The organism is Tamlana sp. I1, assembly GCF_015355625.1.
In the GTDB taxonomy this organism is placed as follows: domain Bacteria; phylum Bacteroidota; class Bacteroidia; order Flavobacteriales; family Flavobacteriaceae; genus Pseudotamlana.
In genome coordinates this window covers 230,687-330,953 of the sequence record NZ_JACLAF010000002.1, presented here as the reverse complement: position 1 = coordinate 330,953, position 100,267 = coordinate 230,687, and the positions used below count along the sequence as shown (strand labels likewise).

General features: G+C 34.9%; 93 protein-coding genes (1 of these 93 only partly in view). 65 read left to right on the top strand and 28 right to left on the bottom strand.

The features are described 5' to 3' along the window. Positions 1-157: 157 nt before the first annotated feature. On the top strand, positions 158-706 hold the full coding sequence (locus tag H6X70_RS02850) for a LuxR C-terminal-related transcriptional regulator (protein ID WP_228530239.1): 549 nt from the start codon (positions 158-160) through the stop codon (positions 704-706). 425 nt (positions 707-1,131) lie between these two features. On the opposite strand, the gene H6X70_RS02845 is transcribed toward H6X70_RS02850, so the two are convergent. Both H6X70_RS02845 and gldJ read right to left on the bottom strand, forming a co-directional pair. Next, on the bottom strand, positions 1,132-2,412 hold the full coding sequence (locus H6X70_RS02845; RefSeq protein ID WP_194766160.1) for a UDP-N-acetylmuramoyl-tripeptide--D-alanyl-D-alanine ligase: 1,281 nt from the start codon (positions 2,410-2,412) through the stop codon (positions 1,132-1,134). A gap of 77 nt (positions 2,413-2,489) precedes the next feature. Continuing rightward, complete coding sequence (gene gldJ / locus H6X70_RS02840; RefSeq protein ID WP_194766159.1) at positions 2,490-4,178, bottom strand: gliding motility lipoprotein GldJ; 1,689 nt, start codon at positions 4,176-4,178, stop codon at positions 2,490-2,492. A 265-nt stretch (positions 4,179-4,443) separates the two neighbouring features. Here gldJ and porU point away from each other — a divergent pair, with 265 nt between their 5' ends. The 12 genes from porU (at position 4,444) to H6X70_RS02780 (ending at position 22,030) form a co-directional block, all read left to right on the top strand. After that, positions 4,444-8,319: a type IX secretion system sortase PorU gene (gene porU, locus H6X70_RS02835; protein ID WP_194766158.1), complete on the top strand. Its 3,876-nt coding sequence runs from the start codon at positions 4,444-4,446 to the stop codon at positions 8,317-8,319. 34 nt (positions 8,320-8,353) lie between these two features. Continuing rightward, positions 8,354-9,592: a type IX secretion system outer membrane channel protein PorV gene (gene porV, locus H6X70_RS02830; RefSeq protein ID WP_194766157.1), complete on the top strand. Its 1,239-nt coding sequence runs from the start codon at positions 8,354-8,356 to the stop codon at positions 9,590-9,592. Positions 9,593-9,703: 111 nt separating this feature from the next. Next, positions 9,704-10,189: a cytidine deaminase gene (gene cdd, locus H6X70_RS02825; RefSeq protein WP_194766156.1), complete on the top strand. Its 486-nt coding sequence runs from the start codon at positions 9,704-9,706 to the stop codon at positions 10,187-10,189. Between the two features lie 202 nt (positions 10,190-10,391). Continuing rightward, positions 10,392-11,390: a pyruvate dehydrogenase (acetyl-transferring) E1 component subunit alpha gene (gene pdhA / locus H6X70_RS02820; protein WP_194766155.1), complete on the top strand. Its 999-nt coding sequence runs from the start codon at positions 10,392-10,394 to the stop codon at positions 11,388-11,390. A gap of 3 nt (positions 11,391-11,393) precedes the next feature. After that, positions 11,394-13,028 carry a dihydrolipoamide acetyltransferase family protein gene (locus H6X70_RS02815; RefSeq protein WP_194766154.1) on the top strand — a complete coding sequence of 545 codons (1,635 nt, stop codon included), beginning with the start codon at positions 11,394-11,396 and terminating at the stop codon, positions 13,026-13,028. Between the two features lie 86 nt (positions 13,029-13,114). Beyond that, positions 13,115-14,065 (top strand): M20/M25/M40 family metallo-hydrolase, encoded by a 951-nt coding sequence (locus H6X70_RS02810; protein WP_194766153.1) that lies wholly within the window; start codon positions 13,115-13,117, stop codon positions 14,063-14,065. Beyond that, complete coding sequence (locus tag H6X70_RS02805; RefSeq protein ID WP_194766152.1) at positions 14,058-14,741, top strand: SDR family NAD(P)-dependent oxidoreductase; 684 nt, start codon at positions 14,058-14,060, stop codon at positions 14,739-14,741. The genes H6X70_RS02810 and H6X70_RS02805 overlap by 8 nt, the downstream gene beginning before the upstream one ends. 67 nt (positions 14,742-14,808) lie before the next feature. Then, positions 14,809-18,075 (top strand): T9SS type B sorting domain-containing protein, encoded by a 3,267-nt coding sequence (locus H6X70_RS02800; RefSeq protein ID WP_228530238.1) that lies wholly within the window; start codon positions 14,809-14,811, stop codon positions 18,073-18,075. A 3-nt stretch (positions 18,076-18,078) separates the two neighbouring features. Then, positions 18,079-18,726, top strand: coding sequence for an HAD family hydrolase (locus H6X70_RS02795; RefSeq protein ID WP_194766151.1), 648 nt, complete (start codon positions 18,079-18,081; stop codon positions 18,724-18,726). A 144-nt stretch (positions 18,727-18,870) separates the two neighbouring features. Next, entirely contained in the window at positions 18,871-19,467 is a 597-nt protein-coding gene (locus tag H6X70_RS02790; RefSeq protein WP_194766150.1) for a SprT-like domain-containing protein, read from the top strand. A 5-nt stretch (positions 19,468-19,472) separates the two neighbouring features. Beyond that, positions 19,473-20,552, top strand: a complete 1,080-nt coding sequence (locus H6X70_RS02785) for a mannose-1-phosphate guanylyltransferase (RefSeq protein WP_194766149.1) — start codon at positions 19,473-19,475, stop codon at positions 20,550-20,552. A gap of 8 nt (positions 20,553-20,560) precedes the next feature. Beyond that, positions 20,561-22,030, top strand: a complete 1,470-nt coding sequence (locus tag H6X70_RS02780) for a DUF389 domain-containing protein (protein WP_194766148.1) — start codon at positions 20,561-20,563, stop codon at positions 22,028-22,030. A gap of 285 nt (positions 22,031-22,315) precedes the next feature. Here the strand turns inward: H6X70_RS02780 and H6X70_RS02775 are convergent, their stop codons facing one another. Then, the gene (locus H6X70_RS02775) at positions 22,316-23,083 is read right to left on the bottom strand and encodes an ABC transporter ATP-binding protein (RefSeq protein ID WP_194766147.1); all 768 of its coding nucleotides are present in this window, start codon (positions 23,081-23,083) and stop codon (positions 22,316-22,318) included. After that, positions 23,083-23,820 (bottom strand): MlaE family ABC transporter permease, encoded by a 738-nt coding sequence (locus tag H6X70_RS02770; RefSeq protein ID WP_194766146.1) that lies wholly within the window; start codon positions 23,818-23,820, stop codon positions 23,083-23,085. Before H6X70_RS02770 ends, H6X70_RS02775 begins: the two co-directional genes overlap by 1 nt. A 105-nt stretch (positions 23,821-23,925) precedes the next feature. Here H6X70_RS02770 and pafA point away from each other — a divergent pair, with 105 nt between their 5' ends. Beyond that, positions 23,926-25,581 (top strand): alkaline phosphatase PafA, encoded by a 1,656-nt coding sequence (gene pafA, locus H6X70_RS02765; RefSeq protein WP_194766145.1) that lies wholly within the window; start codon positions 23,926-23,928, stop codon positions 25,579-25,581. Beyond that, a complete protein-coding gene (locus H6X70_RS02760; protein WP_194766144.1) occupies positions 25,581-26,390 on the top strand; it encodes a DNA/RNA non-specific endonuclease in 810 nt (269 codons plus the stop codon). Before pafA ends, H6X70_RS02760 begins: the two co-directional genes overlap by 1 nt. Here H6X70_RS02760 and H6X70_RS02755 read toward each other — a convergent pair. From H6X70_RS02755 to gcvP, 4 genes are all read right to left on the bottom strand, one after another. Further along, the gene (locus H6X70_RS02755) at positions 26,383-27,231 is read right to left on the bottom strand and encodes a glycosyltransferase (protein ID WP_194766143.1); all 849 of its coding nucleotides are present in this window, start codon (positions 27,229-27,231) and stop codon (positions 26,383-26,385) included. The genes H6X70_RS02760 and H6X70_RS02755 overlap by 8 nt on opposite strands. Before the next feature lie 23 nt (positions 27,232-27,254). After that, positions 27,255-27,776, bottom strand: coding sequence for a methyltransferase (locus H6X70_RS02750; RefSeq protein WP_194766142.1), 522 nt, complete (start codon positions 27,774-27,776; stop codon positions 27,255-27,257). A gap of 59 nt (positions 27,777-27,835) precedes the next feature. Continuing rightward, entirely contained in the window at positions 27,836-28,894 is a 1,059-nt protein-coding gene (locus H6X70_RS02745; protein WP_194766141.1) for a 3-oxoacyl-ACP synthase III family protein, read from the bottom strand. Positions 28,895-28,998: 104 nt separating this feature from the next. After that, positions 28,999-31,848 (bottom strand): aminomethyl-transferring glycine dehydrogenase, encoded by a 2,850-nt coding sequence (gcvP, locus tag H6X70_RS02740; protein WP_194766140.1) that lies wholly within the window; start codon positions 31,846-31,848, stop codon positions 28,999-29,001. Between the two features lie 120 nt (positions 31,849-31,968). On the opposite strand from gcvP, the gene H6X70_RS02735 reads away from it, so the two are divergent. Further along, a complete protein-coding gene (locus tag H6X70_RS02735) occupies positions 31,969-32,787 on the top strand; it encodes a hypothetical protein (protein ID WP_194766139.1) in 819 nt (272 codons plus the stop codon). Here the strand turns inward: H6X70_RS02735 and H6X70_RS02730 are convergent. From H6X70_RS02730 to H6X70_RS02700, 7 genes are all read right to left on the bottom strand, one after another. Further along, positions 32,761-33,027, bottom strand: a complete 267-nt coding sequence (locus tag H6X70_RS02730; protein WP_194766138.1) for a hypothetical protein — start codon at positions 33,025-33,027, stop codon at positions 32,761-32,763. The genes H6X70_RS02735 and H6X70_RS02730 overlap by 27 nt on opposite strands. A 2-nt stretch (positions 33,028-33,029) precedes the next feature. Then, entirely contained in the window at positions 33,030-33,581 is a 552-nt protein-coding gene (locus tag H6X70_RS02725; RefSeq protein ID WP_194766137.1) for a sigma-70 family RNA polymerase sigma factor, read from the bottom strand. A 98-nt stretch (positions 33,582-33,679) separates the two neighbouring features. Then, positions 33,680-35,716, bottom strand: a complete 2,037-nt coding sequence (locus H6X70_RS02720; RefSeq protein ID WP_194766136.1) for a M3 family metallopeptidase — start codon at positions 35,714-35,716, stop codon at positions 33,680-33,682. A gap of 153 nt (positions 35,717-35,869) precedes the next feature. Then, the gene (gene purE, locus H6X70_RS02715) at positions 35,870-36,349 is read right to left on the bottom strand and encodes a 5-(carboxyamino)imidazole ribonucleotide mutase (protein ID WP_194766135.1); all 480 of its coding nucleotides are present in this window, start codon (positions 36,347-36,349) and stop codon (positions 35,870-35,872) included. A 5-nt stretch (positions 36,350-36,354) separates the two neighbouring features. Then, positions 36,355-36,729: a type II toxin-antitoxin system death-on-curing family toxin gene (locus tag H6X70_RS02710; RefSeq protein WP_194766134.1), complete on the bottom strand. Its 375-nt coding sequence runs from the start codon at positions 36,727-36,729 to the stop codon at positions 36,355-36,357. Next, on the bottom strand, positions 36,726-36,905 hold the full coding sequence (locus H6X70_RS02705; protein WP_194766133.1) for a hypothetical protein: 180 nt from the start codon (positions 36,903-36,905) through the stop codon (positions 36,726-36,728). Before H6X70_RS02705 ends, H6X70_RS02710 begins: the two co-directional genes overlap by 4 nt. Positions 36,906-36,937: 32 nt before the next feature. Then, entirely contained in the window at positions 36,938-38,092 is a 1,155-nt protein-coding gene (locus tag H6X70_RS02700) for a 5-(carboxyamino)imidazole ribonucleotide synthase (protein WP_194766132.1), read from the bottom strand. A 140-nt stretch (positions 38,093-38,232) separates the two neighbouring features. Here H6X70_RS02700 and H6X70_RS02695 point away from each other — a divergent pair, with 140 nt between their 5' ends. Together H6X70_RS02695 and obgE are read left to right on the top strand one after the other, a co-directional pair. Beyond that, complete coding sequence (locus H6X70_RS02695) at positions 38,233-39,342, top strand: adenylate kinase (RefSeq protein ID WP_194766131.1); 1,110 nt, start codon at positions 38,233-38,235, stop codon at positions 39,340-39,342. 181 nt (positions 39,343-39,523) lie between these two features. Continuing rightward, on the top strand, positions 39,524-40,519 hold the full coding sequence (gene obgE, locus H6X70_RS02690; protein ID WP_194766130.1) for a GTPase ObgE: 996 nt from the start codon (positions 39,524-39,526) through the stop codon (positions 40,517-40,519). Between the two features lie 390 nt (positions 40,520-40,909). Here the strand turns inward: obgE and H6X70_RS02685 are convergent, their stop codons facing one another. Continuing rightward, the gene (locus H6X70_RS02685; protein WP_194766129.1) at positions 40,910-43,432 is read right to left on the bottom strand and encodes a carbohydrate-binding protein; all 2,523 of its coding nucleotides are present in this window, start codon (positions 43,430-43,432) and stop codon (positions 40,910-40,912) included. A gap of 497 nt (positions 43,433-43,929) precedes the next feature. On the opposite strand from H6X70_RS02685, the gene H6X70_RS02680 reads away from it, so the two are divergent. Then, positions 43,930-44,451 carry a DUF4136 domain-containing protein gene (locus H6X70_RS02680; RefSeq protein ID WP_194766128.1) on the top strand — a complete coding sequence of 174 codons (522 nt, stop codon included), beginning with the start codon at positions 43,930-43,932 and terminating at the stop codon, positions 44,449-44,451. An 86-nt stretch (positions 44,452-44,537) separates the two neighbouring features. Continuing rightward, on the top strand, positions 44,538-45,260 hold the full coding sequence (locus tag H6X70_RS02675; RefSeq protein WP_194766127.1) for an SDR family oxidoreductase: 723 nt from the start codon (positions 44,538-44,540) through the stop codon (positions 45,258-45,260). Positions 45,261-45,327: 67 nt separating this feature from the next. Here the strand turns inward: H6X70_RS02675 and H6X70_RS02670 are convergent, their stop codons facing one another. From H6X70_RS02670 to H6X70_RS02660, 3 genes are read right to left on the bottom strand one after another with little or no spacing between them, the layout of a single operon-like run. Next, positions 45,328-46,782: a M64 family metallopeptidase gene (locus H6X70_RS02670; protein WP_194766126.1), complete on the bottom strand. Its 1,455-nt coding sequence runs from the start codon at positions 46,780-46,782 to the stop codon at positions 45,328-45,330. Continuing rightward, complete coding sequence (locus H6X70_RS02665; protein ID WP_194766125.1) at positions 46,779-47,282, bottom strand: hypothetical protein; 504 nt, start codon at positions 47,280-47,282, stop codon at positions 46,779-46,781. Before H6X70_RS02665 ends, H6X70_RS02670 begins: the two co-directional genes overlap by 4 nt. A 22-nt stretch (positions 47,283-47,304) precedes the next feature. Beyond that, positions 47,305-53,820, bottom strand: coding sequence for an alpha-2-macroglobulin family protein (locus tag H6X70_RS02660; RefSeq protein ID WP_194766124.1), 6,516 nt, complete (start codon positions 53,818-53,820; stop codon positions 47,305-47,307). Between the two features lie 218 nt (positions 53,821-54,038). Between H6X70_RS02660 and H6X70_RS02655 the strand changes: the two genes are divergently transcribed. The 3 genes from H6X70_RS02655 (at position 54,039) to H6X70_RS02645 (ending at position 58,219) form a co-directional block, all read left to right on the top strand. Next, positions 54,039-54,989, top strand: coding sequence for a tetratricopeptide repeat protein (locus H6X70_RS02655; RefSeq protein ID WP_194766123.1), 951 nt, complete (start codon positions 54,039-54,041; stop codon positions 54,987-54,989). 863 nt (positions 54,990-55,852) lie between these two features. Beyond that, positions 55,853-57,208, top strand: a complete 1,356-nt coding sequence (locus H6X70_RS02650) for a UDP-N-acetylmuramate--L-alanine ligase (RefSeq protein WP_194766122.1) — start codon at positions 55,853-55,855, stop codon at positions 57,206-57,208. Positions 57,209-57,247: 39 nt separating this feature from the next. Further along, positions 57,248-58,219, top strand: a complete 972-nt coding sequence (locus H6X70_RS02645) for a hypothetical protein (protein WP_194766121.1) — start codon at positions 57,248-57,250, stop codon at positions 58,217-58,219. A 158-nt stretch (positions 58,220-58,377) separates the two neighbouring features. On the opposite strand, the gene H6X70_RS02640 is transcribed toward H6X70_RS02645, so the two are convergent. Together H6X70_RS02640 and H6X70_RS02635 are read right to left on the bottom strand one after the other, a co-directional pair. Next, on the bottom strand, positions 58,378-60,972 hold the full coding sequence (locus tag H6X70_RS02640) for a mechanosensitive ion channel family protein (RefSeq protein WP_194766120.1): 2,595 nt from the start codon (positions 60,970-60,972) through the stop codon (positions 58,378-58,380). Between the two features lie 111 nt (positions 60,973-61,083). After that, positions 61,084-61,971 (bottom strand): dienelactone hydrolase family protein, encoded by an 888-nt coding sequence (locus H6X70_RS02635; RefSeq protein ID WP_194766119.1) that lies wholly within the window; start codon positions 61,969-61,971, stop codon positions 61,084-61,086. Positions 61,972-62,046: 75 nt separating this feature from the next. Here H6X70_RS02635 and radC point away from each other — a divergent pair, with 75 nt between their 5' ends. The 4 genes from radC (at position 62,047) to H6X70_RS02615 (ending at position 65,568) form a co-directional block, all read left to right on the top strand. After that, the gene (gene radC, locus H6X70_RS02630; RefSeq protein ID WP_194766118.1) at positions 62,047-62,745 is read left to right on the top strand and encodes a RadC family protein; all 699 of its coding nucleotides are present in this window, start codon (positions 62,047-62,049) and stop codon (positions 62,743-62,745) included. Next, the gene (locus tag H6X70_RS02625) at positions 62,745-64,046 is read left to right on the top strand and encodes a polysaccharide deacetylase family protein (protein ID WP_194766117.1); all 1,302 of its coding nucleotides are present in this window, start codon (positions 62,745-62,747) and stop codon (positions 64,044-64,046) included. The genes radC and H6X70_RS02625 overlap by 1 nt, the downstream gene beginning before the upstream one ends. Then, entirely contained in the window at positions 64,036-64,725 is a 690-nt protein-coding gene (locus H6X70_RS02620; protein ID WP_194766116.1) for a YjjG family noncanonical pyrimidine nucleotidase, read from the top strand. The genes H6X70_RS02625 and H6X70_RS02620 overlap by 11 nt, the downstream gene beginning before the upstream one ends. Before the next feature lie 72 nt (positions 64,726-64,797). Next, the gene (locus tag H6X70_RS02615) at positions 64,798-65,568 is read left to right on the top strand and encodes a hypothetical protein (RefSeq protein WP_194766115.1); all 771 of its coding nucleotides are present in this window, start codon (positions 64,798-64,800) and stop codon (positions 65,566-65,568) included. A 9-nt stretch (positions 65,569-65,577) separates the two neighbouring features. On the opposite strand, the gene H6X70_RS02610 is transcribed toward H6X70_RS02615, so the two are convergent. Next, positions 65,578-66,855, bottom strand: a complete 1,278-nt coding sequence (locus H6X70_RS02610; protein ID WP_194766168.1) for a replication-associated recombination protein A — start codon at positions 66,853-66,855, stop codon at positions 65,578-65,580. Between the two features lie 172 nt (positions 66,856-67,027). On the opposite strand from H6X70_RS02610, the gene H6X70_RS02605 reads away from it, so the two are divergent. Beyond that, positions 67,028-67,762: a rhomboid family intramembrane serine protease gene (locus H6X70_RS02605; RefSeq protein ID WP_194766114.1), complete on the top strand. Its 735-nt coding sequence runs from the start codon at positions 67,028-67,030 to the stop codon at positions 67,760-67,762. A 275-nt stretch (positions 67,763-68,037) separates the two neighbouring features. On the opposite strand, the gene rlmB is transcribed toward H6X70_RS02605, so the two are convergent. From rlmB to H6X70_RS02575, 6 genes are all read right to left on the bottom strand, one after another. Continuing rightward, positions 68,038-68,775 (bottom strand): 23S rRNA (guanosine(2251)-2'-O)-methyltransferase RlmB, encoded by a 738-nt coding sequence (gene rlmB, locus H6X70_RS02600; protein WP_194766113.1) that lies wholly within the window; start codon positions 68,773-68,775, stop codon positions 68,038-68,040. 62 nt (positions 68,776-68,837) lie between these two features. Then, complete coding sequence (locus H6X70_RS02595) at positions 68,838-69,476, bottom strand: lipid-binding protein (protein ID WP_194766112.1); 639 nt, start codon at positions 69,474-69,476, stop codon at positions 68,838-68,840. A 47-nt stretch (positions 69,477-69,523) separates the two neighbouring features. Next, entirely contained in the window at positions 69,524-70,192 is a 669-nt protein-coding gene (locus H6X70_RS02590) for an immunoglobulin-like domain-containing protein (RefSeq protein ID WP_194766111.1), read from the bottom strand. 16 nt (positions 70,193-70,208) lie between these two features. Beyond that, positions 70,209-71,726, bottom strand: a complete 1,518-nt coding sequence (locus H6X70_RS02585) for a SusD/RagB family nutrient-binding outer membrane lipoprotein (RefSeq protein ID WP_194766110.1) — start codon at positions 71,724-71,726, stop codon at positions 70,209-70,211. Positions 71,727-71,736: 10 nt separating this feature from the next. Continuing rightward, positions 71,737-74,901 carry a SusC/RagA family TonB-linked outer membrane protein gene (locus H6X70_RS02580; protein WP_194766109.1) on the bottom strand — a complete coding sequence of 1,055 codons (3,165 nt, stop codon included), beginning with the start codon at positions 74,899-74,901 and terminating at the stop codon, positions 71,737-71,739. 117 nt (positions 74,902-75,018) lie between these two features. After that, positions 75,019-76,713, bottom strand: coding sequence for a POTRA domain-containing protein (locus tag H6X70_RS02575; RefSeq protein WP_194766108.1), 1,695 nt, complete (start codon positions 76,711-76,713; stop codon positions 75,019-75,021). Between the two features lie 178 nt (positions 76,714-76,891). On the opposite strand from H6X70_RS02575, the gene rpsL reads away from it, so the two are divergent. The 37 genes from rpsL to ctlX all read left to right on the top strand — a co-directional run. Next, complete coding sequence (rpsL, locus tag H6X70_RS02570; RefSeq protein WP_019386263.1) at positions 76,892-77,266, top strand: 30S ribosomal protein S12; 375 nt, start codon at positions 76,892-76,894, stop codon at positions 77,264-77,266. Positions 77,267-77,361: 95 nt separating this feature from the next. Continuing rightward, a complete protein-coding gene (gene rpsG, locus H6X70_RS02565) occupies positions 77,362-77,838 on the top strand; it encodes a 30S ribosomal protein S7 (RefSeq protein ID WP_019386264.1) in 477 nt (158 codons plus the stop codon). A gap of 6 nt (positions 77,839-77,844) precedes the next feature. Beyond that, the gene (gene fusA / locus H6X70_RS02560) at positions 77,845-79,965 is read left to right on the top strand and encodes an elongation factor G (RefSeq protein ID WP_194766107.1); all 2,121 of its coding nucleotides are present in this window, start codon (positions 77,845-77,847) and stop codon (positions 79,963-79,965) included. A gap of 18 nt (positions 79,966-79,983) precedes the next feature. After that, entirely contained in the window at positions 79,984-80,289 is a 306-nt protein-coding gene (rpsJ, locus tag H6X70_RS02555; RefSeq protein WP_007650482.1) for a 30S ribosomal protein S10, read from the top strand. Between the two features lie 425 nt (positions 80,290-80,714). Continuing rightward, positions 80,715-81,332: a 50S ribosomal protein L3 gene (gene rplC, locus H6X70_RS02550; protein ID WP_194766106.1), complete on the top strand. Its 618-nt coding sequence runs from the start codon at positions 80,715-80,717 to the stop codon at positions 81,330-81,332. Next, on the top strand, positions 81,332-81,961 hold the full coding sequence (gene rplD / locus H6X70_RS02545) for a 50S ribosomal protein L4 (protein WP_194766105.1): 630 nt from the start codon (positions 81,332-81,334) through the stop codon (positions 81,959-81,961). Before rplC ends, rplD begins: the two co-directional genes overlap by 1 nt. 7 nt (positions 81,962-81,968) lie before the next feature. Continuing rightward, positions 81,969-82,259, top strand: coding sequence for a 50S ribosomal protein L23 (rplW, locus tag H6X70_RS02540; protein WP_194766104.1), 291 nt, complete (start codon positions 81,969-81,971; stop codon positions 82,257-82,259). A gap of 10 nt (positions 82,260-82,269) precedes the next feature. After that, positions 82,270-83,097: a 50S ribosomal protein L2 gene (rplB, locus tag H6X70_RS02535; protein WP_194766103.1), complete on the top strand. Its 828-nt coding sequence runs from the start codon at positions 82,270-82,272 to the stop codon at positions 83,095-83,097. A gap of 3 nt (positions 83,098-83,100) precedes the next feature. Continuing rightward, positions 83,101-83,379, top strand: coding sequence for a 30S ribosomal protein S19 (gene rpsS, locus H6X70_RS02530; protein WP_194766102.1), 279 nt, complete (start codon positions 83,101-83,103; stop codon positions 83,377-83,379). A 6-nt stretch (positions 83,380-83,385) separates the two neighbouring features. Continuing rightward, positions 83,386-83,793 (top strand): 50S ribosomal protein L22, encoded by a 408-nt coding sequence (gene rplV / locus H6X70_RS02525; RefSeq protein ID WP_194766101.1) that lies wholly within the window; start codon positions 83,386-83,388, stop codon positions 83,791-83,793. A gap of 9 nt (positions 83,794-83,802) precedes the next feature. After that, a complete protein-coding gene (gene rpsC / locus H6X70_RS02520) occupies positions 83,803-84,531 on the top strand; it encodes a 30S ribosomal protein S3 (protein ID WP_067147346.1) in 729 nt (242 codons plus the stop codon). Between the two features lie 21 nt (positions 84,532-84,552). Continuing rightward, positions 84,553-84,972, top strand: a complete 420-nt coding sequence (gene rplP / locus H6X70_RS02515) for a 50S ribosomal protein L16 (protein ID WP_194766100.1) — start codon at positions 84,553-84,555, stop codon at positions 84,970-84,972. Positions 84,973-84,985: 13 nt separating this feature from the next. Continuing rightward, complete coding sequence (gene rpmC / locus H6X70_RS02510; protein WP_194766099.1) at positions 84,986-85,177, top strand: 50S ribosomal protein L29; 192 nt, start codon at positions 84,986-84,988, stop codon at positions 85,175-85,177. A gap of 13 nt (positions 85,178-85,190) precedes the next feature. Then, on the top strand, positions 85,191-85,448 hold the full coding sequence (rpsQ, locus tag H6X70_RS02505; RefSeq protein WP_136480162.1) for a 30S ribosomal protein S17: 258 nt from the start codon (positions 85,191-85,193) through the stop codon (positions 85,446-85,448). Positions 85,449-85,450: 2 nt separating this feature from the next. Beyond that, entirely contained in the window at positions 85,451-85,819 is a 369-nt protein-coding gene (rplN, locus tag H6X70_RS02500; RefSeq protein ID WP_069831953.1) for a 50S ribosomal protein L14, read from the top strand. Positions 85,820-85,835: 16 nt separating this feature from the next. After that, positions 85,836-86,147 carry a 50S ribosomal protein L24 gene (gene rplX, locus H6X70_RS02495; protein WP_194766098.1) on the top strand — a complete coding sequence of 104 codons (312 nt, stop codon included), beginning with the start codon at positions 85,836-85,838 and terminating at the stop codon, positions 86,145-86,147. 2 nt (positions 86,148-86,149) lie between these two features. Next, the gene (gene rplE, locus H6X70_RS02490) at positions 86,150-86,701 is read left to right on the top strand and encodes a 50S ribosomal protein L5 (protein ID WP_194766097.1); all 552 of its coding nucleotides are present in this window, start codon (positions 86,150-86,152) and stop codon (positions 86,699-86,701) included. Between the two features lie 3 nt (positions 86,702-86,704). Continuing rightward, entirely contained in the window at positions 86,705-86,974 is a 270-nt protein-coding gene (gene rpsN, locus H6X70_RS02485) for a 30S ribosomal protein S14 (protein WP_040278732.1), read from the top strand. Between the two features lie 69 nt (positions 86,975-87,043). Further along, a complete protein-coding gene (gene rpsH, locus H6X70_RS02480) occupies positions 87,044-87,442 on the top strand; it encodes a 30S ribosomal protein S8 (protein ID WP_194766096.1) in 399 nt (132 codons plus the stop codon). 17 nt (positions 87,443-87,459) lie between these two features. Next, positions 87,460-88,002: a 50S ribosomal protein L6 gene (gene rplF / locus H6X70_RS02475; RefSeq protein ID WP_194766095.1), complete on the top strand. Its 543-nt coding sequence runs from the start codon at positions 87,460-87,462 to the stop codon at positions 88,000-88,002. A gap of 10 nt (positions 88,003-88,012) precedes the next feature. Next, positions 88,013-88,369, top strand: a complete 357-nt coding sequence (rplR, locus tag H6X70_RS02470) for a 50S ribosomal protein L18 (RefSeq protein ID WP_194766094.1) — start codon at positions 88,013-88,015, stop codon at positions 88,367-88,369. A gap of 6 nt (positions 88,370-88,375) precedes the next feature. Further along, the gene (gene rpsE, locus H6X70_RS02465; RefSeq protein ID WP_194766093.1) at positions 88,376-88,900 is read left to right on the top strand and encodes a 30S ribosomal protein S5; all 525 of its coding nucleotides are present in this window, start codon (positions 88,376-88,378) and stop codon (positions 88,898-88,900) included. 11 nt (positions 88,901-88,911) lie between these two features. After that, positions 88,912-89,091, top strand: coding sequence for a 50S ribosomal protein L30 (rpmD, locus tag H6X70_RS02460; protein ID WP_194766092.1), 180 nt, complete (start codon positions 88,912-88,914; stop codon positions 89,089-89,091). 16 nt (positions 89,092-89,107) lie between these two features. Further along, positions 89,108-89,560 carry a 50S ribosomal protein L15 gene (rplO, locus tag H6X70_RS02455; protein ID WP_194766091.1) on the top strand — a complete coding sequence of 151 codons (453 nt, stop codon included), beginning with the start codon at positions 89,108-89,110 and terminating at the stop codon, positions 89,558-89,560. Positions 89,561-89,574: 14 nt separating this feature from the next. Then, positions 89,575-90,930, top strand: a complete 1,356-nt coding sequence (gene secY / locus H6X70_RS02450) for a preprotein translocase subunit SecY (RefSeq protein ID WP_194766090.1) — start codon at positions 89,575-89,577, stop codon at positions 90,928-90,930. 8 nt (positions 90,931-90,938) lie between these two features. Further along, positions 90,939-91,154, top strand: a complete 216-nt coding sequence (gene infA / locus H6X70_RS02445) for a translation initiation factor IF-1 (protein ID WP_007094967.1) — start codon at positions 90,939-90,941, stop codon at positions 91,152-91,154. Positions 91,155-91,158: 4 nt separating this feature from the next. Beyond that, positions 91,159-91,275: a type B 50S ribosomal protein L36 gene (gene ykgO / locus H6X70_RS02440; protein ID WP_013305171.1), complete on the top strand. Its 117-nt coding sequence runs from the start codon at positions 91,159-91,161 to the stop codon at positions 91,273-91,275. Positions 91,276-91,277: 2 nt separating this feature from the next. Then, on the top strand, positions 91,278-91,652 hold the full coding sequence (gene rpsM, locus H6X70_RS02435; RefSeq protein ID WP_194766089.1) for a 30S ribosomal protein S13: 375 nt from the start codon (positions 91,278-91,280) through the stop codon (positions 91,650-91,652). Between the two features lie 105 nt (positions 91,653-91,757). Next, positions 91,758-92,141, top strand: a complete 384-nt coding sequence (rpsK, locus tag H6X70_RS02430; RefSeq protein ID WP_194766088.1) for a 30S ribosomal protein S11 — start codon at positions 91,758-91,760, stop codon at positions 92,139-92,141. Between the two features lie 191 nt (positions 92,142-92,332). Continuing rightward, on the top strand, positions 92,333-92,938 hold the full coding sequence (rpsD, locus tag H6X70_RS02425; protein ID WP_194766087.1) for a 30S ribosomal protein S4: 606 nt from the start codon (positions 92,333-92,335) through the stop codon (positions 92,936-92,938). Positions 92,939-93,033: 95 nt separating this feature from the next. Further along, positions 93,034-94,026, top strand: coding sequence for a DNA-directed RNA polymerase subunit alpha (locus H6X70_RS02420; protein WP_194766086.1), 993 nt, complete (start codon positions 93,034-93,036; stop codon positions 94,024-94,026). Positions 94,027-94,085: 59 nt separating this feature from the next. Then, positions 94,086-94,559, top strand: coding sequence for a 50S ribosomal protein L17 (rplQ, locus tag H6X70_RS02415; protein WP_194766085.1), 474 nt, complete (start codon positions 94,086-94,088; stop codon positions 94,557-94,559). 110 nt (positions 94,560-94,669) lie between these two features. Then, on the top strand, positions 94,670-95,773 hold the full coding sequence (carA, locus tag H6X70_RS02410) for a glutamine-hydrolyzing carbamoyl-phosphate synthase small subunit (protein ID WP_194766084.1): 1,104 nt from the start codon (positions 94,670-94,672) through the stop codon (positions 95,771-95,773). A 158-nt stretch (positions 95,774-95,931) separates the two neighbouring features. Continuing rightward, entirely contained in the window at positions 95,932-97,224 is a 1,293-nt protein-coding gene (eno, locus tag H6X70_RS02405; RefSeq protein WP_194766083.1) for a phosphopyruvate hydratase, read from the top strand. A 176-nt stretch (positions 97,225-97,400) separates the two neighbouring features. Then, entirely contained in the window at positions 97,401-98,687 is a 1,287-nt protein-coding gene (locus H6X70_RS02400) for a citrate synthase (protein ID WP_194766082.1), read from the top strand. 150 nt (positions 98,688-98,837) lie between these two features. After that, positions 98,838-99,752, top strand: a complete 915-nt coding sequence (locus tag H6X70_RS02395) for a dimethylarginine dimethylaminohydrolase family protein (RefSeq protein ID WP_194766081.1) — start codon at positions 98,838-98,840, stop codon at positions 99,750-99,752. Positions 99,753-99,770: 18 nt separating this feature from the next. Then, a protein-coding gene (gene ctlX, locus H6X70_RS02390; protein ID WP_194766080.1) for a citrulline utilization hydrolase CtlX crosses the window boundary here: on the top strand, positions 99,771-100,267 show its 5' portion. Its footprint extends 439 nt past the window's final position; 497 of the gene's 936 nt are visible here — the first part of the coding sequence; it begins with the start codon at positions 99,771-99,773; its stop codon lies beyond the right edge, outside the window.

Here is a 100,267-nt window from a genome sequence, read left to right as displayed (position 1 = left end):
AAAATACTTAATAAGTATTTCTGGAAGTAATAAATTGGCTATGGCTAATAATGAATCTGATGGCATTAAAAATTTTTATTCAAAGGTCTTGCTTTTTTAGATGCTCCACAACTTTTGAGATTGACCCTTGGATAGTGCCGATGTGAAAACTAGAGGTATGCGATATTTTTGGAATCGGATGCACCCCGATGATTTGGATGTGTGGCTACAAGCTTTAAGTGAACTTATGAAGTTTACATTAAACGAAATAAGCATTCCAGAGCGTAGTAGAATGACGTACACATGGAATTATCGTTTAAAGAACAATCATGGCGACTATGTTAATGTAGTTCAAAATACAACGCCGTTAGAGTTGGATAGTGGAAATAAACCTATTATAGGACTAGCGCATTACACCGTTTTAGTGCCTGAGATTGATATGCAAATCTGTGCTTCGGCAAAATTATTGAACGAAAATAATGAGTACGAAACCGTGTATTTTAATAATTTTTCGCAAAAATTACTTTCCGAAGGGATTAGCAATCGCGAACGTGATGTGATTCGGCTTTTAGTACTAAATGACTCAAGTAAAACAATCGCTAAAAAATTAAATATTAGTTCTAATACGGTGGATACGCATCGCCGAAATATTCTTAAAAAATTAAACGTCTCTTCAACGGGTGAATTGATAGGTATGCTTAAAATGAATAAAAATCTTATTTATTAATAGGGAGCAGTTCTGTTAAATGTTTATGTTCTTTATTCGCAAAATAAATAGTCAATATGATATCAAATATTTGTCTGCTTCGTCGATATTAAGTTTGTGTTTTTCAGACTTCGTTAAATCGCAAAAGGTTCGAAATTCGAAATTTCATTTATAATAATTTATATAAATATGAGCTTTAACTATAAAAAACTCATTTGTAATTAAGATATAAAAATGTTTTAGTAGGAATACACCTTGTTTTTAATCTGGTAATCCGAAATGTAGTACTCTTAATCGAAAATAAATTAAATACTCAAATTGAGTATTGTGATGTTGATTTTATAATTGCAATTTTGACTTGCTATTAATTAGTTCTTAGGGAGAATTATTTATTATTGCCTGCTTCATGTGTAAATATGAGCAGGCTTTTTTGTTTTTGAAGATGTTTAAATAAGTTTTAAAACACGTTCTAAAGCCATGCCTCTTGAACCTTTAATTAAGAAAGTGCAATCCTTTATTTCAGATAAATTGCTTTCAGCTTCAAAATCAGAAAAAGAATTATATTGTTTGGCTTTCTCAGAATTATAGGACGTTTCAGCAAAGTGTTCGCCTAAGAAGTAAATCGCATCCAATTTCAGCGAAAGCGCTAGGTCTACAATTTCTTGATGCTCTATTTTTGAAGTTTCGCCAAGCTCAAACATATCACCTAAAATAGCTATTTTATAACCTTCTTGCTTTTCAAAATTTAATAAAGCCGCTCGCATACTTGTAGGATTGGCATTATAGGCATCTAAAATAATTTTATTTGTGTCTTTTTGAATAATTTGAGAGCGGTTGTTTGAAGGGATATAGCCTTCAATAGCCTTTTTTATAGCCTTATCTTCTACTTTAAAATAATTTCCTATAGTGATTGCTACCGCAATATTATTAAAGTTGTAATCGCCTATAAGCTGGCTTTTGATGTCTAAATTATTGTAACGGCATTTTACGAATGGTTGTGCGTTTAGAAATTTAATTACAACATCATTTTGCCCTGTTGCATTTCCAAAAGTATAAATGTTAGCTTTCTTGGCTTTTTCAACTTGAATAGGGTCATTAGTATTTACAAAAATCGTCTTATCATGTGCGATCAAATGGGCATACATTTCACTTTTACCTTTTATAACACCTTCAACACCACCAAAACCTTCCAAATGTGCTTTTCCAAAATTGGTAATATAGCCATAGTCGGGTTTTGCAATACGACATAAAAATTCAATTTCTTTCAAATGATTGGCGCCCATCTCTACAATACCAATTTCTGTTTTACCATTCATCGATAATAGCGTTAAAGGAACACCAATATGATTGTTTAAATTTCCAACGGTTGCTGTAGTTTTATATTTTTGAGATAACACCGCATTGATAAGCTCTTTGGTTGTGGTCTTGCCATTACTTCCTGTTAATGCAACAATAGGAACTTTTAAATAGTCGCGATGAAAAGTTGCTAATTCCTGAAGCGTTTGTAAAACATTTTGAACTAATATGGTGAATTCTGTAGTTTGTGCAGATTCCTCGTCTATAATAGCATATTTCGCACCAGATTTTATTGCTTTTTCTGCATAGTCATTTCCGTTGAAGTTGTCGCCTTTTAAAGCGAAAAACATCGCGTTTGGTTGAATGTTTCTGGTGTCTGTACATGCCGAATGGCAGGTTAGAAAAAGGCTGTGGATTTCTGGTATTTTCAATTGAAATAAATTTTAAATAAAAGTATAAAAAAAGTCCTAACTCACGTTAGGACTTTAACTTATTTGAAAAATAAAATTTAGTTTTTCGTTTTGTTTTTCGATTTACTTTTTGATCCAACTCTTGACATAGCACATCTAAATCCGATGTAATCTGTTGCCATATCTTGTGGGAAGTAGCGTCTTTGAGCTGGGTCTAACCAATACTCTCTATCTTTCCAAGAACCACCTTTGTAAACTCTAACCTCATCATTAACAAGTGATGTTCTGTGTGAAGCTCTGTCGAACTCTCTAATAATGTTCCCTAAAGAATCTCTAGTAATAGAGTGTTTAGGAGAGTTGTACATTTTTCTTGTTTCAGCGTCAGTATCAGCGTTTCTGTCTTCATCGTTGTAGCTTTCAAAATAACGAGAAGAACGTTTGTCACCATCTCTATAGTTAATGTGATTACTTCTATCGAAGTTTGTTCTTAAATAGGTTTCATTTTCATCGATTGGAACTTGTAGAATTTCACCAGGTAAATTTCTAGCAATTAGTTTTCCGTTAGGTAGTGTATCGTAAACAATATCGTTTGATGTAACCACTTTTACTGTGCCGTCTTCGTTTATAGCATTTTTAGTATAAACATTTCCACGGTAGTAGTTAAAGTCGTTAAATTCATCATCAATAATTGGTCTGTACACATCGGCAACCCATTCTGCTACGTTTCCAGCCATATCGTATAACCCGTAATCATTTGGATCGTATGATTTCACTGCATTTGTGATATCGGCACCATCATCAGACCATCCTGCAATACCACCGTAATCACCTTTTCCTTGTTTGAAGTTAGCCAATTGGTCACCACGAATTTTACGTTTTTCAGAACGTGTGTATTGTCCATCCCATGGGTATTTTTTACGCCCGCGGTACAAGTTGTAGTCTCTAATTTCACTTAAACCTAAAGCAGCATATTCCCACTCGGTTTCGGTTGGTAGTCTGTATTTAGGAGAAATTAAGCCAGTTTCACGACGTGCGTATAAACCAGTTTCGTTTCCTTCTTCATCAACTTTTACATTTCTTCTTCGTGCTTGTCCGTCATGAATTTCTTCATTACCTCCATAAGTTAAAGAAGGAGCATTGATGTATGTATCTGTGCTAAAAGTTTGTTCTGAATTTACTTCCGTTAATTTAGAATCACGTTGTAAATAACCTGCTCTTTCTAAGTAAAGTTCGTTTACACGATCCGATCTCCAATTTGCAAATTCCACGGCTTGTATCCAGCTCACTCCAACTACTGGGTATTCTGCATATCCAGGATGGCGTAAGTAGTTATTTGTCATAACTTCATTGAATCCTAAACGGTTTCTCCAAACTAAAGTATCTGGCAGTGCGCCATTATAAATCGCTCTAAAGTTTTCTTCCGAAGGAGGATATACGCGTTTTAAGTAGTCTAAGTACTCCATGTACATCATGTTAGTAACCTCGGTTTCATCCATGTAAAAAGACTGCACATGTTGTTGATTCGGACTGTTATTCCAGTCGTGCATAACATCATCTTGAACACGTCCTTTTGTGAAGGTACCACCCTCTATAAATACAAGTCCTGGTGCAGTTTCTTGCTCTTTAAAGTTTGTATTGTATTGGAAACCACCGTCTCTGGAGTTTATTTGCCATCCAGTAGCTCTCGAACTGTTTTTAGAGCTCGAAGATTTTGAACAACCAGTTGAAGCTATAGCAAGTGCTAAAACCGCTAAAACTTTGCATGCGACTACTTTTTTCATATCCATACTTTTATGTAAGCTAAATAATGTTTTGGTGCTGCAATATAAGAATTAAACCGAATAACGCAAGCGATTAATTACATTTAAGCTAAAAAAACGTGTATTTCGTCCTGTTTTTTAAGCCTTACAACGATGTTTTTATCTGTTTTTCGTCGTAATTTGTGATGTATTAACGTACCTTTAACTAATTTATTATAGTATTTATAATGTACTTTTTAAAAATGTTATTTCTTTGTGATAATAACACGCTTCGAATAACGTTATTTTAACGATGAAAAATAAACTTTTGTTTTTACTACTGATAACTTCAGTAGGCTTATTTGCCCAACAAAAAAAATATAGCATTTCTTGGGAAGGTTATCAGAAATTATCTGGTGGCAATTTTGAAATAGAATTGCCTGCCTTCAATAAGGATCATTTTGAATATAATGCCGACGGCCTTTTTTTTGTTGATCAGTGGGAGTCTCAAAATCAAGTTGATGAATCTTCAGTTGCATTAAGTCAAGTTGTTTACCAAAGCATATCGGTTTCAGAATTAAAAGATCTAAATCTAAACACTATTCCAAGTGAAATTGATTTTGCCCTAAGAAATTCCGTGTCTAGAAATAAACGCTTTGTGTCTTTTCAGTTAAAACCAATTATAAAAGACGCTGATGGTCGCTATAAAAAAGTGACTTCTTTTCAAATTAATTACAAATATGGCATTACAGCGAGCAGTCGTTCTTTTGGGAAAAATTATGTGTCTTCAAAAGTTGTGTCTAATTCTGTATTAAGTTCGGGGAAATGGTATAAGTTTTATATTGATACCACAGGAGTTTTTAAATTATCTAAAAGTTTTTTGCAAAATTTAGGGGTTGATGTAAATAATGTGAACCCAAGAAGCATTAAATTATATGGTCATGGTGGTGCTATGATTCCTTATTCAAATGCAGTGCCTTATCCGTATGACGTACCTGAAAATGCCATTAAATTTGTTGGGGAAGAAGACGGTGTATTTAATAACGAAGATTATATTTTGTTTTATGGTCAAGGCCCGCAAGGCTATGATGCAGTAAGTAATACGCATATAAATTGTTATGCTGATAAAACCTATTATTACATTCAAGTTGGTTCAGGGGAAGGGAAGCGTATTCAGTCTTTTTCTCAGCCTACTGGAACTGCTGATATGATAATCGATACGTACGAATCTTATCAATATCACGAAATTGACGATCATAATATAGCGTTGATAGGTAGGCGTTGGTTTGGAGATAAATTTGATGTTGTAAGTAATAAAACTTTCGATTTCGATTTTCCAAACAGAATAACTTCCGAGCCCATAAAGCTGAATGTTGTGGTTGCTGCTGTTAATAGTACAGATTGTTCTTTTGATGTTAGTGTGAACGGTACTGCTGTCTCAACAATTTCTCTTCGTGGTGTTTCCAGTCCAACCTTGGCTTCAGGAGGTTCGCTTAGTCGAAATTTAGATGAAAGTTCGTCTAAAATTTCAGTAGGACTAAATTTTAACAATCTTGGTAATCCTAGTATTGATGCTTACTTAGATTATATTTCTATTGAAGCTATTAGTGCATTAAATTTTTCCGGTAAGCAATTAAAATTTAAAAATAGCGCCGTAACCTCGGCTACAGGAATAGGGGAATACACTATTAGCAATGCTTCAAACCTTTCAGAAATATGGGATGTTAGCGATTTGTATAATGTTTCAAATATCGAAAACACACAGAACGCTTCAAGTTTTAGTTTTAAAGTGCCATTAGGAACTTTAAAAACTTATGTTGCGCTATCGCCTTCAGATTATTTCACCCCTAAATCGGATTCAAAAACCGAGGTGGTTAATCAAAATATAAAAGGAACTATTTTTAAAAATGCTCAAGGCGATTTTCAAGATGTCGATTATATTATCGTGTCGCCAAATAATCTGCTAAGTCAGGCCGAGCGTCTAGCAGAAATTAATAGAGTTCAATATGGTTTAAATGTAAAAGCGTTAGGTTTAGATCAGATTTATGCCGAATTCAGTACAGGAAATCAAGACGTAGGTGCCATAAGAAATTTGGTGAAATATGTTTACGATAACGCTAGTGGTCCCGACCAAAGAATTAAATATTTATGCTTGTTTGGTGATGGATCTTTTGATTATAAAGACCGTATACCTAATAATACCAATATTGTGCCTTCGTGGTATTCATATGATAGTTTTAGTTTAGCAAATTCGTTTGTTTCTGATGATTTTTATGGTATGATGGACGATAATGAAGGCAGTATGGCGCGAACAGATATGTTGGATATCGCTGTTGGGCGAATTCTTGTAGATACGCCTCAATTAGCCAAAGAAATGGTTGATAAAGTAGCGAGTTATCATGCTAAAGAATCTTTTGGGAGTTGGAGAAATAGTTATGTAGTAATTTCTGATGATGTGGATCATGATTGGGAAGGTATTTTGGAGCAAACAACCGATAATATAGGAAATTTGGTCTCTGCCGAAAAACCTTTTATTAATGTTACTAAAATACATTCCGATGCTTTTAAGCAAGAAACTTCAGCTGGAGGGAATCGATACCCTGCTGTTAATACTGCCATTTCTAATGCGGTTGATAATGGCGCATTAGTAGTTAATTATTTTGGTCATGGCGGTGAAGATGGATTGGCTTCAGAACGTATTTTAGGCAAGCCGGAAATTGAGAATTTTAGAAACATTAATAAGCTCAATTGCTTTGTTACGGTAACTTGTGAGTTTACCCGTTTTGATAATCCTTATCGAGAAACGGCTGGCGAGTTCACCTTTTGGAACAAGCAAGCAGGTGCTATAGGATTAATTACAACAACACGCCAGATTTATGTGAGTTTTGCTATTTCTTTTAATAACATTTTAGGGCAATATTTGTTTTCTTATAGTGATGATGATAGTTATGATGATAACGAATATCCTTCGATGGCAGAAGCTTTAAGGCTAGCCAAGGGCAATCCAAGTGTTTCGGGAAATACACAAAGGCGACTTATCTTTTTTATCGGTGATCCTGCTATGAAGTTAAGTTTTGCTAAACCCAATATCAGGCTAACCAAAATAAACGATGTGCCTTTAGCGCAGTCTACAGATACTTTAAAAGCCTTAAGTAAAGTGAAATTGGCAGGCGAGGTTACCGATATTTCAGGAAACCTAATAACCAATTATAACGGTATTCTTTCAACAACAATATATGATAAGTATATTGATAGAAGCACGCTAGGAAATGACGGTACCCGATTAAACGGCGAGCTAGTTATATTAGATTTTAAAACCTTGGGTGAAATTATTTTTAGAGGCCAAGCTTCTGTAACAAATGGCCAATTTGAATTTGAATTTGTGGTGCCAAAAGATATTGGTATCCCTGTAGGTTTTGGAAGAGTGAGCTTTTATTCTAAAAATGAAACTTTAGATCAGGCGGGAGCAAGCGAAAATACGGTGAAAATTGGTGGCATAAATGAAGATGCCGAAGAAGATAATATAGGGCCAGTCATTAATATTTATATGAATGATGAAAATTTTGTTTCGGGAGGTATAACTAATGAATCGCCTACTTTGTTGGTTAAGCTTGAAGATTTAAATGGTATAAATACGGCAAGTGGTATTGGGCATGATATTGTTGCTATTTTGGATGGTGATGAAAAAAATCCGATAATTCTTAATGATTATTACCAAACAGAAGTTGACGATTATACACGAGGTGTGGTTAGTTTTCCGCTACGGGATTTGGAACCAGGTTTACATGTGTTAACCGTTAAAGCTTGGGATGTGTATAACAATTCATCCGTTTCCGAAATTCAATTTATCGTTTTCGATCAAGATCAAGAATTGGTTATTAATAATGTACTTAATTATCCAAATCCGTTTGTTAATTACACAGAATTTTGGTTTAATCACAATAGTTCGGAGTCTTTGGACGTTTCTATACAGATATTCACAGTCTCAGGAAAATTAGTAAGAACCCTGAACGGACAAACGGCTGGAGGCGCAGCTGTAAATAGTACGTTGTCTCGAGACATTGTGTGGGATGGTAGAGACGATTTTGGAGATAAAATAGGAAAAGGCGTTTATGTGTATAAGCTAAAAGTGCACTCAAACTTGCTAAATAAAACTGTTGAAAAAATAGAGAAACTTGTAATCCTCTAATAAAAAATTATATTTGCTAACTAAACTTTATTTCATGAAGAATAAATTATTGCTATTATTAGCCTTTGCTTTTATTTTGAAATTAGAAGCCCAAACTACTATTGTGCCTAATCAAAACGACTCAAGAGTAATTACAACCGGAGTGCCCTTTTTACTAATTGCAACCGATGCTCGTGGAGCAGGTATGGGTGATATGGGGGTTGCAACGACTGTTGATGCTTTTTCACAACAATGGAATTCATCAAAATATGCGTTTTCAGAAACTAAATCTGGGATAGGAGTTAGTTACACGCCTTATTTAAGTAAATTGGTTAACGACATCTTTTTAGGAAGCGTTACCTATTTTAATAGAATTGACGAACGTAGTTCTTTTGCAGCAAGTATGCGCTATTTTTCTTTAGGAGATATTGAATTTGTAGACGATGAAACGTCATCACCTTTAGTGCAACGCCCTAGTGAATTTGCTATAGATGGATCTTATTCGTTACGTTTAAGCGATCAGTTTGCCATGTCGGTAGCTATGCGTTATGTAAATTCAAACTTAAGATTAACAGGTGTTGATGGAGATGCCCGATCTGCGAATCTTTTTAATGTGGATATTTCTGGATACTATCAAAGTGAAGAAGAGGCTTATGCCGATTTTAACGGAAGATGGCGTGGTGGTTTTGCCATTCAAAATATTGGCCCGAAATTTAAGTATGATGAAGGTGGCGAAGAAAATTTTCAACCAACTAATTTAAGATTAGGTGGTGGTTTTGATTTTATTTTCGACGATTATAATAAAGTTTCGGTAACTGCAGAGGTGACTAAATTGTTAGTGCCAACACCGCCAATTTTAGGTGATGAATATTCGTATACAGATGAAAATGGCGATGGGAAATATGAAGAAGGCGTAGATACCTTAGGTTCTGTAGTACAATCAGATGTTATATACAAAGGAAAATCTAACGATGTTGGTTTCTTACAGGGGATGTTTCAATCTTTTGGAGATGCCCCAGGTGGTTTTAGCGAAGAAATGAAAGAGTTTACATGGGCATTAGGAGCTGAATATGTGTATCAAGATGCTTTTTCGTTTAGAACAGGGTATTTTAATGAAGCTGAAGAAAAAGGAGCGAGAAAATTTTTAGCATTAGGTGCTGGCTTTAAGGCAAATGTTGTAAATGTAGATTTATCCTATTTATTTTCAACATCAAAAGTACAGAGTCCTTTAGAGGGAACCTTACGTTTCTCTTTAACTTTCAATATTGGAGCTGGTACCTATATGGAGTACTAAACAGAATAAGTTTTAACAATCTATAAAAAACTATTGTGAAAGCAATAGTTTTTTTGTTGTTAGACGTTTCGTAGCTTTACTCATGCCAATTCTGTATTAAAGACAAGCATTATGAAAGAAATTAAAAAAGAATCAACGCTTTTTGTTTTTGAAGATTTAAAAGCACTGCCTAGCGAAATTTTAAATTTAATTCATAAGGCTATTGAAGCTAGAAAAAATGCTTATGCGCCCTACTCTAATTTTCAAGTCGGTGCTGCGCTTCTTTTAGATAACGGCGAAATTATTACAGGCAATAATCAGGAAAATGCGTCTTATCCTTCAGGACTCTGCGCTGAACGTACAGCAATCTACTATGCCGGATCTCAGTATCCAGATGCTAAAGTGCTTCAAATGGCTATTTCGGCAACAGCCAAGAATAATCCAACAGAAACACCTATCCCGCCTTGTGGTGCCTGCAGACAGGCCATGGTAGAATATGAAATTAAACAAGAGACACCTATCGCTATTTATTTTATGGGTGAAAAAGGGGCTGTAGCAAAATCTAATTCCATCTCAAATTTGCTCCCTTTTACTTTTGATAAATCTGTTTTATTTTAAAAATAAATCGCGATTAGTGTAGAATTAAAGCTGATAAATTTCAAATAAATTTAATTTTTCATTAAAAAATTATCAAATAATCAAAGGAGTTAGTTAAGAATATTATTTTGATTTTTTTTCTACTTTAGTGTAGTTGGGTTTCCGCATTAGCGCACAATGTGTTACTTTTGTAGTCGCTTATAAATTATCATAAAAATATTCCATGCAAAAAATCACAAAAGAGGTTTACCTCAAATGGTACGAAGACATGTTGTTCTGGAGAAAGTTTGAAGACAAACTTGCCGCAGTATATATTCAACAGAAAGTAAGAGGATTTCTTCACTTGTATAATGGTCAAGAAGCTGTATTAGCAGGTGCTTTACACGCGATGGACTTGACTAAAGATAAGATGATTACCGCTTATCGTAATCACGTGCAACCTATCGGTATGGGAGAAGACCCTAAACGTGTTATGGCAGAATTATACGGAAAAGTAACAGGGACTTCTAAAGGTATGGGAGGCTCGATGCATATTTTTTCTAAAGAATTTCGTTTTTACGGAGGTCATGGTATTGTTGGTGGTCAAATTCCATTAGGAGCAGGAATTGCTTTTGGTGATAAATACCACGGTAGCGATGCTGTAACTTTATGTTGCTTTGGTGATGGTGCTGCTAGACAAGGCTCACTTCACGAAGCTTTTAACTTAGCCATGTTATGGAAACTTCCTGTAATATTTGTTTGTGAAAACAACGGATATGCTATGGGAACTTCGGTAGAGCGTACAGCAAACCATACAGATATTTGGAAACTTGGTTTGGGTTACGATATGCCTTGCGCTCCTGTAGATGGTATGAACCCAATAAAAGTAGCTGAAGCTTTTGATGAAGCTATTCAAAGAGGACGTCGTGGTGATGGACCAACATTTTTAGAGTTGAAAACTTACCGTTATAGAGGACACTCTATGAGTGATGCACAACACTACAGAACTAAAGCTGAAGTTGAAGAATACAAGAAAATAGATCCTATCACACAAGTGAAGGATGTTATTCTTGAAAAGAAATATGCAACCGAAGACGATATTAAAGTTATTGATAAGCGAGTTAAAGATCGCGTTGCAGAATGTGAAAAATTTGCAGACGAATCGCCATATCCAGACAAGCAACAACTTTACGATATGGTTTACGAACAAGAAGATTATCCATTTATTCAACACAAAATATAAGCTATGGCAATAGTAGTAAATATGCCGCGTTTAAGCGATACCATGGAAGAAGGTACAGTAGCGGCTTGGTTAAAAAAAGTAGGAGATAAAATTGAAGAAGGTGATATTCTAGCTGAAATTGAAACTGATAAAGCCACTATGGAATTTGAATCCTTTAATGAAGGAACTTTGCTTCATATTGGTGTTCAAGAAGGTGAAACTACTAAAGTAGATGAGCTTTTAGCTATTATTGGTGATGAAGGTGAAGATATTTCAGATATATTAAACGGTGGTGGAAGTGCTGCTCCTGCTGCTGAAGCAAAAGAGGAAGTCGCTGAGGCTGCTCCAGAAGCAACAGAAGAAGCTCCTGCTGAGGAAGCTGCTCCTGCTGCTGCATTACCTGAAGGTGTTATCGTGGTAACTATGCCACGTTTAAGTGATACCATGGAAGAAGGAACAGTAGCTACTTGGTTGAAAAAAGTTGGAGATACGGTTGAAGAAGGTGATATTTTAGCCGAAATTGAAACCGATAAAGCCACTATGGAATTTGAATCATTCCAATCGGGGACTTTGTTAGAAATAGGATTACAAGAAGGTGAATCTGCAAAAGTAGATGCTTTATTAGCAATTATTGGCCCTGCAGGAACAGATGTTTCTGGAGTTGCTGCTAATTTCTCTGCTCCAGCTAAAGCTGAAGCTCCAAAAGCTGCAGCGCCTAAAAAAGAAGCGCCTAAAGCGGCTCCAGCTCCAAAAGCTGCGTCTGCACCAAAGGCAGCTGCACCTGCACCAACGCCTGTTACAGAAAACGGACGCGTGTATGTGTCGCCATTAGCTAAGAAGTTAGCCGATGAGAAAGGCATCAACTTAGTTAAAGTTCAAGGTTCAGGAGAAAACGGACGTATTATAAAACGTGATATCGAGAATTATGAGCCAGCAGCATCTGCGGCTTCAGCAGGAAAATTTGTTCCAGCTGGTCAAGAAGATTTTGATGAAGTTGATAACTCGCAAATGCGTAAAGCAATTGCTAAAGCATTAACGAATTCTAAATTCTCTGCGCCTCACTATTACTTAAATGTAGAATTCGACATGGAAAATGCTATGGCATTCCGTGCGCAATTCAACTCGATTCCAGATACAAAAATATCTTATAACGATATGGTTGTTAAAGCTTGTGCTTTAGCATTAAAACAACATCCTCAAGTGAACTCTCAATGGTTCCCAGACAAAATGCGCTTAAATAATCACGTGCATATTGGTGTTGCTGTTGCAGTTCCTGACGGATTAGTGGTTCCTGTGGTTAAGTTTGCAAACGAGCAAACCTTACCTCAAATTGGAGCAGCTGTTAAAGAACTTGCAGGAAAAGCGAGAAACAAAAAGTTAACGCCAGACGATATGCAAGGTAGTACGTTTACAGTATCTAACTTAGGTATGTTTGGTATCGATACGTTTACATCTATTATTAACCAACCTAACTCGGCAATTCTTTCTGTTGGAAATATTGTTGAAAAACCAGTGGTTAAAAACGGACAAATTGTTGTTGGTCACACGATGAAATTATCATTAGCTTGCGATCACAGAACAATTGATGGCGCTACAGGAGCTCAATTCCTTCAAACATTGAAAGGATTTATTGAAAACCCTGTAACGATGTTAGTGTAATTTAGATGTCCTCGAAAGAGGAAATCATACTATAATATTAAAACCTGTTTCAGTAAAAAGAAACAGGTTTTTTTTATCTTTATTCCATGGTAAAAACAAAAATAAACGTCCTGCTTGTACTGCTTATATCATTAAGTGGCATAGCACAAAACAATAATTCAGATGCTCCTATTAAACTTAAAAGCATCAAAAAAAGCGTGCATCATTTGGCTTCAGATGCTCTTGAAGGTCGAAAAACAGGAACAGCTGGTATTGAAAAAGCAGCGGTTTATATCGAGAAATTCTTCAAAAAGAATAACATCAAACCTTATTTTAAGACCTATAGAGATACCTTTAATATTGAGGGCGGAATTATTGGCTATAATATTGTTGGGTATATTGAAGGCAACGATTCTAAATTAAAAAATGAATTCGTAATTCTTGGCGGACACTACGATCATATTGGAACGGCTCCCGCAGTTGAAGGCGATGTTATTGCAAATGGTGCTAACGATGACGCTTCGGGAACTGTGGCTGTAATGGAGTGGGCTAAATATTTTAATGAAACAAAAAGCAATAAACGAAGCATCCTCTTTACGCTTTATGCAGCCGAAGAAATGGGTTTGTTAGGCTCAACGCATTTAGCTCAACGCTTAAAGGCTGAAAATTTAGATCTATATACCATGATTAATTTTGAAATGATTGGCGTGCCTCGAAATCCCGACCAATCTATGGCCTACATCACGGGTTACGATCTTTCTAATATGGGAGAAAAGCTCAATGTTTACGCAGAGCAAAAGTTACTTGGTTATCTAGAAAAAGCTAAGGCTTATAATTTGTTTAAACGTTCGGATAATTATCCGTTTTATCAAGCATTTCATGTTCCTGCTCAAGCAATTTCAACCTTCGATTTTGCAAATTTTGAATATTACCATCACGTTGATGACGAGCCTGATAAAATCGATTATCAACACATGACAAGTTTTATAAATAAAATGATTCCTGCTTTAGAAGGCATGATAAATGCACCAACCAAAGAGATTAAACTACATGAGTAAACATATTATTATTACAGGAACAAGTCGCGGTATTGGTTTCGAATTGGTGCAATTATTTGCAAAACAAGGGCATCAAGTTTTAGCGCTTTCGCGGAATGAAAAGCCAATTTTTGATTTGAACCTTAAAAATGTTACCGTTTTTTCTTTTGATTTGTCAGATCATGAGGCTTACAAAAAGGTTGAAAATTTTATAGCTAAAAACTGGAAACAAGTTGATGTATTAATCAATAATGCCGGAGCATTGCTTAATAAACCGTTTTCAGAAATTTCCATGCAAGATTTTGAAAACATATACCGAACCAATGTTTTTGGTGTTGCCGAATTAACCCGTGTGGTTCTACCTTTTATGAAAAAACAAAGTCACGTGGTAACCATTAGTTCAATGGGTGGGGTGCAAGGTAGTATGAAATTCCCAGGTTTAGCAGCCTATAGTTCTAGTAAAGCTGCCGTAATTACCTTAACAGAATTGTTAGCCGAAGAATATAAAGATTCTGGAATTTCATTTAATGTTTTAGCTTTAGGTGCCGTTCAAACTGAAATGCTTGAGGAAGCCTTTCCTGGTTATCAGGCACCAATTACAGCTTTAGAAATGGCTGAATACATTTTCGATTTTGCCCTAAACGGAAACAAATATTATAACGGTAAAATGCTTCAGGTTTCTAATTCTACGCCTTAATTTCTAACCGTACTTATAGATTTTTATAACTTAAAATAAGACAGAGTTTAGTTTTTAGCCTACTTTTATGAGGAATATCTTTTCGATTTTTTTGTTATTAACTTTAGTGAATTTGGGGTATTCTCAAATAACTTTATCACACAATGTAGGTAATACGCCAATAGATACAGGGATGTTTTCATGCGAAGATAAGGATGAAGGGTGGTCGAGAATTTTTAAGTTGTCAGATTTTGGTATATCAGCAAATGAACAATTTGTTATTAAATCCGGGCAGGTAGCTCTTAGCAAGTCTAATAGCGGGGCAAGATTACAATTTAATGTTTATAGTATAGACGCTAATTTTCCTGTATTTCACCATTCCTTATATCCAAGAACAGTACTTGGTCGTCGAGGTATTGGTCAGGCGCCTATTATTGATGGTGTTCCTGAAGTAATAAAAGTAGATTTTGATGAACCAATAATTGTTCCGGCTGGAACAGAAAGAATTTTAGTGACAGTACAAAAGCATGTAGATTCTTATAATCCTGAATCTGCTCAAGTTTTTATTGCAGGAACAGAAGCTGATACAGGTGAATCCTGGTACGAGGGATGTCTAGAGAATTACAGCCTAAAACCGACAACAGAATTAACCATTCCTGTTCCTAATGCTAATTTTTATATTAATGTAACAGGAGATGTTTTGGCTGTAAAAAGCTCAGGTAACACTGTCCGGTTATCTCATAACGGTTGTGATGATATAATAGAAACAAATATACACTCTTGCTCGTCATCATACATATATTGGGCAAGAGCATTTACTTTAGATGATTTTGGTATATCTTCAAATGAAGAATTTGTAATTAATTCTGGTCAAGTTGGTATTAATAAAACAGGTTGGCTGCCAGAGATTAGTTTTAATATATATAAAATAGATGATAAATTTCCTGCCTCGTTTTCCGAAGCAGATTTGATAGGTAGTAGTCAATATCAACAGCTTTCTCCTAATATAGATCGTAGTTCGCAAATTGTTCAGGTAGATTTTGATACACCAATTGTAATTCCAGCTGATGTAGAAAGAATTTTAGTAGAAGTTCATAAAGGAATTGTTTATGGAGATGGTGTAGCTTTTATTGCTGGTTCCACTTATGATAATGCCGTATCATGGCAAAGAGGTTGTACATGGGTTGCTGGAGGTTCTAATTTTGGAAATGAATATGTTTCTACAGCAGATTTTGGAAGACCAAATGCTAATTTCTACATAAATGTTACAGGAAACGTTAAACATGTAACCAACAATTTTGAAATGAATATTTCAAATGTTTGTTCAGAGTTTCTTAAAGAATTTAGTATAGAAGATAAAGCAAACGTGGCTTCAGTGGTTTGGAATTTTGGTGATGTGGCTTCAGGAGTAAATAATACATCGACGAATTTATCCCCTTTTCATGATTTTTCAGCAGATGGCACATATACCATTACTGCCACGGTTACTGGTAAAAACGGAAGTGTCGAGGTTTTAAAAGAGACTATCGATGTAAAAGAGCCGCCGACAGCCTATGGGATTAATGATGTCTATGCTTGTGAAGATGCTTATGGTTCCGGTATATCTTCATCATTTAATCTTTCAACAATTAAACAACAAGTTTTAAAAGCTCAGTCAAATAAAGTAGTCACTTTTATTGATGGTTCAGGAAACGAGTACAAGGCATTAACAAATACTTTTTCAAATACAATTAGAGACAGGGAAACGATTACTGTAAGAGTAGCTCATCAAAATGCTCCTTGTTGTTATTCAGAAACTACTTTTGATTTAATTATAAACCCATTACCAAATCTAGAACATGTTAAAGATTTAATTGTTTGTGAAAGTGAAACCAAAGGCTATTCTAATTTTAATTTACAACAAGTTAAATCAAGTTTAATTGCAAATAACACTAATGTTGATATTGAATTTTATCATGAAAACGGTCAAAAAATTGTTTCTCCATTACAAACTGTTGAAAATTTAGTGGTAAATGAAGAAGAAATTTCGGTTAGGGCAGTCTATACCGATACTAATTGTTTTAATGAAACTACTTTTAAGTTAGTTGTGAGTGCTTTACCAATTGCAAACTCATTAGATGAAATCATTGGTTGCGATGATAATAACGATGGTATTTCAGAATATTTTGATACGTCAACAATTGAAACAGAAGTTTTAGGTGGTCAAACAGACATGGAAGTGTCTTATTTTGATAATTCTGGAAAACAGCTATCTAGTCCGTTACCTAACCCCTATAAAAATAGTATTGCGAATCAAGAAATAATAACAGTTAGAGTTACAAACCCACAAACAAACTGTTTTTCAGAAACTCTTTTACTCTTGAATACAGCGTCGCAACCTCGAGTTAATACCCCACAAACTCTTTATGGATGTAATTTGGGGAATGGTTTTGCCAATTTTAATACATCCCATATTGAGAACGAATTAATAGGAAATCAAAGCGGTTTAAAAATTAGTTATTTTGATACAAGTGGAAATATATTACCTAGTCCGTTACCTCTATCTTTTAAAAATACTCAATCATGGAAACAAAACTTAAAAGTTAGAGTTGAAAATGAGTTGAATAGTTTATGTTATTCTGAAACTAGTTTTGATTTGATAGTGAATGAGTTACCTGTTGTTAACTTAGAGGAAACTTATTTCTTATGTAATTTAGAACCTCATTTAAACCTAAGTGTTAAAAGGAATTTAGATACATATATATGGGAATATCAAGATGGAACTATTATTTCTAATATTTTTGAAGCTAATTTAGAAGCAGCAGGATTTTATTCCCTTACAATTGGCGAAACCAAGAATGGTATTTATTGTGAAAATCGAATTGATTTTGAATTAATTCGTTCGGTATTACCAATTATTACAAATGTTGAATATAAGGAGTTGTCTGATAATAATTTTATTGAGATTTATGTTTCAGGCGATGGAGATTTTGAATATTCTATAGATGGTTTTAATTATCAATCAAGCCATAGATTTAATAATATACACGGAGGTGTGTATGCTGTTTCGGTGAGGGATAAACTAGGTTGTGGAGAAGATTTTGAAGAAGTAACTGTAATAGATTATCCCAAATATTTTACTCCAAATGGCGATGGTATCAATGATACTTGGCAAATTAAAGGGGTAACTAATTATTCAAACGCTATTATTTTAATATATGATAGACATGGAACATTTTTAAAGCAAATTTCAGCTAACAGTATGGGGTGGGATGGCACTTGTAAAAACAAGAATATGCCTAGTTCGGATTATTGGTTTACAGTTAAATTAAATAGCACGAATAATTTTTCTGGTCATTTTGCATTAAAACGTTAATTTATGAGTAAATACAAATGTGTTATTTTCGATTGTGATGGGGTTTTAATTGATAGTGAAACCATTGCTATAGGTGTATTGGTTGCAATGGCTAATAAACTAGGCGCTAATATGCCTGTTGAACAATCGGTAATAGATTTAAAAGGAAAGTCGTTAAACTCATGTATGGCGTTAATTTCAGATTTAATAGGAAAACCACTTCCTGATACTTTTGAAGCCGATTACAGAACCAATACATTCAAAGCTTTTCGAGCAGAAATACAACCTATAAAAGGAGTTCGAGAGGTTATTGAAGCTTTAAATATTCCTTTTTGTGTAGCTTCAAGCGGTCCGGAAAATAAAATACGTCTAAATTTAGAAGTTACAGGATTACTACCTTTTTTTGAAAACCGAATTTTTAGTTGTTACGCTTTACAGAAATGGAAGCCAGATCCTGCCGTATTTTTATGGGCAGTAGAAACCATGGGCTTTACCCCAGAAGAATGTTTGGTTATAGAAGATAGTTTGTCTGGAGTTCAAGCAGCAAAGGCCGGCGGATTTGATGTGTTTGCTTATACAGAATATGGAACAACTCATGAAATAGAAACCCTAGCCACCAAAACATTTTCTAAAATGAGTGACTTGTTGGGGCTTATTGAGGAGGATAAGTAGCTTTAAGCTATGTTAATTACTAAATCCCGATTCCCTTTCTCGCCACATACTTTGAACCTTTGTTACTTTGAGGCGCTGTCTCTTTTCATAATTAAACAATTCCCCGACTCAACATTTAAATATAATTCTACTATTTTTGCCTCGATGCAAAATCAACTTCAAAAATACATTCCAGAAACTGCTTTACCCCAAATTTTACAGCTTTTAAAGCATGAGCATTTGGTGGTTAAAATTAAGAGCGAACGCAAAACGCGGCATGGCGATTACATGCGCTTGCCTAATGGGCGGCATCAAATTACTATTAATTCAAATTTGAATGTCTATCGTTTTTTAATTACTTTGGTACATGAAATCGCTCACTTTGAAGCTTTTAAAACCTACGGTAAGTTTATAAAACCCCATGGTAAGGAATGGAAATACACCTTTCAGCATTTAATGTTGCCCTTTTTAAATCCAGATATTTTTCCAAATGAGCTTTTACCATTATTGGCAAAACATTTTAAAAACCCAAAAGCGAGTAGCGATACCGATGTCAACTTATCGTTAGCATTAAAACAATTTGATGAACCTAACGATAAAACCTATATTTTTGAAGTTCCCATGGGAAGCATTTTTAAAATTTATAACGGAAGAGTCTTTAAAATGGGGAATAAACGCGTAAAACGATATGAAGGGGTTGAGGTTAAAACAGGTAGAATGTATTTGTTTAATCCCAATGCCGAAGTAGAAATTATAAAATAAGATACATGAAGAAGAATTATTACGCCATATTAATGGCAGGCGGTGTAGGATCACGATTTTGGCCGATAAGTACAGAAGAATTTCCGAAGCAATTTCACGATATGCTAGGCACGGGCGATACTTTAATCCAAAAAACATTTCACCGTTTAGCAAAACTTATTCCTAAAGAAAATATATTCATTTTAACCAATGCGCGTTACAATGATTTGGTCTTAGAGCAATTGCCAGAAGTAACGCAACGCCAAGTGGTTTTAGAACCCGCTATGCGTAATACGGCTCCATGTATTTTGTATGCTTCATTAAAAATTCAAAAGGAAAATCCAGATGCTGTTATGATTGTGGCACCTAGCGATCATTGGATTGAAGATGAACAAACCTTTTCAAAAAATGTCGAGCAGGCTTTCGAGTTTTGTTCTAAAAATGATGCCTTAATGACTTTAGGTATTCAACCCACATTTCCAAATACAGGTTATGGTTATATTGAATACGATAAGTCTTCCGCGGAAGCGATAAAATCGGTAAATCAGTTTAGAGAAAAACCAGATTATGAAACGGCTAAAGGCTTTATTTCTCAAGGTAATTTTCTTTGGAATGCAGGGATTTTTATGTGGAGTGTTAAAACGGTAGTCGATACTTTTAAGAAAAATCAACCAGACTTATTCGCTTTATTTGAGTCTGGCATATCGGCTTATAATACCAATTTAGAAGCGGATTTTATTGAGGAAACTTACCCTAAAGCAGAAAATATCTCGGTAGATTATGCGATTATGGAAAAATCATCCAATGTTTACGTGATTGCTGCCGAATTTGACTGGAACGATTTAGGAACTTGGGGCAGTTTATACGACAAGTTAGATAAAACAGAAAATGGCAACGCCGTAGTGAATGCGAGAGTTTTACCCGAAGATGCTTCAGGGAATATGATTCGTACTAAAAAAGATAAAATCGTTGTTGTAGATGGACTGAACGATTATATTATTGTGGATAAAGAGGAAGTTTTACTTATCTTTCCTAAGTCTAAGGAGCAGGATATTAAAAAAGTGCTCCAAAATGTTAAAAATAAATTTGGAGAACATTACGGATAACCAAAGAGATGAGCGAAGAAAATAAATTCAACTTTTCGGACGAGGAAATTGAAGCCGAAAAAGAAAAGAACGTTGAAGAATCTAAAGAAGCTGTTAAAAAAGATGCACAAGGTCTTTTAGCCAGTATAAAAATCTTTTTAAGAGAATTATTAGATTTTAGAGATGATACCGATCGGGAAGCAACGCTTTTAGCGATAAAGGCAGATATTCCATTTAAAGGCGCTACAGCATGGATTTTGGTCTGTTCTATATTTGTGGCATCTATAGGGCTTAACGCCAATTCAACAGCTGTTGTTATTGGAGCCATGTTAATTTCTCCTCTAATGGGGCCGATTTTAGGCATGGGAATGTCGCTTGCTATTAACGATATCGATACCCTTAAAAAATCATTAATAAACCTAGCTACCATGATTGTGCTTAGTTTGTTAACGGCTTTTTTATTCTTTTGGTTGTTTCCATTAAGTGAAGATACCTCGGAACTTTTAGGTCGTGTAAGACCCGATATTCGCGATGTTTTAATTGCATTTTTTGGTGGTTTAGCTTTGATTATTGCACGAACAAAAAAAGGAACTATTGCTTCTGTTATATTTGGTGTAGCGATTGCAACAGCTTTAATGCCACCGCTTTGTACGGCAGGTTATGGCTTAGCTAAGGGCAACTTTGTTTACTTTGGAGGAGCCATGTATTTATTTACAATTAACACCATTTTTATTGCATTGGCTACATTTTTAGTATTGAAACTTTTAAGGTTTCCAATGATTAAATATGCCAATTCAAAACGCCGTTTATTTATTTCTAGAATGGCCATGTTGTTGGCTGTAGTGGTTATGGTTCCTGCGGTTTGGACGTTTTTAAATGTTTTAAAAGAAAGCAATTTTAAACGTGATGCTAGTATGTTTATTAAAGAAGAATTATCTGATTTACCACATGGTGAGTACATTAAAAATAATGCTTCATATACTTATATTGATGATGAAAATTCGTTTATCGAGCTAAATACTTTTGGTTTAGATGAAATACCAGAAACAACCATTGCTATTTTACGAAATAACATGAAGGATTATAGAGCCTTGTCTAAAACGAAATTGAACTTCAATCAAAACAGATCCAAAAATCTAGATAATTTTAAATACATGGAAGAATTACGTACCCGTGATTCTTTGGATATTTTATCGCAAACTGATAAAATCCATTATTTAGAAGATAAACTTAAACGATTTACAAAGCTTGAAAGTAGCTATTTGGCATTTGATGGCTTAACCGAAGAACTGAAGATTAATTACGAGAACATCGAGCAATTCTCTTATGCCAATGTAATTAACACTAATTTTAAAAAGAAAGACACCATGCCTGTGTTTTCTGTAAAATGGAAATCTGGTTATAAGGAAGCTGATCGTGTGAAAGATAAAACCAAACTAGAAAAATGGTTAAAACTAAAGTTGAGTTTAGATACTTTAGTGGTTCGTAAAATGAATTAAAAACTTATTTACAGTTATATTTCAAATTGAAAAGGCTCTGCTATACGATATAGCAGAGCCTTTTTTTGTAGAATAAACACCCCCTATTTTTTATAAATATATTCCTGAAGCTTCCTAAATTGGCGTTAATTTTAATACTATAGCTGGGGTTTATAGCTTTTGGTTTAAAGCAGAGACGTGTTCATTTAAACAAACACAAGTTCTTTGTTTAAGTGTTTAAAAAGTTAGAAATCGATAATGGATAAACTGTAACTAAAATAAAATTACCCAGTTTTGTATAACGGGTTAACTATTTTCTTCCAAATACATTTTACGAACCTTTTTAAAGAGGTTTGAAGAGTAAACGAAATCGGTTACGACTTCATTATCGGTTCTAAAAATAGTTTTGTTGGAACCTTCCCAAGCTTTTAGGCCGTCTTTTAAAAACACAATTTTTTCACCAATTTCCATCACAGAGTTCATGTCATGGGAATTGATAACAGTAGTTATTTTATATTCTTCAGTAATTTCTTTAATGAGATTATCAATAACAATCGAGGTTTTTGGGTCTAAGCCCGAATTGGGTTCGTCACAAAATAAGTACTTCGGCCTGTTTACAATGGCGCGAGCAATAGCCACACGTTTTTGCATTCCGCCAGAAGCTTCGCTTGGCATTTTATTGTGTGCAGTATCTAAGTTTACGCGTTTTAAAGCAAGGTCGGCGCGTTCTCGCATGTCGTTTTTGTTAAGTTTGGTAAACATGCGTAAGGGAAACATCACGTTTTCTTCAATAGTCATAGAGTCGAATAAGGCACTGCCTTGAAAAACCATACCTATTTCGGCACGTATGTTTCGTTTTTCATCTTCACTTAAGCGTGAAAATATTTTTCCATTGTATGAAATTGAACCACCTTCATAATCAAATAACCCCAATAAGCATTTCAAAAAAACTGTTTTACCAGAACCACTTTGCCCAATTATTAAGTTTGTTTTGCCTTGTTCAAAAGACGTTGTTATCCCTTTTAGAATTTCACTGTCTCCAAACGATTTGTGTAAATCTTTAACTTCAATCATTAGCTTAATAACATTTGGGTTAGTAAATAATTTAAAAGAATGATAAACACACTAGTCCAAACAAAGGATGTGGTACTTGCTTTTCCAACCTCAAGTGCGCCACCTGTCATATAATAACCGTGGTAAGACGGAATAGTTGCTAATAGAAAAGCGAAAACCCCCGTTTTAATAAAGGCGTATGTGATATGAAAAGGGTCAAAATCCAATTGAATTCCCGTAATATAATCTTCAGGAGCACTAAATCCGCCGTATAGACAAGCAACAAGGCCACCAAGAATACCTAAAAACATACCAATGCAAATTAAAAACGGATAAAGCATCAGGGCAATAAATTTAGGGAAAACCAAATAGTTTATCGAGTTTATACCCATAACTTCAAGGGCATCAATTTGCTCGGTAACGCGCATGGTTCCTATACTGGATGTTATAAATGATCCTACTTTTCCAGCCATTACTATGGAAAGAAATGTAGGGGCAAACTCTAATAAAATTGATTGTCTTGTAGCAAAACCTACAAGATATTTTGGGATTAATGGGTTGTCTATATTTAATGCGGTTTGTATGGTAACAACGCCACCAACAAAAAAGGCTATAAACGCAACAATACCTAAAGATCCAATAATTAAATCGTCTATGTCTTTTAAGATTAGCTTCTTCATAACGCTCCATTTTGTTGGTTTGCGAAACATTTCGGCAATCATTAAAAAATAAGTTCCTATGCTGTGCAGGTAATTCATATGCAGTTTTGTAGCTGCTAAAGTAAAAAAAACTTAGAGGTATTTAACCTTAATTTTAAATTATGATGTTTTAAAATATGTATTTTTGAGGTTCATATACAAATTATGCTTAAATATATATATTACACCCTTTTTTTGTGTGCTTTTAGTTTTAATTCTTCTGCACAGAAACAGTCTGAATCACATCAAAATACCAGCAAAACCCAACCTAAATTAGTAGTTGGAATTGTAGTCGATCAAATGCGATACGACTATTTAACGCGTTTTTATTCAAAATATGGTGAAGGTGGTTTTAAACGTATGATGAATGAAGGTTTTAACTGTAAAAACAATCATTTTAATTATGTACCAACTTACACCGCACCAGGGCATGCTTCCATTTACACGGGAACTACGCCAAAATACCATGGTATTATTGGTAACAATTGGTATGAAAAAGAAACGAAGTCTAGGGTATATTGTGCCGATGATGCTAGTGTAAAATCTATTGGAACTGCCGATAAAGCAGGAAAAATGTCGCCGAGTAGAATGTTAACTACAACGTTTGCCGACGAAAATAAATTGTTTACGCAGCAAAAAGGAAAAACAATTGGTATTTCTGTAAAAGACCGTGGTGCCATTTTACCTGCAGGACATACTGCCGATGCGGCTTATTGGTTTCATGGTAAAGAAGAAGGGGTGTGGATTTCAAGTTCGTTTTATATGAATGAACTGCCTAAATGGGTTGAAAAATTTAATAAAAGTAAAACAGCCAAATCGTATTTAAAGGAATGGGATACTTTTTATAAGATTGATTCTTATGTTGAAAGTGGTGCCGATTTAAATGCTTTTGAAGGTGGTTTTAAAGGAAAAGAAACCGCAACATTTCCTTATGATTTAAAGTCGTTACAAGATAAAAACGGCCATTATAATATTTTGAAAACAACACCTTATGGCAATAATTTAACTACCGATTTTGCTATTGCAGCGATTGAAGGTGAAGCGCTAGGAACAGATGCTTTTACCGATGTATTAACGGTAAGTTATTCGTGCACAGATTATATTGGTCATAATTTTGGAGTGAATTCAAAGGAAGTTGAAGATGCTTATATTCGATTAGATAAAGATTTAGAACGCTTTTTTAAAGTTTTAGATAAGGAAGTAGGGGCAGGGGAGTATGTTGTTTTTTTAACGGCAGATCACGGTGCAATTGATGTGCCTGCTTATTTGGAATCGCATAAAATTCCTTCAGGGTATTTGAATAATGATGAGAGAAAACAAAAATTCAACGATTTTTTAGTTAAAACTTATGGGTCTACTGAAATTGTCGAAAACATAAGCAACGATCAAATTTTCTTGAATAAAGCTAAAATAAAAGCTTTAGGATTAAAACTTGAAGATGTTGAAAATGCTATTGTTGCCGAGCAAATGACTTATCCTCATGTTTCTAAAGCTTATACCAGAACTACAATGATTTCAACCGATTTCACCGAAGGTATTGAAGATTTAGTGCAAAAAGGATTCAATCAGAAACGTTCGGGTGATGTGATGTTGGTTAACGATCCGGCTTATATTTCATACGGAAAAACGGGGTCTACTCATGGTAGCGGTTTAAATTACGATACGCATGTGCCATTGTTATTTTTCGGAAAAGGAATAAAACATGGTGAAACCCTTGAGAAAACGAGAATCATTGATATAGCGCCTACAATTTCTGCTTTATTAGGCATTAGCTTTCCTAACGCTGCGATAGGAAAACCATTAGAGTATGTTTTAGAATAATGAATAAACGCACCCTATATTCTATTATTGCTGTTTTGCTTTTTGTGAGTGTTTATGGTTATGAACATTTTTTAGCTGAAGCAGAAAAAGCTGAGGTTGTAACTGATGGCCAAAACCCAAAGGCAAAAACCAACGAATTTTTCTTGCCTACAAGTACTACAGGACAAGTTATTCATCATAACGGATATTCCTTGTCTTACAGTGAAAAAGACGAACAAGCAGAATGGGTAGCTTACGAATTGAAAAAATCGGATCTTTCAAATAGAAATTTCAAACGGCCTTATTTTGAAATTGATTCAGCCGTTAAAACCGGAGCAGCACATTGGCGTAATTATAAAAAATCGGGTTACGATCGCGGCCATTTATGTCCTGCTGCCGATCGTTTATACAGCAAAGAAGCGCACGACGAAACCTTTTTAACCAGTAATATTAGTCCGCAAGAGCATAATTTCAATGCAGGGATTTGGAATACTTTAGAACAAAAAGTACGCTATTGGGCACAAAAATACGACGGTGTATTTGTGGTTACTGGCGGTGTTTTAAAAGGCGAGATGAAAACTATTGGTAGCGAAAACGTATCGGTGCCTAATGCGTTTTACAAAGTGCTTATTGATACCAATTCGGGAAAAACTAAAATGATTGGTTTTTTAGTACCACATGAAAATTCTAGAAAGCCGCTATACGATTTTGTGGTGCCTGTAGATTCTATTGAAAAATTAACGGGTATCGATTTTTTTCCAGAACTGGAAGATGATTTGGAAAACAAGTTGGAAGCTTCAAACAGTTATAAAGACTGGGCGTTTAACTAATTTTTGAACGCATGCCTTTCCAACGTAGGTTTCTAATGAATTTGCCTTCATCTTCAGAAACTAAAAAGTCAATGTTGTTGCTTTTTGCTTTAAAATAGCCTGCCAAATAATCTTTAAATAATGCCACACTTCTTTTTTTATATGCCAGTTTTCCCGCAGAAATTAAAGTGATTATAAAACCATAGCGCATTTTATACATGGCTTCTCCTTGCAAATATTTAGAAGCTTTGTTGTAGCTGATGCCCGTAGGTTTTAAATGCTTTATATGAAGAGTTTCATCGGTTAAAATGGTCCAACCGTAATATTTTGCCAACAACTCATCAACGGTATCCCAACCCATTGACGGTTTTAATTTGCCAATTTCGATAAAACATGCTTTTCTGTAGGCTTTCAAAGCACCTCGAATATGGTCTTTTCGGGTTAGGTTTTCAAGAATCCAATCGCCATTTTTTTCAATATAGCAAAAGCCTGAAGCCATACCTAGTTTCTCATCAGTAGAAAAATGATGGGATAATTGTTCTAAATAATGCTTCGGAAAAATTAAATCGGCATCAAATTTACAGATTACATCGTAATCATCATCTAAAGTTTCATAACCTTTATAGAAGGCATTAATGATTTTTGAACCTGGTAAATGTTTGTTGGATGACTTGGAATTAACTAAGGATATGAACGCGTACTTTTCCGCGAAAGCGCTAACAATTTTTTGAGTATCGTCGGTTGAATTATCATTCACCACCACCACACGTTTAGGCAACAGACTTTGATTGACTAACGACTCTAAGGTTTGTCCTATCGAGGTTTCTTCGTTGTGTGCAGGGATAACAATATAAAAATTCAAAGTAGAAAGGTTTTGGCGTAAAGTTAAACTCTTTCGGCGTAAACGATGTAATATCTAGGCGTAAACCATCTTAAAATAGGACGGATGCCAATCTTTTTAGTTGGATTTGTCCATTTTTGGCGGTCTATAATTTTCCAGCCTGCTTTTTCTAAGAGCCAGTCGAATTGCCAATCTTCAAATTCATGATAATGACGATCTAGCATATCGGTTTTGCTTCTATATGCTGAAGAAAACCAAAGTTTCAGTGGTACGCTAGCTACTAGTTTATCGGCTTTAATCGATTGAAGGACGGTGAAAGGCGAAAGTAAATGTTCGAAAATTTCAAAAGCGGTTACCACATCGGCATTCGAATTTGTAATGTTCGATGTGTCTGTGTCTAAATCTTCACCTTTCGTGTTTTCAACTTGAAAACCCTGTGTTTCCATGATTTTAGTAAACGGATTTACAACGCCCAAATCTAAAATAGTTTCGGCGGTTGTGATGTGTTTTTCTAGAAATTCTATGGTGTGTTTAAAACGTTTATTTGGAAATGTTTTTTCGTACATCAATTGGTTTTATTTTTTCACTTCCAAAAACTGGAAATTTCAAATAATTGTTGAATATTTTATACTTCGTAAACAATAGCATTTATGTTCATACCTGCACCAACACTAGCAAATATAATAGTGTCTCCTTGCTTTATTTCCTGATTTTTCATCTTGCCATTTAAAATTAAATCGTATAAAGTCGGAACCGTAGCCACACTAGAATTTCCTAATTTTCCAATACTCATAGGCATGATACCATCGGGCATTTCTAAATTGTAAAGCTCGTAAAAACGTTTTACAATGGCTTCGTCCATTTTTTCGTTGGCTTGATGGATGAGGATTTTTTTGATTTTAGAAATATCAACACCACTTTTATCCAAGCAAGACTTCATGGCTAGTGGTACGTTGGTTAAGGCAAATTCGTAAATTTTACGACCGTGCATTTTAATGTAGCAACGGTTGTCATCTACCTTTGGGTTGTAAGTTTCTCCAAAGAAAATGAAGTGGGCTTCTTCCAAAGAAAATGTTGCCGCTTCATGGGCTAAAATACCGCCTGTTTGCTCGGTAGCCTCTATAACTACGGCACCAGCACCATCGCTGTAAATCATAGAATCCCTATCGGAAGGATCTAAAATGCGCGATAAGGTTTCGGCTCCAATAACTAGGCATTTTTTAGCAATACCCGATTTGATAAATGCTTCGGCTTGAATAACGCCTTGAATCCATCCTGGGCAGCCAAAAAGTAAATCGTAGGCTACACATTTAGGGTTTTCAATACGTAAAAGATGCTTAACACGAGAGGCGAGACTAGGAACTGTATCACTTTGAATGCTATCGTGTTTGATGTCCCCATAATTATGGGCAACGATAATATAATCAAGGTCTTCACGAGAAATATTGGCGCGTTCAATGGCTTTTTCAGCAGCAAAAGAAGCGATGTCGGAAGTTGTTAAATGAGGCTTAACATAACGCCTTTCGGCGATACCTGTTATAGCCTTAAATTTTTTAACGATAACCTCGCTCGGGGCGTTTATTGTAGAACCATCACTATTTAAAAACTCATGATTATGAAAGTCTTCGTTTCTTTCAATATCGGCAGGAATATAGCTTCCTGTTCCTGTTATTTTTATAGTCATAAAAAAGGAAAATTGCCTGATTAAAATTAGTATCAAGCAATATATGAGTTTTTAAATCGTGATGGTTTCTGTTTTATTAAAATTTACGATGTTCAACCGTGCTTTTAAGCTTCAATATAATCTTCAATCGGTGCGCAAGAGCAAATTAGGTTTCTATCACCGTAAGCATCATCAACACGTCTAACACTTGGCCAAAATTTGTTTTCCTTTACATAATCTAAAGGAAAAGCGGCTTGCTCGCGAGAGTATGGGAAGTCCCAAGTTTCACTAGTAAGCATGGCTAAAGTGTGAGGCGCATTCTTTAAAACGTTGTTAGTCTCGTCTTTAGAGGCGTTATCAATTTCATTTTTAATAGCAATTAATGCATCACAGAAACGGTCTATTTCCCCTTTACTTTCACTTTCTGTAGGCTCGATCATTAAAGTACCAGCAACCGGGAATGATAAGGTAGGTGAATGGAAACCGTAATCAATTAATCGTTTTGCGATGTCGGTTACTTCAATACCGTTAGCTTTAAACGGACGACAGTCTACTATCATTTCGTGAGCCGCTCTACCACGTTCACCAGAATATAAAGTATCAAAACTACCTTGAAGGCGTTGTTTGATGTAATTAGCATTTAAGATGGCTACTTTGGTAGATTCTGTTAAACCTTCAGCACCTAACATTTTAATATAACCATAAGAAATCAAACAAACTAAAGCCGATCCAAAAGGCGCCGCTGAAATTCCAGTAATGGCATCTTTACCTCCTGTTTTCACAATTGGGTTTCCAGGCAAAAATGGTACAAGTTGTTCGGCAACACAAATTGGGCCAACACCTGGACCTCCACCACCATGAGGAATCGCAAAGGTTTTATGCAGATTTAAATGACAAACATCGGCTCCAATATTCCCTGGATTGGTTAAGCCTACTTGGGCGTTCATATTTGCTCCGTCCATGTATACTTGTCCGCCATTATCATGGATAATTTTGGTGATTTCTTTAATCGCAGATTCGTAAACCCCGTGTGTTGATGGGTAAGTAACCATTAAACAGGATAAGTTATCGGCGTGTAGTTCGGCTTTTTCACGTAAGTCTTCTACATCGATGTTGCCTTCTTCGGTCGATTTGGTTACCACCACTTTCATACCAGCCATAACCGCACTGGCAGGGTTGGTGCCGTGAGCAGACGACGGAATTAAGCAAATATTTCTATGGTGATCACCACGAGATTCATGATAAGCCTTAATAACCATAAGTCCGGCAAACTCACCTTGAGCACCAGAATTTGGTTGTAATGATGTTGCAGCAAAACCTGTGATTTCGGTAAGTTGATCTTCTAGAGCTTTAAGCACTTTTAAATAGCCTTTAGCTTGTTTTAAAGGCGCGAAAGGGTGAATGGTTCCCCAGTTCACAGAACTTAAAGGCAACATTTCTGAAGCCGCGTTTAACTTCATAGTACAAGATCCTAGAGAAATCATAGAATGATTTAATGATAAATCTTTACGCTCTAGCATTTTAATGTAACGCATTAATTCAGTTTCAGAATGATAACTGTTAAAAACAGGCTCGGTAAGGAAATCTGACCTACGTTGTAAATTCTCGGCAATGTTATTATGTTGTTCAACTTCAGAAATAATAATGCTCTTTTTATTTGCGGCTTTAGCAAAAATCGAAATAAGAACGTTTAAATCTGGAATTAAAGTTGTTTCATTAATAGAAATGGCTACCGTGTTTTTGTTTGGGTAGTAAAAGTTTACTTTTTTACCATTGGCTATTTTCTCAATCTTTTTAGCGTTGGCTTTAATAAGGATGGTGTCAAAAAACGAGCTGTTAACTTGTTCATATCCTAATTTTTCCAAAGCATTGGCTAGGGTTACCGCTTTATTATGCACACGGTTGGCAATAAATTTTAAGCCTTTTGGTCCGTGATATACGGCATACATACTAGCCATAACAGCTAGTAGAACCTGCGCTGTACAAATGTTAGATGTGGCTTTATCACGTTTAATATGCTGTTCTCTGGTTTGCAAGGCCATACGAAGTGCACGGTTTCCGTTGGTATCTTTGGTAACTCCAATAATACGTCCTGGTAAATCACGTTTGTAAGCTTCTTTCGTGGCGAAATAGGCTGCGTGCGGACCACCATAACCCATCGGGATTCCGAAACGTTGTGTGGTTCCAACCACTACATCGGCACCAAATTTACCTGGCGCTTCTAATTTTACCAAGCTTAAAATATCGGCAGCTACAGCTACTTTTATTCTGGCTTCGTTGGCTTGTTCTATAAATGATTTAATATCGGTAATTTGACCTTCTTTTCCTGGGTACTGTAAAATAGCTCCGAAAAATTCTGAAGAAAAGTTAAACTCTTCTTCGCTACCAACCACTAGCTCAATACCAATTGGTGTGGCTCTGGTTTGTAGTACCGATAAAGTTTGAGGTAAAATATTTTTTGAAACGAAAAATTTATTAACGCCTGCTTTTTTCTGATCGCGTTCACGCACAGCAAATAATAAACTCATAGCTTCGGCAGCAGCAGTACTTTCGTCTAGCAGTGATGCATTGGCAATTTCCATTCCTGTTAAATCAATAACCATGGTTTGGAAATTCAGTAAAGCTTCTAATCGACCTTGAGCGATTTCGGCTTGGTAAGGCGTGTAAGCCGTGTACCAACCAGGGTTTTCTAAAACATTACGTTGAATAACCGCAGGTAAAACCGTTGGGTGGTATCCTAATCCAATATAAGTTTTATAAACTTTATTTTTTAGAGACAATTTATGAATATGAAGTAGGTACTCATATTCGGTCATAGGCTCGTCTAAATCAAGCGGTTTTTTTAAACGAATATCATCAGGAATGGTTTCGTAGATTAACTGATCTAACGAATCTACACCTAAGGTTTGTAACATTAAAGTTTGGTCCTCCTGGTTAGGGCCAATATGACGCAAAGCAAACGCGTTTGTATTCATAAAAGTATATTTGAATAAATAATTCGCAAAAATACTGAATATTTGTTGTGTTTTATTGCGAAAAATAGAAAGTTTTTATTCCGTAGGAATCTGTAGCAAGACTTTGGTTACATTTGTTTTATGAAGGTTTTGAAACAGTTTTTTAATTTTTATATAAACAGTAGTATTCATGTGGCTTTAGCTGTGTTTTCATGCGCTTGGATAACCCTGTTGGAACTGGATTTAACCTACGATTCTGTAGTGTTATACTTTATTTTTTTTGCATCAATTACAGGTTATAATTTTGTTAAATTTTTTAGTGTAGCCAAGTTTTACCACAGACGTTTAGCAAATTGGCTAAAATCGATTCAGGTTTTATCGTTTTTTTCTTTTCTGTTGATGTGTTTTTACGCGGTTCAATTGCAAATAAAAACGATTTTTATAGTAGGTGGTTTTGCCGTTTTAACCTTTTTATATGCCACGCCGTTTTTACAGAAGAAAACCCAAAGTTTACGAAGTGTAGAAGGTTTAAAAGTTTATATAATCGCTTTGGTTTGGACGGGTGTTACCGTGTTTTTACCTGTTATCGATGAAGGATTTAAAATAAATAATGACGTAATTTTAATAGCCATTCAGCGGTTTGCTTATGTGCTTGTGCTTATGTTGCCTTTTGAAATTAGGGATTTAAAATATGACACATTAAATCTAGAAACCATTCCGCAGAAGATAGGCGTAAAAAAGACTAAAAATCTAGGTGTTTTATTGTTAGTTTTTATTCTAGTTCTAGAATTATTTAAGCATGAAGTTGACTATTCCAGAATGCTAATTTTGTCTTTTATGACAGTATTAACTGGTATGTTTGTATTAAAAGCAAAAACAGAACAAGGGAAATATTACTGTTCGTTTTGGGTTGAAGGGCTACCCGTTTTGTGGTTAATTTTGATGCTTATTTTCGTTTAAGGCTTGTTCTAAGGTCTTTTTCATGGCTTCTTTACATTTTTTATCAAGACATTCGACGTTAGATACTTTTATAATCTCGGTAAGTTTGGTGTTTATTTTCGTGTGTTTTCTGCAACCTTTACAGTAAAGCACGTGCATTTTTAATTTAATTTTATCCCATAGTGTTGCTTCTTCATATTGTGCTTTATCGCAAATATGACCCGCTTCGTTACAAGGCATAAAAACCTTAATCTTACTCATAATTATAACCAATTTTCTTTTAGACAATTTGCCATAGCGGTTCGTGCTCTATGAATGATTACCCAAAGGTTAGACGCTGTAATATTCAGTTCATTACAGATGGTTTCTGTTTCGTAATCAAGAATTGTTTTCATTTTAAAAACTTCAGCTTGTTTCGCGGGTAATTTGCTTAAGCAATTCAGTATGGCTTCACCAAGCTCATTATTTTCAAGAGCGTCTTCAGCTGTTTTATCAAAAGGGTCGGCTACGCGTTCTTCAAGCCAATCGCCTTCACTGTCGGAATCTTTATAATTAATTCTAACTTCGGCCTTGCCTTTATTCGAATTAATTTTACGATAATAATCAATAATTTTTCGCTTTAAAATAGAAATCAACCAAGTACGTTCGCTGGCTTCGCCTTTAAAGTTTTTCATCGATTTTAATGCAGCCAAAAACGTATCCTGTACCAAATCTTGGGCAATTTCCCTATCGCTAACACGAGAAATCGTGTAGTTGAATAAGTAATCGGCGTATAAATCGATCCATTTATTAGGATTAATTTGATGATCTGGCATTGAGGAATGTTTTTTTATTGACTCAAAAGTAGTTGAAAATTTTTGATTTTTTAGTACTATTTAAAATGTAGTAAAGGTATTGTTAAAAACACATCAACTTATTTCAACAATCCAGCTCTTCGTAACAAAGCCTCCGGTTTTGGTTCTTGACCTCTAAAACGTTTGTAAAGCACCATTGGGTTTTCGGTTCCGCCTTGGGACAATACATTATCTTGGAATTTTTTAGCCACAGTTTTATTGAAAACACCTGTTTCCTTAAAATATTCGAAAGCATCAGCATCTAAAACTTCGGCCCATTTATAGCTGTAATATCCTGAGGAATAGCCACCTTGAAAAATATGTGAAAAAGCAGTACTCATACAATTTTCTTCAACTTCTGGATAAAGGGTTGTGTTTTTAAAAGCTTCAGTTTCATGTTTTTTTACATTGTTTATTTGGCTAGGGTCGGCACCGTGCCAACTCATATCCAACAAACCAAAACTTAACTGACGAAGTGTTTGCATACCTTCATGAAAAGTTGCCGATTCTTTTATTTTTTCAACTAAATCCATCGGGATTACTTCACCAGTTTCATAGTGTGTTGCAAACAACTCTAATGCTTCTTTCTCGTAACACCAGTTTTCTAAAACCTGACTAGGTAATTCTACAAAATCCCAATACACGCTAGTTCCCGATAAACTTGGATAGGTTGTGTTTGCTAACATGCCGTGTAAAGCATGCCCAAATTCGTGAAACAATGTGGTAACTTCGTTAAAAGTTAATAAAGACGGTTTGCTTTTGGTTGGTTTTGTGAAATTGCAAACAATAGAAATATGTGGTCTGCTATTTTCGCCATCTTTAATGTATTGCGGTTTGTAAACCGTCATCCAAGCGCCATTTCGTTTTCCTGCTCTAGGGAAAAAATCGGCGTAAAAAATAGAAACGAGCTTGCCGTTTTTATCGGTTACTTTATAGGTTAAAACCTCGTCGTGGTATTTATCGATATCGTGAATTTCTTCAAAATTTAAATCAAATAATTTGTTCGCCACAGTAAAGGCGCCGTTAATTACATTTTCTAATTTGAAGTAAGGTTTTAATAATTCATCATCTAAGTTGAAAAGTTTTTGCTTCAATTTTTCAGCATAATAAGCACCATCCCATTTTTCTAATCGGTCGATGTTATCTAATTCTTTAGCAAATGTTTCAAGGTTTTTAAATTCGTCTTCGGCAGCAGGTTTTGCCTTTTCTAAAAGGTCATTTAAAAAACGTTCAACTTTTTCTGGTGTTTGCGCCATGCGTTCTTCTAAAACAAAATGAGCATGGGTTTTATAACCTAGTAAATTGGCACGTTTATGACGCAGTTTTACAATTTGAAGTACGTTTTCTTGGTTGTCTAAAGCATCACCCTTAAAGGCTTTCGAGCCAGCCTCAAGCGCTAATTTTTTTCTTAATTCGCGGTTGTCGGCGTAGGTAAGAAAGGGAATGTAGCTTGGGTAATCTAAAGTGAAAATCCAACCCGCTTTATCTTTCGATTCGGCCAATTGTTTTGCTGCTTCAATAGCGCCTTCAGGAAGTCCAGATAAATCGGCTTCATTGGTAATAAGCATTTCAAATTTGTTGGTTTCAGCTAAAACATTTTCACCGAATTTAAGTTTCAACTGACTTAATTGTTTGTCAATTTCACGGAGTTCCTGTTTTTTGTCTTCAGCTAAATTTGCACCATTTCTAGAAAAACCTTTGTATTTTTTATCTAAAAGGGTTTCTTGTTCAACCGTTAAATCTAAAGTGTTTTTTGAGTTGTAAACGGCTTTAACACGTTTGAATAAATCTTCATTTAAAGTAATGTCGTTACTAAACTCAGACAATAAAGGGGATACTTCCTGCGCTATTTTTTGAATGGTTTCATTGGTTTCGGCAGAATTCAAATTAAAAAAAATGCTTGATAATCGGTCTAGCTGTTCACCAGAGAAATCTAAAGCTTCTATGGTGTTTTCAAAGGTTGGCTTTTCTGGATTATTTGCGATTTCATCAACTTCCAATTTAGCACTTTTTATAGCTTCTTTAAAGGCAGGAAGGTAATCTTCGTTTTTAATTTTTGTGAAAGGTGCCGTGTTATATTTTGTATTAAATGGGGTAATTAATGATTTTTTTAGCATTTTTTTATATAAAGTGTTAAAAATATAATTTTACTATGTGTGCATAATAAAATTTTTGTATTTTTGAAAGTATAATTGCAAAGAGTGACTAACTCAATAGAATTATTTGTTAATAGCTGAAAAGCCTCGAATTTATTTTCGAGGCTTTTTTCATTATAAATTTTTAGCCGATTCGTTGACTGCTATTTTTAAACCTTCTTTGTAGGCAATAATTTTATCGAGTACACATTTATCACTTGCGCCAATAATTTGTGCGGCTAGAATGCCTGCGTTTTTAGCGCCGTTTAAGGCTACAGTTGCCACAGGAACACCTCCTGGCATTTGTAGAATAGATAAAACAGAATCCCATCCATCTATAGAATTGCTGCTTTTTACAGGCACGCCAATTACAGGAAGCGGCGATAATGAAGCAATCATGCCTGGTAAATGTGCTGCGCCACCAGCTCCAGCAATAACGACTGAAAATCCTCTGGTGTGGGCGTTTTTACCATAATCGAATAATTTTTCTGGTGTACGGTGTGCCGATACAATATCGACTTCAACCTGAATATCAAAACCTTTTAAGATGTCTATGGCATCTTGCATAACAGGAAGATCACTTTTACTTCCCATAATTATTCCTACTTTACTCATTTAAATTATTTTTTTAAATTATTTAGAATCCAACTTTTAATAGATTCAAAATCTAGTTTTCCTTCAGAAGCTGCAATAACGAAGTTGTATTTTTCATCTTCGGAAGTTTCAAGTTCAAAACCTTCTTCAATTAATAAAATTTGCATAAAAGCATAAGCCATCCTTTTATTACCATCAATAAAGGGATGATTTATAATAATGCTCTCAAATAAAGCAGCACATTTATCTATAATTGAAGGGTATAAATCTTTACCATCAAAAGTTTGAAAAGGTCTGTTTAGGGCAGAAAGCAAAAGGCTTTCATCTCGTAAACCAGCAGATCCGCCAGAGGCTTCAGAAATTATTTTATTAAATTCAATTGCGGAATTCTTGGAAATCATTGCGCAAGTCTTTCAAATAAAGTTTTTTCAGTTTCCAAAAGGTTTAAAAGAATCGCTTTACGATTTTGATTTTTAGATGCTAAATCTTGTATCATTATCAAAGCTTCGTCTAAATCAGACTCAGGAAGTTTGTCAACAAACTTTTTTATTATTTTTTTCTTTTCAATAACAGTCATGGCTTAACGTCTTTATATCAAAAATACAAAACTTATTCTGAAATTACTTTAATACTATTTTTAACTAGTTCGGCAACACGTCTCGCTTCGTTTAAATTTTCGTTCACGATAGTAACATGACCCATTTTTCGGAACGGGCGGGTTTGTTTTTTGCCGTAAATATGCGGCGTTACACCGTCTAACTTCATGATGTCTTCAATGTTTTCATAAACCACATTTCCTGAAAAACCTTCAGCACCTACTAAATTCACCATAACACCACCAACTTTATTGTCGGTACGTCCTAAAGGTAAATCTAAAATGGCTCTTATGTGTTGTTCAAATTGCGAGGTGTAACTGGCTTCAATGGTTTGATGACCAGAATTGTGTGGTCTTGGTGCCACTTCATTAATTAAAATCTCGTCGTCTTGGGTTTGAAACATTTCAACAGCTAATAAGCCTACATGATTAAAGGCCTGCGATGTGCGTAAAGCCACATTTTCTGCTTTTTTAGCCACATCATCAGGAATTCTAGCAGGGCAAATAACGTATTCCACTTGGTTGGCTTCAGGATGAAATTCCATCTCGACAACTGGATAGGTTTTTATTTCGCCAGACGCACTTCTAGAGACAATCACCGCAAGCTCGTTTTTAAATGGCACTAAGGTTTCTGCAATACATTCTACATTTGGTAAACCCTTTAAATCGTCAACCGATTTTACAATTTTTACGCCAGTTCCATCATAGCCAAATTGAGCCGATTTCCAAACAAAAGGTAAGCTTAATCCGCCGTGGTTTAGGGCTTCAGTAATTTCAGAAGTATAAGCAAAACGTGTAAAAGGCGCTGTTGGTAAATCGTTATCAACATAAAATAATTTCTGTGTCGCCTTGTTTTGTATGGTGCGTAGGGTTTTAGAAGCCGGATATACTTTTACGCCATCTTTTTCTAAAGCCTCAAGGGCATCTACATTTACGTTTTCAATTTCAAAAGTTAAAACATCAAGATTTTTTCCAAAATTATAAACCGCATCGTAGTCCATTAAATCGCCAAGCTGAAAGTTGTCGCAAGCAATTTTGCAAGGCGCTTCGTTGCTAGAATCTAAAACAGCTGTATAAATGTCGAATTTACGTGTGTTATATAGCAGCATTTTACCAAGTTGGCCGCCGCCTAAAATACCAAGTTTAAAGTCTGATGAAAAGTAATTCATTAATGTGTTTTTTTACGAAATCGAATTAGGATAGGCAAAAATACGTTTAAATCTTAAAATAGTTCCTAAAATCATAAATCAAAAAATGGTTAATGCTCAATCTATTGATTATCTTTGCAACTTCAAAAAAATATTAAGTTTTGGTAAAACTACACGATAAATATTTTAAGCCCTTTATTTCTGCAAAACAAATAGACGATGTCATGCAACGCCTTGCTACTGAAATTGCTAACGATGTTGGCGACGAAATTCCAGTTTTTGTAGGCATATTAAACGGCTCGTTTATGGTGGTAAGCGACTTTGTAAAAAAGTATCCTAAACCTTGCGAGGTTACTTTTATAAAGTTAGCATCCTATGAAGGCGTAAAATCTACAGAAGACATTCAGCGTTTAATAGGATTAACCCAAGATTTAACCGGGCGTACCGTAATTATTTTAGAAGATATTATAGATACGGGAAATACCTTAGCCGAAGTGCATCGTATTTTTAAAAACGAAAAGGTAAAATCCTTAAAAATAGCAACGCTGTTTTACAAGCCCGAAGCTTATAAAAAAGATTTTAAATTACATTATGTAGGTATAGAAATTCCTAACAAATTCATTGTAGGCTACGGCTTAGATTATGATGGTTTAGGAAGAAACTTGCCAGAAGTATATCAAATAAAACAAACCCAACACATGACAAACTTAGTGCTATTTGGCCCTCCAGGAGCAGGAAAAGGAACACAGGCAGAATTTTTAAAAGAAAAGTATGATTTAGTACATATTTCTACAGGCGACGTTTTTAGATTCAATATTAAAAACGAAACGGCTTTAGGGATGTTAGCAAAATCGTATATAGATAAAGGCCAATTAGTGCCAGACCAAGTAACCATAGATATGCTTAATGCCGAAGTAGAAAAAAATGCAGGCGCTAAAGGATTTATTTTCGATGGTTTTCCGCGTACCAACGCACAAGCAGAGTCATTAGACAAGTTAATGGATTCTAAAGATTCGCAAATTAACGCGATGATTGCTTTAGAGGTTGAAGATGAAATTCTTGTAGAACGTCTTTTAGGACGTGGCAAAACTAGTGGAAGAGCAGACGATGCTAACGAAACTATTATTAGAAATAGAATTACCGAATATTACAACAAAACAGCTATTTTAAAAGATTACTATTCTGCCCAAGACAAATATTTTGGTGTAAATGGTGTTGGTAGCATTGAAGAGATTACAGAGCGTTTAAGTTCTACAATCGATAATTTATAAATTCCTGCGTATCCGATTGCTATCGGTAAGGAATCTCATAACCAAAAACTATAGCTTTGAGATTAAAGTTATAGTTTTTGTGTTTTATATTTAAATAAAAATTTTTCGCTTTCGCGGAAAAAACCAAAAAGTAAGAGTAGGCAAACTTTTAATTTTTAACTCATAACTTTTAACTAAAATCATGACTGAAGGGAATTTTGTAGACTACGTAAAAATGTATGTATCTTCTGGAAACGGAGGTAAAGGGTCTTCGCATTTACATCGCGAAAAGTACATTGCAAAAGGTGGTCCAGATGGTGGCGATGGTGGTCGTGGTGGACATGTTATTATTCGTGGAAAATCTAATTTGTGGACCTTACTTCATCTAAAATTTAAAAAACACATTCGCGCCGGCCATGGAGGTCATGGATCTAGCGGAAGAAGTTTTGGTAGCGACGGCGAAGATGTGTATATCGATGTGCCGTTAGGAACGGTAATTAGAGACACCGAAACCAATGCCGTTTTATTCGAAATCACCGAAGAAGGCGAAGAGCGTATTTTAGCCGAAGGCGGTAAAGGCGGCCTAGGAAACTGGCATTTTAAATCCTCTACAAACCAAACGCCACGTTACGCACAACCAGGCATGCCCATGCAGGAGTTTTATGTAACTATGGAGTTAAAAGTCCTTGCCGATGTTGGCTTGGTAGGCTTTCCTAATGCAGGGAAATCGACCTTATTATCGGTAGTAACTTCAGCAAAACCAAAAATTGCCGATTACGAGTTTACAACTCTAAAGCCCAATTTGGGTATTGTAGAATATCGCGATTTTCAAACCTTTGTTATGGCCGATATTCCTGGAATTATCGAGGGTGCCGCCGAAGGACGCGGTCTCGGGCATTACTTTTTACGTCATATCGAGCGTAATTCTATATTGCTGTTTTTAATTCCAGCCGATGCTGAAGATATTAAAAAACAATACGATATTTTATTAGACGAATTGCGTCGTTACAACCCAGAAATGCTGGATAAAGAACGCATTATCGCCATCTCAAAAAGCGATATGTTAGATGATGAGCTTAAAGCCGAAATGAAAACGGAATTAGATAACGAGCTGCCTATTCCTTATATGTTTATTTCTTCGGTAGCCCAGCAAGGCATCACCGAACTTAAAGATAAACTTTGGAAAATGCTGAATTAATTTCATTTTATACTTCCGCGAAAGCAGAAATCTTAATGAATTATTTTTATAACTAGGGCGTTACCTAAAGGTCGGGCTTTCCATTGCAATCTTTTTAAAAGGTTTTGGCAAAATGGAAAGAGGTTGCTTTTTTTCAGCCTTTTGTTTTTTTATAAAGGCTCGTTTTTTATTTCCTTTTAAAAAGGATTTCCATTGCAATCCCTAACGCGAATACCGTACTAAAGCACATTTGTATTTAAATTAAAACGCCGCTTCACAATTAAGTAAAACGACGTTTAGAACTAACTAATACAAAACGGAACGATTATTCTGTTCTAAAATTAGATTCAAATTTGTCAATTCCAGTATGTTTCAAAATTGAAAGTGAGTGCTATCATTCTCGCGAATCGCTTAATGTTTAATAACGATTTTCTTAATTTCTTGAGCGTCTACAAAGCTAAGTTCAATAAAATAAATACCATTATTAAAACCATCAATAAGAATGGTTTTTTGGTTACCATCTTGTTTTAAAATGGTCTGTCCAAAGGCATTTATTAATCTTACTCCAATGAGTTCTTTGTTGCTTTCAATAAAAACCACATTACTAGCAGGATTTGGATACACTTTAGTAACCGCTTCATTAGAAGCAGTCGCAGTTTTTTCTAGTGCTTTTTTCGACTGGTTGCTACTTGTACTTAGAATGATTTTATCCATATTCCACTGCCAATTGTTTCCACCAGACGCCACAATTTTTACTGTATGCATTCCTGTGCTTAATGTGGCCGAGCCATTTGCATTTAACGTCTGGAAAGCACTCCAAGAGCGATTATTCACTACGTTGTCTGTACTAATTAATGCATTATCAATATAAATAGAAACTTGAGCATTAGCCATAGGTGTGGAAATTTGATAAGCAATGTTGTAGGTCGCCGCTTGTGTAACGTTAGTGCTGTAAGTTGCCGTATCATTTGTGTTTACATAATTAACGATTGTTGCTGTTTTATTCATCCCTAAAGGCACAAAACCATCATTAAAAGTACCTGTTGTCGAGCTAAAACTTTCTGCTTCAATTATAATATTAGCGTTTGAAGGAGGGGTAGTTGTTGTACTTTTGGTAAGTACAATTTTGTCCATATTCCATTGCCAGTTATTTGTGCCAGATGCCACAATTTTTACCGTATGCGTTCCCGTTGTTAAAGCAGCTTCGTTTCCCGAATTTAGTGTTTGAAACACATTCCACGAACCGTTATTAACCACATTGTCTGTGCTAACTAATACATTGTCAATATATATGGAAACTTGGGCGTTATCAGCTGGCGTCGCTATTTGGTAGGCAATACTATAATCGCCTGCTTCTGTTACATTAATACTGTACTCAGCATAATCTTGTGTATTCACATAATTTACAGCCGAAGCCGTTTTATTCATCCCTAAAGGCACAAAACCATCGTTAAAAGTACCTCCTGTAGAAGTAAAGGATTCTGCTTCAATAATTAAAGAATCTCCAGAACCTCCCGATGATGCTGTAATAGTTACCACACTAGAAGCGGTATAATTCCCATCGGTTGATGTGGCTGTAATAGTTGCTGTTCCATTGGCAACAGCTGTTACCACACCGCTTTGGTTAACGGTTGCAACCGCTGTATTGCTTGATGTAAAAGTGGCTGTTTTATCACTAGCATTTGAAGGCGTTATAGTTGCAGTAAGATTACCTTGATCGCCTACATTTAAAGCTAATGTGTTTGGAGATACTGAAATTCCTGTAACGCCAACCGTATTCGACGAATTAACAGGTTTATAAACACGAACCCAATCCACTTTCATCTGATTTTTAGCAGGATTGTTTAAATCGGCAGTCGAAGGCGTAGAGCCTGCTAACCAACTTTGAGATTCCATGTTGATTATAATATCTAATTCTTTAGTGAAACCACGAGCCTCAACCGTTACTCCATTACCATCAGTATCGGTATCATCGCCACCTTGAAACCATGCTGGATCAATAACATTATAACCGTTTGAAGCATTTGAAGCCGCTTGTAGTGTGTTAAAACTATATGCTGCAGTTGTAGCGTGAACCGTGACATCGGTATAGCCAGCGCCGTTATTTGTAGGTAAGTTATAACCATTTACATTCCAGGTCATAGAGTTGAAATAGGTGTACTCCCAAGTGCCATTGTATTTTGTGGCAATGGCATTGTAATACATCACTCTTACCAATTCACCATCAATATAGTACTCAAAGTGTTTCGGACTAATCCAATTCACACCCATACGCATATAACGACGTTCGCCACCGTTGTTGTAGCACCAATCTCCCCAGCCATAGCTGGTAGATACGCGGCTGTCTGGATACCATGAATTCCAATCTCTTGGTTGGTAATCGGTAAACGGGCTTCGTACAAAGGAGTGGTGACTAATATGGGTTAAGTGTTTATAGCCATTTACACCACCGTAGTTTTCTATAATATCAATTTCTTCAGTATCATCAGGGCTTAGCAACCAAAAGCATGAAGCCAACGAAATATTTGCCACACTAATAGCAGACTCAACATAAACAGGAAAGATGACTTTGTTATTAGAAGTCACACAACCAGAGGCAACGCCATAGTTTCCGCCTTTTCTGTTTTCAGCGGTGTAGCCTACGTTTATTACTAAATCGCTACCATCAACAGTCACATTTTGATTTTTCCAATAGGTATAACCAGGACCATCCCAAGCGTTGTGATAAAAATTATACCATTTGTTACCATCTCCAAAATTAGACCAAGAGGAGGAGTTAAAGTTATAATTAAAATCATCGGAAACATTGTCTTGCAATTCCCAAGTTTTACCAGATCCGGCATCGGCAGGTACGGGAATCCCTGCCCAGTCTTGAGCAACCATTGTCATGCTAGTTAAAAATAGCGCAATGGGTAATACATAATTTTTTTTCATGTGAATTAGTTTATGGTTTAGTGGTTGTAGGTAAAATGTGTTTGAATTTTACCGAGAAGCAATTTAGGATATTTCAGAAAAAAAACGAGTCACTATAAGGGTTTGTCTATCATAGACATAAACTGAACATGTGGTTTTAGAACTTGATTTTGTAAAGTTTAGATTGCTATTCATTTTATGAAAACAGGTTGGTAAAACCATGAGAATAAGTAAGAATTATAGTGTGTTTTTTTTGAATAATAAAACTTGCTTAAGTCTAGATATTACTAGTTGCAAGGAAAATCAATCCATTGAAAGAGACATCGTTTTAGTAAGAATATTGTTGTTCCTTTTGCTGAAGAGAAATTAAGATTTTAGATAATTTTGGAGTCATTAAGTTTAAACGTAAAACAGCTGGCTTGTTTAGGGTGTTTTTCTTACAATTGATTAGATGAAAGCCTTACTAAAGATTAAGATTGCAGTAATTTTGATTAACTTTATATCTAAAATTTGTGGTGATGCGGTTTCCTAAAATTATTTTTCTTGCGTTTTTGCTTGTAGCTTGTGCTTCAATTCATGTGAATTATGATTATGATAAAACCATAAATTTCGAGAATTACAAAACCTACCAATACTTCGCAGATATGCAAACGGGTTTCAGCGAATTAGATACAAACCGCCTTTTAGATGCCATAGATTCTAAAATGCAAACTTTAGGATATAGCGTATCCGAAACTCCAGATTTTTACATTGATATTAAAAGTCAAACTTACCAAGACGTACAAGGCAGTAGCGTTGGTGTTGGTTTGGGAGGTGGTGGCGGTCATGTTGGTGGCGGTGTTTCCATTGGGATTCCTGTAGGGCAGAGCCATACCAACTGTAAAATGACCATTGATTTTGTAGATCATGCTAAAAAACAACTTTTTTGGCAGGCGCTTAGCGATTTTAGTTTTAACCCAACTCAAACGCCAGACCAGAAGGAGGAAACCTTTAAGCGTTTGATTGAAAAAGTACTGTCGCAGTACCCGCCAGAGCTGTAAGCCTACAAACTTTATCATTTTCATAACATATTTTTCCCTGCCCTTCTGTGTTTGTTTTGTAGTTTTACTAGAAAGACAAGACAATTATGGAAACATTAAAAAATAAAGTCGCCCTAATTACAGGCGGTTCAAAAGGAATAGGTTACGGTATTGCCGCTGCTTTACTTAATCAAGGAATTAATGTGGCAATAACTAGTAGAAGTGCCGAGGCAGCCGAGGAGGCCGCAAAAATGTTAAACTCTAGCGGATTAAGTGCTCAGGCAATAGGCGTTAAAGCCGATGTACGCGATTTTGAAAGTCAGCAAAATGCGGTTAGAAAAGTCATCGGGCATTTTAATCAATTAGATATTGTTATTGCCAATGCAGGTTTAGGGCATTTTGCAAATATTGAAGATTTAACCATCGACGAATGGCAAGAAACCATAGACACCAATTTAACAGGCGCTTTTTATACCATAAAAGCAAGTCTTGATGCATTAAAAAAAGCCAAGGGGTATTACATAACTATTTCAAGTTTGGCAGGCACCAATTTTTTCGCAAATGGCTCTGCTTATAATGCGAGTAAATTTGGGTTAACCGGATTTACACAATCGGTTATGTTGGATTTAAGGCAACAAGGAATTAAAGTGAGTACCATTATGCCAGGCTCGGTGTCTACACAATTTAACGGTAATACGCCAGATGCTAGCGATTCTTGGAAAATTCAAATTGAAGATATTGGCGAATTAGTTGTTGATATTCTAAAAATGAATCCGAGAACCTTGCCTAGTAAAATAGAGGTGCGCCCAACAATGCCTCCAAGTAAATAGTATATTGATATGTTAGTGTTCATTTTTTTGATTTATTGAAAAAATGAACACTATTTTTTAGGTGATACTAATTTTTAACTAACCGTTTACTAGCAATTAAAGTACTTTCAGCATAGAAATTCGTTAAATATATTCCTGAATTTAAATGACTAATATCAAACTGTTGATGCTCTAAAGCGTTTAAGTTTAAAGTCATAACCTTTTTTCCATCCATGCTAATAATGTCAACTTTTAATGGTTGAAGACGATCACTTTCAAATTTTAAAGTGATTAAAGAACTGGCAGGATTAGGAAACAGGGTAATATTAAGTTTGTTTTCTTCAGCTTCAATAGTGGTTAGGCCTAAGGTTGAATAATTGATGGTCCATGTAACCGTATGTGCATGAATGCTTTCATGGTTATCAACTTTTAGTAGATTAGAATCATCAATTAAAACAGCGGTTAATGTATTGGTGCCTTTTATTAAATCGGCTTCATTTACAGAAACAGCATCTACACCATTAGTATAATCGGTGTTGTTTAAAGTCCATGTACTTTTTATAGTGTTGGGCTCTGGTTTGCTTACATCTAATTGAAAATCTATCGGGAAATTTTCGCCTTGAACAACCGCACTGTTATTTGGTGAAAAGGCGTTTATAGGTGATACCAATTCATGAATTTTTTCAACAATACCTTCCTTGCAAACAGGGCAAAATGGTTTGTCAACACTTTCCATTTTACAGGTTGCATTGCTGGGTTTGTACCAGTTTTTCGGGGCACCATTTGAATCTTTATATTGGTAAATGTTTACGGGGCTTGCAGCTCCCCAGTCTTCATTCATCCAATTTTTCCATTTTACAAGGGCTGGATCTGTTTCTTTGGTCATATTTATGGCTTCAGCAGCCAATAAATCTCCAGGATAGTATTCGTCAAATAAATTGAATAAGGAATGTCCTATTTCATGTATAGCTAGATGAGGTCCCCAATATCCAGAATAAGTTACTGCATATTTACCACCGCTTCCCCCGTAATATGATGAGTTTACTAGTAAAATTCCTTGATCGTACATCGGGAAACTATTCATGAGTACATTGTCTATTAATGCTTCGCCGTTATTCGCATTGTAACCGTCAATTTCATAATACAATAAATAATGATTATCAAAAGCATCGTAAGTGGTATTGAAATAGGTGTCTACAGAAGCGAAAGGGACTTGAGGGTCGTATGGCGGTGAGTTGGGTTCAGATTCACCTGTGCCGGGGTGGTCTGCACCACTTTCGTTAGAAGGTACCTTTACGGCATATACATTAAAATAGTTTGCATATTCTTTAAAAGGACTGGTAGCAAACATTGTATTGTTAAGCGCGGTTGCATCTGCAATAAATTTATCAAATTCAGAAGTTTGATAACCTTCACTTAGTATAACAATGTTTATTTTTTTATCGTCGTCGCCAGATTTTTTTATGATTTCGTACGGAAAAGTTTGAGCAGTAACTAAGGCTGCATTAAAAATAAAAATCAAGAAGAATACGTAAGGTTTCATTCTAAGTTAATCTTGGTTGAAATAAGAGATTTGCGGTCGGCAAAGTTACTAATTGTAATTATACTTGTTTGGCTATGAAGTGCTAATCTTACTGAAAATTGTGTTTTGTCTTGATTAATTGTTGTGATTTCAATGTTTCCAGAAGGATGAAAAGATTCCACATGTTTTTTTAACGGATTTTTTATTAACCGCGTACTAATTATATTAGAGTTTTTATTTAACTGCGCACAAATTAAATCGCCTTCTTGTGCATTTTCAACAGACCAGGAGCTGTTTGGTTTTAGTTTCCCTTCAACAATATTTTGTTTAATAAAAGTGAGTGTCCTTTTTCCCGATGGGTCTTCCGAAATACTGTAAGTTAAAAAAATGATTTTATTCGTGTCTGCAATAACAAGTGTTTCAGGATTTACGGTTTTTGTAGTTCCGCAAGCAATTAGCATCCACGAAAACATCAAAAAGAGCATTTTTATAGTCTGTGTATGTGTTTTTGTGGATGGCATTAAAAAAAATGGTTTTCAAAAATTAATCAGCATGAATTCTTAGCCCTTCACTATGGCTGCTAAATTCCGGAGCATACATGCTTTGTATGGTGGTTATGCCGTTACTCATATCGCCAGCATTGTTAACGCGTAAATCGTATTCAAACACAAAAACGCCTTTAGGTAAATAGTCGAAAAAGAAGTTTGTGCTTGCATCTTTTGTGCTTTCATAATAACCCAAACCATCTTGCCATTTGTATTTAGAAATTACGTTTACAGGTTCTAAACCAGCAGCGCGCATATCTTTCATATGAAGAAATTCCATAGACCTATCGCTTTGTAATTCGATGCGAACGGTAACCAAATCACCAACTTTTAGTTTGGTGTTTTTTGTGATTTCGGTAAGCACTTCACCAGTGTTAGTATTACTTTTTACAAATAATTTTTTCTTCAATTTAAGAGGTGTTTCTGCTGAGGTTATTTGGTCTAAATCTTCAAAATATTGCCAATATAGACTTCCCCAAGCAATACCGCTGCCTTTTTTGGTGAGCTTAACTTCGCTCATTTTTGCTGTAATTTCAGAAGCAGACCAAGATGTTTTATAATACCCTGTTCCAGCTTCAATACTTACATTTTCTAATTTTGAAGGATTAATTGTTTGTCCGCCAATGGTTACATCCACCATATCGGTTACGCTTAACCAATCGCTTCCTTGTAGCAATAAGGCATAAACTGCATCGGCCGTGGCTTTTGTGGTTTTCCATTGATTGGTTTGCTTGTTTTTTAGTAACCAGATTTTTAGGTTATCAATAGTTTCAAGGTTTTTTGTTTCATTTTGAATAACATGCCCAGCTTCTGAAAAAGCTTCAATTAAAAGGGCTTGTGTTTCAATTGGTGCTTGATACCATTGCCATGAACTTTTGTTTTCTTTCCAATACATGCCGAGTTCTTCCGAAGTGATACTCGTTTCATCTAAAGATTTTAAAATCTTTTCAGTAGTTTTTAAATCACCATTTCTAAAGGAAACAAGTGCCATTAAACCTTTGGAGTATAAAGGTCGTTTTAACCAATAATTTTCAATTTGTTTTATATAATAATTGCAGGTGTTTTTAACTGCTTCCGATTGTTCAACTTCAGGAAAAAAGCTTCTCATGTATAGATAATGAAGCTGAATAGCAGTAAGATGATCTTTGTTTAAATCCTTTTCACTGTTGTGTTTTTTAAGTGCTTCATAGGTTTTTACAAATTCGGCATCCAGATATGAGATGGCTTTTTCAATCATAACTTCCTCGCTATCGTTTATACTTAAACCAAGTTTTTCCAGATGTCCAAAACCATTAATTATATGTTGGGTAATGTATCTGCTTTCGCTGCCGCCATTAAACCAAGCCCAAGCACCAGAGTTAAGTTGGTTGGTTTTAAGTTTATTTATGGACGACTGCGATGCATCACGCATCTTATTTAAGTCGAATAGCAGGGCGATGCGTTTTTTCTGTTCCGTTTCACTTTGTGCATCGCGAAGCCAAGGAGTTTCTTGAATAAGTATAGATTTTAATGCCTCATTCTTTTCAAGATTTGAAATTAGTACGTCTTGAGATACCCATTGTTTAAAAACGTCTTGAATTTTCGGGTTCGAATTCGCAATATGGCTCGCCAAAGCATTTGCGTAATATCTGCTGAAGGTTTGCTCGTTACATTCGTATGGGTATTCCATTAAATAAGGCAATGCTTGCACGGCATACCAAGCAGGATTGGAAGTGATTTCTAAAGTTAATTGATGATTTTTTAGTGTTGTTGAGGTGTTGTTTTTTAGTTTATCTAATTGAAACGTTTTGCTTTCATTGCTTTTAATCCACATGGGTAAAGTTTCGGTAACCAACATGCGGTTTGAAAGTACAGGCAAGGTGTTTTGTTCGCCATCGCTAAAAGTTTCAGATTTAGCAACTACTTTGTATTGCACGGCTTGTATGTTATCTGGAATTTGTAATTGCCAAGAAACTTGAGTGTTTCCGTGAGCATCTACCGTAAAAGAAGTCCCCTTTAACTCCTTCGTAGTAGGAGAACCGAGCAAGTTTGCGGTGATCTCTTTTCCTGAAATAGCATCGGTTAACACTAAAAAGGCTTGCCCAGAAAGTGTCTTATCAGTAAGGTTTGCAATTTTTGTGCTTATGGTAATACCATCACCTTCACGTAGAAAACGAGGGGCGTTTGGGGTAACCATCAATTCCTTTTGGGTAACCGTGGTTAAACTTTTAGTACTGCTTTCTAAAGATTTGGTGTGCGCTAAAAGTTGCAATTTCCATTGGGTTAACGCTTCGGGCGTTGTGAAACTAAAGCTAATATTTCCTGCTTCATCGGTTTTTAAATGCGGAAAGAAAAAGGCGGTTTCTTGCAGGTTTTTTCTAATTTTAACTTGCGATAACGGATTTAAACCTTGTTTGGTGGTAATCACTACCACACCATTTGCGCCTTTGCTACCATAAATTGCAGTTACAGCGGCATCTTTTAAAACATCCATAGAAAGGATGTCTTTAGGGTTTAGGTTTGGTGTGCCTTCAACTATTTTTCCGTCAACCACATATAATAAATTGTCGTTTCCTGTAACGCTATTTAATCCTCGAATTTTTACAAAAGATGCACTATCTATGTCTTCTTCGGCTTCTTCAGAGATACTTATACTCTTTACAGCCATTTTAGCATCGCTTCTAGGTGCAGCCCCATAACCGATAACAACAACTTCATCTAGATAAGCTGTGTCTGGCGTTAAATAGGTATGCAGTAAGTTTTTGTCGCCAATCGTAATTTCTTGTGGCGAGTATCCAATGTAACTAATTTCTAGAACTTCATTTTTACTGACTTCCAAAGTGTAATTGCCATCAAAATTTGTGGTCGTACCACGTGTTGTACCTTTTACAATAATATTTGCTCCAGGAATTGGGGCGCCAGTGTCATCGTAAATTGTGCCTGTAATATATCCTTTTTTTACCGCCTTACTAAATCTCGATTCTTGTTTAGAACGCAGTGTGTTTAAATATTGTTTATAGGTAATATCGTTATTCATATCGAAACCAAACCAGTTGAATTGATCATAATACTGTACAGGATATTTCGGGTTATATTTGGGATTATAAGCTTTAAAATTTGCTATGCCGAAACTTTGATACGCGCGATTAGAGGTTTTTGCGTAATAATTTGACTGATAAATGGGGTTAAAATTCCATGAATGTGGTTCGAAAATATCTAAAGAAGCATCATACATGCTGGCTAATATTTCGGCGCTCACTTTTTCGCCATCTGGTCCTTTAATTTTAAACTGCCAAGTTTCCTCGCTTCCAGGTTGTAATTTGTCTCTAAAAGTTAGGGTTTCAATCTCTAAATTGGTTTTAGGGTAAGGTACTGAAATGACTTCAGAGCCTGAATTATAACTGTTGAAAGCCGCATAACTATAATGCACTACAAAGCCACCAATATCATTTTTTGTAACGGGAATACTAATGGTTTTTTTATTGTTATTGAGTTTAACGATTTCGGTTTTAATGAGTGCTCCATTTTTTTCAATGGACATTTTAACTGAAAGATTTTCTGCTGAAGAACCTATAGTAATTTCGGCAATATCGCCAACATGATATGAGGCTTTATTGGTGTTTATTGTAAAAAGCTGATTGTCGGCAGGACTTTCGTCGCTAGGGCTAAAAAGCGTTGTTTTAATTTCATCTTTAACCAGTTGACCAAATTTGTCTTTGCATTCAAGAGTTACTAGATATTGTCCCGATTGCCATTTGGTAATGCTACCAAGCGCCAAAGTTTTTTGGTTTGCAGTGTTGAAGCTTTTTTCTAAAACGAGTTCACCTTTTTCTAAATGGCTAGAATTACCTTCATCTGCATAAGCGTCATGAGGAAATAAATCTTTAAATGTTTTTTCGGTTAAATCTTGATAATCTGGAGCCGCCCATGGTCGTGGTCTTAAAACAGAGTTTGGTGCTTTTAATTTGTAAATTTTAATGGTGCCTTCCGCAGGGACAAAAGCACCATTTAAGTTTTTGGTGTCTATGTTTATCTCGTGATTATTTTTCGTTTTATCAAGTGTGTTTTCTAAGCTCAGTTTCGCGGTTAAGGCATGATAACCTACGTTTACAAGCGTTGTTTTGCTGTGTGTTTCGCCGTTTAAATCGGTAACATCTGCACTAACTTCATAATTAAAAATCGGCAAACTTGTTTTGTCAACACTTTGGTCGGGTAGGGCTTTAAAAGTGATTTCAAAATAACCATTTCCATCGGTTGTGGTTTCGCCATGTGTTATTTCTTGGGGCTCGCTATTTACCCATGGGCGGTACCAAAAAGACCATGAAGGATATTCAACTTTTCGGTGCACGCGGTACACAACTTTAGCATCGGTGATGTTACTGCCAGAATAGGCGAGAGCTTTTCCTTTTATGGTAATTGAATCGTTAACTTTAAAGGTTTCGGTAATGGGGTCGAATTTAGTTTCAAACTTGGGGCGCTTGTATTCTTCAACCAAAAAATAGTACGAATTATTTAAGTTTGAGTATGCCGATCCTGCATTAAATTCAATGCGATACCTCCCTGTTAAACCGTTCAAGGGCAAAATAAATTCTCCAGAAGTCGAGCCGTAAGTATTGGTTTTTAATTTAAGTTCGGTTACTTTTTCACCGTTTACATTGTATAAAATAGCAATGGCGTCTAGGTTTGCTAAAACTTCCGATTTTCCATCGGTTGTTTGCATGGCAATGGTTTTAAAATAAACGGTTTGTCCTGGTCTGTAAATGCTTCGATCGGAAAAAATAAAACTGTTGTAATTGGTTTCTACTTTGTTTTGTTGATTGTAAAATTTATTAATGTAGAAGCTTCCAAAAAGGGCTGTGTCCTGGTTATGACTTATTTTTAGTTTAACATTTCGATACCAATTATCTCGTTTTTCAACTTTAAATTCACCAATATTGTTAGTGGTAAATTTTTTAGTTTGCATCGAACTTGTGCTTTGTTCGAAATACGTTAATTCTACTTGAGCATTAACTTTAGGTGCACCATTATTTCGGTCTATTATTTGAAATATTTTATATTTTGGTGTCTCCGTTTCAACCAAGGCCATGTTGGTAATTTGTATGTTTTGAAACGCAAAATTTTCGACATCGTTTTTTATTCGGGCAACCACTAAATAGCTTCCGTTTTCTAGTTTTGGAATAACAATTTCTGTACGATGTGTTTGGTAATCGTGTTCGTTTCTAAGTTTACTTGTCCAAGATTTTGACGCTTTTAAAGAATCTATAAACTCAATTTGTTGGTCTTTTCGGTATAAATTTTTCAGCTTTTCAAGTTGCTCTTGGCTAACTTTATAGAGCTTAAACTGTAGGCTGTCTAAGTTTTTATAGCTTAATAATAAACGAGAGGGTTTTTGAATAGGCAAATGGCTTTCTGAAATAATTTGAATATTAAAATTTTCAATTTCAGCTTTTAAAATAGCGCATTTTTCGGCGCCTTTACTTTTTGGAAACTGGCTAATAACTTGGTTGCAAAGGGCTATAGCTTCTTTCGCTTTCCAACGGTTTTTAGTGTTTTCTTTTGCATCATAAGAAGTGCTTAGTTTTTGGTAAATGGAAGCGATTTCAAAATTGTATAAACCAGAAGTTTCATGTGTTTTTAGTGTAGCACTAGCTTGTTTTAAGGTTTCTAATTCTAAGTTTTGTTTATTCTTAAAAGTAGCATGCTCATAAACAAATTTTATACGGTCAATATCAACATCGGTAAGCTCATAAAAATCTTTATTTTTTAAATGAAATTTACTAAGTGATTGATAAATTTTAAGAGCATTAAGCTGTAAAGATGTCGAATCTTTAGCTTCAATTTTTAGCTTTGTAAAGGTTTCTACAGGTGCTAAAAAAACAGGATTGTCAATTTCAAATTTATACGCTGGTTTGGTAATATGGGTTTCATCCGTTTTATAAAATTCTAGTGCATTTTGGCTTAAAAAGTCAAAAAGTGTCGGCCTGTAAATGTTAGAATTTTGTTTTTTGTTAAGTAAGGCATCATAATTTCCAATAGCTTCTTTTTGAAGCAAAGCCTCGTGCTGTAATGAGTTTTGATAATGTAAATGAATTTCGGCAAACAGCGTTTCTAAATCCCAGGTTCTAAAATCGGCGGTATTTACTTTTTCGGCAGTTTTGGTACGGTTATAAAATCGACTTCTGTTTTGGTTAAAATATTGCCAATATAAATGCGCTAAAATATTTTCAAGCACATTTTTGGTGGGCGCTTCACTTTTTGCAATTTCTAATTTAAAATCGTTTATAATTTTTAGCTGGGCATCTTCCTCTAGAATTAAAAGAAACTTGCTTTTAAAAAGCATAATTTTAACCAGTTGAGCATGGTTTTTGTCTCTTTTCGCCTTTTTTTCAATGGTTTTAATCACTTTTAAAGCCGATTTAGGTAAGCCTTCAAGCTCAAAAGCATCAACTTCTAACCATAAATTATCGTAATTTTTTTGTGCTTGAGTGTAATTTGAAAAAAGAAGTATGAATATTAATAATAGCGCGTGCCTCATAAATACTGAGTTTGTGTCAGATTGTATTAAATTGTGGTCTGGAAGTCTTCAAAAGCCATTCCAGAAAACAGTAATTTCGGTAAACTTTATGTTTAATCAGGAAAGTTAATCATTTTAGAAATAAATTGTGGGCAACAAAGCTGTAATTTGCCTCGGCTTTATTTTATAAATTCGGACTCCTTAAAGAATGGGTTTTTTTATTGTAAATTATAGGGATTATGAACAAGATTTTATGGTTTTTACTACTGCCACTCTTAGGGTTTTCTCAAGATTACTTTCCCGAAATCGATTCGCTTTTTAAAGCTAAAAACTACCAAAAAGCAGAAGTTTTATTAGTCCAATATTTAGAAAATCATCAAAATAACATAAAAGCAAAAGCACTTTTGGGCGATGCTTATGGCTACCAAAAACAGTGGGATAAATCTATTGCGATATACAAAAACCTTGTAGCAGAAGACGAGAATAATGCCGATTATCATTATAAATATGGTGCAGTTTTAACCATGAAAGCCTTGCAAAACAAACTTAAAGCCATGGCTTATATTGGCGATATTAAAAGTTCCTTTCTTAGGGCTGCCCAATTGGATAAAAACCACATCGACACACGCTGGGCTTTGGTGAAAATGTACATGTTATTGCCAGGAATTTTAGGAGGAAGCCAAACAAAGGCGTTGTATTATTCCGATGAATTGGAAGCGCTTTCGCCCATTGATGGCTACCTAACCAAGGGCTATATTTACGAGTATGACGACGAACCAGAATTGGCAGAAACCTATTATAAAAAAGCTGTAAAAACAGGCGGGTCTGTATACAGTTACGCCCAACTTACTAATTTTTACGACAAGCAAAATAAGCCAGAAAAGGCCATTTCATATTTGGAATTAGCCCAACAACAGCATCAAAATAATAAGTTTAATTACGAGATAGGAAAAATAGCCGCGTTGCACCATGTTCAAATGGAAAAAGGCATACAATGTTTAGAGGCTTATATTAAAAATCACACCCCAAAAGATGAGCTTTCTAAAGCTTGGGCAGCATACCGTTTGGCACAAATTTACCGTCAGAAAAGAGACAGGAAATCTGCGTTAGAATACATTGATTTGGCGCTAAGTGAAGACCCCGAAACAGCTGTTTTTAAAACTGAAAAAGAGGCTATTTTAAGTTTGTAATTTTTGGGCGCTACCCTAGGGGTGGTGCTTTCCGTTACTAGTTTTGGCTCGAAGCGTCCGCTCGCCAAAAGCTATCCACTGCAATCACTAGCGCGGGCATTTTTAGATATGTAGTGTTTTAGGGAGTGTTTAGTGATTTCTATTTTGTTGGTAATTGTATGTGTGTGAATTTGTATAATGGTTCTCGATACAATGCTCCTCAGGTCGCATCACTCGAACAGACAATGCGATGTAATGAATACTTCAAAATACATATAGGAATTATTCATGTTTTAATTCTAAATATTTTTGGTTAGGCATATCCTCTAGAGGGGATTATAGGGGTGTTTTTTGGTATAAAAGTTCTCGATACAATGCTCCTAAGGTCGCATCACTCGAACAGACAAAAGGGTGTAATGAATGCTCCAAAATACATGCAGAAATTAAGATTGTTAATTCTAAATATTCTTGGTTAGGTATATCCGCTAGAGGGGATTATAGGGGTGTTTTTGTGTAAAAGTTCTCGATACAATGCTCCTCAGGTCGCATTACTCGAACCGACAAAACGGTGTAATGAATACTTCAAAAGACATATAGGAATTATTCATGTTTTAATTCTAAGTATTCTTGGTTAGGCATATCCCCTAGAGGAGATTATAGGGGTGTTTTTGGTGTAAACGTTCTCGATACAATGCTCCTCAGGTCGCATCACTCGAACAGACAATGCGGTGTAATGAATACTTCAAAATACATGCAGGAATTAAGATTGCTTAAATTTTGACTTTTTAAGCCAAATCCTCAATATATAGCGAGAACAATTTCAAACCAATTCATTCGAGAATTCGTGCTGAAAAAACTATATTTGATACCATTAAAATTAAGAGATGAACGTACATTTTATAGCTATAGGCGGAGCGGCAATGCACAACTTAGCCATTGCATTGCATAATAAAGGATACCAAGTTACAGGAAGCGACGATGCGATTTTCGAACCTTCAAAATCCAGATTACAAACCAAAGGATTACTGCCAGAAACTTTTGGTTGGTTTCCAGAAAAAATAACCGAAAACCTAAATGCTATCGTTTTAGGGATGCATGCGCAAGCCGATAATCCGGAGTTGCTTAAAGCTCAAGAACTGGGTTTGAAAATTTATAGCTATCCCGAATTTTTGTACGAACAAGCAAAACACAAAACCCGAGTGGTTATTGGTGGAAGCCATGGAAAAACAACCATAACCTCCATGATTCTCCATGTGATGCATTATCACGATCGCGATGTCGATTATATGGTTGGTGCGCAATTGGAAGGTTTTGATGTTATGGTGAAACTTACCGAAACCAACGATTTTATCGTCCTTGAAGGCGACGAATATTTAAGCTCACCTATAGATAGGCGTCCAAAATTTCATCTGTACAAACCCAATATCGCTTTGTTAAGTGGTATTGCTTGGGATCATATAAACGTATTTCCAACCTACGAAAATTACGTCGAGCAGTTTAGCATTTTTGTAGATTCTATTGTTAGTGGCGGAAACATAAATTATAACGAGGAAGATCCCGAAGTAAAGCGCGTGGTAGAAGCCAGTGCTAATCCTATTCGAAAAATTCCTTACCACACTCCAGCCTATACTGTTGAAAACGGCGAAACAATTTTAGAAACATCAGAAGGTGATTTGCCTATTGAAGTTTTTGGAAAGCACAATTTAAATAACCTCGCCGGGGCTAAATGGATTTGCCAACACATGGGTATTGATGAAGACGATTTTTACGAAGCCATTGCCACTTTTAAAGGGGCAAGTAAGCGTTTAGAAAAAATTGCCGAAGGTAAAACCAGTGTCGCCTATAAAGATTTTGCACATTCGCCAAGTAAAGTTGAAGCGACTACCAACGCCGTAAAAGAGCAGTATAAAGATAAAACCTTGGTGGCTTGTTTAGAATTGCATACCTACAGTAGCTTAAATGCTGAATTTTTAAAAGAATACAAAGGCGCGCTTGATGCCGCCGATGTTGCCGTGGTGTTTTATTCGCCAGACGCCGTTGAAATTAAGAAGTTACAAAAAGTAACACACGAGCAAATTGCTCAAGCTTTTAAACGCGACGATTTAATTATTTATACCAATCCTGAAGATTTTAAAAACTTTCTGTTTGCTCAAGATTTTCAAAACAAAGCCTTGCTTTTAATGAGTTCTGGAAACTATGGCGGGTTAAATTTTGAAGATGTAAAACCTTTGATTGGGTAGGAGGGTGTATTTAAGTTTTGATAATAGGGGTGTGCCAATATGATAAAAATACTACGAAAATTCATATCATATTTTATAATAAGCAGTTTAGTTTTCTACTTATTTTTAGTTGTTGAGGCTATCAGCTTATATTTTAACGAATTTGGATTTGACCTAACGAATGGAATACTTATTAGTTTTAGTCAGATACCAGCTGTAATCAATTTTGGAGTTTTCATAGCCTTAATTTTAGTTACAGCGGAATTAATAAAAGAGAAAATTCCAGTCTCTAACTTTTTCAAAGTTGGACTTATCCTATCACTAATCTTTGGTGGACTAATATTTTTTCTATGTAATAACGTGGTGCCAAAATCGCGAATGACATCGTTCTTGGATAGGTATGAAAACGCAAGAAAAGAGCCATTTACTTCACAAGTGAGAATGGAAAAAGCTAAACAATTCAAAAAAACAAACGTGGATATGATGAATATTGGACTTATTAATCAATATTCTGACTCGTTGGCAATTGAAAATAAATCGCAAAGGAAAATCATCTTTGACTTATTTAAAAAAATTCCAGACAGCATAATTCAAGAAGATTTTACAAAAACAGAACTCAACGAATATGGGATCTCAAAAAACGAATTGACAACTGAATTTAACCGCAGGGATTTATTCGAACTAAAAAACGAAATAAGAAAAAATGAGCTTTTGACAAAGCAGTTAAAAAAATCTAATTGGACAAAAAACACTAGATATATAAATAGTTTTCTGACTTTATTTCTTGTTTGCTTTGCGATAATTATTGGAGTTAATTTCAAAAATCAATTAATATTTTCATTGGTCTGCATAGGAATTGTGATTTATTCACAGACTTTGACTTTAATTACAACGTCATCGGACTACTTTATAAATGGAGATAACCTGTTAGAACTAATCTTTAAGGTTACAATAATTTTGATTGTATTTTTATACTTAGTCTATCGAATGAAAATGATAAAAAATACAGGTGCTAACAATGGCTATAAGTAATTGCTTGATCTTGTCTATTTTAAAAAGACCTGTCAGATTTTTAGTTCGGTGTGTGCTTGTAAAGTTAACCAAAAACTCACTCAAGTATTCATATACGAGACCGTTTATAACTAATACAATATCATGAGAATCTGAATCAAATTCAGGTTAACGCCCTACTATTTTACAGGTCCATCATCAGCATCATCTGAAGTGCCTGCATCCGAATCAATATCACTTTCAAGAGGTTCTATTAAAGGTCTTTTTACATTCTTATTTAAGTCGGAGGTATCATCAACATCCAAAGGAAGTTCGTGAGGCGGTTTCATATCAAAACCTTCAGGAATGTTTTTAATATTAAGGTCGCGTTGTGGGAACGGAATCTCAATACCTTCTGCTTTAAAGCGGTTGTATATATCGATAGAAACATCACTTTTTGCTTGCAGACCCAATTCATAATGCACCCAAAATAGCAACCTGAAGTTTAACGAACTATCGCCAAAATCGTTAAAAAGCGCTCTTGGTTCTGGGTCTTTTAAAACGTACGGGCAATTTGTAGCCACTTCTTTAAGTATTTTTAAAATTTCGTTAGGGTCGGAATCGTATGTGGTTCCTATTAAAATCTCGACACGTTTTGTGTTGTTGGAAAGCGTCCAGTTTATTAGGTCGTTAGAAACTAAACTGTTATTTGGCACAACCACTTCGGCGCCATCAAAAGTGCTAATTTTTGAAGCTCTAACACCAATACGGTTTACGGTTCCTAAAAGGTTATTCACTTCCACAGTGTCGCCAGGCAAAATAGGGCGTTCAAAAACCAAAATTAAGCCTGATACAAAGTTTGAAATTACGGTTTGTAAACCAAAACCAATACCTAAACCTAAGGCACCTGCCATAAGATTAAATTTACTTAAATCGACGCCTAGAGCAGACAAAGCCAAGATAATACCAAAGCCAATAATGAAATAGCGAACTACTAAAGATACCGCAGCCGGAATACCTTTTGGTAATTTTAAAAAGCGTAAAACTCCATCATCATCATTAATTAAAAAGGTTACCAATCTAGTGAGGGCAAATGCTAAAATTAATGTGAGTATAAAGCTAATTACAGCGCCAAGAGTAAAGGTTAAGCTTCCTATTTTATAGGGTTCGGAAAAAACATCGGTGAAATAATCTATAAGCGGCCGTAGCAGATCTATCATACCAAGGAAAAATAGACCCCAAATAAAATACATACTAATTCTAATGATCTTCAAAACGTGGTCTTCAATCTTTCTTCTTTCAGAAGCGCTGTACGTTTTTTTAACCGTAAAATGACGATGAATTACACTAATTACACTGCCACTAATAATAATGGATATACCGTAAAACAATATGGTAATAATGGCACCTTGTGTGCTTATTTTAAGCGTGATGTCTGTTAAATTGGTGTACCCTAAAATATTGGAGATTATGGAGACGGCGCTTAAAAAATAGATTACGGGCGTTAGTCTAATTAAGAAGGCATTAAATCCGCCCTTAAATAATTTTATAGTTTTTAAATACGGGTGTGTAAAATGATATAAAATTAGAATTACAATAAGTGCTTCAATTAAAATATAAATGCGGTACCCAAGCGATGAAAACCATAAATAAGTTTTTGCAGAGTTTAAAATGTAAAAGAGTAATACAAAATATAGTATGTTTTTAAAACGCTTAGTCATTAAGGGCATAATCATTGGGATAGCAACCAAAATGGCTAATAAAGTAATGCTGTCTCCAATGAATTTGTGAGCAGTTGCAAAATACATTTTAGCAAATGTTAATGATGTAAATGCAATGCATAAATAATTCCCGTTTACTATTAAGTTTTTGAAAATAACGACTCTTTCATTTTTTTCTTCATATGGGTATTTGTAGAATCCGCTTTTAAAATATTTTAAGGTGATAACAATAAGCGCCACAAAAATGATGAATAAGATAATGCGGCCTTTTTGCTGATCAGGCATTTTGTGGATGTTAGCCACAGTACCTTTTAAAGATTGAATTTCGCTCTTTTCGTCTAAATCTTTTTGCGTTTTTTCAAACGATGTTTTCCAAATGGGTGGGTGACGTAGATAAAATAAATCATAAACATCAGAGTTTTTTAAAGCAACTAACTCGTCTAAAATGTCTTCAACATAATTTATTTCTTTGCTTATTTCCGCCTCTAGTTTTATGTAGTAATTGTTGTTGTCAAAAATACTTTTTTTCGTTTTTTCAATTTCATCAACAGTGCCTTTTATAGCAGCTAAAACCTCAAGAGGAACATTTTCGGCAACAGCATTATCGTAGCTTAATTTCCATACTTGAGCTTTAAATTGGATGTCTTCTATAAGTATGGAATTGCGTTCTTCTTGATTGTTAATTTCAGAGATCCATTGCCTTAAATAACTTAAATACCCATTCCATTTAAGCGATGTGTTATTTATTTTTTGCACATTCGGATTGGCTTTTATAAAGTGCTCGGCACGTTCTCCTTCTAATTTTAAAAATGCTGCGTAAGCGGGTAAAAGCGAATCAATTTTTTCAATGTCAGTAGACCTCTTTATTTTTCGTTGTTTAAGCTTAAGATCGTTGTTGGTTTTTTCAATTTCCTGAACGATATTAATTAACGGAATGGCTTTGGGCTTTGTTTTTAAAGAATCGACAACGGTTGAGGTGTTGTCAAGTTTAAATTCTTGAGCGTTAAGATTAGCCGGGTTAAAGAAGCAGGTTAAACAAATTAATAGAGATGTTATGAAAAACTTTAAATTCATTTTTTTGGACTAAAATTAGAAGGGTAAAGATACTGTTTTTGTGTTTTACAGCGAGGCGTTTTTAAGTAGTTGTAATCCAATTGGTTTTGCCTAAGTTATAGATTTAAACCACTATGTTAAATGTTTTTTGAAAAACGCAATGGTTCTGTCCCAGGCTAAAGTTGCTGCGGCTTCATCGTATCTTGGTGTGGTATTGTTATGAAAGCCGTGATTTACGCCAGGGTATATAAAAGCTTCATAAGTTTTATTGTATTTTTTTAATGAAGCTTCATAAGCTGGCCAACCTGCATTTACGCGCGTGTCTAATTCTGCAAATTGTAATAATAATGGCGATTTTATATGAGCAGTTTCTTCATCATTTGGTTGTCCGCCATAAAATGGAACTGCTGCAGATAGTGTAGGTATGTTTACGGCCATCATATTCGAAATCCATCCGCCAAAACAAAAACCTACCACAGCTACTTTACCCGTGCAGTTTTCGTGTGTTTTTAAATAATTATATGCTGCTATAAAATCTTGTAGCATTTCATTTTTATCGCGTTTTCGTTGTAATTCTCGGCCGTCATCGTCGTTACCAGGATATCCACCAAGCGGAGATAAAGCGTCTGGCGCTAGCGAAATAAAACCTTCAAGGGCAGTTCGGCGCCCAACATCTTCAATATAAGGGTTTAAACCGCGGTTTTCGTGTACCACAATAACCCCAGGTAGTTTTTCATGAGCTTTTTTGGGCTTTGATAACAAACCTTTTATGGTTCCGCCTCCTTTTGGAGATTCATAATTTATATAATTTGAATCTAATTTCGGGTCGTCTGGTTTTACCATTAGGGTGTCTTTGTAGTTGGGCGACACAAAACTTAAAAGTGTTGGAACGGTTAAACCTCCAACCGCAAAAAGTGATAGTTTTTCTACAAACTGACGGCGGTTTATTTTGTTATGTGCGTAGTCGTCATATAAATCAAAAACATCCTGACTTATATCTTCTTTTTTTATTGGTTTCATAGGCTGTTTCAATTAAATTTAGATTTTAAATTGACCATTGTTGATTTATAAATTTACAATATTTATATTTATCAAATGCAAGAAAAACCAGAGGCCTTCTCGATAAAGCATTGGAGTCAAGATGATCAGCCACGAGAAAAATTACTTTTTAAAGGCAAAGCGGCGTTAAGTGATGCCGAATTGGTTGCCATTTTAATAGGTTCTGGAAATCGTGAAGAAAGCGCAGTAGCTTTATGTCAGCGTATTTTAGCATCTACAAGCAATAATTTAAGCGCATTAGGCAAACTCTCTATAGCGCAGCTTATGGAATTTAAGGGCATTGGCGAAGCAAAAGCCATAACTATTCTAGCTGCTTTAGAGTTAGGAAGACGCAGGCGCGGAGAAGAGGCACTACAACGTAAAACAATTACATCGAGCCAGTCGGTTTTCGAATTGATGCAACCTATAATTGGTGAACTTCAGCATGAAGAATTTTGGATTATCTATTTAAATAATTCCAATAAAGTCATTCATAAAAACCAATTAAGTAAAGGGGGTATTACGGGTACTTTGGTCGATGTGCGTTTGGTTTTAAAAGTAGCTCTAGAAGTTGGCGCAACAGGTTTAATTTTAGCACATAATCACCCTTCGGGAACATTAGTACCGAGTGAAGCCGATAAACAAATCACTCAAAAGTTAAAAACGGCAGCGCAAAGTTTAGACATTAAAGTGCTAGACCATTTAATAATTACAGAACAGGCCTATTTTAGTTTTGCTGATGAAACCCTTTTATAATGCTATTAGTTTATACCCATAAAATATCGCCTAGACTAAACTATGTTTTTAAACATATTTGCACACGAATTTTAGGTGTTGAAGTTAAATTTACCACAACCATTGAAGAGTTTATTGCGCATGATAGTTTAAAAATGTCGTACACAAAACAGCAATTAGGAAGCGAGTTTTTTGTGAAAAGTCACGATATTTTATTCGAACAAGGTTTGGGCGATATCGATATTAGTATTCAGAAATGGGGACACACCAAATGCTTTTTCTTTAATGGTGAAAAAAGTGCTATTCCTTTTGATATTTTTTCTGCTTCTTTTTATTTATTGTCTCGATATGAAGAATATTTACCACATGTAAAAGATGAATTTGGGCGCTTTACTGCCGAAGAAAGTTTAGCATTTAAATCGGGGTTTTTACAACAACCCGTAGTCGATATTTGGGCTTATAAATTTAAAGATGCTTTGCAACTTCAGTTTCCAGAATTTGAATTTCCTTTAAAAAAGTATGGTATAACTCCAATAATTGATGTGCCTAGTCCTTATAGTTTTAAATTAAAAGGGCTTTTAAGAACTTTTGGCGGAACATTAATGGATCTTTCAAGATTTCGATTTTTTAATATTTACGAACGTTTTGCAGTGTTGCTTCATTTTAAACATGACCCGCATGATACGTTTAAATATCTTATAAATAGGCAGAAAAATGTGAGTTCGAAGTTTTTGTTTTTTTTCTTAATTGGCGAATATTCTACTTATGATAAAGGCGTCAATCCCAATAAAAAGAATTTTATTTCACTTATAAAACACGTGGCCGATTATTGCAAAGTCGGCTTGAAAATTTCTTTTTTTGCTTTAGAAGATGAAAACCGTTTAAAACGCGAAAAACTACGAATTGAAGACATTCTAAACACGAATTTAGAAACCTCGCGTCAGTCCTACTCAAAACTTAATTTGCCTGAAACCTATCGAAATCTAATCACCTTAGAAATCAAAGAAGATTACACTATGGGTTATATTAATCATATAGGTTTTAGAGCAGGCACTTGTACGCCTTTTTTGTTTTACGATTTAGATTACGAAGTGCAAACACCTTTAAAAATTGTGCCTTACCAACTAATGGATTCGGCACTTTTAAAACAATGGTCGTTATTAGATAAAAAGAAGGTTTTAAACGAAATTATTAATTCCATTAAAGCTGTAAATGGGCTATTTGTGCCAGTTTTTCATAATTATACTTTTTCCGAAGATAAAAAATGGGAGGGTTTTAAAGAGTTGTTTAACCTGATATTAGATTCTGTAGATGAAGAATAACAGTATAACCGATGTGTTTTTCGATTTGGACCACACCTTGTGGGATTTCGATAAAAATTCAGCTTTAACTTTTCAGAAGATTTTCGAAATGAATGCGCTAAAGGTTAATCTTAATCATTTTTTAGAGCATTACAAACCCATTAATTTACAGTATTGGAAGTTATTTAGAGAAGAAAAGATAAGTAAAGAAGCGTTACGGTTTTCTAGGTTAAATGATGCTTTTGAAGCGATAGAAGTGCAGGTAGAACCAGCAATGATTAATAAATTGTCTGATGATTACATTACACATTTAAGCAGCTTCAACCATTTATTTGAAAATACTTTCGAGATTTTAGATTATTTAAGTGCTTCTTATAATTTACATATCATTACCAATGGTTTTGAAGCTGTTCAGTATAAAAAAATGAGTAATTCTAAGATTATTCATTACTTTAAAACGGTTACCAATTCTGAAATGGTAGGCGTTAAAAAGCCAAATCCCAAGATTTTTAATTTTGCCTTAAACTTGGCTAAAGCAAACGTAAACCAAAGTATAATGATTGGCGATTGTTATGAAGCCGATATTTTAGGGGCAAAAAATATTGGAATGGATGTCGTACTTTTTGATGTAGACAATAAGGTCGTTGATTCTGGAGTTAAACAGATTGATAATTTACTACAGTTAAAAGCGTTTTTGTAATGAAATCATCTCAATAAAAATACCGAAAACCGTATATTTACAATTCGTGTTTAATTAAATATTTAAGAAATAATGAAAGCTAAGTTTTTCACCGTATTTGTGGCATGTTTTATCATGTCGACTGTATTTGCACAAAAAAGTTTAAACCAATATAAATATGTAATTGTTCCTGAGAAGTATGGCTTTTTAAATGAAAAGGATCAATATCAACTCAACTCATTATCTGCATTTTTATTTGAAAAATATGGATTTACGGTCCTTATGGAGGGGGTTGATTATCCCCAAGACTTAATGATTAATCGCTGTTTAGCGCTAAATGCTAATGTAGATAAAGATTCGGGAATGTTTAAAACCAAACTAACCATAATTCTTAAAGATTGTTTCGATAAAGTTGTGTTTACTTCTAAAGAAGGGTTAAGCCGAGAAAAAGATTTTAAAACGGCTTATAATTTTGCATTGAGAGATGCTTTTACTTCCGTTGAAGCTTTACATTACAAATATGAACCTACAACTGTTGAAGCGCCTGTGCCGGTTCCTGCTGCGCCAGTTGTTGCTGCCACAGTCGCAACGGTTCCTGCAGTTGCAGCACCAGCTAATGCTACATTGGATGCTGGAGCTAAAGTTGTATTATCTGGCGTTTTATATGCGCAAGCCATCGAGAATGGTTACCAATTGGTTGATAGTACGCCAAAAGTTGTTTATAAATTAAAAACCACGCACTTACAAGATGTTTTTTTAGTTGAAAACAAAAGTGCTATTGTGTATAAAAAAGGGAGTGACTGGGTAGTTGAATATTATGATAATAACGTTTTAAAACAGCAGGTTCTTAATATTAAATTCTAGTACTGTTTCTTAATAATCATATTTATCTTTCCAGCGGTTTTTTAAAAATTCGCGGTGGGCATTTTCTCTGGCGTTATGTCCTGGGTCGTATAACTTGGTGTTTTTTATTTCCTCAGGCATAAATTCTTGATTGGCAAAATTATTGGCGTAATTGTGTGCGTATTTGTAATTATCGCCATAACCTAACTCTTTCATGAGTTTTGTAGGCGCATTTCTTAAATCTAAAGGCACAGCCAAATCGCCAGTTTGTTTTACTAATTGCAAGGCATTGCCAATAGCGGCATAAGACGCATTACTTTTAGGTGAACAAGCTAAATAGGTTGCACATTGGCTAAGTATAATTCTAGATTCGGGGTAACCAATCGTTGAAATCGCCTGAAAAGTATTGTTGGCAATTACTAATGCTGTTGGGTTGGCGTTGCCAATGTCTTCGCTTGCCGAAATTAATAAACGGCGAGCAATAAACTTTACATCCTCGCCGCCTTCAATCATTCTAGCAAGCCAATACACTGCGGCATTTGGGTCGCTACCACGAATGGATTTTATAAGCGCAGAAATAATATCGTAATGCTGTTCTCCAGTTTTGTCATAGCGTACCGTGTTATTCTGGATCTTTTGTAAAACAGCATCATCAGTTATAACGATACTTTCAGAGGCATAAGAATTGACAATAAGTTCGAATATATTAAGTAGTTTTCTAGCATCTCCACCAGAAAGCTTCAATAGGGCATTGGTTTCTTTTAATTGAATGTTTTTCTTTGAAAGAAATTCATCCTGTTCCATTGCACGCTTCAAGAGTGTTTCTAAATCATTTTTATCAAAAGCATTTAGAATGTAAACTTGGCAACGAGATAATAGCGCTGAAATGACTTCGAAACTCGGATTTTCAGTAGTGGCTCCAATAAGGGTAATCCAACCTTTTTCAACGGCTTGTAGTAACGAATCTTGTTGCGATTTACTAAACCTGTGGATTTCATCTATAAACAGAATAGGGTTTTTGGTTGTGAACAAACCACCACTTTGTTTGGCTTTGTCAATAACGTCACGAATGTCTTTTACCCCAGAATTTATAGCACTTAATGTGTAAAATGGTCTGCCAGATGCTGTGGCTATTATATTGGCAAGGGTTGTTTTTCCAGTGCCTGGAGGACCCCAGAATATCATAGACGGAATTAAACCTTGTTTAATTTGCTGTGTTAATACGCCATTTTCACCAACTAAGTGGGTCTGGCTCACATAGTCTTCTAAAGTTTTAGGTCGAAGTCGTTCAGCTAAAGGTTCATTCACATTCATAATGTAAAATTAAAACAATTCTATTGCAATACGGAATCTTAACGGGCAAATATCTTTTGAAATTAATCTGTGCTTTGTATTCTAAATCTAATCCCAACAATTTAATATGGTATCTGTCAATTTAGCATATTACCTTTTTTGGATAACTATTTGTTATATTTAATTGATGAAAAGTAACGAGCATTTTAAATTTTCAACAGGTGTTATTGCATACCCTATATTTTTTGTGCTAATTATTTGGTTGGTGTTTTGGTTTGAAGTGCGTTTTGGATTCCGTTTTAATAAGTATGGTATTTATCCTAAAACAGCTTTGGGTTTGCGTGGTGTACTTTTTAGTCCATTTATTCATGGCGATATCAAGCACATTTATCATAATACCATTCCTTTGTTTGTGCTTTCTACGGCTTTGTTTTATTTCTACCGCCCTATTGCATGGAAAGTGCTGTTCTACGGTATTTTAATTTCAGGTTTTTTAACATGGTGTATAGGGCGACCATCGTATCATATTGGAGCAAGCGGACTCATTTATGTTTTGGTGAGTTTTACTTTTTTTAAAGGGGTTTTCGCAAAACATTATCGATTAATTGCGTTGTCTTTAATGGTTGTTTTTCTTTACGGAAGTATGATTTGGTATACGATGCCTGTTGAAGAAGGCGTGTCTTGGGAAGGGCATTTAGCAGGTTTAATTACAGGGTTGTTGTTTGCTTTGTTTTTTAGAAAATCTATAGCAAAGCCAAAAAAATATGTTTGGGAACAACCAAATTACAATGAAGACGACGATCCCTTTTTAAAACACTTTGATGAAAACGGAAATTTTATTGAGCACCTAGAAGTAGAGGAGGGGCCGGAAGAAACTAAGGAGCAAACTACCGTTAACTATATTTATAAAAGTGAAAAGTGAAAAGTGAAAAGTGAAAAGTGAAAAGTGAAAAGTGAAAAGTGAAAAGTGAAAAGTGAAAAGTGAAAAGTGAAAAGTGAAAAGTGAAAAGTGAAAAGTGAAAAGTGAAAAGTGAAAAGAATTTCCTTAAATGCCTAGGTTAAAAATAGAAATCATACTTTTTAAGAGCCAAGAGCCAAGAGCCAAGAGCCAAGAGCCAAGAGCCAAGAGCCAAGAGCCAAGAGAAATTAACTAAAATCTAAAATTATATTTTCCAACAACGAACAACCAACCAAAACCTAATCCCGTCTCTGTCTAAGCACTTCATATAAAAATGCTCCACAAGCTACAGATACGTTTAAAGATTCAATCTCGCCAAGAAGTGGGAGTTTTGCTTTAGCATCCGATACTTTGATGATGGAAGGGTTAATACCACGACCTTCAGAGCCCATTACAATAGCGCATGGTTCAGTAAAAGACACATCATAAAGGGTATCGTTTGTTTTTTCTGTTGCAGCGATAACTTTTATGCCAGAAGCTTGCAAGAAAAAAACAGCGTCTTTAATATGGTCTACTTTACAAATAGGGATTTTAAATACAGCACCAGCACTTGTTTTAATAGTGTCGCCATTTACAGGTGCTCCACCTTTTTTCTGAATAATAATGCCATCAACTCCGGTACATTCTGCAGTTCTAATAATAGCACCAAAATTTCTAACATCACTAAGTTGATCTAAAAGTAGAAATAAAGGGTTTTTTCCAGATTCAATTACATTCATGACCAAAGTCTCCATATCGTGAAAAGCAATAGGCGATATTTGAGCAACGGCACCTTGATGATTTCCTTTTGATAATCGGTTTAGCTTTTCAATAGGAACATACGATTTATTAATTGATTTCTTGTTAACTAGTGTTTCTAGCTCAGAAAACAAATCGCCATTTAAGCCTTTTTGAAGAAATACTTTATCAATAGTTTTTTCTGCATTAATGGCTTCAATAATAGCTCTTATACCGAATATTTGTGTTTGGTCTTCCATGGGGTAAAGGTATAAAAAAAACCACCCCTATCGAGGTGGTTTAAAGTGTAAATAATTATCTTTTAATGATCGTCTTCTGCAAAACCTGTTTTTCTGTGTCCAGAAATAACATAGATTTCATCAAGTGTACTATCGTAGGTTGCACTGTCATATTCCCAGGCAAATTCTACAACATCTGGATCTACACGATCTGCTTCTGCAACTTCATAACTTGTATATTTAACTTCACCGCTATATAATACTATTTTAGTGTAAATACTATCAACAGGATTACCACTTACAGTAGTTGCTTCATTTTTTAAGATTTTACCTTCTAATACTGCAGCTCTAATGTAGTCAGTAGCAACATTCACTGTTTGATTTAAACCCGTAGGTTTTGTAGAAGGTGGAACAACAGCATTGATGTTATTTGTTAATTCGCTAAAATCTAAAGATTCAGAGCTAAAATCATCAGTGCTTCCATTTAAGAAAAATTTACTTTTTAGAGGGAAAATATTCGCTGTATCTTCCATCCAAAGTTCATTTACATTATTATTAGCTGTATTATAAATTAAAATTTGGTTACTATGGCTATATTCAACATATTTCGTTGTCATGTCTTCATTATACAATTCATAGAAATACGTTCCTGAGTAATCTAATGTATTGCTATCCCAAATTTCTAAATCCTCATCGCAAGAAGTAAAACTTACCGAGATCAATACGAGTAAAAGGTATATTATATTTTTTTTCATTTTCTTCGTTTTAATTATTCTTTAATCAATTGTACCGCAAAGCTAAAACCGCCTTGTTCAACTGCATGTGATAATGATGTTCCAGTAATGCTTGGATTTAGGATGTTCCAAGGACCCCATGGGGAATCTGTTGACATAGCCGTGTAGGTTGTCCCGTCTTCACTAACGTAGAAGTAGGTTTTAAGTCTGTATGCTAAACCATAATTACGAATACCGCAGCAGTATACACCTCCAAAGAAGTCTGTAGCTAGATAAGTATTTGGAGCAACATTTGTAATTAAACAACCTGCTGGTAATGTTTCTCCTCTTGCTATCCCTGTATAAGTACCACTTACATCCACAGATGGTGCGTAATCAGGATAAACAATTACCGTTCTTGTAATTTCTTTAGCAAACCCGTCCGAGTTTGTAATAGAGTAGGTAACGTAATTAATGCCAACTTTAGCTGTGTCAACTGTTCCAGAAACAATAACATCTTCTGTTACTTCTTCATCGCCTTCAAATGCTATTACGCCAGGATCTTGAAATGTCCCCCCTTCTTCAACATACATGGTTTCATCTCCTACAAACTCAATGTCATTATAATATGTGATTCGTGAAACTCCTTCTGTAACATCGTCTTGTTCGCATGATATCAATGCAACAAGTAATAGCGGTAGTATTTTTATAAATATTTTTTTCATCTTCTTTTTTTTAAAATTATTTACCAGCTTTTTGGTTCCACCATACCTTTTCTAATAGGTTTAATTTTTGTCCAGGAGCATTAACGTTACTATTAATAACATTACTCGGGTACACTGGTGAAGCAGGTAAGAAACCGTTTGTTTTTTCTCTTCCGTTAACTGAAATTGTTAATTGTCCAACTGGGAAATTCAAAAATGCTGCTTGTCGATCAGATTTAATATCTATCTCATTTACAGACGGATATTTTGTTCTATTACGTTCCAGGAAAGACTCAATGTGCTGGTAGTTAGCATTAGCTACCCATTTTTGCATTGCAATCATTTTAATGCTCTCTTCTATTGATCCATTTGTCCAAGTAGCATAGCCAGAAGTTAATATTGAATTATCTGTTATTCCATTTTGTGCTAAAGAAGCTTCAACACCCATGTCGTAATAGGTTTTAGCATTAGTCATATCTGATGCTCTTGCATAGACTTCAGCTATGTAGAAATATACTTCCCAATCACTCATAATCATTAAATCCATGTCACCTGTAAAAATTGGCTCACTGTAGTCTTCTTGATCATCAGGAGTTCCGTCTGAATCAGAATCTGCTTTTGAGTCGAAATCACCAAAGAAAGCACCTTCATGTCCAGAAGAAGGAGCTGTGAATAATACATCAAGTCGTGGATCTGAATTTACATTTAGATAATCAATGAATGTTTTACACCCGATAACGTTTGTAGATAAATAACTTGCACCACCAGCTTGATATTCTCTCATAGGGTGTCTTTTTCCTTCTGCACTGTCATCCCAGTAACTACCATCAATTTTTGCAGAATTAGTTAAAAAACTGTTACTATTAACAAAAGCAAGTACTGTAGCATTGTTGTATCCTGAAGTTTCAGATTGACGTAACATGAGCTTTAATTTTAAAGAAGCTACAAATTTCTTCCAGTCGTTCATGTCTCCATTATAGATAAAATCGTATTGGGTTTTAATTGAATATGCAGAATTATCAATAGCTAGTAAAGCATCCGTTCTATCTAATAAATCAGCATAGATACTCTCTGCAGAATCAAAAACTGGTGATTTAATGGTATCTCCTTGTAACGCTTCAGAATAAGGGATATCTCCCCATATGTCCGTCATCACTTGCCAAGTATAAATTGAAAGCGCTTCAGCTATGTAGTAATACCCTTGGTTTTCATTAGAACTTGATAATTGTTTGATCATTTCAAGATCACTTAACGTTCCAGCAGTTAAACCAGTATACTGGTTGCTAAAACTAGTTTCTTCATATTCACATAATGTTTTGAATTGAGAAGCTGTGTATGTTTGGGTCCAATATTCGTTCCAGAAACCACCAGCAAAACCAAAGTCCCATCCCATTAAATTATTTCCTAAACTTGCCTGAGCAGAAGGAAGAATAATTTCAGGAGTGTCCGTTTCTTCTAATACATCTGGATCATGGTTTACATCTAGATAGCTTTCGCAGTTCCATGCTGTAGCTACTAATGCAAATAATGCTATTTTATATATATATTTTTTCATTATTACTTTTTTATAAATTAATATTTAGACCTAAAGAAAATGTTTCTTGGCTTGGGTTACCCATAAATTCACCAAACTTAGCACTGATGTCGGTACCGAAAGTTGTGTTTTCAGGATCGATATAAGGGTTTTCTTCAGGTGTCCATAATAGAAAGTTACTTGCTACAGCCGAAATTACTATACTTTTAAAGTTTAATTTGTCACAAAGTGATTTTGGCATTTCATAAGCTAAGGTTATGTTTCTTAATTTCAAGAAAGATTTATCGATAACGGCATACCCTTCACCTTCGAATCCTCCATTGCTGTAGAACGTATGTAAAGCTGTAGGGTCAACAGGTATAGTGTTTTCAGAAAACGTTCCGTCACCATTATCAACTACAGAATTTGGTATTATAAATGCGTTTCTGTCGTTTAGAACGCTTTCGGGAGAACTACCAGTCCAATGCATATAATCTTTAGTTCCTGAAAACATGTATCCACCATATCTAAAATCAAAAGTAGCTGCTAACGAAATGTTTTTGTAAGCGAATTTATTTGTTAAACCCATTCTATATTTTTCGTTAATATCTTTGCCTAATAACTCTTGATCTGTAGTTTGTTGAGGATTACCGCTACCGTCTACAACTGTAGACTCCACTCCGTTAACCATAACTGTTCTTGCTTTTGCAAATTTGAATTGTCCTAGCGGCATACCTTCAATGGCATATACACCACCAGTACCAAACCCTGAAATAAACACTTCTCCAACATCAAGGCTTTCAACAGTATTCTTATTTTGTGTGTAATTCCAGTTGATATCCCATTTGAAATTGTCTGTTCTTATAGGAGCTAGGTTAACATTTATTTCCACACCTTGATTTCTTACATCACCTAGGTTTGAGGCTATTTGCGTGTATCCACTTGACGGGTCAATTGGTAAAGTAGCAATTAGTCCTTTAGTTAATCTATTGTAGTAAGAAATTTCAAACCCAAAACGATTATTGAACAATCTATTTTCAATACCAACTTCAAACTCACCTGTTAATTCAGGTTTTAGATTGGAGTTACCTAGTACGTTAGAGTTGCTATAAGAGTTTACTCCGCCAAGTGGAAATGTTAAATCGTCTACATTTGGGAAACCTGGGTTAGTAGAATAACCAGGTACAAATCTGTTATATACTTGGTAAACACCAGCATCGTTACCTGTGCTACCGTACGCTATTCTAAGTTTAGTAAAGTCTATTACTCCTGTATTTACGTCTTTTGACTTTAAAAAATCGCTAAGAATGAAACTGGCATTAACTCCTCCATACATAAATGAGTTATGCTCTAAAGGTAAGGTTGATGACCAATCATTTCTAGCAGTCATATTTATGTATAAATAATTTTTATAACTGATGTCAGCACTTACGTAAGCACCAATTAATCTTCTTTGAGAATGATCTTGCCCTGAAGTTGCTGGGGTTAAACTATTAGAAAGGTTATAAAAGCCAGGTACATCGATAGAGGAAATTTCTCCATATAACGACGACCATTTTCTTTCATTAGCGTTAAATCCAGCTAATGCATATAAGTTGACGTCCTCATTAAATGAATGATCGTAGCCTATTGTAAAGTCGTGATTCATCTGAACACGTTGTATACGTTCTTCTCTGTAAGAACCTGGGTTAGCTGTACTTGAGCCTTCATTGTAAGATCCTTCACTAAAGCTAATAATTCCAGTATGAGTTTGTTCAATTGCGTTTTCAATATCACCACCAAATCTGTAAGTTAATTTTAAGTTATCTAAAACATCATAATCCAATTGAAACTTACCGAAAAATTTATTTTTTACTTGTTCAGCACCATCATTATCTAATATGAAGTATGGATTCACACCATATGGAGTAAAATAATTGTCTAAATTATTGAATTTGTCGTTATAATCTTTATGATCTACTATAGAAACGTCATTTGGGATTTCATACAGTGACCTTAAAAGAGAGGTTCCTTGACCTGTAGGGACTGCATTAGTAATCTCGTTACTATAATTGATAGATGAAGTTATAAGTAATTTTTTATATCTATGAGAACCTCTTGTCGATAATGTAATCCTATCATAAGTATCTTTATCTTCAGGTACTACACCATCCACAGAGTTTTGAGATACTGAGAAGTAATATTTTGTGATATCAGTTCCACCCGACAAAGATAATGAATTCGCTATGTTTGTTCCATAGTCATAAAAATCTCTAACATTATCTTCTAAATAAACATAAGGTTTAATTTTTTGACTGTTGTCAACAATATTACCCCAAACACGATCTTTTCCATCGTAAGCCGCTCCCCAGTTTCCATTTTCATCAAGAGCTCTATCTCCACTCCATCCTTGGCCGAATTGAGTTTGTCTTTCAGGTAATACGCCAACTCTAGAAAGAGAAAATGAGTTGTTGTAATTTACTTGTAACATACCCTCTTTACCACTTTTAGTTGTAATCATAATCACACCATTCGCGGCACGTGATCCATAAATAGCAGTTGCAGATGCACCTTTTAGGACTGTTAGAGTTTCAATGTCATTTGGGTTAATAGCATTAATACCAGAACCAAAATCAACTTGAGAGTTTAAATTGTCTCCAGATCTATTTTGGTCATTGGTTAATGGAACACCATCTACAATGTATAAAGGTTGATTGTTTCCGAAAGAAGAAGCTCCACGTATGATTACGTTTTGAGTTGAACCAGGAGCAGGAGCTGCAACAATATCTACACCAGATGTTTTTCCTTGTAGGGCATCCATAGTGTTAACAACCTTTGCACTTGTTAATTCTTGATTGTCAAACGATTGTACTGAGGACCCAACTGCTTTTCTTTCTTTAGAAATTCCCATTGCCGTTACTACAACTTCTTCTAAAGACTCAGCATCTTCAGTCATTGTCACATTAATACTGTTTGAAGCATCTACTGTCACATTTTTTGTGGTGTACCCTACAAAACTAAAAACAAGAACATCTCCTGAGTTTGCTTGAATAGAGTATTTACCATCGAAATCTGTCGAGGTACCTGTAGATGTACCTTTAATTAAGACTGTTGCTCCAGGAAGCGGTAGACCATAATCGTCTACAACCGAACCGGAAACTATCTTTTCTTGTGCAAACGTAAATTGCACAACTAACACTAGTAATAGCGTTAGAATTCCACTAAACTTTGTTTTCATTTTATAATTATTTGAATTAGTCAGGTCAAAAATCACAATAAAAAGTTAATAAAACAACAAATAATGGTTAAAATTTACAAATAAGGGTTAAAATTATAACAAAACTGTTAGTTAATGTTAAAAATTAGCAATTAAACTTAAATGTATCTTTGAATTTGAAAGTTTAGCAATACTGCCTTCTGTCTTGCCGTTGGCGTAGTTGAATTTAAATAAACCTGCTTTGGTTAGAAGTCCGAAACCAAAGCCATAACCTATAAGGTTTTGGTTTATGTTGGTTATTTTGTTTTCGTAATAAGCTGTGTCTATAATCGTATGTACATAGATGGTGTTGCTTATTTGGTAGCGGTATTCACTGTTTAAAACACCATAAAGTGTAGCGTATAAGCTGTTCTCGTCAAACCCTCTTATTGAGTTTATGCCGCCGAAACGTAGTAGCTCGTTTTCAAAGTATGAATTTGAAACTAAACTAGAGCCATTTGCTCTTAAATAGATACTGTTTTTTTGATTTAAGTTAAATATTTTGAAAGCGTCAATTGTGTATAAAGATTGTTTTTCTGTAGATTCACTGGTTGTTCGTTCTCCGAAACCTGTTTCTAAATAAATTTTAGAATTTAAAGGAAAAAGTGTGTTTTGTGTTCGAGTGCTTAAAAATTGATAAGCTAGGGTGTAATTAAAAGTTTTATAATCTTCAATGAATCCGCTTGTGTTTTCTGATAATAAATTGTTCGATTCTATTGAATTGATGCCAACATAAGTTTTGTGTTTTGCATTTATTTGATAATGGACTTTGGCTGCTTGATTGGCTGTGGTGAATGAAGAGTCTTTTTTGAAAATTCGTAATTGCAGGTCGATACCAATGGGCGACTTAAATAAATAAGGTAAGGATAATTCGGTTTCGAATGTTTTTTGGTCGTTTTCATCGCTTTTGTATAGCAATCTGAAGGATTCTCCAAAATTTAAGTTGTTGACTAGGTTTAGGTTTAAATAACCATCAAATTCTAATTTATTGGTGTCTTCGTTGGTGCCAAAGCCTAAAAAGCCATCAAAGGCATTGCTTTTTGTTTTTTCAATATAAAGGTATAGTGTCGTTGAATCTTTAGAAAACAGCACTTCGGGCGATTTGGTTTCGCTGGCAAAATTTAAATTCTGTAGTTGATTAGTTTTCTCCTGAATGGTTTGTAAATCGAAAACCTGCGAACGTTTTATTTTTAAGAAATGTTTTAAATAATACTTCGGGAACTTTTCATAGCCTTTTATCACTATATCGTTTATAATTCTTTTTTTATTTGAAGCTTCAATAGTTAAATCGCCTTTTAAGGTTTTTGAATCTTTCTTTTGTATGTTTGATAAGTTTAGTTTAGCGAATGGAAGTCCGTTTTTAGAAACTTCAGTATTAATATAATGTAATGCGTTTTCGGTTTCAGATATATTCAGAATAAAATAATCATCAAAAACATGTTTAGAAACTTGCTTTAAAAGCGATTTATCAATGTTATTTTTATTGTAGTATATATATATGGTGTTGAATTTGTTTTTCAGATGAATTTCAGATTCAAAAATAGAGTCGTTAATCTTTTCAATCCGTTTTAATTCATTCTCAATATAACCTAATTTGTATAGGGTGTTTTGAAGGGAGTCTAATTCCGTTTTTATTGAAAAGTAATCTTTGTGGTTTTTCAAATAGTTTAAAGAATCTAAAACCTGTGTTTCAGTAGGGGTTTGTCCGTTAACTTTTAACTGTAAATTTTGGCAAAATCCTTCCGCAGAAAAAAGGGTATATATAATAAGGAATAGATAGCGGGTTTTTTGCACTTTTTAAACGACTAAATTTTTATGTAAATCTAACGGAAATTACAGGTTTATAATATAATAGGGGAAGTATTTTTTACTTTCTATTGAAAATTAATGATTTAGGGTTTGAATTAATAATTTTAATTTCTACCTTTGCAGCCCTCTTAGAAGAGGATAATAAAATTTATATATAATATATATGCCAACAATTTCGCAATTAGTAAGAAAAGGAAGAGCCAAAATAACCAAGAAGAGTAAATCGGCTGCTTTAGATTCTTGTCCGCAAAGACGTGGTGTGTGTACTCGTGTTTACACAACGACACCTAAAAAACCTAACTCAGCAATGCGTAAGGTAGCAAGGGTTCGTTTAACAAACGGAAACGAGGTTAATGCATACATCGGTGGTGAAGGACATAATCTACAAGAGCACTCGATAGTATTGGTTAGAGGTGGAAGGGTAAAAGATTTACCAGGAGTTAGATATCACATTGTACGTGGTGCTTTAGACACAGCAGGTGTTTCAGGTAGAACGCAACGTAGATCTAAGTATGGTGCTAAACGCCCTAAGAAGTAAAATTAAAGTTAGACGTTAGAGGTTAAAAGTTGAAAGTTTTAAATAACTAATAACTAGTAACCAATAGCTAAAAACTAAAAACTCAAAAAGAAGACATGAGAAAAAGAGCAGCAAAGAAGAGACCGCTTTTACCAGATCCACGTTTTAACGATCAGTTAGTAACTCGTTTCGTTAACATGATGATGTGGGATGGAAAGAAATCGGTAGCTTTTAAAGTATTCTACGATGCAATTGATATTGTAGATTCGAAAAAAACTGACGAAGAGAAAACAGCTTTAGAAATCTGGAAAGATGCTTTATCAAATGTGATGCCTCACGTAGAAGTACGTAGTCGTCGTGTTGGTGGTGCAACATTCCAAATTCCAATGCAAATTCGTCCAGATCGTAAAGTTTCTACGGCAATGAAATGGTTAATTAGCTATTCACGTAAAAGAAACGAGAAATCTATGGCGTTACGTTTGGCTTCAGAAATTTTAGCAGCAGCTAAAGAAGAAGGAGCAGCCGTTAAGAAAAGAGTTGATACTCACAAAATGGCAGAAGCAAATAAAGCATTCTCTCACTTTAGATTTTAATAAGAAATGGCAAGAGATTTAAAATTAACTAGAAATATAGGAATTGCGGCTCATATTGATGCTGGTAAAACAACAACAACAGAGCGTATCCTTTTTTATACAGGAGTTTCTCATAAAATTGGTGAAGTACATGATGGTGCTTCTACAATGGACTGGATGGAACAAGAAGCTGAAAGAGGTATTACAATTACTTCTGCAGCAACAACTTGCGATTGGACTTTCCCTAAAGAAAACGGAGAGCCAACTGCTGATGCTCAAGATTATCACTTCAATATTATTGATACTCCAGGTCACGTAGATTTTACGGTAGAAGTAAATCGTTCTTTACGTGTACTAGATGGTTTAGTATTTTTATTTAGTGCAGTTGATGGTGTTGAACCTCAGTCTGAAACTAACTGGAGATTAGCAGATAACTATAAAGTGCCTAGAATTGGTTTCGTTAACAAAATGGACCGTCAAGGATCAAACTTCTTAGCTGTTTGTCAACAAGTTAAAGATATGTTGAAATCTAACGCCGTGCCAATCGTTTTAAACATTGGTGACGAAGGAGATTTTAAAGGTATCGTTGATTTAGTAAAGAATAGAGCTATCGTATGGCACGAAGATAACTACGGATCTACATTCGATGTTGTTGATATTCCTGAAGATATGAAAGCTGAAGCTCGTAAATACAGAGCTTTATTAATCGAGGAAGTAGCATCTTACGATGAAAACTTACTTGAAAAATTCATGGAAGATGAAGATTCTATTACAGAAGAAGAAGTGCACGCTGCACTTAGAGCTGCTGTAATGGATATGGCAATTATTCCAATGATTTGTGGTTCTTCATTCAAAAATAAAGGTGTACAATTCTTATTAGATGCTGTATGTCGTTATTTACCTTCTCCAATGGATAGGGATAGTGTTGTAGGTACAAACCCAAACACAGGAGACGAAGAAAAACGTAAGCCATCTGTAAACGATCCGTTTGCTGCATTAGCATTTAAAATTGCTACCGATCCTTTCGTAGGACGTTTAGCATTCTTCCGTGCTTATTCAGGACGTTTAGATGCAGGTTCTTACATCTTAAATAACCGTTCAGGTAAAAAAGAACGTATTTCTCGTATCTATCAAATGCACTCTAATAAACAAAATGCTATCGATTTTATTGAAGCAGGAGATATTGGAGCAGCAGTAGGGTTTAAAGACATTAAGACTGGTGATACCATGTCTGATGAAAAACACCCTATCGTTTTAGAATCTATGGACTTCCCAGATCCAGTAATTGGTATCGCGGTTGAGCCTAAAACTAAAGCAGATGTTGATAAAATGGGTATGGCTTTAGCAAAATTAGCTGAAGAGGATCCTACATTTACAGCAAGAACTGATGAAGCTTCAGGACAGACTATTATTTCTGGAATGGGTGAGCTTCACTTAGATATTATTGTAGACCGTCTTAAACGTGAGTTTAAAGTAGAGGTTAACCAAGGGCAACCACAAGTAGAGTACAAAGAGGCTATTACACAAGCTGCAGATCATAGAGAGGTTTATAAGAAACAATCTGGTGGTCGTGGTAAGTTTGCTGATATTGTATTTACAGTGGAACCAGCTGAGGAAGGCGCTACAGGGCTTCAATTTGAATCTATAATTAAAGGTGGTAACGTTCCTAAAGAATTTGTACCATCTATTGAAAAAGGATTCAAAGAAGCTATGAAGAACGGTCCATTAGCAGGTTACGAAATCGATGCTATGAAAGTAACATTAAAAGATGGATCTTACCACGATGTGGATTCGGATCAACTTTCTTTCGAATTAGCTGCTAAATTAGGATTTAAAGCTTGTGCTAAAGCAGCAAAAGCTGTAATCATGGAGCCTATCATGAAACTTGAGGTTATTACTCCTGAAGAAAATATGGGTGACATTGTTGGTGATTTAAATAGAAGACGTGGACAAGTAAGTGACATGGGTGACAGAGCTGGAGCAAAAACTGTAAAAGCTACTGTGCCATTATCTGAAATGTTTGGTTATGTAACTACATTAAGAACATTGTCTTCAGGCCGTGCAACGTCAACCATGGAATTTTCACACTACGCTGAAACACCTTCTAATGTATCAGAAGAAGTTATCAAAGCTGCAAAAGGAGAATAATCTTAAAAAGTTAAGAAAATGAGTCAAAAAATTAGAATAAAATTAAAGTCTTACGATCATAACTTAGTAGATAAGTCTGCTGATAAGATTGTAAAAACAGTAAAAAGTACTGGTGCTGTTGTAACTGGACCAATTCCATTACCAACACACAAGAAAATTTTCACTGTGTTACGTTCACCGCACGTTAACAAGAAATCTAGAGAACAATTTCAATTAAGCTCTTACAAGCGTTTACTTGATATTTACTCTTCATCTTCAAAAACAATTGATGCTCTAATGAAATTAGAGTTACCAAGTGGTGTAGAAGTAGAGATTAAAGTATAAGTGTCTTAACAAGTTTAATACTTGTAATATACCATAAATTAAGCATCAGAATAAGAAATTATTTTGATGCTTTTTTTGTTTAAAGACCGAAATGGCTTGTGTTTACAGTGTTTTTCTTGAAATTCAACATGCAAATAACTATTTAAATCTAATTTTGGTTGTGTTCTAAAATACCGTCTAAACGCAGTGAAAACACAGTAAATAGATGACTATAAAGATTTTATGTGGAATTATTTGAAAATCATTTTTTTAAACCAAAATAAAAGTCTACATTTGCACTCCTAAAATGTGAGGTTTAAACTCATATTTACATGTCCCACCAATGCGGTTGCGGGAAAAACGGTAAAAATACACTTCAAGGCTGAATGGTATTTTCAGCCTTAAATGTTTTTAATAAATAGTAAATCATTAATAAATAATTAAATATGTCTGGGTTAATTGGAAAGAAAATCGGTATGACCAGCATCTTCGATGAAAACGGGAAGAACATTCCTTGTACAGTTATCGAAGCTGGACCATGTATCGTTACCCAAGTCAGAACTGAAGAGGTTGACGGCTATAGCGCTGTTCAACTTGGTTTCGATGACGCGACAGAAAAAAGCGCTACTAAAGCAGACTTAGGTCATGCTAAAAAAGCGGGTACTTCTGTTAAGCGAAAACTCGTTGAATTCAAAGGTTTTGATGCGGAGTACAAATTAGGAGATGCTGTTACTGTAGATCACTTTGCAGAAGGTGAATTTGTAGATGTAGCAGGAACATCTAAAGGTAAAGGATTTCAAGGTGTTGTAAAGCGTCATGGTTTCGGTGGTGTAGGTCAAGCTACTCACGGTCAGCATAACCGTTTAAGAGCGCCGGGTTCTATTGGAGCTGCATCTTACCCTGCAAGAGTTTTCAAAGGAATGAAAATGGCAGGAAGAATGGGTGGAGACACAGTAAAAGTTCAAAATTTAAAAGTGTTAAAAGTAGTTGCTGAAAAGAACTTACTTGTTGTGAAAGGGTGTGTACCTGGACATAAAAACGCTTATGTAATTATTAGAAAATAATGAAAGTAGCAGTTTTAGATATAAACGGAAAAGACACAGGTAGAAAGGCAGACCTTTCTAAAGATGTGTTTGCTATTGAGCCTAATAATCATGCAGTATATTTGGATGTTAAACAATATTTAGCAAACCAAAGACAAGGAACTCATAAGTCGAAAGAACGTGCTGAGATTTCTGGATCTACTCGTAAGATTAAAAAGCAAAAAGGAACTGGTACAGCGAGAGCAGGTAGTATTAAGTCTGGTGTGTTTAAAGGTGGTGGTCGTATGTTCGGTCCAAGACCAAGAAACTACAGCTTCAAACTTAATAAAAACTTAAAGCGTTTAGCGCGTAAGTCTGCCTTAAGTATCAAAGCAGGAGAAAAGTCAATTACAGTTTTAGAAGACTTTAATTTTGACACAGTAAAGACTAAAAACTTTACAGCGGTTTTAAAAGCTTTAGAGCTTGAAAACAAAAAAACATTGTTCGTAATGGGTGGAGCTAATGCAAATGTGTATTTATCTTCTCGTAATGTACAACGTACAGAGGTTATCACTTCTTCAGAATTAAGCACATACAAAATCCTAAATGCAGGACAAGTAGTTTTATTAGAAGGAGCTTTAGCAGGAATTGAAACAAACTTAAGTAAATAAGAAACAGATGAGTATCTTAATTAAACCTATCATCACAGAAAAAGCGACTGCAAATAGCGAGTTAAGAAATTGCTATACTTTCGCAGTGAAAACTAAGGCGAACAAGGTAGAAATCAAAAAAGCGGTTGAGGCCACTTATGGAGTTTCTGTTGAAAAAGTTCGTACTATAAATGTCCGTCCAGATCGTAGTACCAAGTTTACTAAAACTGGTATTCAACATGGTAAAACAAATGCAGTTAAAAAGGCAATTGTACAGCTGGCGGAAGGTGAAATGATTGATTTATACAGTAACATGTAATTAAAGACAGATGTCAGTAAGAAAATTAAAACCAATCACACCAGGACAGCGTTTTAGAGTAGTAAATGGCTATGATGCTATTACTACTGATAAGCCGGAAAAGAGTTTACTCGTTCCGAACAAAAGGTCTGGTGGTAGAAACAGTGAAGGGAAAATGACTATGCGCTACATAGGTGGTGGTCATAAAAGAAAGTATCGTATTATCGATTTTAAAAGAGACAAAGCGGGAATTCCTGCTGAAGTAGCTTCAATTCAATACGATCCAAACAGAACAGCTTTTATTGCATTATTGAATTATCAAGATGGCGAAAAAAGATACATTATTGCTCAAAATGGTTTACAGGTTGGACAAAATGTAGTATCTGGTAAAGAAGGTGTTGCTCCAGAAATTGGAAACGCTATGCCATTAAGTGAAATTCCATTAGGAACTATTATTTCTTGTGTAGAGTTACGTCCAGGTCAAGGTGCTGTTATGGCTCGTAGTGCTGGTGCTTTTGCTCAATTAATGGCAAGAGATGGTAAGTTTGCAACCGTTAAGTTACCTTCAGGTGAAACAAGATTAATTCTTGTAAACTGTATGGCTACTATCGGTGTTGTTTCTAACTCAGATCACCAATTATTAGTTGGCGGTAAAGCAGGTAGAACAAGATGGTTAGGTAGAAGACCTCGTACTAGACCAGTAGTAATGAATCCAGTTGATCACCCAATGGGTGGTGGTGAAGGTAAATCTTCAGGTGGACACCCACGTTCTAGAAACGGTATTCCAGCTAAAGGTTACAGAACCCGTTCTAAAACGAAAGCAAGTAATAAATATATTGTAGAACGTAGAAAGAAATAAGACATGGCAAGATCATTAAAAAAAGGACCTTACGTTCATTATAAATTAGAAAGAAAAGTGGCTGCAAATGTTGAAGCCGACAAGAAAACAGTTATCAAAACTTGGTCAAGAGCAAGTATGATTACTCCAGATTTTGTTGGACAAACTATCGCAGTACACAATGGCCGTCAATTTGTACCAGTATATGTTACTGAAAACATGGTAGGTCATAAATTAGGAGAATTTTCACCAACACGTTCATTCCGTGGACACGCAGGTGCTAAAAATAAAGGTAAAAAGTAGTAAGCTATGGGAAGTCGTAAAAAACAAATGGCAGACGCTATTAAGGAAGGAAAAAAGCAAGTTGCTTTTGCTAAACTTAATAACTGTCCTACATCACCGAGAAAAATGCGTTTAGTAGCCGATTTAGTAAGAGGTGAAAAAGTAGAACATGCACTTAATATATTAAAATTCAACCAAAAAGAAGCTTCTGGTCGTTTAGAGAAATTGTTATTGTCTGCAATTGCAAACTGGCAAGCTAAAAACGAAGAAGGAAACATCGAAGAGGCTGAATTAATAGTTAAAGAGATTAGAGTTGATGGCGGATCAATGTTAAAAAGATTACGTCCAGCACCTCAAGGTCGTGCACACAGAATTAGAAAACGTTCTAACCACGTAACTATCGTTGTTGGAGCTAAAAATAACACACAAAGCTAAGATAGAAGTATGGGACAAAAAACAAATCCAATCGGAAATCGCTTAGGTATTATCAGAGGATGGGAATCTAACTGGTACGGAGGTAATGATTATGGAGATAAGCTTGCCGAAGACGATAAAATTAGAAAATACGTTCATGCGCGTTTATCTAAAGCTAGTGTTAGTAGAGTAATTATCGAAAGAACTTTAAAACTTGTAACCGTTACTATCACTACTGCAAGACCTGGTATCATTATCGGGAAAGGTGGTCAAGAGGTAGACAAGTTAAAAGAAGAGCTTAAGAAAATTACTGGAAAAGAAGTTCAGATTAACATCTTTGAAATTAAAAGACCTGAACTTGATGCATTTTTAGTAGGATCAAGTATCGCTCGTCAAATTGAAAACAGAATTTCATACAGACGTGCAATTAAGATGGCTATCGCTGCTACAATGCGTATGAATGCTGAAGGAATTAAAATCCAAATTAGTGGACGTTTAAATGGAGCTGAAATGGCACGTTCTGAGCACTACAAAGAAGGACGTATTCCTTTATCAACCTTTAGAGCCGATATTGATTATGCTTTAGTTGAGGCACACACTACTTACGGTAGATTGGGTGTTAAAGTATGGATCATGAAAGGTGAAGTATATGGTAAAAGAGAACTTTCTCCGCTTGTTGGATTATCTAAGAAGCAAGGAAAAGGTGGAGCCGGAGGACGTGGCGGAAACAGAGATAACAAACCTCGTCGTAGAAAGTAATTTTTTATAAAGTAAAGAAAAATGTTACAGCCTAAAAGAACAAAATTTCGTAAACAGCAAAAAGGTCGTATGAAAGGTCTCTCTGGTAGAGGACACCAACTTTCAAACGGTACTTTTGGAATAAAAGCATTAGACGCAACTTTTATAACGTCTCGTCAAATTGAAGCAGCACGTATTGCCGCTACACGTTACATGAAAAGAGAAGGTCAACTTTGGATTAAAATATTTCCAGACAAGCCGATCACAAAAAAGCCTCTTGAAGTACGTATGGGTAAAGGTAAAGGTGCCGTTGAGTATTGGGTAGCCGTTTGTAGACCAGGTCGTGTTTTATTTGAAATAGGTGGTGTGCCTTTAGACGTTGCTCAAGAAGCATTACGTTTAGCTGCACAAAAGCTACCTGTTAAAACTAAGTTTTTAATCGCTAGAGATTACGAAGCATAATTTATTTGATATTATGAAACAATCAGAAATTAAAGAATTATCTGTAGCTGAGTTACAAGAGAAACTTAGTGAAACAAAAAAGAGTTATTCAGACCTTAAATTGGCTCATGCAATATCTCCTTTAGAAAATCCAATTCAATTACGTTCTATAAGAAGAAGTGTAGCGAGAATTGCGACCGAATTAACTAAAAGAGAATTACAATAATTCTGCCGAAAAGATGGAAACAAGAAATTTAAGAAAAGAACGTATAGGAGTTGTTACTAGTAACAAAATGCAGAAATCAATCGTGGTTTCTGAAGTTAAAAAAGTAAAACACCCTATGTATGGTAAGTTCGTGTTAAAAACGAAAAAATACGTTGCACACGACGAGACAAACGATTGTAACATTGGTGATACTGTAAAGATCATGGAAACAAGACCTTTAAGTAAATCTAAATGTTGGAGATTAGTAGAAATCCTAGAAAGAGCTAAATAATTATGTTACAGCAAGAATCAAGAATAAAAGTAGCAGACAATACTGGAGCTAAAGAAGTTTTAGTAATCCGTGTTTTAGGAGGTACTAAAAGAAGATATGCTTCTGTAGGAGATAAAATAGTTGTTTCTGTTAAAGATGCAACTCCTAATGGAAACATTAAGAAAAAAGCAGTTTCTACAGCAGTTGTTGTGCGTACCAAGAAGGAAGTAAGAAGACCAGACGGATCTTATATCAGATTCGATGATAATGCTTGTGTTTTATTAAACCCAACGGGTGAGATGAGAGGAACACGTGTATTTGGTCCTGTTGCTAGAGAGCTTCGTGATAAACAATTCATGAAGATTGTATCATTAGCACCAGAGGTGCTTTAATACATAAATATTTAAGATGACAAAGCTTAAAATAAAAACTGGAGATACTGTAAGAGTAATTGCTGGAGACCATAAAGGTTCTGAAGGTGTTGTTCAAAAAGTGTTAATAGAAAAGAATAAAGCGATCGTTGAAGGCGTAAACATGGTTAAGAAACATACTAAACCAAGTGCACAAAATCCTCAAGGCGGAATCGTAGAGAAAGAAGCAGCTATTCATATTTCTAACTTATCATTGTTAACTTCAAAAGGAGAAACAACTAGAGTTGGATATAGAGTAGAAGGCGACAAAAAAGTAAGATTTTCAACAAAATCTAATGAAGTAATATAGTTATGGCATATTCACCAAGACTTAAAGAAGAGTACAAAAGCAAAATAATTGCTGCTCTTACAGACGAATTTGGATATAAAAATGTAATGCAAGTTCCTAAACTTTCTAAGATAGTAATATCTAAGGGTGTTGGAGCTGCAGTTGCAGACAAAAAGTTAATTGACTACGCAGTAGAAGAATTAACAACTATATCTGGACAAAAAGCGATATCTACATTATCTAAAAAGGATGTTGCATCATTTAAATTACGTAAAGGGATGCCAATTGGCGCAAAAGTAACTTTACGTGGTGAAAAAATGTATGAGTTTTTAGACCGTTTAGTAACTTCTGCACTTCCACGTGTAAGAGATTTTAACGGTATTAAAGCTACAGGATTCGACGGTAGAGGTAATTACAACTTAGGAATTACCGAGCAAATTATATTCCCAGAAATAAATATTGATAAAGTCAATAAAATCTCTGGAATGGATATTACATTTGTAACGACTGCAGAAACTGATAAAGAAGCAAAATCATTATTAACTGAATTAGGATTACCTTTTCAAAAGAACTAAGATATGGCTAAAGAATCAATGAAGGCCCGTGAGGTAAAAAGAGCAAAAACAGTAGCTAAATATGCTGAAAAACGCAAAGCTTTAAAAGAAGCTGGTGATTACGAAGCATTACAAAAGTTACCTAAAAATGCATCTCCTATACGTCAGCATAATAGATGTAAATTAACAGGAAGACCAAAAGGATACATGAGAACTTTCGGGATCTCTCGTGTAACTTTCAGAGAAATGGCTAATCAAGGTCTTATCCCTGGAGTAAGAAAAGCTAGTTGGTAATATTATTTAAATAATCAGATTTAAGGTTCGGCGCAAGGCCGAAAACCAAAATCACAAAATCAATTCATTATGTACTCAGATCCAATTGCGGATTATTTGACAAGAATTAGAAATGCGGTGCGTGCTAACCACAGAGTGGTAGAGATTCCAGCATCTAATTTGAAAAAAGACATAACTAAAATTTTATTCGAACAAGGATATATTTTAAGTTATAAATTTGATGACTCTACTGTACAAGGTACTATTAAAATAGCCCTTAAGTACAATAAAGAAACAAAAGAACCAGTAATTAAGAAGCTTCAAAGAATTAGTACACCAGGTTTACGTCAGTATTCTGGTTCTAAAGATTTGCCTAGAATCCTTAACGGTCTTGGAATTGCCATCGTTTCAACTTCTCACGGAGTAATGACGGGTAAACAAGCCAAAAGAGATAACGTTGGTGGAGAAGTTTTATGTTACGTTTACTAATTTAAAGCCAGAAAGAAATGTCAAGAATAGGAAATAATCCAGTAGCCATTCCAGAAGGTGTAACAGTAGACATTAAAGATAATGTTGTTACTGTTAAAGGCAAATTAGGAGAATTAACACAAAATTTCGACTCAGTTGAAATTAAAGTGGAAGAAGGAAATGTTTTAGTAACACGTTCTTCAGATACTAAAGATCAAAAAGCTAAACACGGTTTATACAGATCTTTAATGAACAATATGATTGAAGGTGTATCTAAAGGATGGACTAAGCAATTAGAATTGGTAGGTGTAGGTTATAGAGCATCAAACCAAGGACAAAAATTAGACTTAGCTTTAGGTTTTTCTCATAATATCATTTTAAACATTGCTCCAGAAGTAACTGTTGAAACGATATCTGAAAAAGGTAAAAATCCAATTGTAAAATTAACATCATTCGATAAACAACTGGTTGGTCAAGTAGCTGCGAAGATCCGCGGATTTAGAAAACCTGAACCTTACAAAGGAAAAGGAGTTAAGTTTGTTGGTGAAGAATTAAGAAGAAAAGCAGGTAAATCAGCTTAATAATTAAGTTATGGCATTGACAAAGAACGAAAGAAGACTAAGAATAAAAAACAGAATCCGTAAGGTTGTTTCTGGTACAGAAGCAAGACCACGATTAGCTGTTTATAGAAGTAATAAAGAAATTTATGCTCAAATAGTTGATGATGTAACTGGTAACACTATCAGTTCAGCATCTTCAAGAGATAAAGACATTAGCTCTGCAAAAGCAACTAAAACTGAAGTAGCTAAATTGGTAGGTAAAGCACTTGCTGAAAAAGCTTTAAAAGCTGGTGTAGAAACAATCTCTTTTGATAGAGGTGGTTATTTATATCACGGAAGAGTTAAATCATTAGCTGAAGGAGCTAGAGAAGCAGGACTTAAATTCTAAGAAATTATGTTTCAAAAATATAAAAGTGCAGAGTTAGTAAAACCAGGTGGACTAGATCTTAAAGATCGTTTAGTTGGTGTACAAAGAGTTACAAAAGTAACTAAAGGTGGTAGAGCATTCGGTTTTTCAGCAATTGTTGTAGTTGGTGATGAAGCTGGTGTTGTAGGACAAGGTTTAGGAAAATCTAAAGACGTTGCTAGTGCAATTGCAAAAGCGGTTGAAGATGCTAAGAAAAACCTAGTTAGAATTCCTATTATTAAAGGAACTTTACCACACGAACAAAAAGGTAAATACGGTGGTGCAAGAGTAAATATTATTCCTGCAGCTCCTGGTACAGGTGTAATTGCTGGTGGTGCTGTAAGAACAGTATTAGAGGCCGTTGGTGTACATGATGTATTATCTAAATCTCAAGGATCGTCAAACCCTCATAACGTAGTAAAAGCAACTTTTGATGCTTTATTACAATTAAGAGACGCTAACGATATCGCTAGAGATAGAGGGATTTCACTTGAACAAGTTTTTAACGCTTAATAAAGACAGAAATGGCAAAGATTAAAGTAACAAAAGTTAAAAGCGCAATCAATCGCCCACAAAGACAAAAGAGAACTTTAGAAGCTCTAGGTCTTAACAAGATTGGTCAAGTTAAAGAGCATGAAGCTACACCAAATATACTTGGTATGGTTGCTAAAGTTTCACATTTAGTTTCTGTTGAAGAAGCTTAAAAATATAAACTGAAAAATGGATTTAAGTAATTTAAAACCTGCAGAAGGTTCAGTAAAAAACCAAGGGAAAAGAATAGGTAGAGGACAAGGTTCTGGAAAAGGTGGTACCGCTACACGTGGTCACAAAGGAGCTAAATCTCGTTCTGGTTATTCTAAGAAACTAGGATTTGAAGGTGGTCAAATGCCACTTCAAAGACGTGTTCCTAAATTTGGTTTTACTAACATTAACCGTGTTGAATATCAAGGCATCAATTTAGATACCTTACAACAATTGGCTGATGATAAGAAAATTGGAGATACCGTAGATTTTGAAACATTATTCACAAACCGTTTAATCGGTAAAAACGATCTAGTTAAAATATTAGGTAGAGGTGAATTAAAAGCAAAATTAAAAGTATCTGCTCATAAGTTTACTGCTTCAGCAAAAGCTGCTATTGAAGCTGCTGGCGGAGAAGCTGTAACTATATAATACTCATTACAAGTATGAAATTTATAGAATCAATTAAGAATGTTTGGAAAATAGAAGAGCTAAGAAACAGAATTATTGTAACATTAAGTCTGTTATTAGTTTATCGTTTTGGTGCTCAAGTTGTATTACCAGGTATTGATGCCGCTCAATTAGGAGGTTTAGCTGATAAAACAGACTCAGGTTTGTTAGGATTACTAAATGCTTTTACAGGAGGTGCATTTGCTAATGCTTCGGTATTCGCTCTTGGTATTATGCCTTACATTTCTGCTTCTATTGTGGTTCAGTTAATGGGTATTGCAATTCCTTACTTGCAAAAACTGCAAAAAGAGGGTGCTAGTGGTCAGAAGAAAATTAATCAGATTACGCGTTGGTTAACCATAGCAATCTGTTTATTACAAGCTCCTGGGTATTTAGCAAGTTTACCTGCATTAGGTATTCCTCAAAGTGCATTTTTATTAGGTACAGGACCGTTATTTTATTTCTCTTCAGTAACTATCTTAGTAACAGGCTGTATATTCGCTATGTGGTTAGGAGAAAAGATTACCGATAAAGGTATTGGTAATGGTATTTCTTTATTAATTATGGTAGGGATTATCGCTAACTTACCGCAAGCATTTTTACAAAATGCAGCGACTAGATTAGAAGGCGGTGGAAACGGCGGATTAATGATGGTATTAATTGAATTTGTAATCTGGTTTGTTATCATTTTAGCTTCTATCATGTTAGTGATGGGTGTAAGAAGAATAGCAGTACAATACGCTAGAAGAACTGCCAGTGGTGGTTACGAGAAAAGCGCTATGGCCGGTTCAAGACAATATATTCCTTTAAAGCTTAATGCTTCAGGAGTAATGCCTATCATTTTTGCTCAAGCTATTATGTTTGTACCTGGTTTAATTGGTGGTTCTTCTTTCTTAAAAGAAACGGCTACTGGAGCTTGGTTACAAACTAACTATTCTGATATGTTCGGATTTGTTTACAACCTTACATTTGCTTTATTGATTATTGTGTTTACATATTTCTATACTGCAATTACGGTTCCAACAAATAAAATGGCCGACGATTTAAAACGTAGTGGTGGTTTTATTCCAGGGATTCGTCCAGGATCTGAAACATCTGAATATTTAGATAAAATAATGTCTCAAATCACATTACCAGGTTCTATATTTTTAGCACTTATAGCTGTATTCCCTGCACTTATTGTTAAGTTAATGGGCGTACAACAAGGATGGGCTTTATTTTTCGGAGGAACCTCGTTATTAATTATGGTTGGAGTTGCAATTGACACGATGCAGCAAATAAATTCTTATTTGTTGAATAGACACTATGATGGTTTGATGAAGACAGGTAAAAATAGAAAAGCAGTAGCTTAATTTATACTATGGCAAAACAAGCAGCAATAGAACAAGACGGAACAATCATTGAAGCATTATCTAATGCGATGTTCCGTGTTGAATTAGAGAATGGTCACATTGTGACTGCACATATCTCGGGTAAGATGCGTATGCATTATATTAAGTTGTTACCTGGAGATAAAGTAAAATTAGAAATGAGTCCTTACGATTTAACTAAGGCTCGCATAACTTATAGATACTAATACGATGAAAGTAAGAGCTTCAGTTAAAAAAAGAAGTGCAGATTGTAAAATCGTGCGTAGAAAAGGTAGACTTTACGTGATAAACAAAAAGAATCCTAGATTTAAACAAAGACAAGGGTAATTATGGCAAGAATTGCAGGTGTAGACATACCAAAAAACAAAAGAGGAGTTATCTCTTTAACCTATATCTATGGAATAGGAAGAAGTAGAGCGAAAGAAATTTTAGCCGAGGCTAAAGTAGACGAAAGTACAAAAGTTCAAGATTGGACCGATGACCAGATTTCTGGAATTCGTGAAGCTGTTGGTACTTTTACAATCGAAGGTGAATTACGTTCTGAAACACAATTAAACATTAAGCGATTAATGGATATTGGATGTTACAGAGGTATTCGTCATAGATCTGGTCTTCCATTAAGAGGACAACGTACTAAGAACAACTCAAGAACCAGAAAAGGTAGAAGAAAAACTGTTGCTAACAAGAAAAAAGCAACTAAGTAATAATTAAAAATTTAGTCTTTAGTCTTTAGACGTTGGAAGGAATCTGTTCGAAATTTTACGGTTTAGGATTCTAGCGACTATCAACTAAAACTAAGCACTAGAAATATGGCAAAAACAAGCACAAAAAAACGTAAAGTTATTGTTGAGTCTGTTGGTGAAGCTCACGTAACAGCCTCTTTTAATAACATTATTATTTCACTTACCAACAAAAAAGGAGACGTAATTTCATGGTCTTCTGCTGGTAAGATGGGATTTAGAGGTTCTAAGAAAAACACACCTTATGCTGCTCAATTAGCTGCTGAAGATGCTGCTGCAGTAGCAATCGAAGCTGGTTTAAAGAAAGTAAAGGTTTACGTTAAAGGACCTGGTAATGGTAGAGAATCTGCTATTCGTTCTATCCACAATGCTGGAATTGAAGTAACTGAAATTATCGATGTTACGCCATTACCACATAATGGATGTCGTCCACCAAAAAGAAGAAGAGTTTAATCACGTTTTAATTAACGCGAATTAAATAAAGCAATTTTAAAAATTAATATCACCTGTTTTCAGGTGGTATTAATTTTTTGTGTACATTTGCAAACTGAAAAAATAACAAGTATCAACCGAGAGATCAAAAGATTATCGAAGGATAAGATTAAGACCTTAATTCATAATCACTCTCATAATTAAATTTTAAAATGGCAAGATATACTGGTCCTAAAACTAAAATAGCTCGTAAATTTGGCGAAGCTATTTTCGGAGATGACAAATCTTTCGAAAAAAGAAATTACCCTCCTGGGCAACACGGAAACAACAGAAGACGTGGTAAGAAATCTGAATATGCTATCCAATTAGAGGCTAAGCAAAAAGCTAAATATACTTACGGTATTTTAGAGCGTCAATTTAGAGGTATGTTTAAAAAAGCAAGAGCTGCACAAGGTATTACTGGTGAGGTTTTGTTACAATTATGCGAATCTAGATTAGATAACGTTGTATTTAGAATGGGTATTGCTCCAACAAGAAGTGGTGCAAGACAATTAGTTTCTCACAGACATATTACTGTTAATGGTGAGTTAGTAAACATTCCTTCATACCAATTACAAGCTGGTGATGTTGTTGCAGTTAGAGAAAAATCTAAATCTTTAGACGCTATCGCAAGATCACTTTCAAATTCTAGTACAGTTTACGAATGGATTACTTGGAATGATGATACAAAACAAGGAACTTATGTTTCTGTTCCTCAGAGAATTCAAATTCCTGAAAACATCAACGAGCAATTCATCGTCGAGTTATATTCTAAATAATAAATTAATCATATTGGTATTTAGCCAAAGGATTCATTAGTCTTCTTCACACTTTTAAATCGCGCAACTAAATAACAATTAAAACGAAGAAAAAAATGGCAGTATTTAATTTTCAAAAGCCCGACAAAGTAATCATGATCGATTCTACTGATTTCGAAGGAAAATTCGAATTCAGACCTTTAGAACCTGGTTATGGTCTAACTGTTGGTAATGCATTAAGAAGAGTTTTATTATCTTCTTTAGAAGGTTTTGCAATCACATCGGTTAGAATAGAGGGTGTTGATCATGAATTTTCAGCGATTGCTGGTGTAGTAGAAGATGTAACAGAAATCATCTTAAACTTAAAACAAGCTCGTTTTAAAAGACAAATTGAAGATATTGATAACGAATCAATTTCAATTTCAATTTCTGGTCAAGATAGAATTACAGCTGGAGATTTTCAAAAATTTATCTCTGGTTTCCAAGTATTAAATACAGAATTAGTAATCTGTAACCTAGATCCAAAAGTGAATTTCAATATGGAAATCACTATTGAGAAAGGTAGAGGATATGTACCTGCAGAAGAAAACAAAAAAGCTTCAGCACCAATTGGTACCATCTTTACAGATTCCATTTACACACCAATAAAAAACGTTAAGTACAGTATTGAAAACTATCGTGTTGAACAAAAAACTGATTATGAAAAATTAGTTTTCGAAATCATTACCGATGGTTCAATTACACCACAAGACGCTTTAACAGAAGGTGCAAAAACATTAATTCACCACTTTATGTTATTCTCAGATGAGCGTATCACTTTAGAGGCTGATGAAATTGCACAAACTGAAACTTATGATGAAGAATCTCTTCACATGAGACAGTTGCTTAAAACTAAGTTAATCGATATGGATTTATCTGTTCGTGCACTTAACTGTTTAAAAGCTGCTGAAGTTGATACTTTAGGTGACTTAGTATCTTTTAATAAAAATGATTTAATGAAATTCAGAAACTTTGGTAAAAAGTCTTTAACCGAGCTTGAAGAGCTTGTAAATGTTAAAGGATTAAATTTCGGAATGGATTTAAGCAAATATAAATTAGATAAAGATTAATTAATCATATTTTGCTCCTCGATTTACGAGTTTAGTAGCAAGATGATAACACAAATGTCATGAGACACGGAAAAAAAGTAAACCACTTAGGTAGAAAAACAGCTCATAGAAAAGCCATGTTGGCTAATATGGCATGTTCATTAATTGAACATAAACGCATCAACACAACTGTTGCTAAAGCTAAAGCTTTAAAACAATTTGTTGAGCCAATGATTACTAAGTCTAAAGAAGATACAACGCATAACAGACGTATTGTTATGGCTAACCTTAGACAAAAGGAAGCAGTAATTGAGTTGTTTAGAGATGTAGCTCCTAAAATTGCTGACAGACCAGGAGGTTATACTAGAATTATTAAACTAGGAAATCGTTTAGGTGATAACGCTGATATGGCGATGATAGAATTAGTTGATTACAACGAAATCTATAATGCTGATAAAGCGAAGAAGAAAACAACAAGAAGAAGTAGAAGAGGTGGTGCTAAAACTACTGAAACTGCTCCTGTTGAAACTAAAGCTTCAAACGAAGAAGAATAGATGTTAATAAGCATTTAAAATATAAAGGATAAACTATTTTAGTTTATCCTTTTTTTTGCGCAATTTTGTAAAACTTTTTCCTGAGCACTCAGGAAGCTCATAAGAATAATATGAAATATCAAAAAAGACAAAAAGCCATCCTTCTTTTAGCAGATGGCACCATTTTTCACGGTAAAGCAGTTGGTAATAAACAAGGGACTTCATTTGGTGAGGTTTGTTTTAATACAGGAATGACTGGTTACCAAGAAATTTTTACAGATCCTTCTTATTACGGACAATTAATGGTAGCTACAAATGCTCATATTGGTAACTACGGAACCAATGATGCTGAAGTAGAATCTGATTCTATTAAAATCGCTGGTTTAATTGTTAAAAACTTCAGTTATGAATACTCAAGAGTAGATGCCGATGGTTCTCTAGAAGAATTCTTAGATAAAAATAACTTATTAGCCATTTCAGATGTAGACACGCGTGCATTAGTAAGCTACATTAGAGATCACGGTGCTATGAATGCTGTAATTTCTACTGAGGTTGATAATATTGAAGGTCTTAAAAAACAATTGGCCGAGGTTCCAAATATGGAAGGTCTAGAATTGGCTTCAAAAGTATCTACAAAAGAGCCTTACTATTATGGTGATGAAAATGCAACTTACAAAGTAGCTGCTTTAGATATTGGAATTAAAAAGAACATCTTAAGAAATATAGCAAGCAGAGATGCTTACATAAAAGTATTTCCATACAATTCTAAATTTGAAGATTTAGAGGCGTTTAATCCAGATGGTTATTTCTTATCTAACGGTCCTGGAGATCCAGAGCCATTAGTGGAAGCTCAAGCAGTGGCTAAAGAAATCATCAAAAGAGACTTGCCATTATTTGGTATCTGTTTAGGGCATCAAGTTATAGCGCTTGCAAACGGCGTTTCAACTTATAAAATGCACAATGGGCACCGTGGTATTAATCACCCTGTAAAAAATATGTTGACAGGAAAAGGTGAAATTACGTCTCAAAATCATGGATTCGCTGTTAATCGTGAAGAAGCAGAATCGCATCCAGATTTAGAAGTTACACACGTACATTTAAATGATAACACAGTGGCAGGTTTGGCCATGAAGAGCAAAAATTGCTTTTCTGTGCAGTACCACCCAGAAGCTAGTCCTGGACCACACGATTCAGCGTATCTTTTTGATCAATTTATAGAAAATATCAAAAAATAAAAAGTGCTAAAATCTCAAAAATAGTCAAATATTTTTGAGATTTTGTTTTACTAAAACGTTATAGGAATTATTATGTTAATTTCTTTTGAAACTTATAACAATAAACAAGATTTAGCCGTAAATTTGAAATAATTTAAGTTTAAAAAAATATAGCAATTATGAGTATTATAATCAATGTCCATGCGAGACAAATTTTAGATTCTAGAGGTAATCCAACTATTGAAGTTGATGTTGTAACAGAAAATAATATATTAGGAAGAGCTGCTGTGCCATCAGGAGCATCTACAGGAGAGCATGAAGCCGTAGAATTACGTGACGGTGGATCTGCATATATGGGGAAAGCTGTTTTAAATGCTGTTGAAAATGTAAACTCAATAATTGCTGAAGAACTTATAGGAGTTTCTGTTTTTGAACAAAACCTAATCGATAAATTAATGATCGATTTAGATGGAACCAAAAACAAATCAAAATTAGGAGCTAATGCTATTTTAGGGGTGTCTTTAGCGGTTGCTAAAGCTGCAGCTAACGAATTAAACATGCCATTATACAGATATGTAGGTGGGGTTTCTGCAAATACGCTTCCTGTTCCAATGATGAACATCATCAATGGTGGTTCTCACTCTGATGCGCCTATCGCGTTTCAAGAGTTTATGATTATGCCTGTGAAAGCTAAAAACTTTACACACGCTATGCAAATGGGAACTGAAATCTTCCATAACTTAAAAAAAGTATTACACGACAGAAACTTAAGTACTGCTGTAGGTGACGAAGGTGGTTTTGCACCAAACTTAGCTGGAGGTACTGAAGATGCTTTAGATACTATTGCAAAAGCTGTAGAAAATGCAGGTTATAAATTTGGTGATGAAGTTAAAATCGCTTTAGATTGTGCTGCTGCTGAATTTTTTGTTGATGGAAAATACGATTACAAGAAATTTGAAGGCGATACAGGTGTTGTAAGAACATCTAAAGAGCAAGCTGAATATTTAGCTGAATTAGCTGGAAAATACCCTATTATCTCTATTGAAGATGGTATGGATGAAAACGACTGGGAAGGTTGGGCTTATTTAACTGAATTAATTGGAGATAAAATTCAATTAGTTGGAGACGATTTATTTGTAACGAATGTAGAGCGTTTATCAAGAGGTATTGATGAAGGTATTGCGAATTCAATCCTTATTAAAGTAAACCAAATTGGAACGTTAACAGAAACTATCGCTGCAGTAAACATGGCTAAAAACGCTGGTTATACTTCAGTAATGTCTCACCGTTCTGGTGAAACAGAAGATAATACTATTGCCGATTTAGCAGTAGCATTAAACTGTGGTCAAATTAAAACAGGTTCTGCTTCTCGTAGTGATCGTATGGCGAAATACAACCAATTACTTAGAATTGAAGAAGAATTAGGAGAAGTTGCTTATTTCCCTCAAGAAAAGGCTTTCAAGATAAAATAAGCTTCAATTGAATTATAGATAAAAAAGCGATTATTATTTTAATAATCGCTTTTTTATTTAACATCAATTTTGTCAAATTATGAATTGATAAAAACATTCTTAAAATTCTCGCTAAAAAAGAGTATATATTTCATAAATTAGCGTTCCGCAAAATAATTTAAATTCACGTTAAGAGTATGGCAAATACAGCTACCATTGAGATTGATGGTAAAAAATACGATTTTCCTTTAGTAAAAGGAACAGAAAATGAAATAGCAATAGATATTACGAAATTAAGAGCTGCAACAGAAGGCGTTATTACTATAGATCCAGGTTTTAAAAATACAGGGTCTTGTGAGAGTGCTATCACGTTTTTAGATGGTGAGAAAGGAATTTTAAGATATCGAGGGTATTCAATTGATGAAGTAGCTGAAAATGCAGATTTCTTAGAAGTAGCTTACTTATTAATTTTTGGAGAGTTACCAACTAAAGAGCAAAATGATAAGTTTCACGAAGATATTAAAGCTGAATCTTATGTAGATGAGGATGTTAAGAAAATTATTGAAGCATTCCCTAAGTCTGCACACCCAATGGGTATTATTTCCTCTTTAACAAGTGCTTTAACGGCTTTTAATCCTTCTTCTGTAAATGTTGAGTCGGAAGAAGATATGTATAAATCTGTTGTTAGACTTTTAGGTAAAATGCCTGTTCTTGTAGCATGGACTTATAGAAAAAAGGCTGGTTTACCTCTTGATTATGGGGATAACTCTTTAGGATATGTAGAAAACATCTTGAAAATGATGTTTAAAAAACCTAATGGTGAGTATATTCAAAATAAAGTGTTAGTTGATGCTTTAGATAAGTTATTAATCTTACACGCCGATCACGAACAAAACTGTTCTACGTCTACAGTTAGAATCGTAGGATCGTCTCACGCAGGTTTATTTGCTTCAATTTCTGCTGGTATTTCTGCACTTTGGGGACCACTTCACGGTGGTGCAAACCAAGCGGTTTTAGAAATGCTAGAAGCTATTCAAGCCGATGGTGGCGATACTAAAAAGTACATGGCTAAAGCTAAAGATAAAAACGATCCTTTCCGTTTAATGGGATTCGGACACCGTGTTTACAAAAACTTCGATCCACGTGCTAGAATCATCAAAAAATCTGCTGACGATGTTTTAAGTCAGTTAGGTATTAAAGAGCCTATTTTAAATATCGCAGAAGGTCTTGAACAAGAAGCGTTAAAAGACCAATACTTTGTAGATAGAAAATTATATCCTAATGTAGATTTCTATTCAGGAATCATCTACAGAGCTATGGGTATTCCAACAGATATGTTTACGGTTATGTTCGCAATAGGACGTTTACCAGGTTGGATTGCACAATGGAGAGAAATGCGTCTTAAAAAGGAACCAATTGGAAGACCAAGACAAATTTATACAGGAGCAACTGAAAGAAAATTTGTTCCAGTTGATGAAAGATAATTAATACTTATTTTTATATTATATTTAAGTTTCACAGGTTTCCTGTGAAACTTTTCTTTTTTTAAAGTAATATTTTTAAAAATTCCTTAAAAATCATCTAAATATTACTAGTTTTGAACCTTTGATATGTAATTCTTTTAGGTTTAAAATATGTTGAAATTAAACGTTCAAAACGAAACATCTAGATTACGCGCAGTGGTTCTAGGAACCGCTGTTAATAACGGGCCTATTCCAGAAATAAAAGACTGCTACGACCCTAAAAGCATCGAGCACATAAAAGCTGGAACTTACCCTGAGGAAGCCGATATGGTACGGGAAATGGAAGAAGTAGCAGCCGTCTTCAAAAAATACGATGTTACCGTTTACAGACCAGAAGTTATTAATAATTGCAATCAAATTTTCACCAGAGATATCGCTTTTGTAATTGAAGATAAAATTATAAAATCTAATATTTTACCAAATCGTGAAGCTGAAGTTTCAGCAATTCAATATTTATGGGACAAAGTAGCGCCTGAAAACCGAATTATTTTGCCCGAAGAATGTCACGCCGAAGGTGGCGATGTTATCCTGTGGGACGATTATATATTTATAGGCACTTATTCGGGTGCAGATTACCCCGATTTAATTACAGCGCGTACTAACTTAGATGCAGTTATTGCCATACAGGAACTGTTTCCTAATAAAATTGTAAAAGCTTTCGAGTTAAGAAAATCGAACACTAATGCCAAGGAAAACGCCTTGCATTTAGATTGTTGTTTTCAACCCATAGGAACAGACAAAGCCATTATTCATAAAAATGGATTTTTAGTGGAAAGCGAATATGAATGGCTAGTTGATTACTTCGGAAGTGAAAATGTTTTCGAAATCACTAAAGATGAAATGTACGATATGAATAGTAACGTTTTTTCTATTTCGGAAGAAGTTATTATTTCAGAAAAAAACTTTACACGTTTAAACACATGGTTACGCCAAAATGGTTTTACTGTTGAAGAAGTAGCCTATGCCGAAATTAGTAAACAAGAAGGCTTGTTAAGATGCTCTACTTTACCTTTAATTCGAGATTAATTCAGATTTACATAGCTCATGCAACAAATAACAAATACCATTTTAATGATTCGTCCTGTTAATTTTAGGATGAACGAACAAACTGCGGTTAATAATTATTATCAACAAGTTTTAGATGATGTGCTTCCTGAAACGGTTAATTTTAAAGCCCAAAAGGAGTTTGATGCCTATGTTGAAAAACTTAAAAGTATTGGCGTAAATGTTATTGTGGTGAACGATTCGCCAGAAACCGATACGCCAGATGCCGTGTTTCCTAATAATTGGATTTCTTTTCATGAAAATGGCGATATTGGTTTGTATCCTATGTTTGCTGAAAACCGTCGTTTAGAGCGTCGTGAAGATGTTTTAGAGGTTCTAGAAAGTCAAGGTTTTCAAATTAATAATGTTGTAGATTATACCAGTGCTGAAGATGATGAAATTTTCCTTGAAGGCACCGGAAGTTTAATTCTAGACCGTGTTAACAGAAAGGCTTATTGTGCCTTATCGCCGCGTGCCGATGAAGATTTGTTTATAGA

What these genes read in the sequence shown, in the direction of transcription:
- H6X70_RS02850 (WP_228530239.1), top strand. Translation starts at nt 158, where the DNA reads ATGCGATATTTTTGGAATCGGATGCACCCCGATGATTTGGATGTGTGG.
- gldJ (WP_194766159.1), bottom strand. Translation starts at nt 4,178, where the DNA reads ATGGATATGAAAAAAGTAGTCGCATGCAAAGTTTTAGCGGTTTTAGCA.
- porU (WP_194766158.1), top strand. Translation starts at nt 4,444, where the DNA reads ATGAAAAATAAACTTTTGTTTTTACTACTGATAACTTCAGTAGGCTTA.
- porV (WP_194766157.1), top strand. Translation starts at nt 8,354, where the DNA reads ATGAAGAATAAATTATTGCTATTATTAGCCTTTGCTTTTATTTTGAAA.
- cdd (WP_194766156.1), top strand. Translation starts at nt 9,704, where the DNA reads ATGAAAGAAATTAAAAAAGAATCAACGCTTTTTGTTTTTGAAGATTTA.
- pdhA (WP_194766155.1), top strand. Translation starts at nt 10,392, where the DNA reads ATGCAAAAAATCACAAAAGAGGTTTACCTCAAATGGTACGAAGACATG.
- H6X70_RS02815 (WP_194766154.1), top strand. Translation starts at nt 11,394, where the DNA reads ATGGCAATAGTAGTAAATATGCCGCGTTTAAGCGATACCATGGAAGAA.
- H6X70_RS02810 (WP_194766153.1), top strand. Translation starts at nt 13,115, where the DNA reads ATGGTAAAAACAAAAATAAACGTCCTGCTTGTACTGCTTATATCATTA.
- H6X70_RS02805 (WP_194766152.1), top strand. Translation starts at nt 14,058, where the DNA reads ATGAGTAAACATATTATTATTACAGGAACAAGTCGCGGTATTGGTTTC.
- H6X70_RS02800 (WP_228530238.1), top strand. Translation starts at nt 14,809, where the DNA reads ATGAGGAATATCTTTTCGATTTTTTTGTTATTAACTTTAGTGAATTTG.
- H6X70_RS02795 (WP_194766151.1), top strand. Translation starts at nt 18,079, where the DNA reads ATGAGTAAATACAAATGTGTTATTTTCGATTGTGATGGGGTTTTAATT.
- H6X70_RS02790 (WP_194766150.1), top strand. Translation starts at nt 18,871, where the DNA reads ATGCAAAATCAACTTCAAAAATACATTCCAGAAACTGCTTTACCCCAA.
- H6X70_RS02785 (WP_194766149.1), top strand. Translation starts at nt 19,473, where the DNA reads ATGAAGAAGAATTATTACGCCATATTAATGGCAGGCGGTGTAGGATCA.
- H6X70_RS02780 (WP_194766148.1), top strand. Translation starts at nt 20,561, where the DNA reads ATGAGCGAAGAAAATAAATTCAACTTTTCGGACGAGGAAATTGAAGCC.
- H6X70_RS02775 (WP_194766147.1), bottom strand. Translation starts at nt 23,083, where the DNA reads ATGATTGAAGTTAAAGATTTACACAAATCGTTTGGAGACAGTGAAATT.
- H6X70_RS02770 (WP_194766146.1), bottom strand. Translation starts at nt 23,820, where the DNA reads ATGAATTACCTGCACAGCATAGGAACTTATTTTTTAATGATTGCCGAA.
- pafA (WP_194766145.1), top strand. Translation starts at nt 23,926, where the DNA reads ATGCTTAAATATATATATTACACCCTTTTTTTGTGTGCTTTTAGTTTT.
- H6X70_RS02760 (WP_194766144.1), top strand. Translation starts at nt 25,581, where the DNA reads ATGAATAAACGCACCCTATATTCTATTATTGCTGTTTTGCTTTTTGTG.
- H6X70_RS02750 (WP_194766142.1), bottom strand. Translation starts at nt 27,776, where the DNA reads ATGTACGAAAAAACATTTCCAAATAAACGTTTTAAACACACCATAGAA.
- H6X70_RS02745 (WP_194766141.1), bottom strand. Translation starts at nt 28,894, where the DNA reads ATGACTATAAAAATAACAGGAACAGGAAGCTATATTCCTGCCGATATT.
- gcvP (WP_194766140.1), bottom strand. Translation starts at nt 31,848, where the DNA reads ATGAATACAAACGCGTTTGCTTTGCGTCATATTGGCCCTAACCAGGAG.
- H6X70_RS02735 (WP_194766139.1), top strand. Translation starts at nt 31,969, where the DNA reads ATGAAGGTTTTGAAACAGTTTTTTAATTTTTATATAAACAGTAGTATT.
- H6X70_RS02730 (WP_194766138.1), bottom strand. Translation starts at nt 33,027, where the DNA reads ATGAGTAAGATTAAGGTTTTTATGCCTTGTAACGAAGCGGGTCATATT.
- H6X70_RS02725 (WP_194766137.1), bottom strand. Translation starts at nt 33,581, where the DNA reads ATGCCAGATCATCAAATTAATCCTAATAAATGGATCGATTTATACGCC.
- H6X70_RS02720 (WP_194766136.1), bottom strand. Translation starts at nt 35,716, where the DNA reads ATGCTAAAAAAATCATTAATTACCCCATTTAATACAAAATATAACACG.
- purE (WP_194766135.1), bottom strand. Translation starts at nt 36,349, where the DNA reads ATGAGTAAAGTAGGAATAATTATGGGAAGTAAAAGTGATCTTCCTGTT.
- H6X70_RS02710 (WP_194766134.1), bottom strand. Translation starts at nt 36,729, where the DNA reads ATGATTTCCAAGAATTCCGCAATTGAATTTAATAAAATAATTTCTGAA.
- H6X70_RS02705 (WP_194766133.1), bottom strand. Translation starts at nt 36,905, where the DNA reads ATGACTGTTATTGAAAAGAAAAAAATAATAAAAAAGTTTGTTGACAAA.
- H6X70_RS02700 (WP_194766132.1), bottom strand. Translation starts at nt 38,092, where the DNA reads ATGAATTACTTTTCATCAGACTTTAAACTTGGTATTTTAGGCGGCGGC.
- obgE (WP_194766130.1), top strand. Translation starts at nt 39,524, where the DNA reads ATGACTGAAGGGAATTTTGTAGACTACGTAAAAATGTATGTATCTTCT.
- H6X70_RS02685 (WP_194766129.1), bottom strand. Translation starts at nt 43,432, where the DNA reads ATGAAAAAAAATTATGTATTACCCATTGCGCTATTTTTAACTAGCATG.
- H6X70_RS02680 (WP_194766128.1), top strand. Translation starts at nt 43,930, where the DNA reads ATGCGGTTTCCTAAAATTATTTTTCTTGCGTTTTTGCTTGTAGCTTGT.
- H6X70_RS02675 (WP_194766127.1), top strand. Translation starts at nt 44,538, where the DNA reads ATGGAAACATTAAAAAATAAAGTCGCCCTAATTACAGGCGGTTCAAAA.
- H6X70_RS02670 (WP_194766126.1), bottom strand. Translation starts at nt 46,782, where the DNA reads ATGAAACCTTACGTATTCTTCTTGATTTTTATTTTTAATGCAGCCTTA.
- H6X70_RS02665 (WP_194766125.1), bottom strand. Translation starts at nt 47,282, where the DNA reads ATGCCATCCACAAAAACACATACACAGACTATAAAAATGCTCTTTTTG.
- H6X70_RS02660 (WP_194766124.1), bottom strand. Translation starts at nt 53,820, where the DNA reads ATGAGGCACGCGCTATTATTAATATTCATACTTCTTTTTTCAAATTAC.
- H6X70_RS02655 (WP_194766123.1), top strand. Translation starts at nt 54,039, where the DNA reads ATGAACAAGATTTTATGGTTTTTACTACTGCCACTCTTAGGGTTTTCT.
- H6X70_RS02650 (WP_194766122.1), top strand. Translation starts at nt 55,853, where the DNA reads ATGAACGTACATTTTATAGCTATAGGCGGAGCGGCAATGCACAACTTA.
- H6X70_RS02645 (WP_194766121.1), top strand. Translation starts at nt 57,248, where the DNA reads ATGATAAAAATACTACGAAAATTCATATCATATTTTATAATAAGCAGT.
- H6X70_RS02640 (WP_194766120.1), bottom strand. Translation starts at nt 60,972, where the DNA reads ATGAATTTAAAGTTTTTCATAACATCTCTATTAATTTGTTTAACCTGC.
- H6X70_RS02635 (WP_194766119.1), bottom strand. Translation starts at nt 61,971, where the DNA reads ATGAAACCAATAAAAAAAGAAGATATAAGTCAGGATGTTTTTGATTTA.
- radC (WP_194766118.1), top strand. Translation starts at nt 62,047, where the DNA reads ATGCAAGAAAAACCAGAGGCCTTCTCGATAAAGCATTGGAGTCAAGAT.
- H6X70_RS02625 (WP_194766117.1), top strand. Translation starts at nt 62,745, where the DNA reads ATGCTATTAGTTTATACCCATAAAATATCGCCTAGACTAAACTATGTT.
- H6X70_RS02620 (WP_194766116.1), top strand. Translation starts at nt 64,036, where the DNA reads ATGAAGAATAACAGTATAACCGATGTGTTTTTCGATTTGGACCACACC.
- H6X70_RS02615 (WP_194766115.1), top strand. Translation starts at nt 64,798, where the DNA reads ATGAAAGCTAAGTTTTTCACCGTATTTGTGGCATGTTTTATCATGTCG.
- H6X70_RS02605 (WP_194766114.1), top strand. Translation starts at nt 67,028, where the DNA reads ATGAAAAGTAACGAGCATTTTAAATTTTCAACAGGTGTTATTGCATAC.
- rlmB (WP_194766113.1), bottom strand. Translation starts at nt 68,775, where the DNA reads ATGGAAGACCAAACACAAATATTCGGTATAAGAGCTATTATTGAAGCC.
- H6X70_RS02590 (WP_194766111.1), bottom strand. Translation starts at nt 70,192, where the DNA reads ATGAAAAAAATATTTATAAAAATACTACCGCTATTACTTGTTGCATTG.
- H6X70_RS02585 (WP_194766110.1), bottom strand. Translation starts at nt 71,726, where the DNA reads ATGAAAAAATATATATATAAAATAGCATTATTTGCATTAGTAGCTACA.
- H6X70_RS02580 (WP_194766109.1), bottom strand. Translation starts at nt 74,901, where the DNA reads ATGAAAACAAAGTTTAGTGGAATTCTAACGCTATTACTAGTGTTAGTT.
- rpsL (WP_019386263.1), top strand. Translation starts at nt 76,892, where the DNA reads ATGCCAACAATTTCGCAATTAGTAAGAAAAGGAAGAGCCAAAATAACC.
- rpsG (WP_019386264.1), top strand. Translation starts at nt 77,362, where the DNA reads ATGAGAAAAAGAGCAGCAAAGAAGAGACCGCTTTTACCAGATCCACGT.
- fusA (WP_194766107.1), top strand. Translation starts at nt 77,845, where the DNA reads ATGGCAAGAGATTTAAAATTAACTAGAAATATAGGAATTGCGGCTCAT.
- rpsJ (WP_007650482.1), top strand. Translation starts at nt 79,984, where the DNA reads ATGAGTCAAAAAATTAGAATAAAATTAAAGTCTTACGATCATAACTTA.
- rplC (WP_194766106.1), top strand. Translation starts at nt 80,715, where the DNA reads ATGTCTGGGTTAATTGGAAAGAAAATCGGTATGACCAGCATCTTCGAT.
- rplD (WP_194766105.1), top strand. Translation starts at nt 81,332, where the DNA reads ATGAAAGTAGCAGTTTTAGATATAAACGGAAAAGACACAGGTAGAAAG.
- rplW (WP_194766104.1), top strand. Translation starts at nt 81,969, where the DNA reads ATGAGTATCTTAATTAAACCTATCATCACAGAAAAAGCGACTGCAAAT.
- rplB (WP_194766103.1), top strand. Translation starts at nt 82,270, where the DNA reads ATGTCAGTAAGAAAATTAAAACCAATCACACCAGGACAGCGTTTTAGA.
- rpsS (WP_194766102.1), top strand. Translation starts at nt 83,101, where the DNA reads ATGGCAAGATCATTAAAAAAAGGACCTTACGTTCATTATAAATTAGAA.
- rplV (WP_194766101.1), top strand. Translation starts at nt 83,386, where the DNA reads ATGGGAAGTCGTAAAAAACAAATGGCAGACGCTATTAAGGAAGGAAAA.
- rpsC (WP_067147346.1), top strand. Translation starts at nt 83,803, where the DNA reads ATGGGACAAAAAACAAATCCAATCGGAAATCGCTTAGGTATTATCAGA.
- rplP (WP_194766100.1), top strand. Translation starts at nt 84,553, where the DNA reads ATGTTACAGCCTAAAAGAACAAAATTTCGTAAACAGCAAAAAGGTCGT.
- rpmC (WP_194766099.1), top strand. Translation starts at nt 84,986, where the DNA reads ATGAAACAATCAGAAATTAAAGAATTATCTGTAGCTGAGTTACAAGAG.
- rpsQ (WP_136480162.1), top strand. Translation starts at nt 85,191, where the DNA reads ATGGAAACAAGAAATTTAAGAAAAGAACGTATAGGAGTTGTTACTAGT.
- rplN (WP_069831953.1), top strand. Translation starts at nt 85,451, where the DNA reads ATGTTACAGCAAGAATCAAGAATAAAAGTAGCAGACAATACTGGAGCT.
- rplX (WP_194766098.1), top strand. Translation starts at nt 85,836, where the DNA reads ATGACAAAGCTTAAAATAAAAACTGGAGATACTGTAAGAGTAATTGCT.
- rplE (WP_194766097.1), top strand. Translation starts at nt 86,150, where the DNA reads ATGGCATATTCACCAAGACTTAAAGAAGAGTACAAAAGCAAAATAATT.
- rpsN (WP_040278732.1), top strand. Translation starts at nt 86,705, where the DNA reads ATGGCTAAAGAATCAATGAAGGCCCGTGAGGTAAAAAGAGCAAAAACA.
- rpsH (WP_194766096.1), top strand. Translation starts at nt 87,044, where the DNA reads ATGTACTCAGATCCAATTGCGGATTATTTGACAAGAATTAGAAATGCG.
- rplF (WP_194766095.1), top strand. Translation starts at nt 87,460, where the DNA reads ATGTCAAGAATAGGAAATAATCCAGTAGCCATTCCAGAAGGTGTAACA.
- rplR (WP_194766094.1), top strand. Translation starts at nt 88,013, where the DNA reads ATGGCATTGACAAAGAACGAAAGAAGACTAAGAATAAAAAACAGAATC.
- rpsE (WP_194766093.1), top strand. Translation starts at nt 88,376, where the DNA reads ATGTTTCAAAAATATAAAAGTGCAGAGTTAGTAAAACCAGGTGGACTA.
- rpmD (WP_194766092.1), top strand. Translation starts at nt 88,912, where the DNA reads ATGGCAAAGATTAAAGTAACAAAAGTTAAAAGCGCAATCAATCGCCCA.
- rplO (WP_194766091.1), top strand. Translation starts at nt 89,108, where the DNA reads ATGGATTTAAGTAATTTAAAACCTGCAGAAGGTTCAGTAAAAAACCAA.
- secY (WP_194766090.1), top strand. Translation starts at nt 89,575, where the DNA reads ATGAAATTTATAGAATCAATTAAGAATGTTTGGAAAATAGAAGAGCTA.
- infA (WP_007094967.1), top strand. Translation starts at nt 90,939, where the DNA reads ATGGCAAAACAAGCAGCAATAGAACAAGACGGAACAATCATTGAAGCA.
- ykgO (WP_013305171.1), top strand. Translation starts at nt 91,159, where the DNA reads ATGAAAGTAAGAGCTTCAGTTAAAAAAAGAAGTGCAGATTGTAAAATC.
- rpsM (WP_194766089.1), top strand. Translation starts at nt 91,278, where the DNA reads ATGGCAAGAATTGCAGGTGTAGACATACCAAAAAACAAAAGAGGAGTT.
- rpsK (WP_194766088.1), top strand. Translation starts at nt 91,758, where the DNA reads ATGGCAAAAACAAGCACAAAAAAACGTAAAGTTATTGTTGAGTCTGTT.
- rpsD (WP_194766087.1), top strand. Translation starts at nt 92,333, where the DNA reads ATGGCAAGATATACTGGTCCTAAAACTAAAATAGCTCGTAAATTTGGC.
- H6X70_RS02420 (WP_194766086.1), top strand. Translation starts at nt 93,034, where the DNA reads ATGGCAGTATTTAATTTTCAAAAGCCCGACAAAGTAATCATGATCGAT.
- rplQ (WP_194766085.1), top strand. Translation starts at nt 94,086, where the DNA reads ATGAGACACGGAAAAAAAGTAAACCACTTAGGTAGAAAAACAGCTCAT.
- carA (WP_194766084.1), top strand. Translation starts at nt 94,670, where the DNA reads ATGAAATATCAAAAAAGACAAAAAGCCATCCTTCTTTTAGCAGATGGC.
- eno (WP_194766083.1), top strand. Translation starts at nt 95,932, where the DNA reads ATGAGTATTATAATCAATGTCCATGCGAGACAAATTTTAGATTCTAGA.
- H6X70_RS02400 (WP_194766082.1), top strand. Translation starts at nt 97,401, where the DNA reads ATGGCAAATACAGCTACCATTGAGATTGATGGTAAAAAATACGATTTT.
- H6X70_RS02395 (WP_194766081.1), top strand. Translation starts at nt 98,838, where the DNA reads ATGTTGAAATTAAACGTTCAAAACGAAACATCTAGATTACGCGCAGTG.